Consider the following 97,893-nt stretch of genomic DNA (forward strand, 5'->3'; position numbering starts at 1 on the left):
GTTACTCTGCGATCAGCCGCGCAGGGCGCGTCTACGTTCCTCAAACGCCAGGTGCTACAACTCTTGGGACCCCCGCAACGCACTGGCTCCCCAACCTACGCTAGTTTTAGTTTTTAGCCTTAACTGAACCGTATTGGGTTATCTGGAATCGCTAACTGTTTACCATTTTAAATAAGCTGCTTCTAAACCCTGTTCTCGCCTAACTTGACCATCTTTTTCAAACCAGGTAATTACTTGCTCTGTTGTCAAATCTTCAACAGCAACATTATACTCTTCGGCGATATGCTTCAAAAGTTTTAAGGATGAAATAGTCAATCGCGATAAAAACTTTTCTGAGGAAGAAAGTAGAGCCGCATCTACTCTTGCTGACTCTTCTAAAGTTAGGAACTGTTCTGATGGTTGTTGGGGTAAGACCATAAGTATTGTCTCAAACTAGTTAGTGCAAAATTGCTAATTGATCACAATTAAGTAAGACAGCGCAAATAATAAAAGGTTCATAGTGAGGACTAAAGTCCTCACTATGAACTGATTTCAATAATTTTACGTTACTTAACATAGTTTGATTTATTCTCACCGACTTACTTAATGGGTTATACCAATTCTCTATAATCTCGCAACAGATGAATCTCCGTGTCTCCGCGTCCGGTGCGTCATCATCTGTAGCAGTCTTTTGGAGAAAATCCAGCCCGAATCATAGGTACAAGCCCTCCCCCACAGCAAGAGTACTTATTGCCTATTGCCTATTGCCTATTACCTATTGCCTATTACCTATTGCCTATTGCCTATTGCCTATTACCTATTGCCTATTGCCTATTGCCTATTACCTATTGCCTATTACCTATTGCCTATTGCCTATTGCCTATTGCCTATTGCCTATTGCCTATTACCTATTGCCTATTGCCTATTGCCTATTGCCTATTGCCTTTTACTTTTCTAGCTTGCACTAAGTAGCCACAACGATGCTCACCATTGATAATCCAGTGGGTACGTTCGACTGTACAATCTGGTAAAACAGCAGCAAACATTTCTAACTCATGGCCACAAATACTGGGGAAAGACTCTGCAAGGTTAGAAATGGCACAGTTATGCTCCATTAAAATAAAGCGATCGCCATCATCACTTAATGACTCAGTTGCATCTATAGGGTGATATTCTGCCATGTAACCTTCAGATTTCCTCAGTTCTACCAGATTTTCAACCCTTTGATGTAAAGAGCCATCACCTAAGCGATCGCGATATTCTTGGGCTTTACGCTCCCACTGTTTCTTTAAAATACTGCTGACTTGGTCGTGTCCAACCGTTTGAGCCACAGTATCGAGTAAGGAAACGGCAAAATCTCCATAGGTATCAGCCGTTTCTCTTCGCAAGCGATCGCGTCCCTTATTGCTTAATTTATAAACGTGCTGCGGCCGCCCCATCCCCGCTTGCACCGACGAATAGACAATCAAATCTTCCGCCTCTAAATCTTTGAGATGGCGACGAATCGCTTGAGGGCTAATATCTAAGGCTGCGGCCAGATCAACTGCCGTAGCTTCCACGTGTTTGACCAGATATTCTAGAATATCTTGCTTGGTTGAGGACTGCTGGGTAGTCACCATCGTCGTCCCAAAAAATCATGATTAAATTTCACTTTGACAACAATATTGTTGTTAATCTAGCGTAAAATGAAGATGTGTTAAACAACATAGCTGTTGTTTTAGTAGTTATCCTTATTGTAACAGTCGTGTTGACCATTCAGTAACACGAGATGGGAATTGGTTATCAATCCCGCTCCCATCCTTAAAGAGTATAGAGTTGTGAACACAAGAGAACATCGCCGATGAGTGCCACTGTTAAAACCTTAGTCAATCAGCCCTACAAGTACGGCTTCATTACCAACATTGAAGCAGACACAATTCCCCGTGGACTAAACGAGGATATCGTCCGCATGATTTCTGCTAAGAAAAACGAGCCAGAATTTATGCTGGAGTTTCGCCTCAGAGCTTACCGCCAGTGGCAAAAAATGACAGAACCAACCTGGCCAAGCGTTAAATACCCGCCTATTGACTATCAAAATATTATTTACTACTCAGCCCCCAAGCAACAAGCGAAAAAGAAAAGCTTGGAAGAAGTAGATCCAACCCTTCTTGAAACCTTTGAAAAATTAGGAATTCCTCTGTCAGAACAAAAGCGCCTAGCGAACGTCGCCGTAGACGCAATATTTGATAGCGTTTCCGTCGCCACCACCTTTAAAGAAAAACTGGCGAAAGAAGGGGTAATCTTCTGCTCAATTTCTGAAGCATTACAGGAACACCCAGATTTAGTGAAAAAATACCTGGGTAGCGTCGTTCCTATTGCTGATAACTATTTTGCTGCTCTCAATTCAGCAGTATTTACCGATGGTTCCTTCGTCTACATTCCCAAAGGCGTGAAATGTCCGATGGAGCTATCTACCTACTTCCGGATTAACAACGGCGACACCGGACAGTTTGAGCGGACATTAATTGTCGCTGAAGACGACAGCTATGTTTCCTACCTCGAAGGCTGTACAGCACCAATGTACGACAGCAACCAGTTACATGCTGCGGTTGTGGAACTTGTGGCGCTTGACAATGCTGAAATTAAATACTCCACCGTGCAGAACTGGTACGCTGGTGATGAAAAAGGCAAAGGCGGTATTTACAACTTCGTCACCAAGCGCGGTTTATGTCAAGGTGTAAATTCCAAGATTTCTTGGACACAGGTAGAAACAGGTTCTGCGATTACTTGGAAGTATCCTAGCTGCGTGCTGGTGGGTGATAACTCTGTGGGTGAGTTTTACTCGGTGGCGCTAACTAATAATATGCAGCAAGCCGACACTGGCACCAAAATGATTCACATTGGGAAAAATACCCGCAGCACAATTATTTCTAAGGGTATTTCTGCTGGTAATTCTAGTAACAGCTATCGAGGTTTGGTGAAAATTAACCCGAAGGCGCAAGGAGCTAGAAACTACTCTCAGTGCGACTCGATGCTGATTGGGGATAATGCCCATGCCAATACTTTTCCTTATATTCAGGTACAAAATAATACTGGTAAAGTAGAGCATGAAGCTTCTACTTCCAAGATTGGAGAAGACCAATTATTTTACTTTGCTCAACGGGGAATTTCTGCCGAAGATGCTGTGACGATGATGATTAGCGGCTTCTGTAAGGATGTGTTTAACAATCTGCCGATGGAATTCGCGGTGGAAGCTGATAAACTGTTGAGTCTAAAGTTGGAAGGTAGTGTTGGGTAAACAGAACACAGATAAACACAGATACACACGGATAAATCATCTGTGTTTATCCGTGTGCATTTGTGGTTGAAATGAAACGAACCACAAAGTACACAAAGGACGCAAAGAAAGAAGAGAAAGAATTAAAGAGAGAGAACATGATTATTGAAAATAGTGAAGTTGTGCTGTCGGTAAGAGACTTGACGGCTGAAGTTGATGGGACACCGATTCTCAAGGGTGTGAATCTGGAGGTACGTTCTGGCGAGATTCATGCGATTATGGGACCGAATGGTTCTGGGAAGAGTACTTTTTCTAAAGTATTGGCTGGACATCCGGCGTATGAGGTGACTGGCGGTGAGGTGATTTTCCAGGGACAAAATTTGCTGGAAATGGAACCGGAGGAGCGGGCTAGGAGTGGTGTGTTTTTGGCGTTCCAGTATCCTTTTGAGATTCCAGGTGTTAGTAATTTAGATTTTTTACGCTTGGCGTACAATTCTAAGCGGAAGGCTCAGGGATTGGAAGAAATTGATGCTTTTGATTTTGACGATTTGGTAGAAGAAAAGTTAGAAGTCGTCAAAATGGATTCGGCTTTTCTTAACCGGAGTGTGAATGAGGGTTTCTCTGGTGGTGAGAAAAAGCGCAATGAGATTTTGCAAATGGCGCTACTAGAACCAAAGCTGGCGATTCTGGATGAAACAGATTCGGGTTTGGATATTGACGCGCTCAAAATTGTGGCGAATGGGGTAAATCAGTTGACTAGTCCTGAGAATGCCACGATTATGATTACTCACTATCAGCGATTACTTAATTATATTGTGCCGGACTTTGTGCATGTCATGGCTAGAGGACGGATTCTTACTTCTGGTGGTAAGGAGTTGGCGTTGGAGTTAGAATCCCGTGGTTATGACTGGTTGTTGGAAGAATTTGCGGCTGAGGTGGGTGTGTAATGACTATCCAAGTTTCTCCCAGTCCAATTCCTAACTCAGATGCAGCTAGTTTGAGTGCGACTCTGTTGGATCGAGATGCTTATTTAACTGAGTTATTAAATCAGATTACGGCATCGAAATCACAGGGTTGGTTGCAAGTACTGCGCGATCGCGCTACAAATTGGGTACGTCACTCCACTCTTCCTACTACTCGCGATGAAGAATGGCGGTTTACTGATTTGTCTGCTTTACGACAGGTGAAATTTAATCCTGTAGAGACGCGTTCGCTTTTAGCGTTCCCGCAGGGTAATTTCGCGTCTCTACAACCAGATATTTTGCCGGAGACTGCTAATTCTCGTTTGGTTTTTGTGAATGGTGTTTATGCACCAAATTTATCATCGGTGGCTGGGTTGCCAAATGGGGTAGTAGTCGGTAATTTGGATGTGTCAAGTCAGTCGAGTGTAGAGAAATATTTGGCACAGTCAGAAGGAGCGTTGGAAGTTTTTACGGCTCTCAATACTGCTGCAATTCAAGATTTAGCAGTGGTTTTAGTTCCGAAAAATGTGGTAGTAGAAACACCCATTCAATTAGTATTTATTGCTGCTGGAGATCAGCCGATTATTTCTCAGCCGCGTTGTTTGGTGGTGGCGGAAAGTGGTTCACAGGTGACTTTGGTAGAAGAGTATAGGAACCACAGAGGTGCAGAGGGAGTATACTTTACCAACGCTGTGACTGAGATTTGCTTGGAAGATAATGCTCAGGTAAATCACACGCGGGTTGAGTGGAATACTACAGAGGCTTTTCACGTTGGTAAAACTGCTGTCACTCAAGGACGTTACAGTCGGTATACGTGTAATGCAATTAGTTTGGGTGCTAAAATTTCGCGCCACAATTTAGAGATTTTGCAAACTGGTGAGCAAACAGAAACAACTCTCAATGGGTTGACGGTGGTTGGTGGAAATCAATTATCAGATACTCACAGTGCGATCGCTCTCAATTATCCTTATGGTAAGAGTCAGCAGTTACACAAAACTATTGTAGGCGATCGCGCTCATGCGGTGTTTAATGGCAAGGTTTTTGTTCCGAAACCCGCGCAGTTGACGGACGCGGCGCAATTAAACCGCAATTTACTGTTATCATCTAAAGCTAGAGTTGATACTAAACCTCAATTAGAAATTACCGCAGATAATGTGAAATGCTCGCACGGTGCGACTGTTAGCCAGTTGGAAGACGATGAAATTTTCTATCTGCAAAGTCGGGGTATTGATGAAGAAAGCGCACGCCATTTATTAGTTCATGGTTTTGCTGCGGAAATAATCAACCACATCCCAGTTCCCTCTTTGCGTGAAAAACTCACACAAACAGTCAATAGTCTACCTACACCCAATGACTAATGACTATTGTACAGACGCGTAGACGCTCGTAAGAGCGGCTTCAAGGTAAGAGTATCATCGCTTCTCTAATGACCAATAACTAATGACTAAAATGACCTTCACCCAAGAAAGAACCCTTGCTGATCAAGTCCGTCTTGACTTCCCGATTTTACACCAGGAAGTCAACGGCAAACCTTTAGTTTATTTTGACAACGCTGCGACATCTCAAAAGCCTCTGTTTGTACTCAATACCCTCCGGGACTATTACGAACAGTACAATGCTAATGTCCACCGTGGTGTACATACCCTCAGTGCGAAAGCGACTGATGCTTACGAAGGATCACGAGATAAAGTTGCTGCATTTGTCAATGCTAAATCACGTCAAGAAATTGTTTTTACCCGTAACGCAACTGAGGCGATTAACTTAGTTGCTTACAGTTGGGGAATGAATAATTTGCAGCCAGGAGATGAGATTATTTTGTCGGTGATGGAACACCACAGTAATATCGTTCCTTGGCAATTTGTCGCCGCAAAAACGGGTGCGGTGTTGAAATATGTAGAACTAACACCAGCAGAAACTTTGGATTTAGAACATTTCCAAACACTGCTTTCGGAAAAAACAAAATTGGTGTCGGTGGTACATGTTTCTAACACTTTGGGTTGCATTAACCCAGTGACAGAAATTTGCGCTTTAGCACATAAATATGGAGCCAAGGTATTAATTGATGCTTGCCAAAGTGTACCTCACATGCCAGTTGATTTGCAGCAAATTAACTGCGACTGGTTGGTAGCTTCTGGGCATAAAATGTGTGCTTCTACTGGAATTGGGTTTTTGTATGGCAAGTTGGAATTGCTGCAAACAATGCCTCCATTTCTTGGTGGTGGTGAAATGATTGCGGAGGTATTTTTAGACTATTCCACCTACGCAGATTTACCACATAAATTTGAAGCTGGTACACCTGCGATTGGAGAAGCGATCGCTCTTGGTGCAGCTGTAGACTATCTTAGTAAAATTGGCATGGACAAAATCCACGCCTATGAAGCAGAATTAACTGCTTACCTATTTGAGCAATTAGAAAAAATTCCCCAAATTAAAATATACGGGCCAAAACCAAATGAGCAAGGTGAAGGTAGAGCTGCTTTAGCTGCATTCACTGTCAATGGGGTTCACGCCAATGATTTATCTACATTATTAGATGCGGAAGGTGTTGCTATCCGTTCTGGACACCACTGCACCCAACCATTACACCGCTATCTCAAAATTCCGGCGACTGCACGCGCTAGTCTATCTTTCTATAATACTCGTGAGGAAATTGATGTATTCATCAAAGCGCTGAAGGAAACAATTGACTTTTTTACTGGATTGTTTGCTGATGATGGCGACTATATCAGTGAACAGTGATCAAAAAACCAATTGATCAGTGATCAGTGATCACTGATCATTGTTAAAAACATGTAGACTGGAAATTGTAAAGAATATGCCGGTCAATGCAAAATCCTATACAGATGTCGCAGTCAATCCGCGCCCATTTATTTATTTCTGGTAGAGTTCAAGGCGTAGGTTATCGTTTTGCTACCGTCGATACAGCTAGTCAGCTGGGATTAAGTGGTTGGGTACGAAATCTCCCCGATGGTCGCGTAGAAGCTGTTTTTGAAGGTGTGCAGGATGTTGTAGAAGACATGATTCGCTGGTGTCATCAAGGTCCACCAGCAGCTATGGTTAAAGATGTTGTTGTGGAGTATGAAGAACCGGAAGGTTTACGGAGATTTGAAGTTAGGCGTTTTGAATAGTTTTAATCACTAATCAACAACCAACACAGCCGAGCCTTCTATCTTACCACTGCGGAGGGCATCTAAAGCCTCGTTTGCTTCACTCAAGTCAAACAGATTGACCTCTGTGCGAATGGGAACTTGAGGTGCTAGGGCGAGAAATTCTTCTCCGTCTTGGCGAGTTAAGTTAGCAACTGAGCGCAAAACTCTTTCTTCCCAAAGAATTTCATAGGGGAAAGCGGGAATCTCACTCATGTGAATCCCAGCACATACTACCACACCACCTTTGGCGATCGCACGCAAAGCAGCAGGAACTAGTTTACCTACAGGGGCAAAAATAATCGCTGCATCTAGCGGTTCTGGGGGTAATTCATCAGAACCACCCGTCCACACAGCACCCAATTGACGAGCAAATTCTTGTCCTTGAGTATCACCAGCACGAGTAAAGGCAAAGACTTGACGTCCATGATAGCGCGCTAGTTGATTTAAAATATGGGCAGCAGAACCGAAACCATAAAAACCGAGTTTTTCAACAGCATCACCAGCCATTCTGTAGGCGCGATAGCCAATCAAGCCACCACATAATAACGGTGCGGCTTGTAAATCGGGATAACCTTCAGGAATAAAAAAGCAAAAACGATTGTCGGCTACGGTATATTCAGCATAGCCGCCATCCAGGTTGTAACCAGTGAACTGGGCATAATCGCAAAGGTTTTCCCGTCCAGAAACACAATAGCGACAGTGACCGCAAGTATACCCTAACCAGGGAACACCGACGCGATCGCCTAGCTGAAATTTTTCTACCCGTTCTCCTACTGCTTCTACAATACCGACAATTTGATGCCCAGGTATTAAAGGTAGTTTTGGGTGTGTCAGTTCCCCATCCACAATATGCAAATCCGTACGACAGACAGCACAAGCATGAACACGAATCAATACTTGTTCTGGATTCGGTTTCGGTACAGGTAAGTCAACTAATCGCAGAGGTTGACGTGGCGCTTCTAACAGCATTGCACGCATAAGCAACTATCACTATTAAATGTTCTACCAAGTGATCTTGGTAAAAATCCTGTTTTTTGAGAGGCTGGTGTCACTCTCATTTCATTTATTTTAGAGGAATTTGATTTTTGATTGTGCTTTTTATAAAGCTAGTTTAGGCTACATTTGGGCTTGATTTTTGTTTAAGTCCCGTTAAGGCAAATTCGGAGCCTGAATTGTGCAAGGTTTAGTATCACACTTATGCTCGTAAAGCTGCTGAATATAATGTTCTTGCCAACTGAGGGGAACTTCCAACAAAGACTGGGTTCCCGTGATTCCTTGCCCCATAAATATTAAAAGGGCAATACAATTTAAAATAATATGAACCTTACGCCAAAAATTGCTTCTATCCTTATATATTTCTGGCAAAATTGCTAAAGAAAAAATCATCAAGGAAGCAGCAGTTATCCCATAGTAATAGTGGGAGATGTACCACTGGTCAGTTTTACGATAGATACCATCCTGCGAACCCAGCACCACTAAACCGATTCCCGTTAATGTAGCAAATATTGCACGCCAGTTTCGTTCCTTTGCTTTATAGAGTAGAACTATCGAACCAATAGTAGCAGTAAATAATAGTACGATAAAGATAACTTGGAAGCGTGCTTTCGTCCAAAGCTGAGTGTCTAAAATATTACCAAAAATATCATTAGCTAGAGCTAATAGAACAATACCTACTACTGTTCCCGTTAGCCAGCGACCTAACTGAACATGTTCCTGTCCTGCTACTGGAGGAATTTTACTCTTACCCGTTGCTTTAGTTTCCAGTCGGCGCTGACGAGTTTGTAAAGCGCGATTGACGACGATACCAATTAAAGGGAAAACTACAAGTACAGCGATCGCTGGATGCAACAGCAAAATCGCATCTCTAAATTCCATAGCAAACCTCTGTTTTGAAAATAGGGATTGGGGATTGGGGATTGGGGATTGGTTGTTCACCACTTCCCCACCGCCTGAAATTATTTAACTTCGTTAGGTGCAAACGCGGTTATTTTACCTTTCTTAACTGCAACTATCACGTCATAGGTTGCACAATAGGAAATCGTCACATTGTTGGCTTTGTTGTAGAGGTTGACTACCATACCTGCACCACCAGGTTGTACTGCGATTGGCTCAAGGTCGCCAAAAAAGTAACGCCGTAACTGATCACCACTACCAAATTGACCTTTGCTCTTGGTGAGCATTTCAATCTTTTGTTGAGCAGTTAAACCTGTGATATCTTTCATTTCCTGGGCTGATGCTTGCACTAGTGCTGGATTCACAACTTTGAGTGGACCATCCCAAACCGTAAACAGACTAGTGAGAGCAACACTTGCAAGTAGTGACGAGGCGAGTTTCATTTGTTATTCCTTATCTTTGAATTACCCCAACAAGGCATATCATCTCAGTTGCGACTGAGAGCTTTTTGAAACCCAACCATGAGTTTTCTGAATATATCCTTGGAGAAAATTCAATTCAAACTCAGCATTTTCTCAGCTTGCAGGCGATATTCAGTAAATTGTACCAAATGTGCTGTTTGTCACATCTGGTACAATCACCAACAACTAATGACCATTTGGTGAAGCTTGTGATTGTTTCAGAACGCTAGGAATAGCCTCTATGATTCGTTTGATGATTTGTTCTGAGGTTTCTTCTGCTGTAATGGTAATTCGCAGATCGGCTTGGTTATAAAGTGCTTGTCTTTGTTCGAGGAGCGATCGCAGTTTTCCTTGAGGATCAGTATCTTGCAGTAATGGTCTAGTGGTATCTTCTGCTAAACGTTTATACAGTATTTCCACTGGTACATCTAGCCAGATAATTATGCCGTGATGCAGGTAACTCCAGTTATCTCGTCGCAGTATTATTCCCCCACCTGTCGCAATGACTAGCTTTGTAAAAGCACACACTTGCGCCAATACTTGACTTTCTAACTGACGAAATGCTGCTTCTCCTTCCTCAGCAAAAAGTTGATTGATGGTTTTTCCTACTGCTTTTTCTAGTAAATCATCAGTATCTACAAAGCCGTATCTTAGTTCACGAGCTAGCATTCGCCCCAGTGTGGTTTTACCAGCACCCATCATACCTATTAAGTACAAGTTGATCCCTTGTAATCGCTCATTCACCTGCTGCTACACTCCAGTTCTAGCAATTTTGGATTTTAGATTTTAGATTTTAGATTGAGAATATCTTTTTTTTAAACAAAACCACCTATTCTTACTTTGCTATGTACCCGATGGTTTGATTGAAACGCAGCATTTCGAGACTGCGATCGCCATAAACGCCTTCTATTTGTTGTTGACAACACTCAATGGCAAAATCGTTTAAATCTTCTGAGTTAATGCTATACATATCTTCAAATACATCTGGTTCTACCCGACAAAAACGTGGGCGATCAGGGTAAATACGGCATTCACGACTATCATAGTCGTAGTTGATACACCATCCATCTTCACCTACCATACTTAAATAAAGTTCTAGTTCGTCTGGATTTAAATACTCGTGTAAGTCTGGACGGTATTTAGGATCGAGATGACAGCAGGCTCCACATTGTTTTACACATTGCCAAATTGCCATTTTTTATACCTTTGATTCAGTGAGCAGTTAGAGACGCGAGGAACATCGCGTCTGTTATCAAGTTCTGAAGCTTGCTGGAAGGTGCTGATGACAGTTATTTTACTGTGGCTGGTACTGTTTACTGATTTAAATATTCAGGCATACACATCTTGGTATCTTAGTTTTTTATGTGGTTTCTTATAATTTTGTTAAGTAAATTAAATTTAACTGGCGATCGCCAGATATGATTAATTCCGAGTTTGACAATAGAGTAATACATTCTTTTAAGTTTTTTGGGAGGGAATAATGTTTGAGGCTGTAGCCAATATCAATTGGGAAGTAATTTTTCAGCTATTGTTCGTAGCACTGATCATGCTAGCTGGACCAGCAGTAATTTTTGTACTAGCTTTTCGCGGTGGCGACCTCTAATATAAAATTCAATTAATTTTAATTCCTTGGCTCTGGCCCGCTAGGTGCGGGCTTTGCTTTTTATTTATTGATGGTCATTTGTCATTGGTGTTTCTCTTTCTCCCTTGTCCTCCTTGTCTCCCTTGTCTGTCCCTAAAGCTCGGAGTGCTGCTTGAATAATGGCATCATAGTGTGATTGCGAAATATCGACTTCTTTCGCATCTTGACGATTATTACCCAGCAAACCGGCTGTTTTTCCCTGTCCAATCGCTAAAACCTTACCATCGGGATTTTTAATTCTTAATTCTGGTAAAGAACCATTTTGATAAATTCCACAGCTATACTGACGATGATTGTACTCAAAAGCAGCTTTTGATAAAGTGGTGTAAGAAGTAAACGGCGCATAGGACTGACTAGCAACTCTTGCACCAACTAGTTCTAATTCAATACTGGTGTTACCATTAAAATTATTTTCTCGCAGTTTATAAGCAATATCTATTCGTTGCGGTAGTGGAAAATAGTCGCGCCAGCGCCAAGCGATCGCTTTAATTTTAAATTGTTGTTGGTCAATTGTTTGGACAACTGTTAGCTTAATATGACCTTTACCAACGGTTTGCTGTTCAATGACTTGCACGCTAGCAGTCCAAAAGACTGGATCAGAGTTATCGATACCGCAGGGTTCTAAAGCCTGTAGTTGTTGATAGAGTTCTTGGTTAATTTGATTAAGATTAGCTTCAGCATCAATTTTGAGGAGTGGTTTCAGGTGCTGAATTTCTAGACATTGGTTAGCGAATTCCACCAAACGCGATCGCAGTGCTACTAAATTTTCAGCAGGTAAAGAAAATCCACCTGCGGCTTTGTGTCCTCCAAATTTACTTAGCAAGTCTTGACAATATTCCAAAGCTTCAAAAACATGGAACTCTGGTATTCCGCGTGCAGAACCGCGAATTTGCTTGTCATCCTCAAAAGTACCGATGAACACGGGGACACCATAGCGTTCTACTAAGCGAGAGGCGACAATACCAATTACACCATGATGCCAGTTGGATTGCACAACAACCAAAACCCGATCTTCCTGTAGAGACGTTACATGTGACGTCTCTACAATTGCGATCGCTTCTTGTTCAATTTGTTCACACATTTGTTGACGATGCTGGTTAATTTGCTCACACTGCATCGCTTTTTCTAAAGCAATCCCCATATCATCTGTAGTGAGTAACTCAATCATAATTTGGGGATCACCGATTCTACCAATAGCATTAATGCGTGGCCCAAGCCGAAACCCAATATCTTCAGGCTTTAACGATTTTTGTTGTTGGTTGTTAGTTGTTGCTTGTTGATTGTTAAGTATTCCTCCATGTCCCCGCGCTTGCACCCCCGACACCTGAATTAACGCCTGTATTCCTGCTAATTGTGATTTGGGTAATTGCAGCAAACCACGTTTTACCCAACGGCGATTTACTCCAGTTAAAGGAGCGAGATCAGCAATGGTTCCCAATGTAAAAAGTTCCAGCATTGGTCTGATAATGCCACTATTAGCTTGTCCTAGCTGTTGAGCTAAAGAAATTGCCAAAATGTAAGCAACACCCACACCAGCAACACCACGATAAATTGAAGATTCTGGTAGTAATTTCGGGTTGAGAATGGCGTTGGCTGGGGGTAATTGTTGCGGAATGTCATGGTGATCGGTAACAATTACTTGTAGATTAAGTTCTCTGGCTCTGGCGATCGGTTCAAACGCAGAGATCCCATTATCAACTGTTAGGATAAGTTTAACACCTTCTTGGTGAAATTCTTCGACAATTCGTTTATTGATGCCATAGCCTTCATGCATCCGACTAGGAATGGCGTAATTGACCTCGGCACCTAACCAGCGTAAACTACGTAATAGTAAAGCAGTGCTAGTCATCCCATCTGCATCATAATCCCCACAGATAGCTATTTTTTCTTTACAGGTAATACAAGCTTGCAACAACTCTAAACTAACTGCGAGGTCTGGAAATTCCTGTAAAGGCGAAGGTAGATTTATGGATTCAGAATTTAAAAAAGCTTGTGCTGCTTCAGGGGTTTCAATACCGCGATTAATTAAAAGTTGATTGAGCAAAGATGGTAAATTAGTCGCCTTTGCCAGTTTCTGTAACAATTCTATTTTCTGCGGGGAAATTTGCCAACGTTGATTAGGTAAACGCCGACGGTTTTTTGTTGCTGTAGTTGGGAGTTGGTCTAGCACAATTGCAGTTGGGAGTGTGCATAATCACTTATATCTCATACACTCCAGCTTCACAACACCTCGATTCGACCATCATCAAGAATATAAATTGCGCGATCGCCAGGAGCATACCAATTTGGACGAAGTTCTACTCCTAGTGTCCCAAAGTTTAATTTGGAAATATTTGCCTTTAATGGTAAACCTGTATCATCCCAAAATAATAGAGATACATTTGGCTCTGTACCATCTCCCTGGTTAATCTGTAGTTCTTGTCCTGGTTGTAAAGGGATGGGATTAGTACTAGATGGCTTCTGTATAATCAACACTCTTGGCGTACGATTTACGACTTTAACTTGGATGCGTTGTCCTGGTGAAAATTGAATCGGACGGGGACCGCACTTGGAAGCACAAGTACCAGCAAAAGCAGGACTGTAATTATTGGCTGATGGTAAAATTAGAGCGGTTGCGATTAAAGTTGCACAGATAAACTTAGACATATTATCGAGGTTTACACAGAAGACTAAAGGTGTGTAGATTTTAATACCTCAGACTAACACCACATTTCGTATTTTGTGTAGATTTGATGTAACTAAAATTACCTGAAATTTTTGATATCAGTTTTGAGCCTTTTCACAAGTTTGTCTGCTACCAGATTATTGTGCAAAGGCATCATGGCATAATAGATTGCTACTCAATTCCAGGTACAGGAACGGAATTTATTTGCTAATTCCCGATCCCCGTCAACCGAGATATTTCTGGACTTGCAGTACTAGTTCATTCGTCCAGTAATTAGCAAGATCAGCTGCTTCTGCTTCTACCATGACTCGGATCAGTGGTTCTGTACCGGAAGCACGAACTAAAATTCTCCCAGCATTACCCATTGCAACTTCGGCTTTAGCTATTGCTTCTTGCAGCGGTTGACATTCTTGCCACGCCATGCGTTTATTACGATCTTCTACTCGCACATTCCGCAATAGCTGGGGATAGGTATGAAAGCTTTGATCTACCATTTCCGCCAGGGAAGCACCCGCCTGTTTTACCAATGCTGCTACATGTAAGGCTGTGAGTAATCCGTCTCCTGTAATACCGTAGTGACGGCATAAAATATGCCCGGATTGTTCTCCTCCCAGCATTCCACCAGTTTTCTGCATTTCTGCTTGCACGTATTGATCGCCGACTGGTGTGCGAATCAGTTTACCACCGTTTTGTTGCCATGCTCTTTCAAAGCCCAAGTTTGCCATGACGGTGGACACAATTAAGTTATCTGGTAATTCTTGCTTTTGCTGGAGGTGACGTCCCCACAAATAAAGAATGTAATCACCGTTGACTTGCCTACCGCTATTATCTACTGCTAAGACGCGATCGGCATCGCCATCAAAGGCAAAACCTAGATCAGCATTGTGTTCCCTGACTGCTGCTTGTAGAATATCGAGGTGAGTGGAACCACAGTTGACGTTGATGCGATCGCCATCCGGTTGATGATGCAAACAGATAACTTCTGCACCCATTGACTCAAATACCGATGGTGCTAACCCAACTGCTGCACCCCAAGCCAAGTCTAAAACTATTTTCATGCCTTGGAGATTAACTGTTTCCAAAGGCTGTGTTAAAGCATTTGTATAACTCCCCACCAATTCTTGGCGTGAGTAATGTTTCCCGCAATTGCTAATACTAGCTGATGTTCTCACTCCACGCAGTCCAGCTTCAATTTCTGCCTGCAAAACTTGAGGTAACTTTAAACCATCAGCACCAAAAATTTTAATACCGTTATCTTCTGGTGGGTTGTGGCTAGCAGAAATCATTATCCCACCAATGGCATCACTCATACTGGTAAGATAGGCAACACAGGGAGTGGGACATAAACCTAAATACCAAACTTCTAGCCCTGCTGCTGTTAACCCTGCACTCAAGGCCATAGCCAGCATATCACTAGAGTTTCTGGAATCCTGCCCAACAATTATAGATCCTGAGTCAGCAGCACAAGAGCGTAATACAGTACCCGCCCAATAACCAATTTGCAATGCTAAGGGCGCACTTAACAATTCTCCCACTCGCCCGCGAATACCATCTGTGCCAAACAGAGGAGTAGTCGGTAATAAGATACTGTTGGGCGCAAGGCTACCCTCGATAATTTTCTGCAATTGATCAGGTTCGGAAGCAGAACTACCACCAAAGCCTTGAGTCCGAGTTATTGATGAGACCATAATTGTAGAAACACTCCACACAGACACACAGAAGACTGTTACTAATCTCCTATGAATTAGGTTGTATCACGATATCTAAATTTTATTTTTTTCACAAATTTGTTTATTGTTCAGTTCTAGTTTAAGCAGAAACACTTAAAATTTTTATTAAGCTTCTGTAAAATTAATCTCAAAATTTGAATTTAGTCAATTGTCATGGGGCATTGGGCATTGGTGTTTATTGTCTCCCTTGTCTCCCTTGTCTCCCTTGTTCCTGATCCCCATTCCCCAATCATCGTTACAGATTTTAATTTATTTTCATAATCTGTAAACATAGCTCTGTTGCCCTCCCTGTCTTGCTGTATTTCACAATACAAAGACTTGACACTTAAAAAATATTAATAGAAATTCTCATCAAATAGCTTTACTGTAACGTTTTAGTGGCTTTTGTAGCCGTTCTTAATAAGGCAGCTATGCAGAGGCATTACTCTAGCCTTGAATTTACATTTTAAAGTTGAGAAATTTAGCATGAGCAGTAATTTAGCAACTAAATTACGTGTAGGCACAAAAAAAGCCCACACAATGGCAGAAAATGTTGGTTTTGTCAAGTGTTTTTTAAAAGGAGTAGTTGAGAAAAACTCTTACCGTAAGCTGGTTGCCAACCTTTACTTCGTGTATTCGGCGATGGAAGAGGAAATGGAAAAGCACAAAGATCACCCCATTGTTTCTAAGATTAATTTTCTAGAGCTATACAGACAACGCAGCTTAGAAACAGACCTAACTTATTACTACGGTGCTAACTGGCGAGAGCAAATCCAACTATCGACCGCAGGAGAAGCATACGTCCAGCGCATCCGGGAAATCTCTGAGAAAGAACCAGAATTGTTAGTAGCTCATTCTTACACTCGCTATCTGGGTGACTTATCTGGGGGACAAATTCTCAAAGGAATTGCCCAAACAGCAATGAACCTAAATGGTGATGGTGTCGCCTTCTATGAATTTGCAGATATTGACGATGAGAAAGCATTCAAAACCAAATATCGTCAAGCCTTAGACGAACTCCCGATTGATGAAGCCACAGCCGATCGCATTGTTGAAGAAGCAAACGATGCTTTTGGTATGAACATGAAAATGTTCAATGAATTAGAAGGTAATTTAATTAAAGCGATCGGGCAAATGCTTTACAACACTCTCACCCGTCGTCGGACTCGCGGTAGTACTGAAACCGGACTTGCCACAGCCGAGTAAAAGCTGTAACAATTTTGGATTTTGGATTACTCTGTCGAGAAGTCGCACTTCGTGCGTCTATGGATTTTGGATTGCAGAAACAATAATTAGTTGCCAGTCTAAAACCAAATGATACTAAATCTTGAATAAAACATCTTAGGGGTAGTAGCCTTGAGATTACCTGTAGCAGTTATCGGTAAGCCCAAGGAGACTACCCCTAAAACAATTAAAAATTAAAAATTGGGATAAAAATAGTAGAGTTTCGGCTTAAAATAACAAAGGTTAATTTCCAGACTAAACTAAGTTCAGTACTTAGCAATATAATTATAGTTACAAGTTAAGTACTGGAAATTACTTATTTTTAATATTACAAAATATAATTTTCAGCATGGCTACAAAAATTCCTGTCACCGTCATCACCGGCTTTTTGGGAAGTGGTAAAACTACTTTGATTCGCCACTTGTTACAAAATAATCAAGGACGACGGATTGCGGTTCTAGTCAATGAATTTGGTGAACTTGGTATTGATGGGGAATTATTGAAATCCTGTCAAATTTGTCCAGAAAATAGTGAGAGTGAAGATAATATTTTTGAATTAACCAACGGTTGCTTGTGCTGCACAGTGCAAGAGGAATTTTTGCCAACAATGCAACAATTACTCAAGCGAAGAGAAAGTATAGATTGCATTTTGATCGAAACCTCTGGTTTAGCATTACCAAAACCATTAGTAAAAGCATTTCGCTGGCCAGAAATTCGTTCTGGTGCGACAGTTGATGCTGTGATTACCGTCGTAGATTGTGCAGCAGTTGCAGCTGGAACCTTTGCGAGTAACCCAGAAGCAGTAGAAGCACAAAGACAAGCAGATGATAGCTTAGAACACGAAACACCATTGCAAGAATTATTTGAAGATCAACTTGCTTGTGCGGATTTAGTGATTCTCAATAAAACTGATTTAATCGACACACAAACAAAAACAAAAGTCGAAGACTTAGTTAAACAAGAATTACCCAGAGTTGTCAAGATAGTAGAAAGTGATCAAGGTAAACTTGACCCATCTATATTATTAGGATTTCAAGCCGCAGTTGAAGAAAACTTAGATACTCGTCCCAGTCACCATGACATTGAAGAAGATCACGATCACGACGATGAAATCACATCAACTCACTTAATTTTAGACCGTGATTTTGACCCGCAAATACTGCAAAAACAATTACAAAATCTTACCCAACAACAAGAAATTTATCGCGTCAAAGGCTTTGTCGCAGTACCTAATAAACCTATGCGTTTAGTTATGCAAGGCGTGGGAAACCGTTTTGAACAATTTTACGATCGCCCTTGGCAATTAGATGAACCAAAGCAAACACGACTAGTTTTTATCGGTCGTAAGCTCAATCGAACTGAAATTGCAGCGCAGTTAGAGGCGAGCTTGTGTTAGTGGTATGGTAGATTATGGTTTAACAGGTAAAGTTGCTCTGGTAACAGGAGTCAGTAGACACATTGGAATTGGTGCTGCGATCGCTCATTCTTTAGCAAAAGCTGGGGCAAATGTCTTTACAACTTACTACAGACCATTTGATGAGTTGATGCCCTGGGGTAGTAAATCCACTGAAGTAGAAGAAATTATTGAATCACTGAAATTGCTAGGTGTGAAAGCAGAAGGCTTTGAGGCGAACTTGGCTGAACCTCACATACCTAAGCAAATATTTGATCGAGTCGAAAAATCTTTTGGTTTTGTAGATATTCTAGTTAACAACGCCGCCCATGACCAACAAGCAGATATCTATTCACTATCAGTCGATTTACTTGATGCTCATTATGCCGTAAATGTCAGAGGCACTACACTATTGTCTGCTGAATTTGCCAAGCGTCATGATGGCAGACCAGGGGGAAGAATCATTAATCTGACTTCTGGTCAAAGTCTCGGACCCATGCCCGAAAATTTACCATATGCGATTACCAAAGGCGGAATAGAAGCACTTACCATAAGCCTCAGCGCTAACCTTGCTAATAAAGGAATTACTGTCAATGCAGTAGATCCAGGCCCGACAAACACAGGTTGGATGAGTAATGAACTTTTTTCAGAACTTGAGAGTAAAGCACCATTTGGTCGTGTTGGTACACCAGAGGATGCTGCACGTGTAGTATTATTTCTTGCTTCATCACAATCCCAGTGGATTACAGGACAGATTATTCGTTCCAGAGGTGGACAGTAGTTTTTCACTACCGAATGTTTACCTGACTTCAAAAAGATGTGTAGGGAAGTAAAAAGAGTCATATTTTTATTCATCCTAGTATACGCAGTTCATAACGCCTACTTTTTGTAATAAATATGATCAGCAATCAAATCTTTAATATTGCCAATCTTTACGTTTTGCCATTTTGGCTAGTCATGATTTTCTTGCCTAACTGGAAAATTACCAAACGGGTAATGGAATCATATATTCCTTTTGTGCCGTTAGCATTAGCTTATATATATTTATTTGTCAGCAGTATTACACCAGAAAATGCCCAAGCATTATCGAATCCTCAATTAGTAGATATTGCCAAATTTTTTGCTGATGAAAAAGCAGCCGCAACAGGTTGGATTCATTTTTTAGTGATGGATTTGTTTGTCGGTCGCTATATTTATTTACAAGGACAAAAAACAGGAGTTTGGACAATTCATTCTCTAGCCCTATGTTTTTTTGCTGGGCCAATGGGAGTGCTTTCTCACATTTTGACTTATTGGGTAACGAAGAAATTTTTCCCAAAATCAGACAATGAGAGAACAACAGTAGGAGAAAATACTGTTTCATCTAGTAGTTAATTTTAGTTATCAGTTATTTAGTTAAGCTTTAAGCCGGAAATCAATTTCCAACTTAAAGCTTAAATCCATAAAAACGGGTTAAAAGATTGCTTAGTCATTGTTAACTGATTAATGTGCCACAGCACCACCAGTCGGCTTGATTTTCTTGAAGAAAATAATTGCAATTCCACTCAGTAATAAAGAAATAGCAATAAAGTAAAAACAATCATTAAACGCCATAACAAAAGCCTCACGACGAACTACATTATCAATTGCTTTAATCGCCTGATCTTGGGCTGTAGTTAAATCTGCACCTCGACTAACAAAATATTGGGTTAATTGATTAATTCGTTCTTGAGTTGCTTGGCTATATAAAGATACTGCTTCTCCCAATCTATTTGAGTGAAATTGTTCTCGGTTAGTTAATAAAGTTGCTAAAGATGCTATACCAATTGAACCACCTAAATTACGCATCATATTAAATAAACCACTAGCGGAACCAGCTTCTTGCGGACTCAAACCAGCAGTAGCAATAGAAGAAAGCGGAACCATAATTAAAGGTTGTCCCATAGCCCTCACAAGTTGTGACCATCGCAACTGATCTAAGCCAGTTTGAGCGGTCATGTTAGAATTCATAAAAACACTGATAGAAAATAAAGCCACTCCCACCGCCACCATTAACCGCACATCTATTTTTTGCATAATTTTGGGAATGAAAGGAATAATAAATAATTGCGGTATCCCTGCCCACATCAATACTTCACCAATTTGCAACGGATTATATTGTTGAATTTGGGCTAGGTATAGCGGCAATATATAAATTGAACCATACAAACCTATACCCAAGGCAACATTGACAATACTAGCTAAACCAAAGTTACGTTTTTTCAAAAGTCGCAAATTAATAAATGGCTGTCTACGAGTTAATTCAATCCAGAAAAACAGTGCGAGAAAAATTGCTGCGATGATGCTTAAACGCACAATCAATGCTGAACTAAACCAATCTTTCCGGCTACCTTCTTCTAAAATAATTTGTAGGGAACCTAAACCAATTGCCATGCTTATTATTCCCCACCAATCACCTTGTTTTAGTAAATTAAATTGGGGTCTATCTTGTCTGATTCCATACCAAACTCCGGCTATCATTAACAAACCGGGAACTATGTTGAGATAAAAGCTATACTCCCAACTGAAATTTTCTGTTAACCAACCTCCTAATGTCGGCCCAATTGAAGGTGCAAAAACGGCAGTCAGACCAAATGCAGCTAACCCTACTGATTGCTTAGAGGGAGGTAAAGTTGTCAGTACAACCGTCATTGCAATCGGAATTAAAACCCCTCCTGTAAAACCTTGGGCGGTGCGGAAAACAATCATAGACATGAGGTTCCACGACCAAGCACAGCATACAGAAAAAAAGATAAATAAGATAGTATTAACTAACAAATAGCGTTTGAGAGTAAATACCCGCGACAGCCATCCTGTTAAGGGAATAACAACAATTTCTGCTACTAGATAAGCAGTAGAAATCCATGAACCTTCTTCTAAAGTAGCACCCAAACTAGCTTGGATCTGTTGTAGTGAAGCATTGGTAATTTGAATATCTAGTACCGCCATGAATGCACCAAGCATACTAGCTAAAACACCAATCCACGTTCTTAGCGGTATTTGTTCAGAGGAAGATTGAATAACTGCGTTTTGTTTAACCACAGTAGTACTCCGAGATAAAATTAGGAGTTATAGAATATTAGATTATCTGGAATTGAGGCCGAAGGGAAGCATATTAAGTTATCTCTTGAAAAAAGATTTAACTTCAGTTAAATCTTTGCAGCTTCTGCACATATTGTTTAAAAATTTAATGTACTTTAGCGGGTAGAATTCCTCTTTCGATATAAATGGGGCGGATAAATTGTCTTAAACTAGGTAACAGTCTGGAAAAATATATAGATCCTAAAATACAAACTACTCCATCAATAATTAAAGTATTGGTAGCACCAATGTGATTCGCTAAAGCACCTCCCAATAAATTACCAAAGGGAATAGTTCCCAAAAATGACATTGTCAATAAACTCATGACTCGCCCACGTTTTTCATCTTCAACAATTGTTTGTAAAACTGTATTACCAGCAGCAACTTGGAAAATTGTTCCCAAGCCAACAAATAACATTGTGAATAAAGAAAGTGGTAAGAAACGTGATAAAGAAAAAGCTATTAATCCAATCCCTAAAATTGCTGGCCCTACAGCAATCAATCTCCCAAGTCCCAAGATAGTTTTACGTGATGCCAAATAAATTCCACCTGATAATGCCCCTACACCAGAAGCTGCCATCAAAAATCCCAGTGTTTCTGCATTTCCTCGTAATATTTTTTCTGCAAAAACTGGAACGAGAACAGTATATTGCAATCCAAAAAAGCTAACTAAAGCTGATAACAACAAGAGCGCTCGAATGGGTGGGAAGCCAAAGGCATATAAAAATCCCTCTTTAATTTGTTGTAAGGGATTCATCATACTTGCTACAGTTTTTTGAGGCTTAATTCTCATTGCTAATAAAGCAATGATGACGGCAATATAACTAAGACCATCAATTAAAAAACAATAAGCTGTACCAACACCAGCAACTAACAAACCACCGATTGCAGGACCTACTAATCGCGCCCCATTAAACATTGTGGAGTTAATAGCGATCGCATTCGCTAAATCTTCTTTACGTTCTACTAAATCCACCACAAACGCTTGCCGTGCTGGTGCATCAAAAGCACTAATAATTCCTTGGAACAAACTCAAAACAATAATATGCCAAATATGAATCACACCAGTTAGTGCCAATATCGCTAATATCAATGACTGAATCATTGCCAATATTTGGGTGCCAATCAAGGTACGATGACGAGAAACACGATCCACAAATACGCCACCAAAGGGAGCAAGAATAAAGCTAGGAATTTGACTGCTAAATCCTACAAGTCCTAGCATTAATGGCGATTGAGTTAAGCTATAAACTAGCCAAATTGTAGCAGTTTGTGTCATCCATGTTCCAATCAAAGAGATACCTTGCCCAATAAAAAATAGACGGTAATTTCTTGATCTTAATGCTGGTAATATTACCTGGTTTTGAGTTTGTGTTTTCATTCAAATTAATGCTGATTAGTCAATAGATTTTCCTAATTGACGATAATGAAAAGATTTCACCTTCACCCCTCTCCATTGGCGGAGACGGAAATAGTCGTCAGGAGGAAGTTGGGGATTGGGGAGCGGGGAATAACTCATGACCATTGACAAATGACCAACTTACTTAACTTTGACGCTCACTTCCGCAGACATGCCTGGTACAATCTGTGATTCATAGCCCTTGATAGTGTTTTGATCAAAAACGATTTTGACTGGGACACGCTGTACAATTTTGGTAAAGTTGCCTGTGGCGTTATCTGGTGGCAATAAGGCAAATTGAGCGCCGGAAGCTGGCGAAATACTGTCAACATGTCCCTCAAAAGTATGATGAGGTAAGGCATCCAGTTTTATTTCTACTGTTTCCCCCGGTTTCATGTTTTCGAGTTGGGTTTCTTTGAAGTTGGCGACAAGCCAATTCTCGTTATCAACAATCGCCATTAATGGTGTTCCCGTTTGTACTCTGTTACCAACTTCCACATTTTTCTTACCTACCCGCCCACTACTGGGGGCGGTAATGTTGGTGTAGGATAGCTGCAATTGAGCATCGTCGAGAGAAGCTTGTGCTTGAGTGATAGCTGCCTTCGCTGCGTCATATTGGCTGCGTTTTACGGCTGTGTCTTGCTTAGTAGCCGTAGCTTGTTGTAATCCTCCTTGGGATGCTGCGAGTTTAGCTTGGGCGCTAGCAACTCCTTCTTGGGCTTGTGCTAGTTGGGACTGGGCTTTGGCAACTCCTTGTTGAGCAGCAGCTAGTTGTGCTTGGGCTTGTTGAACTCCCTGAACCGCAGCATTTTTTTGCGCTTGTGCCACATCATAAGCGGCTTTGGCTGTATCCAATTGCTGACGAGCGATCGCACCTTGTTGATATAAAGTTTGGTAACGGTTATAGTCAGCTTGAGCTTTTTGCAAATTTGCCTCGGCTTGTGCTACTTGTGCTTGGGCAGCTGGAACCGCAGCTTCGGCAGAACGAACTTGAGCTTGGGCTGTGGGAATACCAGCTTTCGCCTCTTGTACTGCTGCTTGGGCTGTGGAAATTGCAGCTAAAGCAGCGTTAACATTTCCTTGCGCTTGATTTGTCTGAGCGCTGCTAGTTTGTGATGTGAAAGTAATATTCGCTTGTGCTGCTTCCGCTTGAGCCTTAGCATTTGCTAGGGCTGCTTCTGTCTGCTGGACTTTACTTTGGTAGTCTTGGGGATCAAGCTTGATTAGCAACTGTCCCTGTTGTACCAACTGGTTATCATTTACTAGCACTTGAGCAACAGTTCCCGGAATCCGAGTACTAACTTGGTGGACGTGTCCCGCTACTTGGGCGTTGTCTGTTTCCTGATGGGTAGAAGCATATTGCCACCAGCGAAACCCAAAACCACTAGCTGCAACTGCACCCACACCTAAAGCTGCCAAAATCAGCTTAATCGGTTTCTTACCTTTGGGTGAAGTGGGCTGTTGCTTCTCTACCTCCGGCGCTTCTGGTGTTGCTACTGCTTGGGTACGAGTTTTCAATTCTTGTGTGTCTGTAACTAATTCTTTTTCCAAGACAGCTGTTTTGCTGTGTCCGTTATTGTGATTGAGATTGGTAGTGCTTGAACGTTCCATGATTACAAATTCTCCTGTTCCAGTGCAGAATTATATAAATTATTTAGCAGTCGTAATATTTAACTAAGATTGGTTAGAAGACAATCATTTCATATACGTAATATTTTTCCAAAAAAACTGGATGTCGCTACACCCAATCGGGTGATATATATCTATTCTTAAAGAAAGATAAAGGTTAGTTATTTGTCATTGGTCATTGCTTATTCTCCTTGTCCCCGATCCCTGATCCCCGATCCCCGATCCCCGATCCCCAATCTCACGACAAATTAGCGATCGCCTGATTGATCATGCGGGCAAATTGTTCGCGTTCAGTGTGGGAAATACCTTGCAAAGCTTGCTCACGCACTTCTACAGCCAGATCGGGCAGAATAGCTTCTAGTTCTTTGCCAGCATCAGTCAACCAAATTCGCCAGATGCGGCGATCGCGACAATCTCGTTCCCGGCGAACTAAGCCGCGTTCTTCCATCCGATCCAATACGCCAGTTAGCGTACCTCCGACTTGTTTGAGTCTTTCCCCAATAGTGGAAGTCGGTAAACCGTTTTCCTCCCATAGACAACACAAAATTACCCAATGAAAGGGAGTCAAGCCGTAAGGTTCCAGACGTTCTGTAAATTTGCGATAGAGCAGTTGAGATAGCAATTTGATTCGATAGCCAAGATTGTATGGCGCTCTAGTTTGCTGCCACGACTCCAAAACTACAGAATTTTCAGATGTAGGAACCATTTGAGGAAATACTTAGCGTGCGTACTATTATCATAGCACTGATTATCGAAAAGCTGCAAAAGGTTAACGAAATCAAGAAAAGGGAACGGGGTATTGGGGATTCTCCAGAGGAGACGCTACGCGTAGACGCGCAAGCGGCTTCTCACAGAGTACGGGGATCGGGAGACACGGGGGACAAGAGGGACACGGAAGAATTTCTCCCTGCCCCCTGTATCAACCTTAAAGTGAAACGGTCTAAGTTGTGGTGGGCTTGATGTTTTGATTGACGCGGAACAGGTTGGTTGGATCATACTTGTTCTTGATCGCAACCAGACGTTCGTAATTGTCGCCATAGGTTGCCTGGACTCGCTCTTGACCTTCCTCCATCATGAAATTCACGTACGCACCGCCACAGGAGTAGGGATGCAGGGCGTTCCAATATTCCTTTGACCAGGTAGTAATCTTTTCAGCGTTTGCTGGGTCTGGATCGATACCAGCCATAATCATTGACCACTTCGCCTCACGGAAGTTGAAAGCAGTATCTTTACTACCAACTCGGTTGGCTGCGCCGTCAATCGGATAAAGATGCATGGTTGACAGAAAGCTTGGGAGTTGCGAACCATATTTTACATGCAAGGCGATCGCTTCATCGCTCAACTGATTCACAAAATCGCCCTTCCAGTACCACTGCAATCCTGATGGCAACAATGGATCGAACATACTCTGCAAAGCAGGATAGGGCATTGAACCAATGTGTTCAAAAGCTGGAGCAAAGTTACGGATGGGACGGAACGCTTCCTCTGCTTTCTCCAATGACCCGGTGTAGCACCAAATAATGCCACACATTGTTTTAGTATGCAGATGCTCCGGGAATGGCGGCCCTGGTGGTACGTTCAGGAAGGCAAAGAAGCCATACATATCTTCCGGCGCATTGAGAATGAATTCCCGATACCACCGCATGACTTCGGTTGCTTGATCTAAAGTCCAGAGTGTCGGCCCAGCATAAACTGTGCTGACGGGGTGTGCCTGGAACAGAAAAGAGGTGACGATGCCGAAGTTACCCCCACCGCCACGAATCGCCCAAAATAGATCCTGGTTCTCGTGTGCATTGGCAGTAACAAAACGACCGTCTGCCAGCACTACATCTGCTTCCAGCAGATTGTCAATCGTCAAACCATACTTGCGAGTCAGATAGCCATGTCCGCCACCCAAGGTTAACCCAGCAACACCAGTAGTAGAGATAATCCCACTAGGTACAGCTAGGCCGAATACATGGGTTGCATGATCTACATCTCCCCAAGTGCAGCCGCCTTCGACTCGCACTGTACGCGCCACAGGATCAACGCGAATTCCCTTCATGGGCGAGAGGTCGATGACCAAGCCGTCATTACAAATCCCCAAGCCTGCACCATTATGACCACTGCCTCGAACTGCAACAAGTAAGTTGTTTTCACGGGCAAAATTGACAGCGACGATGATATCGGCCACATCTGTACAACGTGCAATCAGGCAAGGGTATCGATCAATCATGCCATTGTAGACCTTGCGGGCGTTTTCATAGCCTGCATCTTCGGGACTGAGCAATTCACCGTGCAGGCTTGACTTGAATGTTTCCACTGCTGCTTGCTCAAGAACAGTTTTTTCACCCGTGATGGTAGCAATATGTAAATTAACCATATTTTTCCTCCTTAGTAGACATCACAATAAATGAGGTACGAAATGCACTTTTAGAATCAGCAATATCTAGTGCGATCGCAATAGTTTGAAATTATTATTTGTAGAGGAGGGTTTTGTTTTTTGATATTTGCTCCCAGCCAATAAGATATTTGTTAAACCCATCCCTACAATGGTGCTGAAAATCTTCTGATTATGTGAATAGGTTTATTGACAAGATTCCTACTAGCTATGAATCGACATCGCTGATTCTGTTTTGAATTGTTTGGCTTCCTCCTTCATCTGTCTTTTGGAGTAGTTTCAACTTCTATCTTTTGGTAGGTTTGCAGACACACATAGTATCACTTGTACAATTGGCGATCGCTCACTTAGGTACTGATTAAGCTGGGTATTGCTAAATGCAGTTATGAGGGAAATCTCCCGATCCAAATGCCATGCATGATCAAACACATGAAAAATACCTAGAGGCAGAGCTACCCAATCAAAGCTTTGTATACTTATCGGAGGCGCTTTAGATATTTACGCAATAAAGACGAATATTTACATTTATTTAATAACTATTACTTCCCTCGTTTATTCCAATTGAGCTGATTCTGTTTTTTAGCTAAAGAGCCGCACCCAATTAAATTACAGTATTTGCTGCGTCATTATCTGTGAATCGAGAGATAATAGATATAGAGCTAAAAGTATCAAAAACATGTCTGTCCCTACCTCAGCCTGTTGTGCTGCAATTCTCAGACAGCAACAGGAGGAAAATATTTATCATCACCAGCAGTGTACTGAAGTCCCTGTCAAATGTGATCGCAACACGACTTCTAAAAAATGTACAGTTGTTGAAAATGGTCGGGTTGTAGTTAAAGAAGTACAAACACCGCCCACAGAAGCTTCTTAATTCAAATTTTTCAATCTATTGGCACAACATCGTGAAAATAGTTGTAGTCGATGTAGCGGTGTCCATCAGAGGTGTGGTAAAAAATATCGACAAATTGATTGTTCCATAGGATTTCATGAGCAGCGTAGGTTTGACGAGCATGGAGAACCTGGATAACTGTTTCATCAATTCCACTGAGAGAAACCACAATTGCACTTTTAGTTGCAGCTAAAGACTCTGGCGTCATCCCATATAAAGGACTAGACTCATCAATTGGATGCATCGCTGTCCAACTAAGCGTAAAACTTGGTGTCTGACTCCTGATCAAATTGAGTTCATGTAACCGCCGTATAAAATAACCTTCTGTAGTGACCTCATCGCGCATTAAATAAACCCGTAATTGTGCCTCTAAAATCTGGTTGCGGCGCTTGTTCCCGGTACGAAACATCAGAGTGGGTACGCCATTATGAGGTGCAATAACTGCTACCCGGCTAAAGATGACACGGGCTGTAGGTCGAGAGAAACGGGCAAATGCTAAACCAGTCATCACCGCAATTCCCACTAAACCCATCATGGCTTCAATAGTGACAATAAGATTAGCATAGGCTGTTTTGGGATACATCGCCCCATAGCCTATAGAAGCCAGAGTTTGCACACTAAAGAAAAAAGCATCAAGAAAATATCCAGGTCTGGCGTTAGCAATGCAATCTCCCCCTGCTAAGTATGCTAAGGCAAACAAGGCATTTGTTGTTACATAAGAGAAAGCAATTAGCGCCAAGAAACCAGGCCAGGGAATTGTCAAAAGCAAATGGTAAGGATCGCGCCAATGGGAATACCAAACATTCATACCTGAGATTTCAAACCGCCCATCCTGAATTTTGATATGGACTTTCGGGAGTGGACGCTGTTGTGGTTTCTGAGACCGTTTTTGTTGTCGAACTAATCTCACAACGTACCCTTATCCTTTATCTTTTTTTACTAATAATCTGTCACACTAACTTGTATAAGTTTGTAGTGAGCGCTTAAGCGCTCAATCTAAGCACTTTAGTGCTTACCAAATTCGGCGGAATGCCCCAACCTCCGCGAAGCAGGTTGGGGATGGATAGCCGGACGATGACGATTCTGCTTCCGACCAATATCAACCGTCAGGTTGATTAGGGAGTGGAGCGGATGAGGAATCGTCAGTTTTTGAGTTTGGCAGCCTATCAATCCAATCTTCAATAAGTTGAGTAATTGTTTTTTCTTTGTCTCCAGCATAAGTCTTGAGTTTAGCCAAGCGTTTATCAGATATCCTTAAATTCAATCTTCCAGTTTTCATAACATACACACAATGTATGTCTATTATGATATTATATAAATGGTCGATGACCCATCCGACTGTATGGAACAAACAGGCTAACTTCAAAGTAGTCAGACTTGCCGCAGCAACATCAGAGATCGGAGAAAACGCGAGTCCTGCTGGTCAGCCATTGCTGTAAATCCAAGACAAACGTACCGTAAAACAATTAAACCGCCTATGGAAGATGGGCGGCTGCCTGTGGACGCTGTGTAAGACCAAATTAAACCCGTGTTTAATGAGGCAACGGCGAATGAAGCGGGAAACTCTAAAGACGAATAAAACCGTCCTTGTGTAGTTGATTGAGGATACGCCCCAACTTCAGCGAAGCAAGTTGGGGTACTTCACTACGAACTCTTCAATTTTTATATAACAGGTACTAGCCTAAACCTAGTAACTTGGAAATCAATGGTAAAAGTTTACTACATGCTTCAACTAATGTGGCTGTGGCAGGTAATTTTACTTAAGTTTACGTTTTACTACGATGCTTTCTGTTTCAGAATCATGATAATTACTTGTGCTAGTGCTGTTATCACCAATTACACTGTTTTTGTAATTATGCCAAAATTGCGACCATGCAGATGAGTTTGGCAAGATATTGTTATGATTTTCATTTGTCGAATTGGGATTGCCAGCAGAAGTAACAATATCCCTATTTGTATAGCTACGAATCCAAGGTGAAGTAATATTATCAAAACTAGAAATAGCAGTTATGTCAGTGTCATAACTTAGGCTATTAGCTTTCGTTTCGGTTATAGAACTAGTATTCCCGTTATAATTTGCAGTCTGTGTTGTGCTATTTCCTGATGTTTCTGCTAGGATTTGACGTATTTGAGCATCACTCAGGTTGGGGTTAGCACTAAGCATCAAAGCAACTACACCCGCGACATGGGGAGTTGCCATTGATGTGCCACTATAAGACGCATACTCATTACCTGGAAGTGTAGAATAGATATTGACTCCGGGTGCTGTGACGTAAGTCAATTGCTTTGCTCCCGCACGGTTAGAGAAGTCTGCAAGATTTTTATTTTTATCTACCGCACCAACGGCAATTCCATATTTATCTGCATAACGAGCAGGATAGGCTGGTTGTGAACTACCATCGTTACCAGCTGCCATCACAACAATAACACCTTTGTTACTGGCATATTCAATTGCTTTTTGGAGTGTATCGTTAGAACGTCCACCACCCAAACTCAAGTTAATTACATTAGCGCCATTATCTACAGCGTAGTAAATTCCATTGGCGATCGCACTATAAGAACCTGAGCCTTCGTCATCCAAAACTTTCACTGGCATAATTTTGGAATCATAAGCAATACCAGTCACACCATAACCATTGTTCACTCCAGCAATAGTACCAGAAACATGAGTACCATGACCATTGACATCTAAAGTACTGTTGTTGTTGCCGTCAAAATTCCAACCGTAGTAATCGTCAATATAACCGTTGCCATCATCATCTTTACCGTTACCAGCAATTTCTTTGCTATTTGTCCAAATATTAGAACCCAAGTCTTGGTGATTGTAGTCTACCCCGGTATCCAAAACAGCCACAACCACGCCTTTACCAGTGTATCCCTGGGCCCAAGTTTCTGGTGCTTTTACCAAATCAGCCCCCCAGTTATTTCCACCCAAGTCAGGAACATCAGCAAAGGTATTTTGATTGGTAGCTTTAGCCACTGCTGCGGAAGCGTTAATTAAGCCATAACCAGAAGTAGAATTATATCCTCCACTTGCTGTATTGGTAATAGTAATTTCCCGTGCAAAAATATTATTTGTATTATTTATTTCTAGTACATTATCTAAAGCATCGGCTCTATACAATATGTAGTAGTTTCCGGGCGCAATATTGCTATCTATAGTCACATTTTGAGATTGAGATGTAGAACTACCAGCCCCAATACTACCAAGCCAGTTCCAACCTAAAAGAGAGTCATCGCTACTAATATTTTTGTCTTTAGAAATATAAAAATCTGTATAGTTAAATCCAGCACTATTTTTACCTTTATTTTTTACTTGATAAGAAACTTGAATAGTGCTACCTGCGTTTGCCACACTAGGAGCAAATGCATTTTGGATTACTAAGTCTGCTGCGGTGGCTTGAACAGAATTTTTTGATTTACTATTTTTTCGTCGCTGACCACTAACATCTGATTCTAGACTATTTTCAGTTGTTTGAAAGCTACTACGACCACTGTAATGCAAGTAGTAATCATCTGGAGAACTGAAATTATCTACTGAGTATTTAGGAGTAATATTTAGCCCGTGAGCATCAAACAAGTTTTGACTATGACTTTGATTGGGCATAAGTATTTTCTCCTTTTGAAAAGATTTAAAGCATTAAACTATCCCCGTCTTTGCCAATAATTACTATATAATCATCAGCGAAAATGCTAGTTGTTTTACAAATAATTTGGTTTTGGTTTGATAATTCAAGAAATGAAAATATAAACAAATATTTTGTATATTGAGCAACTCAAATTTTGTAGCGATCGCTTGAGTGGTTTTCCAATATAAAAAGACGTTACATTGCAACGTCTCTACAATTTTTTGTCAATCTATACGCTTATATTTTTAATTTTTAAACAATATTATTGGTTGTTGCATCCCAATAGCTAAAGTTTGTTTCAATTTGATTCCAAGACAGTTCGATAATACCCGGTTTAGAAGTGCCGTTGTCGAGACCCCACGGATTAAATAGCGTAAACATTTGGGTTGAAGAATTGTAACCTACTAATGCGTAAGCATGACTAGCAATAATATTTGCATCAACCACTGTTGATTTTGTACTCAAACCAATCATTTGCCCAGAATTGAAAGCATTCACTACTGAGTTAAAATTAAGCAGATTGGCAAGAGAAGTCTTTAATCCTGTGATATTTGTGAGTGCATCACTGACGTAACCACCATTATTAATACCATTATAAGAATTGGTATTATCTTGATAAATCCACCCAGATGCGTTAAGTTGAGCGTAAGCTTTTTCAGCCAAAGCAACCCATAATTCGTTATCAGAGTTTCCGTAGTAATTACCTTGACTGGCGTAAATAAAATATCCTTCTTGATTAGTGGGTAAATACCTATCTACCGTCACATAATCAGCAATTCCATGATTGTAAAAACGCACGGTGAAAGTTTGATCACCGTTGTCAATAAACATATTTTCAATCATGTTACGTGAACGGAAAGCTGTTGCTGCTAAACCAGTGAGGAAAAAGCAGTCATTAATACTACCTTGTTCAATATCTTGATAAGTAATACCATTTTGAAACAGAGAACCATTAGCGTATTGATAATTGTAGGATGTTGTGGGGCGATCGCTACCCAAAAACCACTTACTAATTAAGTTCTCGATTTGAATATCACTGCTACCTGCATATAAACTACCTAGTGCATTTCCTTGATAATTTTGATTAGCAAGGTCATAGTTAACGACTTTGTTCGATAAAACACGTACATACTCTGGTATTCTTAACAAAGAAGAATTATTAACTAGTGTACGCAAATCAGTTAATTCGCTACCGTCAACTACACTGCTATCTTTTGCTTCTCGAAGGATAGCAATCATATCGTTGCGATCAAGAACATTATCTGTAAAGCGCCACCTTGCAGCCTCACGTATATCTGCATCTTGAATGTTCAAATCAAACCAGTCTTGAGTAGAAACAGGTACAATACCAAAACCAGTTTGTGCGGTGTCTGTACTAGCACCTGATTGATCGTAGGCTTTTGCTGATAATACATAATTGCCTGCACCAAGACCAGATAAACTATATTCAAAACTGGCGTAGCGGTTATCGTTACTATTGGCAATAAAATTCACTACATCGCTGATATATTGCCATTCACCACCGTTTTTTTGCAACCAAAAATCTACTCGCGCTAAGTCAGCTACACCATTACCATCAAATACACTGATGTTTTTGAGACTAACTGTTTCGTCTTGTTGATAAGTGGTTTTACTAGTGGTTAATTGTAATGATTGTGGCGCTTCGTTACCAGAAACTTTTAAGTTGTAGTAAGTACTTTTCTTCTTATTAACTCGGTAAACTCGGATATAGTAAGTGCCAGCATCTAAAGTTGCACTGATAGACTCTGCCTTTTTTTTACTATTGTAAGAACCTGAGATCGCATGACCATTACTATTGAGTAATTGTAAATTAGCATCAGCTGACAAACCATCAACAACCAGATTTAAGCTACTACGATTACTGAGGTTGAAACTGTAGTAATCGTTTTTATCACTCTTTCCTACCCAATCTGTAAAGGTTTGGTTGATATAAGTAACATTTAAATTTCGAGGATTAGTTAAATTGTTACCTGCAAAATCTGCTGGCATAACTGTATATTTAGCAAGTGTGAAATTAATAATTTTTGGTACCAAAAAATACCAAAACCCTTATTTTTTAAAGGGTTATGGTTTCGATGACATATCAAAAATTAACAGCCATAGTTCTATGCTGCTTTCGATTTAACTAAAATAGGTATAGAAAAAATACGTATATTTTAAAACTCAAAAAATATGAGTTCAGTAATACTATTGTTAGTAGTTAAAAATGCAAAAATAATCTACGGGATCTTACTACGCGTCTCTATATGCCAAAGCAATATCGAAAAATTCTTAAGCGAATAGTAGTGGCTAGTGATGTTGCTCTCGAAATTACAGCAAAGGATAGATTAATTTAGATTAATTTATTATTAGGTAGTAGACACAGAACCTGGACTTCTCTAAGAAGTGGGGGTTCTTGTTTTTCACGCCTCTACTTTTGGAATATTTAATAAATATATAGGTATTTGCACCATTGATGGTTTATATTTAGCGAGAGAGTCTGACAGATATCTCTGCATCTCTACTTAAACTTATGGGGTTAGAGGCAAGTCAAGTTTACTCTCAAGTCTCAAAAAGCAAAGTAGGGAAGCTGACCCAGAGGTATAGCTGGACTGCTAAATCAACGTTGTCTGTATTGTTGGTTCAACTGGTACACATAAACATTAAACTTAATATTCCAGCGATCGCATTACCTCTAGCTTAAAACCAATCATCATGTCTAAGGTTCTCGTCTCCGATCCAATTGATCAAGCAGGGATCGACATCTTATCCCAAGTCGCTACTGTTGATGTCAGAACAGGCTTAAAACCAGAAGAGTTAGTACAAATCATTAGTGAATATGATGCACTGATGATTCGTTCTGGAACCCGCGTCACCAAAGAAATTATCGAAGCTGGGACACAGCTAAAAATTATAGGTCGCGCTGGCGTCGGTGTAGATAACGTGGATGTTGCTGCTGCGACTCGTCAGGGGATTGTGGTAGTCAACTCTCCAGAAGGAAACACAATCGCTGCTGCTGAACACGCGCTAGCGATGATGTTGTCTTTGTCTCGCCATATTCCCGATGCTAACGCTTCTGTAAAACGCGGCGAATGGGATCGTAAAACCTTTGTAGGCGCTGAAGTCTACAAAAAAACTATCGGGATTGTTGGTTTGGGTAAAATTGGTTCCCATGTTGCTGCTGTTGCTAAAGCAATGGGAATGAAATTGCTTGCTTATGATCCGTTTATTTCCACAGAAAGAGCTGAACAGCTTGGTTGTCAGCTAGTAGATATGGATTTATTGGTGCAGCAAGCAGATTATATTACCCTACACATCCCCAAAACACCAGAAACCACCCATTTAATTAATGCCACCATGCTGGCAAAAATGAAACCCACCACCAGGATCATCAACTGCGCTCGTGGTGGCATCATTGATGAAGAAGCTCTTGCAACTGCCATTAAAGAAGGTAAAATTGCGGGTGCAGCCCTCGATGTCTTCGATTCTGAACCACTGGGAGAATCGAGTTTAAGGTCTTTGGGTAAAGAAGTCATCCTGACTCCACACTTGGGTGCTTCCACAACAGAGGCGCAAGTGAATGTAGCTATTGACGTCGCTGAACAAATCCGGGATGTACTGTTAGGATTACCTGCACGCTCGGCAGTAAATATTCCTGGATTGGGGCCAGATATCTTAGAAGAACTCAAACCCTACATGCAGTTAGCCGAAACATTAGGTAATCTCGTCGGACAACTAGCTGGTGGCAGAGTAGAATTACTCAACGTTAGACTCCAAGGTGAACTAGCAACCAACAAAAGTCAGCCGTTGGTAGTCGCATCTCTCAAAGGACTTCTGTTCCAAGCACTGCGAGAACGTGTAAACTACGTCAACGCCAGCATCGAAGCTAAAGAGCGGGGAATTCGCGTGATTGAAACGCGAGATGCAGCAATCAAAGACTATGCTGGTTCAATACATTTAGAAGCCACAGGTTCTTTGGGTACTCACGCTGTCACAGGTGCTTTGTTAGGTGACGGAGAAATCCGCCTCACAAACCTCGATGGTTTCCCAATCAACGTTCCCCCCAGCCATCACATGCTATTTACTGTACACCGGGATATGCCAGGAATTATTGGTAAACTTGGTTCCCTACTAGGCAGCTTTAATGTCAATATTGCCAGTATGCAGGTAGGCCGTAAAATCGTTCGCGGTGATGCGGTGATGGTTCTCAGTCTTGATGATCCCTTACCCGATGGCATTTTGACTGAAATTACCAAAGTACCTGGAATTCGAGATGCGTATACTGTAACACTTTAATCAGGGATTAGGGATCGGGGATCAGGGATCGGGGAAGAGGGACACGGGGGACATGGAGGACAAGGGAGTTCTTAGCAGAAAGACGTAGAGACAAAGGAGAATACCCAATCCCCAATCCCCGATCCCCAATACCCAATCCCCAATCCCCAATCCCCAATCCCCAATCCCCAATCCCCAATCCCCAATCCCCAATCCCCGCTCCCCAATCCCCGATCCCAATAAATCGTATGGCTAACACTTGGTGGGAATTACAAATTCTTTGTGAACCAGAACTAGAAGATAGTGTCTTCTGGCGACTGGGGAATTTTGGCTGTCGCGGTACAGCAAGCGAAAAAAAGGGAAATCACAGTCTGGTTAGGGGTTATTTGCCGATCTTTCAAGCACAACTTTTGGATTTAGCAGCATTATCACTGTGGTTGCGCCAAGACGCCTTGTGTATGGAAGTTGCTGAACCTAGTATAAATTGGCAATTCATTGACGAACAAGATTGGGCGAGTAGTTGGAAACAATACTGGCTACCGCAAGAAATAGGCGATCGCTTTTTGATTAATCCTGCTTGGTATCCAGTTCCAGCAAATTGTGATCGCTTAATTATTCGCCTCGATCCCGGTATGGCTTTTGGTACAGGGAACCATGCTACAACTCAGTTGTGTCTAGAATCCTTGGAAATGCGATTTTCCGAACTCCCTGCTGCTTTTGTTGCCGAAACAGAACAAGCAGAAAATACGGTAATTGCGGATATTGGTTGTGGGTCTGGTATCCTTTCTATCGGTGCATTACTACTAGGAGCCAAGCAAGTCTATGCGGTAGATACTGACCCCTTGGCAGTGCAATCAACTCAAGAAAATCTGTTAATGAACGGGATTGATGCCGAACGCTTAGTTGTGGCACAAGGTAGCGTAGATGTTGTCGAAAAACTCATCACCGCGCCCGTTGACGGTATAGTTTGCAATATACTAGCAGAAGTAATTATCGAATTGGTTCCCCAAATGAGTGCGATCGCCAAACCTAGCACTTGGGGAATCTTCAGTGGTATTTTAGTCGAACAATCAAAAGCCGTAGCTGATACTTTAGAAAAACATGGTTGGGTGGTTGCTACTTTGTGGAAACGCAAAGAATGGTGTTGTTTAAACGTGCGGCGTTCTTAAGTTGTAAATACTTAAAAAGTTGTAATGAGTTAAAGCAAGAAGGCGATCGCATTGAACAGAGGAGAAAGCTGTTGATCGCAAATCTATTGAAAACTAACGTTTTTCCGAACCTTGCGTTTTACCACAAATAGACCACCAACAGCCATCAAACCAAGTAATGCAGATGGTTCTGGTACGGATGCAGTGTGGTAACTCTTAGTCCAGGAGTAGATACCAGTGTGAGATGTTTTGTCAGTTGCTTTGTTGCGATCGCCTGCGATCGCACCTGAATCTATGGCTGTAAAACTATAGGCATAGCTAACTGTGTTATTGAAAGTAACTTTGGCTATTTCACTGATTTGCAAAGGTTTATTTTGCAAGAATGCTGTTTTTGCTAAATTAAACACTACCAGATCCAATATCGCATTTCCTGTAGAGTTTCGGCTAAAGTTAGGCGAAAAGCCTAAATAATTGGGGTTAGGGATATTTTGGTTATAGGTTGGATTGGGGATGCTTTTTTTGTAAGTTGGGTTGGAGATGCTTTGGTTGTAGGTTGGGTTGGGGATGCTTTGGTTGTAGGTTGGGTTGGGAATGCTTTTGTTGTAGGTTGGGTTGGCAACAGTTTTGCCATTTACGACAATAGTTTTTCGGGTATCTATAATTGTGGCGCGAGCATCTATGATTGTGGTGCGGCTATCTATGATTGTGGCGCGAGTATCTATGATTGTGGTGCGGGTATCTACATACTCGCTGCTTAGATCCAAGTGTCCAACTAGGTCAATTTTCAAATCTTTAGTTTTTTGATTGTATGTCACACCCCCAATATTAGGATCACCAGCCGCCTTGAAACCGTTAGTGCTGAGATAGCTAACTAAGGAAGTAAAGTTAGAATTAAAATCTTGAAGCATGTTGGAACCATTAGTGGTTGCAATGCCTGACATTAATCCACCGTAAGCATCACGAAAACCTGTTAGCCACCCTGTTGCTAATGTACCATCAGCCCAATCAGCCTTAGTGACACTTTCAATCTTGATGGTTTTCTTGCCTAGATTAGCAGTAAACCCTACATGGTCTGTAACTGTTTCACCTGATGTAAACAGTTCAACGTTGGTAGAACTATCGTTATCTGTTAAAGCTGCGGTAGCTTTATTGATGTTGCCGTAATTGTTGTAATCGTCTAAAACTTGTCGATTGACACCACCAACGCCAGTATTATCGTATACAGGAGTGCTAGGAGCATAAGTCCAGGTGTTGATGTTGGGTTGATTCGCAGATGTGTTAGCGACATCGTTGGTGATGAATTGAATATTAGTAGGTTTTGTAAGGCTGGTAGCAAAAGCCGGAGTTGTGGCGATCGTACTCATGCTTACTGCTACCGAAGTCCCAATCAAAATTTTCTTGATATGTGCTGTCATCTTTATCTCTCGTAAATAGACTCAAACATCTCATTAGCTACTTTAGTGTTCTGTCTACTTTACTTGGGTAAAGTTAGGGTGAATTTATCGCTATTTTTAGTTCAGTTAAAAAGAAATTAATACTTATAATCTTTAGATATTCTACTCAATTTTACTAGGTAAGAATATTACTAATATAGAAACCAAATCTGATTAATAAAAAATTCCGAAAGAATACGTAGCAGCTTATAGCAGTCCTATTTTTTTAGTAAAGTTTGAAAGCTTACTCTGTTTTTATGCATTTTATTGACAGTTGAAAGTAGTACTTTCAAGCATTAGTTGGAAAATTATTTTTCTGCGTAAACACTTCTCCGACTACTTCACCTTTTGCTGTAGAACTCTTCGCCTCAAGCGGATAAATTCTCAATCTTATTCCTACGGCAACCTTCACCACTCAGAAATTCATCATTGCTCAGGAACAAAATTTCCTCTGTATTTTTGCCCTTTTTAACATAACTAGCTGGATTTTGGAGGTCTTTCTTGTTCGCCCTTGTATAGCTGTCAATCTTCCATTTACAGTATAAGATGTTTACTATATTGCCTATGTAACCTCAGTAATCCTAATCGTTTACAAGTATGAGTATTAGTAGCGCTAGGTTGTATCTACCAAGAGTATTTTTGTATTTGGGTGTAGTATGCGGAATATCGAGTGCGATACTCTCCGATACTGCGTATTCTCAAACTAATTCTAGGGTTTATTTGAGAGTTACTGCACCTAAAGGTACGTATTTTAAAAGGGACGTTAACTGGTATAGGCAAGCACCTGACATCTACTCGGATAGCGAAAGGTGTTATGTTGGGCGAAGTCGGGAATTTCTTGTCTCATCTATTCGCCCTCCGACAGGTATGCAAGCAGTCAGAGAAAATGATTTTAACTCAAAGTACTTCGGTAATACTGAGTATCCTGGTGCCTACTGGGAAGTGACATTCCAAAATCCAATTACATGCGGCAATCAGCAAAATGCCGATACAGGGCCTTGGTATATTTATCGCAGGCATGTAGAACGAGTCCGCAGATAAGTTATGAAAGGGGACAAGGGAGACACGGGGGACAACTTCTCAGTTATCAGTTATCAGTGATCAGTTATCAAATTAAACTGGTAACTGATCACTGATTCATGCCCGATGCCAAATGACTAACCACCTATCAATAACTATTTAGGAATGTGGATTAAATAAAATACAAAATCTTGATTCGGTAAGCTGCGTTACGTTCCTAATGCACCCTACGAAAATTGTAGGTTATTAAATCCATGATCCTTACGTGTATACCGATGCTTCACCCCTACAGGGAAATACTCTGGATCGCCTGTGGGAGTTAGTGTAATTTGTGGCGTTTGGTATTCTGTTGGAACATAGTTAGCAAATTCACTGTTGAGGCGTAAAAGTTGGCTGAGAATAGAAGTTGCAATAACTTGCGTTCTTGCATCGTTAATTTCCTCCCCATGTGCTAATTCTACAACTACAGATAAATAACGATTTTTGTCTGCATCTTCTTTCACCTGCATAACAAATTTACCTGTTACCCAATCTTTAATTTCTGGCTGTTCTAATCCCACGGTGACATTTTCTGGGTAAATATTTGCGCCAAAGTAGGAGACTGTAAAATTAGAGCGTCCGAAAATGTAAACAAAAGGCAAAGGACGCACACCTCTACCACCACGAGATTGTAATTCAGTTATCGGGTCGAAACCATACCCGGCTAAAAATTTGAGCATGGCATCGTAAGTAATTACCCCGCCAGTATCCAAAATGTTGTAACGTACTAGGGGAATACCGTTGTCTCCAGAAAAGAGTAATGCACCATCTTTGACTTCAAAAAAGCGGGCAATTGGATCATACTGTACAAGGGTAGGTAAACGGGATTCCCCAAACAAAGTCCGCGCTGCTTCTGGATTTGCTGCTAGAAAACGACGAATACAGACACTTAAGGGTGTTTCGTTACCTAATACGCCTGCATCTGCTGTACCGTAGAGTGATGCAGAGTCATAGCAAAGATGTTGAAAACCAGCCCTTTCACCTACTAAACTACGCCATTCCTCACTAAATACTTCTCCCGCCATTACCAATTTTATATGATACTGCTGCCATTCAATTCCACGGTTGATACCAGTATCAATTACATCTTTTAGAAAAGGTGGGTATCCCAACAGCACAACCTGATCAAAAGCATTACCAAGTTCCTGTACTACGCGAAAGATTTCTTCTTTATTATTACCTGGGGTAATTACAGTGATGGGATAACCTTTGCTAGCAAGATAGCGACAACAATTGGTAGTGTACATCCCACCTACCCAAGTCCCCAAAGTGAAACAAATCACAGCGAGAGTACTTCTAGTGTCAGCAGCAAAACTGTCGTGAAATATCTGTTCAAAGCGAGTCGCAATTTGTAACTCATCTGTGAAGAAACGAGGCCAAAATGTGGGTTTTCCTGTGGAACCTGAAGAAACGGCAATCATATCACAGTTTTGTAGCTGTCCATAACGGCACAAGTTTGCTAGTGGGTGACGTAACAAATAATTTTCTTTAGTAATTAGCGGCAAACTTTGGAAATCTGTAAGAGTTTGGATAGACTCAGGATTTATTGCCTGTTCTGCCAAAAAATTTTTGTATGCAGGTACACTAGAAGCTACATCATGAAATAATGACACAACCGTGGATTCGATTTCAGTGTTGACATGCTGTTCTATTAGTGTATCTAAAGGAGTTTGTAAAAATTCTGTATATGCACCAATTGCTCGTAGTCGTTGAGATTCAGTATTCATAATTTTGTTGATGATTGGTTTTTCTTCCTTTCCTAGCCCCTCTTCCCAATTTTTAATTTTTAATTTTTAATTTTTAATTGTTTTGTCTCCTCCGTAATCACGGCTATCCTTGTTGTAGCTAATAATAAAACCCTTTATCAATTCTTCAGCACCATGCAAGTCTATTGCAGTAAGCAGCACGCCAATAATGGGAGTAACCGTTTTTGTACTCAGTGTGGTGAACCTTTACCTATTCATCAGGAAGAAATCATTGCCAAGCGTTATAAAATTATTAAACTCTTAGGACAAGGGGGTTTTGGGCGCACTTATTTGGCGGAAGATATGAAAAAATCTGCTCAAACGTGTGTGCTGAAGGAATTTGCTCCCCAAGTTGAAGAAGAGCAAAATTTAAAAAAAGCGAAAGAATTATTTGAGCGAGAAGCTAGTGTTTTAAAAAAACTCCAGCATCCTCAAATTCCCCGTTTTCACGCTTCATTGCAAGCCAATATCGGCAATCATGATTTTTTCTTTTTGGTGCAAGACTATGTGGAGGGTGAAAATTACCTGGACTTGCTAGAAGAACGTCTGAATAAAGGGCAAAGTTTTAGCGAAGAGGAAGTAATTACTCTCCTACAACAAATGTTACCTGTGTTGTCTTATATCCACTCCCAAAATGTAATTCACCGTGATATTTCTCCCGATAATTTGATTTGGCGACATGCTGATCAACTGCCAGTATTAATTGATTTTGGTGGTGTTAAACAATTACCAGCTTCTCAAGGTTTTTGGTTTACCCAGATGGGTGGAATACGCACCATATTGGGTAAAAAAGGGTACGCACCAGAGGAACAGCTACGGCAAGGAAAAGCTTTTCCTAACAGCGATTTGTACTCTTTAGCAGTAACAGCGCTGGTGTTGCTGACAGGAAAAGAACCACAAAAACTTTACGATAGCTATCAGGGTAATTGGTACTGGGGAAAGGAAATCAAAGTTAATCCTAACCTAGAAGCCGTGTTAAAAAAAATGCTGGCTTATAAACCAAGCGATCGCTATCAAAATGCTAATCAAGTCCTCAAAGATTTAAAATCACCGACTCCGATCAAATCTGTCAATCCCCATGTCACCAAACTCAAGACAATGGTAGTTGCACCAGGGCGAAAGGGCGTCAAAGCACTAGCGACAAGATTCCACAACAAAACTCAGGTGATCGCCCAAAACTTACCTTTACCTGTGTGGCTACGTCCTTTTGCTATGAGCATGGTTGGAACCACCGTAGTTGCTTTGACTTTTGTCGGTTCTTGGGCCCTAGTCAATGCCGTAATTCAAGGTGTATCATCAATTACTATTCCTACAATCACCCTCCCCAAATTACCTGATGGTTCCGATTCTCCTACTAAACCAGTGAGTAATCCTAACAACAAAGAAGGAACCCGCATCAGCCAAATTTTAGATCGCCGCGCCCAGCTACAAGTACCAGAAGGATTTTTTAATCAGATAGTTAATGAAATTTTTTATACTAACAATCCAGAATTAAAAGGGCGTTCCCTCACCTCTGACTCTCAAGATGAAGCATTACGTAAAGAGTGGTACAGTACAGCAGAGAACTTATTAAACAAAATAGAACAAGCTAAACTCAGTACCGACGCCCGTAGTCAACTGGGAAATTATAGCCGAAAAAACTTACAAACTTGGCGACAGCAAGCCCAAGAAGGAGAATTCGGAGACTATACCATCGAGAAACTTCAGACAGAGACAAATCGAAAATTTGACCGATTATTTCCGGGACAACGCCGTAGTAATGCGAAACTGGATCAGAATGCATTTGGTCAGATATGGTACGCGATCGCAGCCGATCAAGTCAGTAAACTAGAATCTGCAAATTAGGGATCGGGGATCGGGGATCGGGGATTAGGGAAAGGGGATCGGGAGAAAACACAACAAAAGTTCTTCCTTGTCTTCCTTGTCCTCCTTGTCCCCGATCCCTGATCTCCGCTCCCCAATCTCCGATGACAATTAGACAAATGACCATCAACGTTTATTGCTCCAAAGGACATGAAAACCCGTCTGCTAGTCGCTTTTGTTTACATTGCGGCGAAAAGCTGGATGCTGCAATTAATCAGGGTATCCAACCGGGTCAAACTTTGGGCGATCGCTATTTAATTGTGCGTCAACTTGGTCAAGGAGGGTTTGGACGTACTTATTTAGCTGAAGATATTAACCGCTTTCGAGAACTTTGTGTTTTAAAGGAATTTTCTCCCCAAGTTCAAACTGCTTATGTTTTAAAAAAAGCAGAAGAATTATTTCAAAGAGAAGCGACTGTTCTCTACCAGCTACAGCATCCGCAAATTCCCCGTTTTCGCGAACTGTTCCGCAGTAATTTTAATGGCAAAGAGTACTTGTTTTTAGTGCAGGATTATGTCGAAGGACAAACCTATAGTTCGTTACTAGATCAGCGTCTGCAAAAAGGTTTACGCTTCACAGAGTTAGAAGTTACTGAGCTTTTGCTACAAATTTTACCAGTACTAGGATATATACACTCTCTCAATGTCATTCATCGCGACATATCTCCCGATAACTTAATGCTTCGCAGGATTGACCAACTACCAGTCCTGATAGATTTTGGCGGTGTCAAACAAGTAGCAGCAGTTGTCGTTTCCCAATATTATCAACCAAATACAGGTGCTGTCACACCACCAGCTACCTTACTGGGGAAATTTGGTTATGCACCCCCAGAACAAATGCAAACGGGATTGGTAGAACCTCACAGCGACCTGTATGCTTTAGCAGCAACAGCATTAGTATTGTTGACAGGGAAACAACCATCTGAACTAATCGATGACAACACCCTTGCTTGGAAGTGGCGACGAGAAATAAGCCTCAGTCCTACACTAGGAATAGTGTTAGATAAAATGCTTTCTCCGATTCCGCAACAACGCTATCAAAGCGCCCAGCAAGTCCTGCAAGTCCTCAACCCACCCCCGTCCTATTATCCCCCAACTCAACCCCCAGCCCCCATCCGCATCCCAAAATCATCTACCGCAGCAACTCTAGCCGTTTCCCCTACTTCCCCTACTTCCCCTACTCCCCCCACCTCCCACACTCCTCACACCTGGTGGACACCAGACAAAATCATCTTGGTATTTTTATTACTGACAACATCTGCTGTCATCGCTGTGTGGGGAGCAAACAGCTTGCTTTTATCGCGTTTTGATGATACCAAACCACAGCCAACACCAACATTCAGCCCCACTAAGCAACCCCTTGATCCCCTCGCCCAATATTCCCCAGCAGAACGATCGCGCAAACAAAGATTACGCGATCGCCGTCAGCGTTTAGGTATTGATGAAAACTTTTATGTGAGTTTGGTAAATCAAATATTTTGGGAGAACAACCCTAGTTTGCAACGTCGCAGTCTCACCAATGAACCAACAGATGAACAATTACGGGCGCAGTGGGACAAAACTGCTGATCAGTTATTGCAAAAGCTCACATTGTTGAGTTCCGAAAGCAGACAGAAATTAGGTACCTATGGAGGAAGCGATCGCGATCGTTGGAAAGTTGAAGTGAATAACCTAAATGTATCAAGCCGGGCTTTATATGATTTAGGAGATGCAGCATTTTTTCAGCAATTTCCAGAACAGGAAAGCAAAAATTATATCGATCAGCCCATTGGACAAGTTTGGCACGCTTTCGTTGCTGATAAGCTCAACGCCATTATTGCTAGAAGTGCTTTCCAGAAGATTAATTTTGATCCTAACGCCACTAGCAAAACAGTTAGCGGTAATCTCCAAAGTTCAGCAGGTAAAGTTTTCATTGCTGATCTGCGCCAAGATCAGTTAATGGAGGTGAATTTAGCAGCAAATTCGCAAATTGTGTGGTCAATTTATTCGCCCACTGGGAAGTATGTATTTTTGGAAGATTCTAAAAAGCGATCGTGGTCAGGTAAACTCCCAGAAAGCGGATTTTACGAGTTTGTAATTGTGTCACGCAGTTCGCAGCCACTTTCATATCAACTAACTTTAACTGTAGAAAATCCTACTCCCATACCATCACCAACACCAAGCGACACCCCAACATCTGAACCTACGCCCACACCAAGCGATATAGTCACACCTACACCAGAAGCAACTTCTACACCATAAAAAATAGGCAGATGATCGAAGAAGACAAAAGTTAAAAATTAAAAGTTAAAATAAATATTGCATCCATCTTCTTTTTACTTAGTTTAACCGATTAAACTCTCTGAAAAAAAAGAAATGGTATTTTCATCAATGGTGGTGTATACAGTTCAGGATGGCTACTTACAAATTACTTTTCATCCAATTTTTAAAAGCTCTAATTGCTTGACTTCTACCAACACTTAGAGTTTGCTGGACATACTCATTAACTAATTCAATAATGGGGATATCTGGAAAATTAGGACTGAAATTAGCTTCTATATATTTTCCTTGTTGCAGTAGATTAATTTGTAATCCCTGCTGTGTATATCGCCAAAGTTCAGGAACTCCCAAAATTTCATAGTTATCAAAGTAAGTACGGGAAGTAATATCAATTTCTATTGCCAAATCTGGTGGGGGAACTATATTTAAATCTATGCGCTTTTTACCAATCACAGCAGCACAATTTTTAATATAAAAACAAGCATCTGGTTCCACAGCTTGCTTCATTAATTCATTCTTGAGAGTTGTTGAACCTAAAGACTCAAAATCAATTTCTAATTCTTCCAAAAGAATCTTTACCAAATCTCCTATAATTTCTTTATCTTTCTCATGTTCAGGCAAAGGAACCATAATTTCTAACCAACCGTTGCTATAAGCAATTCGTGCTGCACGCTTGTCTCCTAATTCTTCTAAAATATTTTCTAACTGCTGCCAACTAATATCTTTGAGCAACATTTGTTGACCTGGCTTGACAATAACTTGTTGCAGTTCTAAAAGCATAGAATTTCAGAGAGTATATTTCTCTACTGCTATATTTATATCTAAATTGTAATTTATGCTCTTTACTGCATTGGGCATTGGGCATCGGAATAAATTCTTCCTTGTCCTCCTTGTCTCCCTTGTCCCCCCACACTTCCCACACTCCAAGCACACCCCACACTCCCCACACTCCCCAATCCCTTACCCTGTAGCAATCTTAAAAATTTCTGCATTTATTTCTACATTTATGTAATAATCATAGTTCTGTGCATAAAAGCATAAGAATCTCTAGTCTTGCAGCAAATTTAAATTCCAAGAAGTAGCAAAATCAATCTTGGAGGCTAATTTCTCGTTAGTTGTTGTATAAGGTGGAAAGAATTGGAAAAGCAATCTTACCTCCCCGAGGAATTATCTTCGGTTCCTGTTGGCAGACACTGTATTCTGGAACTTTACGGCTGTCCAATCAGTTTACTTAATGACATCGGGTTCATTAGAGAGGCTTTGCAAGCAGCTGCTAAGACAGCAAAGTCTACTCTGCTCAAAGAGATATCATATCAATTTGAACCCTACGGAGTAACTGCATTGGCACTTTTAGCCGAGTCTCACATATCGATTCATACTTGGCCAGAAAACGGCTACATAGCAGTAGATGTGTTTACCTGTGGTCAACATACAAAACCGGAGAAAGCTTGCGAATATCTTGTAGAGGCTTTTCAAGCCACTAAGCATGTACTCATGACACTTCCTCGTGGTAGGTTTTCACCAAGTATTCAACCAACAATTAAAGAGTTGGAACAGACTCTGCTGGTGAATACATGATATTGGAAGTAGAGAGAATAATCTTATGCCAGGTAGCGAAGTCGGTGCAGATTTTTGGGTAAATGAGTACATCACTCCTTGGGATATTTATGCTCATGGAGTAACTGCGGTACTTGCTTACCAAAAAACTGAATATCAAGAAATGTACATTGTAGAAACAGGAACCTACGGTAAAGCCCTAGTCCTGGATGGCAAGTGGCAATCTTGTACTGGTGATGAGTTTTTATACCACGAGCCGTTGGTTCACCCTGGAATGATTTTTCATGGCGCACCACGTAAGGTACTAATTCTTGGTGGTGGCGAAGGAGCTACAGCAAGAGAAGTCTTGCGATGGCAGACAGTAGATAAAGTCGTGATGATTGACATTGATGGCGAAGTGGTGGAAGCTTGCAAGCAACACCTGAGCGAAATGCATCAAAACGCCTTTGATGATCCGCGTCTACATGTGGTAATCGCGGATGCACTCGACTTTTTGGATACCACAGATGAGAAATGGGATGTAATTATCTCTGACCTTAGTGATCCAATTGAGTCAGGGCCGTCATTTCAACTGTTTACCAAAGAATACTTTGAAAAAACCAGTCGGGTATTATCACCAAATGGTTTTTTTGTAGTGCAAGCAGGCCCGGTGTCACCAGGGGAATTAAATCTCCATGCGCGGTTGGCAAAAACGCTGAATGCGGTTTTTCCCAATGTGCAGTCCTACAGTAGCCATACCTGTACTTATGGCAGACCATGGGGTTTTATCCTCGCTTCACAGCTAGAGATCAACACCCAACCTGACCCAGAGAAGGTAGATTTGCTGTTGCAAGCAAAAACTAGTGGTGGATTCCGCATGTTTGATGGTGTAGCGCTTTTAGGTATGCTGCATTTGCCACTGCATTTGAGAAAGGCGATCGCCACAGAAACCCAAGTTTACACTCTCGCTGAACCTCCCAAATTTTTTGGTCAAGGTTCAGCGGTTCCTGTTCGGAATTAAAATCTGGAATTCGCAATTGCTGAAATTAGTTGCGAAGTTCAAATTCTTAAATCCCAATTATTTGGGGGTGTAGACTATGTCTCTCACCCCTTTTTTATTTGACAACTAATTGAGCTAATTATTAATTTATTAATTAAACATAATAAATATCAAAAAGCAGGTAAATAAAAACACATACAAATATTTTATTTTTCTAACTTGATTATGCGTTATAATATAATTTATTGTAAGAACCTCCGCAATTGTGTTGGAAAAATAGAGGTTTAAGCGCAAGAGTGTGAAAATTTGGGTAAAGTACTACTTCAACAATGTAAACGTCTATGACGTCTTTATGGTTTTTAGTCTGATGGTGCTATTCCTCACGGAACTTGAATTGAACATTGAGTTGATAATAGAAGATGGGACGCACTACCAAGGAAAATCTTGAAGGTAATCATTAATTGATTTAAGTATATATGCTTATGATTTTTGGAGAAAAACTTTGGCTGTGTCCTCTTAAATAGCCAAAAATTTATGTTTCGTAACATCCCCCAATAATACACACTAACTTAGTTCGGTTATCCGGCTACTAGCGGCAACACCAAACAAGGTTTTTAGCGTCACTATATATGTAGTTAAGTGTTGCAAAGGATTTTCGGCTATTAGATACTTTTTTGGCAAATGCACTTTTTTAGATTATAATGAAAAGCTTTATCTAGACCTCTTTACTCTCAGGTAAATTTGTCCTAATATTAAGTAAATAGAACTCATACTGACTTCGTATTGTGAGTGTCGTTGTCGGCGACTTAAAGAAAAGAAGAATTCTTGAAGATAGAGAACTTGTGTTTGTAGAGGTCTGAAAATCTAGAGATAGTAGGGGAACCCATCTAAGGAATTAACCGTCTTGACAGGTTCTAAAAACTAAAAAAAAATCAACCTTTTGTAGTAGTTTCCCAATATCTCCTAACGTCTACTGATATATGCACAATCTTTTCTAATTAGCCAGAACTATTAAGTATAAGTATTCTTTTGTGTTTGGAGTAGAGGAAAACGCACCAATGCCCACTGTTAATGCTGAACAAGAAAACACCAATGCCAAATTCACGGCTGATATGGTGCGAACCTATTTGCGCGAAATTGGTCGTGTGCCATTGCTAACCCGCGAACAAGAAATTGTTTATGGGAAGCAGGTACAGCAAATGATGACATTGCTGGATGCTAAAGAAGCTTTGGTGAAGAAATTGCGCCGCGAACCTAGCCTGGAAGAATGGGCTGTCCACGTGAAAAAAACCGAATCGGAAGTGAAGCAGACCGTCCAGCAAGGTAAGCGCGCAAAACAGAAGATGATCGAAGCGAATTTACGCTTGGTTGTGGCGATCGCTAAAAAGTACCAGAAACGCAACATGGAGTTTCTGGATTTGATTCAAGAAGGAACACTAGGATTAGAGCGTGGTGTAGAGAAATTTGACCCCACACGAGGTTATAAATTCTCAACCTACGCCTACTGGTGGATTCGTCAAGCAATCACCCGTGCGATCGCCCAACAAGGCCGTACTATTCGCTTACCCATCCACATTACCGAAAAGCTGAACAAAATCAAAAAAGTTCAGCGAGAACTCGCTCAAAAATTAGGGCGATCGCCATCTCCTGCGGAAATTGCTCAAGAACTGGAATTAGAACCCGCTCAAATTCGCGAGTATCTAAACATGGCCCGCCAGCCAGTCTCTTTGGATGTCAAAGTAGGCGATAACCAAGATACAGAACTGCAAGAAATGCTCGAAGATGAAGGCCAGTCACCAGAGTATTACACGACTCAGGAATTCTTGCGTCAAGATTTGAATAACCTGCTTGCAGAACTCACCCCCCAACAGCGAGAAGTATTAGCCTTACGCTTTGGTTTGGAAGATGGGAATGAAATGTCTTTGGCTAAAGTCGGTGAACGCTTGAATCTTAGTCGTGAGCGCGTCCGCCAATTAGAGCATCAAGCTCTGGCTCATTTGCGTCGTCGCCGCGCCAATGTTAAAGAGTACATTGCTAGTTAAATGATTGGTTTAGCACTATCGGCGACGCGCCTCCTGAACTCAGGGGGCGATTTTTTTCAGTTATCACTCATCAGTCATCAGTAAACATACAAATTTCAAAACTGATAACTGATCACTGTACAGACGCGAGGAACATCGCGTCTCTAACTATTAATTGTCAAAATCCGGAATCGAAAGATTTTATTTTGTATTTGCATATAGATGTACAAAATTGAGGTTTTCTTCCAGCAAAAGCGTCTTTTGTTTGAAAAATTACAAAATTTATAAGTATTTTAATTTTCTCTGACAATCATACTATTGAATTAGTCTATTAGGAGAAACTGCAATAGCTCAACAAATGGTAGTCTAGGATCAAAGATCAGTTCAAAATTAAAGAAAAAATTTATTTGTTGACAGAGTTTTTATCGGACAATATAAATCAACCCTTTGATGGAGTTTTGCCCCTTTAATACTTAGTTAAATTTGAACCAAAAGCCCAAATAAGTATTTTTTATTACAGGAGAAATAGGGTGCTTGAACACATGAACAAATTCCTTCCGCCCCGTCAGTATAGACTTCCCTTAATTGGATTACTACTTATTCTTGGTGTTGTTGGCGAGAGGAGCAAACCTGTGTTAAGTAACCAACTCGCTAGATTACATGTGCCTACAAGTCAGGAATTTGGTAATCCAACCACTACTTATAATTGGTTACAACGCAAGCCTACTGTTTCTTTAAAATCAACTCCTACTGAGAAAGAAATACGTTTACGGAGAGCGCTTGTAGCATCAAGTTCTACACCAAATCAACTGGATGTAGAAAATAAACTAGAAAATAAAACAGCATCTACACAATTGCTTGAGAATCCAGCACAAACTTACACATGGTTACAAGGAAATAATCGTCCTAACTCAGAAGCAGGAACATCCTTAAGCAACAAAATCGCAGTAGTAGATACGACGAAAAATCTTCAACAAAGCGGAACTAAAGCATCCACAAAAACAACACAAGTTTCCTCAAAATCCAAATTTCCGAAACAAGATGGTGTTTATCTTTACGGACAGTCACCCAAACCAGGACAGTTAGGACAAGGGTATATCGTATTTGAAAAGCGCCGGAATAAAATAATTGGTGCTTTGTATATGCCTAGTTCTGAGTATAGTTGTTTCAATGGAACGCTTAATTCCTCTGGAGAATTGGCGATGACTGTTAAAGGTTATGTTGGAGAAATTAGTCCATCCGAAATTGCGAATAGGAATGGTTTACCTCAAAGAAGTGACGAAGAACCTGATATTTACGGTCATTCGGTGGAATTGCAAGATTACTATCAAGTGAACTCAATCACTGGTAGCGATCGCCAAATTTTAAAGACGTGTAAAACTAATTAATAAAGCTATTAGTATTGCATATTGTGAACCTCTAGCTAGACGTGAATACTCAAATGCTGGAAAAATTTATACAAAAATTATGAATATGAATCCTGAAATTTTCATAATTCATAATTCATAATTTATTGAATCACCATTTCTATTTGCTGAGATTATTTACCTGCTCAAGAAGTGCCATTACATCACTACGACTGAGTTTTTCTCTACCATCAGCGATCGCATTGAGAGTCCCATAAGCCAAACTGAGGGGAATTTGGCAAAAGTCTAAAGTTGGACCAACACTAAGAGCTTTGGTATAGGCTTCTGCTAAGACTAGATTGCGACGAGCGTATACTTGCATGTTTTCTGCACTCCAACCGCTGGGGAAAAAATTAACGTCACGGGCTAAATCTTCTTTATGGTTACGGAGAATGTTAACTGCTTGTAGACCTCTACCAAATCCCACAGCATAAGTACGATTGGTCTGTGTGCCATCATACCAAGTCCACAAATCAGAAAGTAACAAGCCAACTGCACCAGCAACCCCAAAAGTATAGCGGTCTAAATCAGACTCTGTATGAATTTTCCAATTTCTTTCTGCCCAATATGCCATCCTGTCTGCCATCGCTCCAGTTGCATCCCAAATTCGTGGAGCGATAGTCTCAGGTGCGAGTAGCGCCCATTCCCTAATTCTAACGCTGACTTCTGCTAATAATTTCTCGTGAGAACTAAATCCCCCAGAGAAAGCATCGATCGCAAAACCATCAACCGCTGCTTGTAATGTTAAGCTAATTGACCGCAAAATCTCTGCTTTGGTCTGGTTATCGAGTTCTGGATGGTCTTCAATTTCATCAATGGCTCGCATACACAGATATGCTGATGCTACTGCTTCTTGTAATCCTCGTGGCAAACGGCTAATTGGAATATAAAACGTCCGACTTGTTTGTTTTAAAATCTCCAAAGCCTCTGTCATTAAATCCATTTCCGCATACCTGTGATCGTGTTTGACCATACTAAAAGGTTGAAATTTTTGATGATTTGACTGAATCTTTTTCACTAACAACTTAATAACTTTATTTGCAACTGTTTATTTTGAAAAGTTGGTTAAAATTGTGTAATTTTTTGTTCACCATTAAAACAAAAAAGTTTTGATTGAAATTAATAGCAGGCATTTACGCCATAGAAGCTTCCATAGCGTGGCATTTGGAAGACAATTGTTTCATTAAATCGAATAATTGTCATCCAAACGCTTTATTTCCAATAAGTCAAGCAAATAATTTTTGATATTGACCCAGAGCTATTAAAGGAAAATATTGTTGATAGAGGTGATACTTGAGATAAAAATGACTAGGGAAGCCAGTACCTGTAAAATCGGCTTCATCCCAACTACCATTGGGCAGTTGAGTTACGAGTAAATAGTCAATTCCCTGCTCAATTGCTGGTTTGGCAAAATTGCCAGTTGCTCTACCTGCTGCCATCAATCCAATTAAAGCCCAAGCTGTCTGAGATGCAGTGCTGCGTCCTTTCCCCTTCAGACTCGGATCATCGTAACTACGACAAGTCTCACCCCAACCACCATCTGAGTTTTGACAACTAACTAACCAAGCTGCACCCTGTTCTATGCTGTGGCGGTGAATTTGAGGAGCAACCAAAGATAAAGCAGCCAAGACACCACTTGTACCGTAAATATAATTAACTCCCCAACGACCAAACCAACAGCCTTCTGACTCTTGCTCATTTAAGAGATATTTAATGGCACGTTGTTGATTATATGTGTCAATTGATAGCTGACAGCTGCCCAACATTTCTAATACTCTGGCGGTGACATCCGCTGTGTTGGGGTCGATCATCGCTTTCAAGTCACCGTAAGGAACTTGATTTAGCCAATCTTGATCATTGTCTAGATCAAAAGCAGCCCAACCACCAGCTTTACACTGCATCGACGCCACCCAATCTACAGCCCGAACCATAGCTTGATATTTGAGTTTTTCGTTCGGAAGTTCGACCTGATTTAGCGCCATGACTACGACAGCCGTATCATCTACATCAGGGTAAAAGCGATTGTCAAATTCAAATGCCCATGCACCTGGTTTACCTTGGCGATTTTTTACAGTCCAATCACCGTAGTCAAGAATTTGCTTACTTAATAACCATTCACCCGCTTGCACTAAAGCAGGATGATTTGGTGATAAACCAGAATCAACAAGTCCTCTAATTGCCCAAGCTGTATCCCAAACTGGGGAAACACAAGGCTGGACTCGGTAGGTGTCCGGTGTTTCAATGGCAAAGTTATCGACAGCTTGTAATCCTCGCTCCACAATTGGATCGGCTGGGTTGTAATCTAAACAGCGCAAAGCTAGCAGTGAATTGAGCATAGCAGGAATAATACCACCCCAGTCACCTGTGGCTTCTTGGCGCTCTAATATCCATTTTTCAGCAGCTTTGATACCTTTGGCACGAAAAGGAACTAAATTCAAGTTTTCAGCCAGTTTTAAACCAGAGTCAAGGGTAAGAAATATATCTCCCCAGTTACCATTACGGGGTAATTCATACTTGACTTTTTCTATGCCTTCTGCATATAACTCATTTAGGTTGAAAGCTGGATCAACTTGAAAAACTGGTTTGCGATCGCACACAATCAGCAATGGTACAGTGCTTGATCTTGCCCAACTGGACATTTCGTAGATGTTGAAGAAAAAATTCTTACTCAGCAACATTACCCAGGGTGGTAACGAAGGAATACCCTGCCAGCTATAGCAACCAATCAGCGCTAGATGTAACTTTGTAAAAATACGAGTCCGACTAATGCCGCCTCGCTCTAGAATAAACTTTCTGGCTTTGATCATGGCTGGGTCGGTTGGAGGTACACCCAAGAGCCTCAATGCCATGTAAGCTTCTACCGATGTACTTAGTTCTCCGCCATCATCGTAAAAAAGCTCCCAGCCACCATGTTGTCGTTGTTGAGAACGCAGATATGTTTCTACTTTGTGCAGGGGTCGAGATTTATCTGTTCCCCAAATTTTATGAAGGAGAACAACCTCCGCAGTAATGGTGACGTTAGATTCTAACTCAGCCCACCAATAACCTTGAGGGTTTTGAATCGAAAGTAAATAGTTCTGGCTAGCAGCGATCGCATCTGGTAGTTTTGATGCGGTCACTCTGTCTTGAATTTGCATGAAACACTTCTCACACTACACTAAAAAAAAGAGGAGTTCGTAGTAAGCACCAAGCGTGCTTAGATGAGGACTAAAGTCCCGACTACAAACTGATCAAAATTAATCAAACAAACCACTATTTATACTTTTCAGTAGATTGATGGTAAATAAATCACCAAGTAAATATGGTCATTTTTATCATTGGTAAAGACTCAATTTAAAAGTAAAAAATTTATCATTAAAATTTGCCATCAACATATTACGGTCTTAGAGGTTGTTTGTAAATGATTGAAATGCTTGACCCGATTTTAATACTTGCGGGTCTAATTCAGTTACTTGCAGTTTAGTGGCTACTGACCTTTGTCTGGTGCAAAATATTCAGTTATGAATCTAATTACCAAAAATCGTAGGGTGTGTTACGGATTCTCGTCCTAACACACCCTTGTATTTGAGAAGCAGTGGTAGACTTTTGAGACAGTCCGTCTTTAGCTCCAATTTATACTGGAATATAGAAATCATATAGGAATAACTAAGTAATTAAAGAAGCATTTGACTTTGCTATGCAGAAAGCGCAGAATTTTTCCGTGACAAATAGGATAGCAGAATGGCAAAAGTTGCATTGCTAATCGGGGTTAGCCAGTATAAATCTAATTTAATCAAACCGTTAGCTGGTGTGGTCAAAGACATTGAAGCAATGCAGCGTGTTTTGCAGCACTCGAATATTGGCTATTTTGATGAAGTCAAACAGTTGATTGACTGTGATTGTAGAACCACGCACTTAGAGATTGAACGTCTGTTCACCGAACAGCGCCAAACAGACGACCTTGTATTACTCTATTTGTCTGGTCATGGCTTTCGAGATGAAAATGGGTATTTGTACTTTGTCACCCATGACACTGAAATGAATCTCCAGAGGCAAGTTTTTACTGGAACTGCGGTATCTGCTAGGTTTATTCAAGAACAATGTATGAATCGTAGCCAATCAAAGCGACAGGTTTTGATTCTTGATTGCTGCTTTAGTGGTGCATTTGCTGAGGGGATGAGTGCAAAAGATTTGGTTCCAGCTATTGACATTGATATTGCTGCTCAATTGGGTGGTGAAGGTAGAGCTGTGTTAACCTCTTCGACAGCTACACAAGTTTCCTTTGAAGATCAAGGAGGCGGAGTTTATACTCAATATTTAATTGAGGGCATTGAAAAGGGAACAGCTGATACTGATAACAATGGTGTGATTACAGTTGCTGAACTACATGATTATGCCAAGCGCAAAGTGCAGGAAGCAAGACCAGCAATGAAGCCTGAAATTTATGCTGTTCAAGAAGGTTATACAATCCGGCTGGCGAAAGCTCCTGTAGGTGATCCGAAATTAGAGTATCGTAAGGAAGTTGAGAGATGTGTGAGGAAAGATGGTAGTTTCTCAGCAGTTGGACGCGGGATTCTGAGTCGTAGGCAAAGGGAATTAAAGTTAACGCCAGAAGAAGCTGCTGCAATCAAAGAAGAAGTTCTCAAACCATTCCGTGAGTACCAGCAAAGTTTACAGGAATATGAACAGGTTTTGGTTGAGATGTTGCAAGAGGAACCTGTTCTCAGTGATGAAACTTGGGAAGAATTAAAGCGATTTCAGCAGATTCTCAAACTTCGAGATGAAGACGTTGCACCGATACACGAGCGCTTGACCCCACCTGCTACCGAGCGTGTAGAGACTCGCCATGGCGCGTCTCTACAGAGTTTGTCGGTTAATAAATCAGCTTATCCGAGCAGTATTGAGGCGAGTCGGGGTGCTGAGGAAGATGATCTCAGTTCTGAAAAAGGCATTGACTACACCAAACTGCGCGACTTACTAGCAGCAAAAAACTGGAAAGAAGCTGACCATGAAACCTATCTGGTGATGATTCAGGCTGTAGGTAAAGAAGATGGTGACTGGTTCACCGAAAACGAACTCTTAAATTTTCCTTGCACTGACTTACGCACAATTGACCGCTTATGGGTAAAATACAGCAATGGACACTTTGGCTTTAGCGTCCAAAAGGAAATTTACTTGAGCGTAGGCGGTAAGGCAGACGGCAAGTATTACAAAGAAGCCTGGGAAAAGTTTGGCGATCGCGTAGGATGGAGAGTGAACAGCAGTTGGAAAAACTATACTGAAGTAACTTTTGACACCACAGCCCCAAAGGGACACCTCCCTGCTGGTGGGCAAAATTGGGTGATTGAGAGTCTCTTCTCTCGCATCGAGACTTGTAAACTGTAACATCTAAGGCTTTACGAGATTTATAAAGAATTATTACAAGCCCCAAATAAACGGTAGAATCAACATTTCAGAATTCCGATACCTGGCAACCCCCTTCGGGGAAGTCAAAATTTAAAAGTCAAAAGTCAAAAGATTATTTTTCTAGCTTTCCTTTAGTCGTTACGATTGATTTAGCAATAATTTTAATTAATTGTTCACACTCATCTAAAAGATTTTCTACTTGTACCTCAGTCATCATTTCTGATTTAATTAACAGCCTCAACCAATATCTTGTTTCTTTTGCTTCTTTCAGAGCTATTGATTGTTTACTTATGAAATCTTTATCGCTCTCTGCGGAACGAGATTCTTCGATATTAGCACCTATTGAAGTTCCTGCTCTAAATAACTGATTAGCCAATAATCTGTATGTGCCTTGTTGTTTATCTAGATAGGAACAAAGCTTTGTGATCCTAACAGCAAATTCAAATGCTCTATCAGGAATTGGAATGTAATTACTCATACTGAAAAGTATACTAAAGCTTCAGTATGGATACAATAATAGTCTGAAAATACTTATTTTTGACTTTTGACTTTTGACTTTTGACTTTTGACTTCCCGTTAGGGCGTTCGCGGTTATTGCAGCGAGTCGTGATGTGATAGCAGAAACCTGATTGAAAATTGCGTTTTGGGCGAGGCATGAAAAAAATCGCTAAAATACCATGCTTGCTATAATGCACTCACCAACAAATTTTAGTCATTAATGTTACAACTTTGACCCTTAAGGTTACAATATTAAGCCTTAAGGCTAGAACATTAAGCCTTAAGATTACAACATTAAGCCTTAAGGTTAAAGCGATCGCAGTTAATTATGAAGTAAAAGTGCGATCGCTTATGAATTACGATAGCCGTAAAAGTTAATACTATAATCTGTAACTTTCACCCCTGTCTGTTCTTCAACTAAGCGAATAATTTCTTCTGGTAATGTGATGTGAACGTCCATAATTTGGTTTGTATCCAAACAGTTGACATGGCTGTGCGAGTCACTGATATTACCATATAGACGTCCATCACAACGTTCAATACATTCAATAATTCCACCAGAAGATAAGGCTTCTAAATTTTGATATACAGAAGTGTGACCGATCGCTTTACCTTGCTGATTGAGGCGATCATAAATTTCTCTAGCAGAAAGATGCTCTTTTGCTTGCCAAAGCAACTCAAGAATAAAGCGACGTTGGCGACTAACACGCATACCCTGTACTTGACACTGCTCTACTGCATCTTCTAAAGAACGAATGGGTTTTGTAGATATCGTCGGTTTTTGCATATTGATGCTTATTAACTGTTCTACTAAATTTTTCTTTTCAATGTTTATTGTTATTTATATATCTAACGCTTATTGACCTCCCTAGTCAGCCTGAAACTATGTTGTGACTAGTAATTGCTGCGGAAATCACAGATCGGCGAGAGGAATTTTTATGTTTCTTGACAATTGTGCAGTCACACCAGAGCCTAAAACAAACTCATTACAACTTTAGCTTAAATTTGTTGTAAACGTCTACCTAGACGCAAAAGGTGTAACCTTCAAAGCATAGTTTTCTTAGTGTCTTATACCATTTCACGTTAATAGCGATACATATGAATCTTGTAGAGACGTAGCATTGCTACGTCTCTACACACCTGTATTTGTATCAAGATTTTTGTGAAATGGTATTAGTGGTGAAAAAATAAATCTTCTTTAACCGCCCTACTCTACAAGCTCGCGATCGCACTTGCGGAATGTCGAATCTCAATTAATTTACTGAATTTATTATATTTTTGGTATAAAAACTTAAAGACAGTTCGGATAACCGAGTTGTCTTTAAGTTGAAAAATAGCTTAACTTTTTGGTTCAAACTACTTGCCACCAGCCGAAAGCTGGGCCAATAAAACGAATTGTCACCCAAGCTGCAACCATAACGCCAATGCCAATCCAAGCACCACGAGTAGTCCATTTTACAAAAATTTCTGCTTGTGACTTTGTGATCGGAACCCAAGACATTATCCGCTCTTGTTGGGGTTGACCGTATTTTTCTCCAAGTGCTTCTTTACGACGTTTTGCTTCACCCATTTGCTTCACCTACGACTAAAATTCCAAAAATTCAACGAATTTCTTGTTGTATATATTAAATACCAGATGTGGATTTTGTTGATTGTTGGTTTATTGGTTGGAGAAAGAAACCAGTAACCATCAACCACCAACCACCAACACAAATTTTATGAGTCGTCCTCACTCGATTGAGAAAATAAGCTGGGATCAAGATAGTTAATCCGTGCCAAGGGACTGAGCGCAGTTAATATTTGAGCGCCATAGCTACGGCTGACAACTCGACCATCAAGTAAAGCTACAACACCTTGACTTTCTCTAGCTGGGGCGATAGCTCTTTGTAATTCGTTTAAAGCGGCTGGCAATAAATATAAACGAAACCAATCTTGATGCGATCGCTTATAATAGGCAACTCTTCCCGCTACCAATGGATGTTCAAGGGATGGTAAAGGTAAAGTCGCGATTACAAGTAATTGTGGTGCAGGTAAAACTTTTTGATGTTCTCGCCAAAAGTCCCAACCACTAATTAAAATCCCATTTTCATCCAAACAAGTTTTTTCTACTTGGACTCGTGAACCAAATTCCGAAGCTAAGATTGCTCCCACTTGAGACTTTAATGGCATATCTCCCACCAACACCACTGTCAATCCTGGTGATGTCGCACTCAAACAGACTAATGTCCGCACTTTGTGAATAAATGCTGCTTGAAATTCTGGAGTATTTGGTAAGGGCAACTGATACGGTATATAAAGTTGAATCGCTTCGGTTTGGCTATCCGAGAACTTTAAACAGGTCAATTCCTCACCTAAACCAAGGTGTTGACGAAAAAGAGGAGCCTCGGTTTCCGGTTCTAAGGAACTACCAATTAATACCACAGGTTGACGTTGCCACATCGGCGTCAGTATTTCTGCTATATCAATCGGAGCGCTGTGTAAAGAAAACAAACCTTGACGACGACTAATAGTAGCCCAAAGGAGAGTAGGGGAAGCACAAGAGTGCTGGAATTGTTGCCAAAACTTTTTCCAAGCATCGGGGAGAGTATCTATGTCTAAAGCTGAATACAGACAGTTCAACAGCTCTGTTTCTGCTTGAGAAATCAAATAACATTCGTAGGGATTCGCAGGATGCTGAAATAGTTCGTGTGTGAGTTTTGCTCGTACAGAGCGAATTTCCTCAGCAATGTGTGGATAGGCAAGTATCAATTGATCCCAATCTTGGGCTTCCCAAGTGATAGTAAGTTGCTCGCGCACCCAAGCTTCTAAATCATCTACACCATCAATAATTGTAGGAATACCCGCTGGAAAATTATCTTTGGATGTTAGTTGTGCTTTTAACCAAGCTTGAGGAGAAATCAAAAACAGTCCTTGAAAGTCGCCACTTGGCCAGATATCACCTGTTCTAATCGACTTATTGACTCCCAGCCACTGCTGTAGGCGAGGAATTTCCACTTTCACAAGACGTTGCTGCACAACTTCAGGAGCAACGATAATCACAGGGCCATACCACATCAAAGCCGATGCTACAAAGCTTGTACGATATCGCCCTTGATAGCCGCAAGCCGCACCCACTTGAATCAGGGCGCTACGTCCCAAGCGCAGAGCGCGTGCAACCAACCGTGCCATCGTTAAATGATGGGGCCACGTTGGGAAACCCGCCTGCGATCGCAGGAAGTTATGTAATGATAAATGAACTTCTGCCTCAATCACACGCTTTTCATCCCATACAAAGTGATTTTTGCTTGTAACAACCCCATTTCTATTATGTTGTCATTAGTAATGACCAATCACGAATGACTATTGTACAGACGCGTAGACGCTCGTAAGAGCGGCTTCAAGGTAAAAGAATAATCGCGTCTAATGACCAATCACCAATTACCCTAAATTATGGCAACCTATACAGGAATTTCCAGCGAAGCTTTTAGACATCCCCTGGATCGGCAAGCTGAACAAGCATTGCGTAGTTTACCGGGATTTGATTTAGTCGCCCGTAAACTGATGGAATTTATCTACGAGCGCCCTCAGTTAATTTATCTAATGGGCAACACCATCCAAGTTGGGCCTCGTCAATACTCCACTATTTACCAGATTTTTCGCCAATGTGTGCGGGATTTAGATATTTATCCAGAACCAGCACTGTTTGTTTCACAAAATCCCCAAGCCGATAGCTATGCACTGGGGCAAGAACATCCTTATATAGTCATAAATACAGGGATTTTAGACTTACTAAACGAAGCCGAGATTAGGGCGGTGCTAGCCCATGAACTGGGGCATATTAAATGTGGTCATACTATTTTAATTCAAATGGCGATGGGGGCGATGAGTGCTGCTTCTGCCCTGGGGAGATTTACTTTTGGTATCGGTAATTTTGTTACACCAGCATTAATTTATGCTTTCTTTGAATGGCGACGCAAAGCAGAGTTATCAGCAGACCGAGCCGCATTATTATTAGTAGATGACTTAGATACCGTGATGACATCAATTATGAAAAGCGCGGGTGGCAGTATAAAATATGCCAATGAATGTAGTTTAAAAGAGTTAATTCGTCAGTCGGAAAATTATCAAGTGCTGGACGAAGATGAATTAAATCAAGTCTATAAATTTTTGGTTTACAGTGGCGCTCAAAGCGAGATGTTGAGCCATCCTTTTCCTGTAGAACGCTTGCGTTATCTACAGGAGTGGGCAGTTTCAGCAGAATATCAGCAAATCAAGCAAGGAAATTATGCGCGATCGCCTGCATCGGGATCAGTAGATGTAAAAGCAACAGAAAATTCTACCCAAAACCCAGAAGTCGAAAAATTACAGCGAAAAATTGAAGAATTGCAAAGACAGATTAATAAAATGAAAAAATCAGGTTGAGTGGAGATTGGGGAATTATTCACCACTAACTACTAACAGGTAAAAATTTTTCAAGATGATGCTCAAATCTACCAAGTTTCTATGTATCTTCAGTATAATTTTTCTGGTTGTTGTCTTATTACCGACAACGGCTTTAGCTTCCTCTGTTAATTTCCATACAAATTCTGCTGTGACTATTTCCATAGCAGCTAAACCATCCTTAGAGATGAATCTTACTCCGCAAGTACGGCAACAACTTCAAGCAGTACGTCAACGGCGTAATCGAGAAATTCAGAAAGTTTTGGACTCATCTCAACTAGCTGAATTGACTCACAACCTACGTTCTGGGGATGATTTTTATCAAGCACTAGACAAACTCAATTTGCAAGGCGATCAGAAGGAAATGGTAGAGGCGATTGTAAAAATTTGTGATTTGAAAACAAAAGCAATATTATCTCGCTTTTCACCATGAACTGAACTTATTATTTAATCGTTTGCATTATTGTAGGAATGGCGATCGCGTGCTGCAAATCCTGCGATCGCTGTATGTATGGTCAAATATATATGTTCAGATCCTATCTTCTGCAACAATCCTGATCGCTTTAGCTGTAGGTAGAGATCCTGTTTCACACGTGTCATAGCAAAAGTGATACCTCTAGTGGCTAGTTCGCTTTGCAATTCTGCAATTGTGTCAATGGCAGTAATATCAACTTCCACAATTGCTTCGGTGTTCAGCACAAACCACTCCACTGGAGTTGTTTCCGCTTCTATAGCTTCCAATGCGCGTCGTTTGAAGTGTTCCACATTGGCAAAGCATAGGGGAGCATCATAGCGATAAATTACTAATCCTGGAATAGTCTTCGCTCCCTCCCAATCTTCGATATCGTGTAATCCTGGTAAATCTGGTACTTCTCCTAAAACTGCGTCGTGTGGCCGTGCTACGCGAGCAAACAAATCAATCACTGACAAACCGACAGCCACAGCAACACCAACCAGAATATCTGTCAACAAAACCCCAAGCATTGTGATCAAAGCCAGCAATAACTCACTCCGGCGAAATTTTCCTAACCTCAAAAATTCTCGGATTTCAATTAGTTTGGTAGCTGCATAAATTACAATTGCTCCCAGTGCTGCTTTCGGAAACTGTGCCAATAATGGCCGCAAAAACAACAGCACCAAGACAACGACAACCAGCGCTATCAAGGAAAACATCTGTGTCTTGCTTCCCAATGAGTCACCGATTACAGTACGGCTACCACTGCTACTGATTGGGAAACCCTGCATCAATCCGTTTCCCAAGTTAGAGGTTCCTAGCGCCAATAGTTCTTGGTTTGCATCGATTTTATAGTGATTGCGGGTAGCAAATGCCCGTGCCGTTAGTACATTATCTGAATAACCAACGATCGCAATCCCAATCGCCGATGCTACTAGTGGTAAAAGTTCCTGAACTGAAACCTTGGGTAAGGCAAAATGAGGCAAACCAGCTGGAATTGATCCGACAACAGCCACTCCCCAGTGATCTAGATCAAATAGTGTGACAGCAGCCGTTGCTAATAACACCGCTAGCAAGGGAGCGGGTGCATTGCGAAAGCGATTTTGAATAAAGAATAAGAAGATTAAGACGAGAACTGCCAGAATCAAAGTTGGCAAGTGAATTTGATCCACCCTGCTGAGGAATTCCCTAATTTGTCCAAAAACAGTGTTTGCCTCAATATCAATGCCAGTAACTTTACTAAGTTGCCCTGTAATCATAATTACAGCAACCCCCGCCATATAACCAATCAATATTGGTTTGGATAAGAGGTCTGCCAGAAAACCCAGACGGGCAATGTAGCCAATTATGCAGATTATTCCCACCATCAAAGCCAGGAGAGAAGCGAGAATAGCGTAATTAGTGTCATTGGCTGCTACCAAAGGAGCGATCGCCGCCGCCGTCATCACTGCTGTTGTTGATTCTGGCCCTACCGAGAGTTGAGGTGATGAACCAAACAGAGTGTAAATCACCATTGGTGGTATAATTGCCCACAATCCTACTATAGGTTTCACCCCTGCTAACTCCCCATAGGCCATACACTGGGGAATTAAATAAGCAGCCACTGTTACACCCGCTAGCACATCCCCTCGTAACCATGCTCGCTGATAAGACAGTAGCCGTTTCAACCCTGGTAGTCGCAGGGAGATAGTTTTATTTTTTAACATGGCGATCGCAGACCACCCTTAGATTAAACTTCAGAAGATATTAATTAGTTTAAGAGGAGGTTAAGTAAATCTACTTGATGAGATACATAAATTGATTGACAGCTGACTTAATGAATCTGTTTTTGTCAGAATCACCCTAAAGGTTGATATGAGAATAATTCATCAACAATAAACTTGATGCAGGGTGGACATAGAAATGACAAATATCTGAGAAATAAATCATTTATTGTCTTAATAAAATTCATTAAAAAATAATACTTATGAAGACTTATAAAAAAGAATCAGTTAGTTTTAAATCACACTACCTAGCACAAACAATTCCAGAAACCCCATTACCAAATAATCAGCAACAAGACCCATTGATCGCTAAAAATTTACAAAGAGAACAATACATTGGTATTTTTAGCCTTGCGATCGCTTTAATTGCAGCTGTCGGAATCATCAGTCGCCGAGTCGAATACGCTATTTTGTTCGCTATTGCTCTCAGCCTTGTTCTCATTGCTTTCTTTTTACTCATCTAAAAAAATCGCTTAATTGTTCATAGATAAGTCGGCGGGAATAAACAGAACGCGAGTTACGAAACGTAAACAATCTTGAAACACTTACCAATAACAAATGACAAATAACTAATGACTACTTACAGCATTTGCAAAATTTCTTTAGCTGCGCGATCGCACACTCCCAATTCTCCAATCAACCGTTGCATTTCTTCATAATCTGCTTGTATTTGTTGTTTGCGTTCGTGGTTGAGCAAAAATTCCATTGCTGCTTGAATAATATTCTCTGGTGTGGCTGATTTTTGAAGAAACTCTGGCACAATTGCTTTCATAACAATCAAATTAACTGGCGAGGCAAAAGGAAAAGTTATTTTGAGGATATTACGAGCAACCCAGTAAGTAAAAGGACTAAGACGGTAAATAACTACCTGCGGTACTTTTAACAAGGCGAGTTCCAGATTGACAGTCCCGCACTTAGTAAGTGCCAAATCAGCAGCAGCCAGTACTTCCTGTTGTTGACCTGAAACTACCGTGGCTTGTAAACCGTACCGTTGTATCTCTTGTTCTATTTTTTGACGGTAAATTTCCAGAGATAGAGGAATCCAGAAATGAACGTGCGGTAGTTTAGCTTGAATTACCTGCGCTGCTTGAAACATTACAGGTAGAAGATACTTGAGTTCTTGATGACGAGAGGCTGGTAAAAGTGCCACAGCGATCGCATCATCGGCGATTCCTAATTGACAGCGTGCTGTTTCTCGGCTGGGAAATTTTTCTATCCTATCTATCAGTGGATGACCTACCCAGGTAACTTTTGTACCTTTGTCTTGAAAGTAACGCGCTTCTTCAGGGAAAATAGCTAATATTTTGTCACTAACATGAGTAATTTGCTTTGTATTACCAAGATTAACTGAAGAAGCCCAAACCTGGGGAGCAATATAATATACAATAGGAACTTGTGGTAGTTGGCGGCGAAGATAATTGCCAATACCTAGATTTGGTCCCATGTAGTCAATCAACACTACCAAGTCAGGCGGATTTTGCTTGAGATAGGCGATCGCTTGGCGCTGTATTTGCAGAGTTGGTAGCACAAAATTTAGAGATTCCAAAAAACCAAAAGAACCAATTTCGCTGGTATTACCCAGCAAAATTGCTCCTGCTGCTGCCATTTTCTCACCACCGAGTGCCACAATTTCTAATTCCAACCCAGCAGCAATAGCTTGCTGTCGCAGCGCCGTCACCAACAGCGACCCCTGCAAATCGCCAGACACTTCACCAGTACTAATAAATATTCGCATTTTTGAATAGAGATCGGGGAAAGGGGATCGGGGATCGGGGAAAAGGGATCGGGGATTAGGGAACAGGGAACGGAGAACGGAGAACGGAGAACGGGGAATTGGTGTTTCTTCTCTCCCTTGTCCACGCCAGGTGCTACAACGGAGGAGCCACTGCGGTGGACGGGTTCCCCGGCATAAAGCAGGTGGCGTGGAACCTCCGCAACGCACTGGCTCCCCTTGTCTCCCTTGTCCCCAATCCCCAATCCCCGATCCCCGATCCCTTAGTCTCAAGACTCATCATCTCTGCTGGTTATTTTTCCTTTTCCAGGAATTAAACCACGTCTTCCGGGCATTTGCGAAAGTAGGAGAAAACGACGCAAGTGCTGTAATTGTTCTGTATTTCCTAACAGTTCTACTTCTTCTAAAGCATCTTTGAAGAGTAAATCTGAACGGTAAAGTATACGGAAGGCTTTTTTCAATATTTGTAATTCACTAATAGAAAAACCAGCGCGTTTAAGTCCCACTAGGTTGAGCGATCGCACTCGTGTCGGATTTCCCTCTACTAACATATATGGTGGTACATCCCGGTCAATACGGCTCATTCCTCCTACCATCGCGTACTTACCAATATGCACAAATTGATGGATACCGAGAACCCCACTGATCGTTGCTCTTGATTCAATATGAACATGACCCGCGATCGCTACCGCATTGGAAATAGTCACGGAGTCTTCAATGACACAGTTATGAGCAACATGCACATAAGCCATTAGTAAATTACCGTTACCAATAGTTGTAGCTTCTCCTACACCAGTAGCACGGTTAATTGTCACATATTCGCGAATGCGATTATCGTTACCAATTTTGACCCAACTAGCTTCACCAGCATACTTTCGATCTTGGGGTTCCATACCAATGGCAGCCCCCGGAAAAATCTGATTTCGCGCTCCGATTTCTACATGTCCGTCCAGCACTACATGAGCGCCAATTGTAGTATCAGGACCGACTTTCACATGCCCACCAATCACAGCATAGGCACCGACTTCCACTGTTGGGTGCAGATCCGCGTTAGGATGAATTACAGCAGTTGGATGAATAAGCGTTTTCAAGGGTACATCTCCAAAACAGTAAGCGTGCTAAGTTTTTTACCAAACGCGCCACGGAGCGTCTGAGTTCAGTAGCCGAAAGCATCAATTTTTTACAGGTGTGAGGGCAGTGAATATATGGAAATCAGAGTGTAACAGTTGTTTATTGTTATTACTGATATCCCTAATACAAAATTTTGTAGAGGTGCTTTACGCTGATACCTCTACCAATAGAATAAATTTTCAGCTTACGAGGGAAAACATTAATTCGCCTTCAGCAACTAACTGACCGTCAACCTCGGCGCGAGCCTGCATCTTACCGAAACGACGTTGTTTTATCCATAACAGTTCCACAGTCATGAGTAGTTGATCTCCGGGAACAACTTGGCGACGGAAACGGACTTTATCTATACCAGCGAATAGGAAGAGTCCGCCTTCTAATTGTGGCACTTGTGTCATCACGACACCACCAACCTGTGCCATTGCTTCTACAATTAGCACACCCGGCATGATCGGACGTCCTGGAAAATGTCCTTGAAAATGAGGTTCATTAATTGTGACGTTTTTAATGCCAACAGCTCGTTTCCCTGGTGTGTAGTCAATGATCTTATCTACAAGTGCAAAGGGGTAACGATGGGGTAGAAGTTTCTGAATTTCTTCCGCAGTGAACATCACTTTTGTTTCAGATGTGCTTGTAGTGGAATTATCAGACTGCTCCTGGGTAGGTGCGGATGTCGGGTTATCGGTAGAATTGACTTCAGTGACAGTTGCCATTGATGGTGTGGTTGATTTTTAGGTGTAGTCTTGTAGGCGATCAAATTATGTTTGTTAGTAGTTAGTAGTTAGTAGTTAGTAGTTAGTTGTCAAAATACCACTAACTATTTACTACTATCCACTAACCAATAACAACTAATGCAATTCCCAAATTTTCTGTGCCAGTTGCACGTGTAAATTGTGGCTGGCTTTATATGCCAAAAAATGAGCATGAGGGAAAAGTCCTAGTAAACTCAAATCTCCTACTAGATCCAAAATTTTATGACGTACTGGCTCATTTGCAAATCTTAATGGTGGATTTAGCCAACCATCAGGTCCACACACAAGAGCATTTTCTAAGCTTCCACCCTTAATTAACCCGGATTTTTGCAGGTATTCAATTTGATGTAGTAAACCAAAAGTACGGGCTGGGGCTATTTCTGTTGTAAAGCTAGCATCAGAATTTTCCGATTCCGCAGCTAGTGACCAGCTGTACCATTGATTACCAATCGCAGGTAATTCAAAATCAATGCCGTAGGTAAAGCGAGTAGTTGGTGCAGGGAGGGCGCAAACAAAAGCATCGTCCTGACGTATGCATATAGGCTCATTGATAGACACAGCAATATTGGGTGCTGTAGTTGAGCTTTGGGAAACCAAACCCACTTGAGCAATACTTTCTGCCCATAGCTTTGCCGAACCATCTAAAAGCGGTACTTCTGGCCCGTCAATTTCAATACGGACATTGTCTACACCCATACCTGCTAGTGCTGCCAATAAATGCTCAACAGTCCGAACACTTTCCTCATCTTTGCCTAATTGAGTTGAGAGAACAGTCTGACTGACGGCAGGTACTTGAGCTGGAATAATTGGAGTGTTTGGTAAGTCTGTTCGGACAAAGTAACGTCCGCTATCTGCTTGTGTTGGTATTATCCGCACTTTGGTATTTACACCACTATGCAGTCCCACCCCTGTAAGAGTAATTTCAGCTGCGAGAGTTTTTTGCATATAGTTATTAGTTATTTGTCATTGGTCATTTGTCCTCTGTCATTAGTCATTTGTCATTTGTTATCTGTCCATAGTCAAAAGTCTCTAGGACAACCAGTTTTTTACTATTGACAAATGACAAATGATCAATGACCAATGACAAAATTAGAACCTTTCCCCAATACCAAAATTGATCCGGCTATCTCCTTCGTCATTGATACCATAGTCAATGCGGATGGGACCGAGTGGAGACTGTACCCGCACACCAAGGCCATAGCCGTAGCCAGTACCGCTTTTATCCAACAAATCTCCTACTTTTGTCTCTGTCCCCAAATCAGTAGCAGCATCAAAAAATAGGGCGCCGCTAACTACAGAGAATACAGGGAAGCGATACTCAACAGTGGCTTGTAAGAAACTACTGCTACTGGCTAATTGACCTTCGTCGTAGCCTCGCACCGAGTTACTTCCACCCAGAGTAAAAGCTTCGTAAGGAGGTACATCACCCAATATTGTTCCTCCTTGTACGTTAAAAGCAATAGTTTGTGCTCCTTTGCCAAAGCTAACGAATTTTACAGGCAGATAGTAACTATAGCTACCTCTGATTTTGCTTGATAAAATGGTACCTAGACCTATTGGTACGGATTGGTCTAATCCCAAACGGAAAAAGGAACCCCTTGTTGGTTGTAAAGCATTATCACGTTTGTCCCGGACTGCTGCTAGTTGCAATGTCAGCAAGTCGTCCTGACCTGTTCCAGATTCAGTCAAGTCAATGATCTCTGTTGGTCGATCATTTCTGTATACTGTTCCTCTCTTTCTGATATCGCCATCAGAATCACGAGTGGATACCCGTTGATACCGTACACCAGCTGAAGCTGTCCATTCTGCACGTTCGTAGGGATTTTTAGACAAAGGACGGGTAAAGTTGACACCGCCACCTAGACGTAAAATTCGAGGAACATCTCCATCCGTAGATTCACTATTTTTAAAGGTTTCAACATTGTCATCTTTCCCTTCAAAGATTAACGAAATTGAACGGCTACGGAAAAGATTTGTTGTATAGGAAGTTCGGTATGGGTCTCCAGCTATCCAAGGATCTGTAAACCGGACATCAAATAGCAATTCCCGTTGACCAATCTCTAATTCGCCTCCTAGTTTCTGGTTTCTGCCGTTGAGGTTTTGCTCTTGATAGCTGATAGTACCAAACAAGCCACTAGCAGAACTGATACCTGCACCGGCAGCGATGGAACCACTGTTACGTTCAACTACATTAACTTGTACATCGACTTCGCTGGGGTTAGTACCGGGGTTGAGAGAAACATTCACATCTTCAAATAGCCCCAGACTGTATACACGTTGTAAATCTTTTTGGATGACGTTGCGGTTGAATACTTGTCCGGGCTTCAATTGAATTTCGCGTGTAATAATATACGGCTGTGTCCGCCCCCGGATCGGATTTCCATTTTTATCCGTTTCCTGACCTTCTTTATTGCGGTATTGGACATTAATATTTTCCACTACCCCTTCTGCTACATTCAGAGTGACAACTCCATCTGGAGATACTTGTGGAGATCCAACCACCTGTGCTAATACGTATCCTTTATCTTGATATACCTTGAGTAACTGTTTAATACTGTCTTGCAACTCACGTAGGTTCAGAATTCTACCATACTGCCTACTAAAGATTTGATTGACAGTGTTTGGAGGTAGTACAGAAGCTACATTTGTACCAGGATTAGCGTCAATTTTTACTTGATTTAAAACGGGGTTCAACTGAACTAAAAATGTGACTCGTACCCCTAATGGTGTATCTTCTGGCACTGCTTGCACATTCGAGAAAAAACCAGTAGCAAAGACAGAGTTAATATCTTCTTGCAATTGCGATCGCGTTGTTGTCCGTCCTGGTTGAGTACGAATTACTCCGTAAACTTGGTTTTCTTGTTCTGCTGGTAGCGCTTGTCCGCCCTCTGTTCTAACCACAACCTCTGACACTAATACGCGAGGTTCTGCTTCTGTTGTTGGTTGTTGATTAGTTGGTGGTTGTTGGTTGATTGGTGGTTGTTGATTAGTTGGTGGTTGTTGGTTGATTGGTGGTTGTTGATTAGTTGGTGGTTGTTGATTAGTTGGCGGTTTTTGGTTAATTGGTGGTTGTTGATTAGTTGGTGGTTGTTGATTAGTTGGCGGTTGTTGATTAGTTGGCGGTTTTTGGTTAATTGGTGGTTGTTGATTAGTTGGCGGTTTTTGGTTAGTTGGTGGTTTTTGGTTAGTTGGTGGTTGGGTGTTTTGAGGAACAACTGTGGGAGAATTTTGTGCAGTTTTTGATGTTGTTGATGTTACGCTCTTTGGTGTTGTTTTTAGTGCTGACGCGCCGACAGTGCTAACAAACACTTTTTGGTTTGCTGTCGATGTCCTTAGTGTTGTTGGCTGTGTTTTTTGAGATTCCTGTATTTTTTTTGACCTATTGTTAGTTAATTTAGATAGGTCTATTGTCGTCTTTTTCGCAGGAAAGACCGCAACAACTTCTTCTTGCTCTGGTTTTACCGTTGCTGTTGTATCTTCAGCAGTTTGTGTAATATTTGGAATAATAGAAGTTGGGATTGTTACCTCTTCTGTTGTATTAGTAGTTGGAAATTCCGCAACAACTTCTTGGTCTTGATTTGTTGTTGGAACGAAAAAATCTGCTGTTTTTTTGGAATTATTTGCGGTTTGCGCGTTAGCATGAAGCGAACCGCTTAAAGGTGTGGCGATCGCCACCATGGTCATCAATACGGGAGACAAGCGCATTTTATTCTGATTGTTCTTCACTTCCACACCATCAAATAGAGATTTAGCTTTTAGTCAAAAATTTTTGTTGGTCAATGGTCAATAGTCAATGGTCAATACCCGATGCCCAATGTCCAATGCCCAATGCCCACTCATCACAGTTCTCATTACCCTTTTTCCACTGCTTCTAGCACTCTTCTCAAAACCTCCTGGTAAGCATTCTCAACATTCCCTAAATCCCGACGAAAGCGGTCTTTATCTAGTACACGACGATTGGGGTCATCTCCTGCGGATATGTCCCATAGACGACAGGTATCGGGACTAATTTCATCTGCTAATAGCAACTGCTGTTGTGAATCCAAACCAAATTCTAGTTTGAAGTCCACTAAGGTAATCCCACACCCCTGGAAAAACTCTTTCAGAAATTCGTTAATTTGCAATGCAAGATGGATTATACTGTCAACTTGTTCCAGAGTTGCTAGTTCCAGAAGCAGGAGGCGATCGCGTGTCAACAATGGATCTCCCAATTCGTCGTTTTTATAATAAAACTCCACTAATGGCATTTTGAGTACAGTACCCAGTGCTAACCCTGTTTGTTGACAAAGACTACCTGCGGCGATGTTCCTGACAACTACTTCCAATGGCAATATTTTTACTGCCTTGATCCGCATTTGATTTGGAGCAGGACTGTCAATAAAGTGGGTCTTGACACCACGAGCTTCTAGCTGTTGAAATATTTTACTAGAAATGATATTATTTATGTTTCCCTTATTTTCAATACTGCCGCGTTTTTGAGCGTTAAATGCTGTGGCATCATCTTTAAAAACAGCCAATAAAATTTCCGGGTTATCCGTAGGATAAATTATTTTGGCTTTGCCTTCGTATAACTTAGTTTGGGCAGTCATGGTAGGAAGTAAATTTCAGTTCGATGGCTTGCTTCTATGTGTTTAGGCTTAACCATTTTATCTTTTGTTTTTCGTTATTAGTCATCAGTAAAATACTTAAGTAAAACTGTTGACTTAAAGATAGATGCATAGAATGATAGTGGGAATTTAACATAAATTGTCTATTATTTGCTTTTTACCGAAATAGTAGCTATTTTTCCCAAAGAAAATTAACAATTAAAATGTATAAATTAAAACAACATCAGATGACTTAGTAATTAAAGTTAAATGCATTAGTGTTTCACAATAATTGTGAAAAATCCGTAAACCTACTCAAAACTAAATAATAGATTTTTGACAAAATTAACCTTAGTAAGGATTAGAGAGTAAGAAAAAAAGACTTCTTAACCCTTCTGATTTATAGTTTCCAAGTTTTAAGAGAAATATCAGGATAGTCAGTTCTTCGGTTTGGGATTAAAAACAATAAGGAGGTGAAAATTGGATCAAAAGATGCCTAACAAAGATGATTTTCTATATCCTCGTGGTCGCTACTACGGTCAAGTGAAGCCAGAAAATTTAGTATTTAACGCGAATCTGCAAGAATTTGCCCAAAGAATCAGCTATATCTGCAATTTAGAGACAGCTGGTAAAATATCTTCTGAAGAGGCTTATGAAAAGATCAAAGGTCTGTGGAAAAGCTTGAAACAGGCGAAAAAACAGTTAAGAATCGGCGAAAACCCTTTCCGAATGGATGATGACGGGAATCAAGCAGAAAACTAAATCTTCATTGGTAACTTGGTAATTGGTAATTAGTAATTGGTCATGAGTTATTAATTATTCGTTCTTTTTCGTGTGTTTCTTATTCTTCTTATTTATGCATCATTGTCCAAACTCCATCCCAAGAGTTTGGTAGATTTTGTCTGAGGTAAGTACGAGCGCGTTTCAAATGAATATCTACAGTCTGATCTAAAGGTCGGATTTTTTTTGCTGATTCAAAATACGCGATCGCACGTTTAAAATCGCGGCTGAGATAAGCTTCACGTCCAGCATGATAATCAGACAGAAAATCTTGAGTTGTAGCATCTAAGTCTGTAGTGCGATCGCCTATTAATTCATAAATATTTACAGCTTGATGTTTACCTTTGACGCGAATTTTATCTAACTCGCGTACCCAGATGCGATCCTGGCACAATTGGTAAGTAAATTCACTGAGAATGATATCACAGCCATATTCTTTAGTAATAGCTTCTAAACGCGAGCTTAAATTTACACCATCACCGATGACTGTGTAATCCATGCGTTTGTGAGAACCGATATTTCCAGAAACTACTTCCCCAGAACTAATTCCAATACCAATATGAATTTTTAGCTGTTCTTGAATTACCCGACGTCGGTTAAATTCTTCTAATCGCTGTCGCATTTCTAAAGCAGCTTGTACAGCTTTCCAAGCATGATTTTCCGTAAGCGGGAGTGGCGCACCAAACACCGCCATCAAAGCATCGCCAATAAACTTATCAAGAGTACCTTCGTGGTTAAATACCGCCTCTACCATTGTTTCAAAATACTGATTTAGCAACGATACCACCTCAGCCGCACCCAAATTTTCAGTCAAAGTGGTGTAACCTCTGATATCTGAAAACAAAATGGTGACTTCTTTACGTTCACCCACCATTAAAGCATCATCACCCAATGCCATAACTTGTTCAGCAACGCGAGGAGTCAGGTAGCGGTACATAGTATTTTTCATCCGCTTTTCTCGACTAATATCTTCTAAAACTACCAATCCACCCCGCACTCCTCCTTCTGGATTTGTCAGAGGATTAACAGTTAAATTTATGCTACGTTCGATTTGGTTAACAATTTCAGCACTAATAAACTTCGACTGGGGAGTAAGGGGTTGATTCCAGGGAATAAAAAGATCAGTTTGAGTGCGATCGCGGATTGCTAAAATGTAATTTTTTATATCTTGTTCTGTATTATCTAAATATAATCCTAACGTCAAACCTTGCTCCGGTACATAATGTTTTGCACCTGTTTTTAAACTGTCTTCCAATCGCATTTGTAAATTATCAATTGGTACAACCTCCCACACTAAGCGACCAATTAAATTTTGTTCCCAAGCAAGTTTATTATTTTTCGCATTTGTATCTTTTAAGGGACAACCGAGTAATTCTAAAGCTGCATCGTTAATGGTTACAATGCTCCCTTCCATATCTGTAGAAATTACTGCATCTGAAAGACTTTGAAGAATATCTTTTTGATATTGTTTTTCTAATAGTACATTTTCAAATAAACGGGCATTTTCCAAAGCAATTCCTGCTTGAATATTAAAAGCCCGCATAAATTCTTCATCCGAAGCACTAAAACTGCCTTGCTGTTTATTAATTAACTGTGTCACACCAATTAATTCATTTGCAGAATTAAATACTGGTAAACATAAAATATTGCTGGTTATATACCCAGTTTTTTTATCTGTAGTGGGGTCAAAACGGGGATCTTTATAAGCATCAGCAATATTTAGTGCTTCACCAGTAGCAGCTACATAGCCAACAATTCCACGATTAGCAGGAATACGAATTTCCATCATTTGTTTGCCATCCGCAGCTGCTATTTTTGTCCAGAGTTCTCCCATTTCTTTCCGATATAAAAATAGCGTGCTGCGGTCTGCTTGCATTAAAATTCGTGCCTGTTCCATCACTATTTGCAAAGTTGCTTCTAAGTCTAGACTTTGTCCTAGTGTTTGAGTAGCCCGCAAAAGTGCTGTTGCGCCCCTTTGATTACGTGCTGCTACATAAAAAGATTGACAACTTTCTAAGATAATACCTATAGCAGAAGCAAAATCCCGAAACCGTTCTTCATCTTCACTGTCAAAAGCAATATTTTCAGCTTTATTTGCTAGTTGTACTACTGCTACAACTTGATTTTTACTGCTTAAAATAGGCATACATAAAATATTATCAATCTTATAGCCCATTTGTTTTTCTAAATCTGGGCTGAAGAGAGAGTGGGAAGTAGTATCAGATATATTTAAACATTCACCTGTAGTAGCAACATGACCAGGAATACCAACAGTAATTGGAATCCGAATTTCTAAAGGCTTATAAATATTATCTTGAGGAAGTTTTGTCCAAAGTTGACCTTTGTCATGGTCTACTAAAAAAATAGTAGTGTGTTCAGCTTGGAGAATTTGACCTATTTTTAATGTAATTGCCTCTAGAACTTTCTCCAGCATTGTTTCTAGGGCTTCGTTATTAATAAGTTCAATTGCGCGCAGAAATTGCTGAAATTCCGCAGTAATAAAGTCTAGTAAGCAAACAAATTCATTAACAGAAAGGTCTTTAACGCGACGTAGTAAAGCGTGAGTGCGATTAACTTGAGTAAGTTCAGTTAATGTAGCCAAAACGCTACCAGTGTTTAGAAGTGACATAATTTGATGGTAGGGATCGGTGATCGAGGAAAGGGGATCGGGAAGCAGGGGACAAGAGGACAAGGGGATACGGGGAATACAGATGAAATACTCTCCGCGTCACCGCGTCTCCCACTCTCCACATCTAGTGTGTCTTCCCCTTTCCCCAATCCCCGATCCCTAAAATTACGCTGCTTTCGGTAATTCTGAATAAATTACCTTTTGATAGTAATCTTGCAACTGACGAGTTGCAGCGGCCCATCCCCAGCGTTCTGCTTCTCTACGGGCATTTTGACGAATCGATTCTCGTTCTTGTTTCATTTCTAACAAGCGAACCGTAGCAGCGATCGCACCCTCGTCACCTGTATCTGGGGCAAACAGGTATCCATTGACACTATCCGTTACGATATCGGGAATGCCACCAGAACGGGCTGCAACTACAGGACATCCAGCCGCCATTGCTTCTAGGAGTACTAAACCTAATGTTTCTGTGCGGGAAGGAAAGATAAAAGCATCGGCGCTAGCAAAGGCCGATGCTAATTCTTTACCAACTAAATATCCCACAAAGTTGGTGTTTGTATTGGCAAAGTGTTTTTCTAAGGCTTGGCGGTGGGGACCATCTCCTACTAATGCTAGTCTGGCTTCAGGGATAGCTTCTAGTATGGGTTTGATCCGCTCAATTTCTTTTTCCGCAGAAAGACGCCCAACGTATAGTAATAAAGGGCTAGTTGGGTGATTTTGCGATAGACGCGATCGCATTTCCTCGCTATTTAAGCTCGGATGAAATGTCTCTGTGTCTACTCCCCGTTGCCACAAGTTGACTCTTTCAATGCCATGAGTTGTTAGTTCCTCCATCATCGCTGTCGAGGTACATAGATTTAAAGCTGCTTGATTGTGACCTGCTTTCAGTAATTCCCACAAGAAGCCTTCCAACATTCCTAAACCGTAATGTTGGAGATATTGAGGCAAGTGGGTATGATAAGAAGCCACCAAAGGAATGTTAAGCACCTTGCTATAAAATATACCAGCTACTCCTAAAACGGCTGGATTGACCACATGAATAATATCTGGCTGAAACTGTTCCAAAATGTGACCAATTGCTGGTCGAGGCAGTGCCATTTTTAACTCTGGATACAGTGGTAGCGGAAAACCAGAGACACCATATATTCTGGCTTCTTTGTATTCTGTAATACCACCTTCGGGACAAACCACGAGTACTTCGTCACCACTGCGTTGTAAATGTTCAACAGTATGACGTAGGCGTGTGACAATGCCGTCAACCTTAGGCAGAAAGGTTTCGGTAAATAGAGCAATCCTCATAAAATATCATTCACTACAGGCAGGGTGTTCAGATAATCTCAGCTTCTGGACAATTTCAGCATTACTCACAGCGTATACTGTCTCATCTACTACAATCAATTCCACGCAGCCAAAAACCAGTTATCAGTTACCAATGAACAGCTACTAATTGATAACTGATAACTGGTAACTGATAACTGTTTAGCGATCGCATATTAATGCTTTGCTATTTACGATGCCAACTGACTTTTGGCAAAATTTGGTTTTTATCTACTCTGGTTTGATACTTGACAGCAAAGTTCAACAGAGAATCAAGCAGAGAATCAGAGAGATAGTGAGGTTGTAAACCCAGATCCAAGAGTTTAGTATTTTTGGCGTTAAAGTAGTGTTCTTCTTTTTCGACTCTGGGATTGTCCAAGTTATTAACTTCTACATTTAGTCCCATTGCATTCCCGGCTTTTTTCACCATCAATGCCAAGTCGCCGACGCTGAATTGTTCGGTAAATTGGTTAAACACACGCAATTCACCAGGTTGTGCAGGGTTAGCGATCGCCAGTTCAATACATCGCACCGTGTCCCGAATATCCAAAAATCCCCGCGTTTGTCCACCTTTACCATAAACAGTTAGGGGGTGTCCAATTGCAGCCTGGATACAGAAACGGTTTAGTGCTGTGCCAAACACACCATCATAATCTAGGCGGTTAATTAACAGTTCGTCCATGCCGGTTTCTTCTGTGAGGACACCGTAAACTACACCTTGATTTAAGTCTGTTGCCCGTAGTCCCCAAATCCGACAAGCAAAGTGGATATTGTGACTGTCGTGGACTTTGCTTAAGTGGTACATTGAACCAGGTTGTTTGGGATAAGGCAAGGTGTCTTTGCGCCCGTTGTGTTCAATGGTGATATAGCCTTCTTCTATATCTATGTTCGGTGTACCGTATTCACCCATGGTTCCCAATTTTACCAAATGGCATTCTGGGAAATCCTCTTTCATTGCGTACAGCAAATTCAGCGTACCCACAACGTTATTGACTTGTGTCATAACGGCATGTTCACGATCAATCATCGAAAATGGTGCGGAACGCTGTTCGCCAAAATGCACGATCGCATTTGGTTCAAATTTATGTAGGGCTTTTTGAAGAAATTCGTAATTGGTGATATCACCAACAAACAAATCGATGGATTTACCAGTTAAGTCTTTCCAGCGTTGAATGCGTTGCTGAATTGGTGCTATCGGGGTTAGAGTTTCCACACCCAATTCATTATCCCAGTGCCGCCGCACCAAGCTGTCTAAAATACCAACTTCGTAACCTCGATTGGAAAGATAAAGCGCGGTTGCCCAACCGCAATAGCCATCGCCACCAATAACCAGGACTTTCATTTTCACCTGTTTTTACTCGCTGATAGCTAAATCTACCAGGTTTGTGTCACCTCTAGACCATGAAGATTGGGGATTGGGGATTGGGAACAAGGGAGATAAGGGAGACAAGGGGGACAAGGAAGATGGGGAGAATTACCAATGACCATTGACTATTGACCATTGACCCTTGACTTTTGACCAATTTTATAGCTACTAGCTATGTAATAAAAAAAGCGGTAATAATTATCAAATTCTGGACTGGGTGCTTTTCCCTGCCAGTAGTATTTCAGCTGTCCTTGGGCTAATTTCAACGTCATGACACCTTCTTGTTGTCCGACTTCTACCGTCAGTACTCCAGATACTCCTTGGGCTGTAGTAAAGTTGGGATTTATTGATGTTTTGGCGTTTTTTTCTGAGATTATGCCTTCTGGCAGTTGCATTCCTGCCCAACTACGAATCTCTACAGTGTTATTTATTGGAGAAGTAAAGACAATGCCGTCACCGTTGTCTGATGGCAAAGATTTCCAGGTGCTGGGATAGGGAAATTCAAAGCCATATCGGTTATTACTATAGATTTTCCAAGTCTGATTAGAGATGTTGAAACCAGTGGTTGTTGTACAGCTTCCTAGAATTACAGACAAAGCGATCGCGTAAATAAAATATCTTAAGTTTCTCTGGAAGTGAGAGGCAGGAGATAGAAGACCCGAAGCATTAGTAGTCAAAGCTTTCATCAATCTAGTCATCAAAGGGAACTGATCGGTATCTCACTAAATATTCTTGAGATTGTGTTGTTTTTTTACCACTAGCGGCTGTGATGCTGCAAAGACTTGTGTTCAGTTTCTTGTAAAGTATTATTACAAAAGTGACGTCAAAGCGTCTTGCTGTCTTGACAAGCCAAACAGGAGTAGATATCGTAAGATACATACCCGGGTAAGACCGTTAACAGAGTTATGCAAGCTAATAAGCAAAAGGTTACTTTATACTTATCGCCAGAATTACACAGAAAACTGAAAATACGTTCAGCTATTGATTCAGCACCAATGTCGGATCTTGCCGAACGCGCCCTCGTTTTCTACCTGGCAAATTCGGAGCTAGTTGAAGAAGTAGCTATCTACGGAAAAACTCATAGAGTTTACACCTGTCCTAATTGTGAAAGCTCGTTGGTTGTACGGGATGGCGAGTTGGTTGCTATGGGCAAGCAACCAGGCGTAATTGGTCAAGAACATCTGTCAGTGGAAGAGATGGAAGAACAAGCCCATCCAAAAGGTGAGGAAGAGTTAGTTCCTTGCTAAATATTCAGAATTGCGAATACATAATTCAGTTATGAATACTGACAATTCTGCCATCTTTGCCATCTGCGATGTCTAGGGTTTCTGTAAAAGGTCTCAAGTAGGTCGATGTATGAAAGAAGAGCTCAATATCCTCATTCAAGCTCAATACCCTTTAATCTACCTTGTGACCTCCGAGGAAGAGCGGGCTGAGCAGGCAATCTTTACAATCGCTCAATCGTCAAAACCACAACGGCGAGTGTACGTTTGGACAGTAACTCACGGCATCGTGGAATATGGTCAACCCCGGAATGTAGGTCAGCATAATACTGTTTCACCAGAAGCGGCGATTGATTGGATTATCCGGCAAAGAGAACCAGGTATATTTATTCTTAAAGATTTACATCCTTTTATAGATGCGCCTGCGACAACAAGGTCTTTACGGGATGCGATCGCCAGCTTTAAAGGCACGCAAAAGAACATCATCTTGATGTCACCGATGCAGCAGGTACCCATTGAACTGGAAAAAGAAGTTGTTGTTTTAGACTTTGCGCTTCCAGATATGGGTGAATTGAATAAAGTATTAACTCATCACATAGATAACAATCGTGGGCGACGGCTACCAACGGAAGCACGAGAAAAACTTCTCAGAGCTGCTTTAGGATTGACTAAAGACGAAGCTGAAAAAGTATATCGTAAAGCCCAGGTCACAACTGGACGTTTAACAGAAGAAGAAGTTAATATAGTTTTATCAGAGAAAAAACAATTAATCCGACGCAATGGTATACTAGAGTACATAGAAGAAGATGAAACCATTGATTCTGTCGGTGGCTTAGAAGAATTGAAAAAGTGGTTAACACAGCGCTCCAATGCTTTTACTGAAAGGGCGCGGGAATATGGTTTGCCTCAACCAAAAGGGATGTTAATTCTCGGTGTTCCGGGTTGCGGTAAGTCATTGATTGCTAAGACCACATCTCGACTTTGGGGTTTGCCACTGTTGCGGTTAGATATGGGGCGAGTCTATGATGGGTCAATGGTAGGACGTTCGGAAGCAAATTTACGTAACGCCCTCAAGACTGCCGAATCTATTTCCCCCGCAATATTATTTATCGATGAATTAGATAAATCCTTTGCTGGTAGTACTGGGTCTTCTGATTCTGATGGTGGTACTTCTAGCAGAATATTTGGATCTTTCCTTACCTGGATGCAAGAGAAAAAATCCCCAGTATTTGTCATGGCCACTGCAAACCGAGTGGAAAGATTACCAGGGGAATTTTTAAGGAAAGGTCGTTTTGATGAAATTTTCTTTGTGGATCTGCCCACACCAGAAGAACGACAAGATATATTTAAGATCCACCTTAATAAGCGCCGGAAAGACATCTCTAGGTTTGACTTAGAACAGTTATCTAAAATGTCAGATGGCTTCTCTGGAGCAGAAATTGAACAGGCGATCGTCGCGGCGATGTACGAAGCTTTCGCCCAAGATCGTGAGTTCACTCAATTAGATATTATTGCTGCGCTGAAAGCGACATTGCCGTTGTCTCGGACGATGCAAGAACAGGTTACAGCCCTCAGAGATTGGGCTAGACAGCGTGCGCGACCCGCAGCATCTTCCATTGCTGAATATCAGCGAATGGAATTCTAAAAGCTTTCCCCTGTGAACGCAGGGGGGAAGAGCTAGCAATAAAAGCTAGCTGTTAATAAAAAAACCGCGTTCTGCTAAAACGCGGCTTACTCTCAAACAAACTAAACTGTTGTCCTTTTTCTCTACTCTCTTTGGAGGAAACCCAAATGTCTCATTTTAGCACTCTGCGTACCAAAATTACCGAAGCTGAAATCCTCAAGCAATCCCTGCGCGACCTCGGTATTAGCGTGAAAACCGAAGCTGATGTTCGTGGTTACAACGGTCAGCGTGTTCGTGCTGATATCGTAGCAGTATTGGAAGGCGAATATGACCTCGGTTGGTCTCGCAACAGCGATGGTTCTTTTGATCTAATCGCAGACCTGTGGGGTGTTGCTAAAAAGCATAATCAGACCGAACTGATTAACTCCATCAACCAAAAATATGCTGTTAACAAGACCTTGACAGAAGTTAAACAACGCGGTTTGCAAAATGCCAACGTTAAGTTGGTATTGCAATAGTAATTTCTCTGCGCGTTCCCAAAGCTGCACGGGTTAACCATGTTAATAGCGGTTAGCCCGCTTTTTTTCACCGACTGGATTCACTTCCAGTCGTTGTTTTTTATAAGCAGCTTTGTCTATTTTTGGTTGAATAGACTTAGTTTACTATTTTTAATCCAACATTTGTAATTTAACATTTTTTAATAAAAAATTGTAGCTAGTTTTAATCAAAACCCAGTTTCCAAAAAGTTACTGAGTTTACAAATTCTATTCAAGCCTGAGTTATAGGAAATAGCATCTCGGTGATGTAAGATTCGTTATCCTGGTGATTGCCTTACAAATCCAAAATCTAAAATCTGAAATCCAAAATCGTGAGATGCTGGTTGATTGATTAGTTAAATTTTTTTCAATGGCTGCTGTTGATTCTGTATCTGTTATCGTCCCCGCAACTACCGCAAATTTGGGGCCGGGTTTTGATTGTATCGGTGCGGCTTTAACGCTGTACAACGAGTTTAAGTTTATGCGCGTGGAGTCATCTTTCCTTTTGGAAGGGGAAGTAGGAAAAGTGAAGATAACTGTCACTGGTGCAGAGGCTGAACAAATGCAAACTGATGAGAGTAATTTGCTCTATCAGGCGTTTGTAAAGTTATATCAACACTTAGAGCAAACTCCGCCACCCGTGGAAATTGAGATTAAGTTGGGTGTGCCGTTAGCGAGGGGTTTGGGTAGTTCAGCAACGGCGATTGTTGGCGGTTTGGTTGGTGCGAATGTTTTGGCGGGTGAAGCTTTGAGTCAGTCGCAGCTGATGGAGTTGGCGATCGCCATGGAAGGACACCCAGATAATGTAGTACCAGCGTTGTTGGGTGGTTGTCGTTTGGCGGCTACGGGGGTAGAAAATCAACCACTAAGACGCCAAGAGTGGGTAATTTGTGATGTTCCTTGGTGTGAGAATATTGTCCCTGTAGTAGCGATTCCGGATTTTGAGCTTTCTACAAAAGAGGCTAGGCAGGTGTTACCTACTCAGGTGAGTCGTGCAGATGCGATTTTTAACACGGCACATTTAGGATTGTTGTTGCGTGGTTTGGAGACTGGCAACGGAGATTGGTTAAGGGCTGCTTTGCAAGATAAGTTACATCAACCTTACCGAAAGGCACTGATTCCAGGTTACGATGCGGTTAATGCTGCTGCTATTGCTGCGGGCGCTTACGGTATGGTGATTAGTGGTGCAGGCCCAACTTTGTTAGCATTAACTGATACAAGTCATTCGGAAGCAGTGGCGGCGGCGATGTCAGCTGCTTGGCAATCACAAGGAATTTCGCCCACAGTGCGATCGCTTAAAATTGATACTCAAGGAGCAAGGAGTTTTTATTAGTCATTGGTCATTGGTCATTGAGGAAGAGGTTAATTGACAAATAAATGACAAAGGACGATTGTACAGACGCGATGTTCCTCGCGTCTACTAATAACAAATAACTAATGACAAAGGACCAATGACAAATGACTACCGAGCAAATTCTCGCAGAAATTGCAGCAGTTCGCTCTCAAATAGAAGTTCTGCGTGAGGAACGTGCTTGTTTGAGTGTTAGTGTCACACTTCCAGAAAATGATTCACCCCAAGCAATAGCGGAAGCTTACCGTCGTTATGCTCGCGAAAATTCCCAATTGGTGGCGGAACTCAAGGGAATAGATGATGCGATCGCTGCTTTGGAAGTTCAATTGATGCAAAAACAAGCCCAGTTAAAACAAAGACAAATACAAGCAAAACAACTCTCTCTAGAGGAACAACTAGAGGAAGCAAGAAAGATTGCTCAGGTTCATGCTGAACGCATGAATGAACTTGCGGCGGAACTTGCGACAGAAATACGCAGTCTCAAGGCTTGCGCTGACGAACTTAGTCCGTTGTATTGGCAAGTCTATTACAAGCCGTTTATTACTGGCTTCAAGACAATCTCGGTTCCTTATGTCCGTTCTGACGGTGATGTCTGGACAATTGTTAACCGCATTGTGTGAATAGCAAAAATTTTTTTGAGTGAAAAGATCATTCTTAAGACAGATGATATTAAGATTTATAACGGTGGCTAGAGCCATCGTTTTTTATTGATTTAGCAAAACTTTACATTGAGACTGATTTTGACAAAAATCTTGAGTATTTATAACTAAAATTTTTGAAGATTTAATGTTTATAGGGATAAATATCGTTTACAAAACTATTAAGTGCTTAATATAATGTAATTAAAAGTAAAAACGAAAAACGATTGTCAGTGATGATTGCTCAATTTCCTTGGTTAACAACCATAATTGCCTTGCCGTTAGTGGCTGCCTTAGCCATTCCGCTCATCCCAGATAAAGAAGGCAAAACTGCCCGTTGGTATGCTCTGGGAGTGGCGATCGCCGATTTTGGATTAATGATTTCTGCTTTTTGGCAGAGTTACGATTTTCAAAGTTCAGCATTTCAACTTATAGAAAAATATCCTTGGATTCCGCAATTAGGCTTAAACTGGTCTGTTGCAGTCGATGGATTATCAATGCCTTTAATACTGCTGACAGGCTTAATTAACACCCTCGCAATCTTCGCGGCTTGGAAAGTAACCAACAAGCCGCGTTTGTTTTATGGTTTGATGTTGGCGTTGTACAGCGCTCAACTTGGCGTATTTGTCGCCCAAGATTTGCTGCTGTTCTTCTTAATGTGGGAAATCGAATTAGTACCCGTCTACCTATTGATTTCCATCTGGGGAGGACAAAAGCGCCGTTATGCAGCTACTAAATTTATTCTCTATACCGCCCTTGCTTCTATATTTATTTTGGTAGCAGCTTTTGCAATGGCCTTCTCTGGCGATACCGTCAGCTTCGATATGGCAACTTTGGGAGCCAAGCAATATCCTAGAGCTTTAGAATTACTGGTTTACGCAGGTTTCTTGATCGCCTTTGGTGTCAAACTACCAATTTTCCCTCTCCACACTTGGCTACCTGATGCTCACGGTGAAGCTTCTGCACCTGGTTCGATGATTTTGGCTGGTGTGTTGTTAAAAATGGGTGGTTATGCACTGATTCGCATCAACATGGAGATGCTAACCAATGCTCATGTTTACTTCGCTCCAGTTCTAGCAGTTTTAGGTGTAGTCAACATTATCTACGGTGCTTGTTGTGCTTTTGCTCAAACTAACCTCAAGCGTCGTTTAGCCTACTCTTCTATCGCCCACATGGGATTTGTGCTAGTTGGTATCGCTTCCTATACAGAAATAGGTATGAGCGGTGCTGTACTGCAAATGATTTCCCACGGTTTGATTGCTGCTAGCTTGTTCTTCCTCTCTGGTGTCACATACGAACGCACCCACACTTTGATGATGGATCAAATGGGTGGTATTGCTAAACTAATGCCTAGAACCTTCGCTCTATTTACCGCCGGTGCAATGGCTTCCCTCGCCTTACCAGGGATGAGCGGCTTTGTGGGTGAGTTGATGGTATTTCTGGGTATTGCTACCAGCGATGTTTATAGTTCCAGTTTCAAAGTTGTAGTTGTACTATTGTCTGCTGTAGGCGTGATTCTGACTCCAATTTATCTGTTGTCGATGTTGCGTCAAGTCTTCTACGGTAAGCAGAATACAGAATTACATTTGGATGCAGTAGTACCCGATGTCAAACCCCGCGAATTGTTCATCACTGCTTGTCTTTTACTTCCAATCATCGGTATCGGCTTATATCCCAAATTGGCAACCCAAACCTACGATGTCAAGACTGTAGAAGTTGCAGCCCACGCTCGCCAGTTTCTACCTGTAGTCGCTAGACAACAGCCATCAAGTTTATATTCAACTATTATGACCGCGCCAACATTGGCAAATTCACAAGTTCCAAGTTTGGTTAATATTGCTGATTAATATTTCAAGGGCTGGTGCTATTAAATAAGCTTAGAAAGAAAAAGTGGGGGTGATTTTGCGATCGCCCCCACAGTTGTTTATATTCCTTACAGGCAAATACTCTATCGAAATTTAGAGGAGAAAGTAGTGAGTGCTTCATATACCGGAGGTTGTCAGTGTGGACAAGTTCGTTATGAAATTCGTGCTGAACCCTTAACTCTTTATTTATGTCATTGCAAAGAATGTCAAAAACAATCATCTAGTGCTTTTGGTATGTCTTTGACAGTCCCAAGAGATGCTGTTGTCGTCGTTCAAGGACAACCAAAAGCCTGGACTCGTGAAGCCGATAGTGGACGGGCGGTGAAGTGTTTGTTTTGCGATAACTGCGGCACAAGATTGTTTCATGATCGTGCTTACAGTCGAGAGACAATCAACGTCAAAGCTGGAACTTTAGATGATACAAGTTGGTTACGTCCCGTAGGTAACATTTGGACAAGCAGCGCCCAGCCTTGGGTATTAATTTCTGACGAACTGCTCAATTATGAAGGACAGCCACAAGATGTGCATCCATTGTGGGAAAAATGGACACAACACCTGGGATAAGTTTATTTATTTTTTGGGGTGATTTTCTCTAGTTGTTGAGCGATCGCAGTTGCATCTTTTCCAAAAAAAGTTTCGCGATCGCCATTACTCCAAGTGATGCGACAAGCAAACCGCCAACACATATGAATGTGAATTTTGCGAAACTGGATTTGACGAGCGTAAGCCAAATTCACCCAACCTCTTGTTGGTGTTTGGCAAAAATGGAGTTGAGGTTGGGCGATCGCTTGAGGCTGAAGAGCTGTTGATGTCATAATGGAATTCACCATGAATACTTGTGGGTAGAGAAGCGGTTGTTTGCTGTCCAGGCGGGAACCGCTTTCTCTATATTTAGTATGCGTTAACTTGCTTTTTATGTCAATTAGTTCATATGATTTTATTAACGGTAAATTAATGCTATGAATTAGTACATGGAAAAAAACTACGTATCTAAAATCGCAAAACTTCGAGAAGAACAAGGCCTAACACAGCGTCAAATCGCAGAAAGGTTGGGCGTTGATGTGTCTACGGTTCGGAACTGGGAAAAGGGTAGAGAAGGTGTAAAAATGTTTGTCAGAGTTGCAAAACTCTGTGAACTGTTTGATTGCCAACCTACAGATTTATTTGAAGAGGAAAAGATTGGCAATGATTGACAAAATTAGGAATGATTTTGATCGCATTGCTCTGCATGATCAACAGGGGTGGAATCACAATAATCACTATCACCGTTTTTTACTCAAACAGTTACCAGCAAAATGCAAAACAGTCCTTGAGATTGGTTGCGGAACTGGTGAATTTTCACGTCTTCTGGCTCAATATACAGACAAAGTTGTTGCGATCGACTTATCCCCGAATATGATTGAAGTTGCCAAGCAACGCTCAAGAAATTATCACAACATTGATTTTCAAGTTGCTGATATTTTGCAGTGGAATTTTCCAGTCGAGCAATTTGATGCGATCGCTTCAATAGCTACAGTTCATCATCTACCACTAGAAAACTTACTCCCCAGTCTGAAAACTGCTTTAAAGCCTAGTGGTAGGCTAATAATTTTAGATTTGTTAGAGCATGAAAACCTAAAAGACATGTTGAGCGATTTGATTGCTGTTCCACTCAACTGGTTACTTCAGCAAGCCCTAAATAGACATATTCAACAGTCACCAGAAGCAGCAGAAGCGATGAGAGAGCATCTTCGTACAGACAAGTACCTTACTCTATCGCAAGCACAACAAATATATACAAACACATTGAAAAAAGCTAAAGTAAGAAAACACTTGTTTTGGCGTTATTCAGTAGTTTGGGAAAAGTCGGCTGTGGTATAAGGGACTTCCAAATAAAAAATATCCATTTCACAGCTATTTAATTTTTGAGTGTTTCAAAAAATCCCCAATTAAATACAACGAACCACATAAAACGACTAAATCTTCTTTCAAAGAAAAAGCTACTTCTAGCGCAGATGTTACATCTGGAAAACAATTACAAACACTTAACTCTGGACAAATCTCATTAGCTAATTTTGCTAATTCATCAGGATTTGCTGAACTATGGTCAGGTACTGGTACTAAATACAACTGGTCATTTGGTCTGAGTAAAGCTTGAAAAATTTCCTGATGGTCTTTTGTGGAAAGCATTCCCATCACCCAAGTCACGCCTATTTTGGATTGGGTATCAATTTCTCTAGTCTTTAATAAAACATCTACATAATTTCGCAAAACTTGAGCAGCAGCTGGGTTATGAGCGCCATCAAGCAATAGTTGATGATTCTTCCAAGTCATCCATTGCATCCGTCCTGGCCACTTGGTTTTGCCCATACCATTAATAATGGCTTGCTCAGAAATTTGCCAATTATTTTGTTGCAAAATTTCTAAAGCACATAAAGCTATGGCTGAATTCGTCAACTGAATCTGTCCCTGTAGCGGTAGGGGATACTTGATTTTTTTGGAATCAAAAACTGATTGATATTCTACCCATTCTGGATCAATTTGATCTGCTGGTTTTGGTGTAAATATAGGACATTCTAGTTCTGCAATACGCGATCGCACAACTTGTTCTGCATCAGGTGGTAAGGGGCCAATCACCACCGGACATCCTGGTTTGAGAATCCCCGCTTTTTCTCTAGCAATATCAGCAACGGTGGGGCCGAGTATTTGCCAATGTTCGCGACTAATAGATGTAATAATGGTAACAAGAGGTTTTTCACAGACATTAGTAGCATCCAACCGTCCTCCCAATCCAACTTCTACTACCGCTACATCAACTTTTTGTTGAGCAAAATATAACCAAGCTGCTGCGGTAATCACCTCAAACTGAGTCGGTAGATCATCATTTGGGAAGATAGCAGCTTTAACTTCTAGCAATAATTCGTAAAATTCCTTAGAAGAAATTGGTTGTTGGTTAATACAAATGCGTTCTGTCCAATCAACTAAATGGGGAGATATGTAGCGTCCGGTGCGATATCCCGCCTCTGTAATCACCGAAGAAAGATAGGCACAAACAGAACCTTTGCCGTTAGTACCAGCAACATGAATTACTGGAACTCGATGATGGGGATTACCAAGATTTGCCAACAATTTTTGGCTGGACTCAAGTCCCAACCGCACACCAAAATGTTGGAAAGGTTTTAATAAAGAGTCTATATCCACTAGTTTTGAAAGGTTGATGGTTGGTAGTTAGCCTGACATTTTACACCTTCTCCATAAAAGTAAGATATTAGGACTTACGAAAAACTACACCCTGTAGGGTCAATTCATGAATTGACCCTACCTTTAAATCAGAGTTTTGACTATTGTTTGCTTAAGTCAAGCGTAACACTTATGTTTGTGGTAGCAGCCCTTCTTGATTAATTGCTGCGATAGCATCCTTTACTAATTTTTTCCAGTTTTCTTCTGCTTCTTTATTTTTTATCCGATCCTCAGCTCCTGGCCAAAGAATAGCTTTATTGCTATCATCACTATAAAAATCCCGCCAGCCTGTCTGAGCTTTTTCATGTTTAATTGCAACAGTGACAAATTTGTCAAATTTAGCGTATGCCTCTTCATTCGGAAAAGTGAGCCGACTTTTCAGTTCTTCTCCACATTTGTCAACAACTTTATCCCGTAAGGATGAAATTTCTTGTCGGATTTTTTCTAAATATTCATTTGCTTCTTGCCGAATTTCCTCTAGAGATTTATTTACAGGCAAAGATGAGGCTTGGATGATGCTCGGCTGAGAATTTTTTTTATCAATCCATTGTCGCATCAATGATGATATGGTCTTAATAGATAAACTCAAAAATTTCTTATTTATTTCGTTAGGGAACGGAACGCCTAACCAAGTCATTATAGCAGCCCCAATCTCAGACAATTGGTCTTCCGTAGAATTATCAATTTTATTCTCAATTTCTTTCTCAATTTTTTCAACATCTTCATCTTTAATTTCAGAAGCAGTGTTTTTCAGTTCATTAATTTGTTTAAGCGTTACTCCAACTTCGTTTGTCAGAATTTGATTAATAGATAGAGGATCAAGATGTTTATCTGGTTGGAGATAATTTAGATATTCCTGAATCCAAGTTGAAATAATCTTTTTGTATGTAGTGGTAGATGTTTTCATCTCCTCAAATGATTTTTGGATTTGTTCTGTGGTATTACTATCAGGAATATGTTGTTTAATTTCATCAAAAAAATCAAGCCCTTTATTATTTGCCAGCTTTTCTAATTTGGCGTATTCAGATAATATATCGACTACTGATAGTTGTAATTTTCTCTCTGAATTCTCAAGTGCTGTTGCTAGTTTTTCAAACTCCGACGTCAGTCTTTTTTTGACCTCATTAATACACATGTAGTAGGAAATTTTATATGAATCTCCATATGCATCTCGAAATTCTTTAATCTCTTTTACAGAAGGAACAATTATCTCTTGTTTACAATCTTCTAAAACTTTCTCTACTTGGTTTTCAAAATCTGGATCAGTTTGATTTTGCTTGACACCGAGTTCATCACGTTTTTTGTAAATTTCACCATTAAGAGGTTTCCAAAGGTTATCTTCAAACCAAGCATTAAATGTTTGACCTCCTCGTTGACTATATCCTTCTAAAGCATTAATAGCAGGTTTTAATAAATCATTAATCTCATTCTTAAGTTTTTCTAGTCGTTGACTATGGAAACGCAAATATTGTCTGCATACTTCATCAATGTTTTTAGTCAATTCTCCTAAAACTGGAATAAGTATTTTTTCTTTAACTTCTTCAGAGTTAGCACAGTCTGCGATTACGGAATCGGAAACTTCAATAATTTTGTCTGATTCCATCTTTCTTTGAAAACGCTCACAAGCTTCTTGACCTTTCTTTTCTTGTTCTTTATTTTTATTGAAAACCATAAAAGAACATTTCTTAATAGGAAAGTTACCTAGAGCATCACGAGCTACCTGATACATTTGTCTATCCTCATCTTTCCAGTCATCACCCATAGGGTCTGGTCTACGAACGAAAAGAATAAAATCAACATCTTGCTTGAGGGTTTTAATTAATAACTCTACATCTAATATGGCATTATCACCTAAACCTGGCAAATCGATGACACCGATTTTTCCTAATTCATTTTTAGCGGGAAACTGACAGTGTATTCTTAATTCTTTGACAGCTAGATATTCACTGTTAGTAATCTTGCCATTATTATCTGTTATCTGAGTAGTATATTGTCTGATTTGATTTGGTGCAATAACTTCTGATTCTGATGAACTATTAAGTAATGACTTATAATCATTGAATTTGGCATAGTATTCTCCTCTTAAACGTATAGATAAATGTTTAGAATTTGCATCTTCTTCTTTGTTTGGAGATATTTGAGGAGGAAAAATCCGAGCTTCTAAATCATCTGGAACGGTTGGTCTTGAACCTTCTAATCCAAGTTTATCAAAATACATATGAAGAATATTTTGTAGGGAAGAATATGAATGTAATTCAACTTCATTTCTAAGTTTGCCTAAGTCATTTTCGTGGTAAACTTTACTTAAAACTCTTGTACAAACACCTGCCGAACTAGTAGGAATATATTCATCAGTTAATCCAGTTATACTTTGTAATAAGCGACTTTTACCTTGACGCATTTTTCCTACTACTCCAATATTTAGAGTTTCACGGGATAGGCGTTTTTTGAGAATATCTATTTCTCTTAATTCTTGATCTATTTCTTGTCTAACTTTTGATAAGTCAATTGTTCTCAAACGTACAGAAACGTTAGAGTTAGTTTCAGAATTACTATTCAGGAGGGTTTGTTGTTCAGATTCCAGTCTTCGCAAGCAGCTTTTAATATTTTTCCATTGTTCTACAACAGTATCAAGATTTTTAGCTTGTTCTTGGCGTCGAGTAATAATTTCTTGAATTTGCTTCGCGATAGTCATAGATTTTATTTTCCCAAGAGTTACACATTAACAGATGAACAGAAATCGCAGGTAACAAAAATATTACCTGAACACAGTCATTAAGGATAAATGAATACTCAGTCAAAGTAATTTTGAGGAGTTTGTTGTTAGCGCTTAAGCACTCAATTAAGCACGCTTAATTTTTACTACAAACCCATAAAGATTTACCAGACAGAGTACTAGGACTTACATACACATTGACAGAATTAGAGTATGTTGTTTTGTGCTCAACAGATGAAATCGGTTTATCCACAATATTGATATGACCTATATATTTTAGAATCAAAGGCCAAAATCTAATTTACGGATATGTCCAACCTAATATTTGCCTTAAGCCTTAATAAGCCTTCTTCTATATAAGAATGGGTGCAATCAAATCAATTTATGCATCTTTGAGATTCTTGAGTTTCCGTATCCTGTGTAAATTTGTGACGGTCACTGGATAATAAAAGTTGATTTTGCCAAATAAATAAAAAATTTAATAATATAAAACCGACTGCTTTTATAAAAAGAAACAGTCGGTATCAGACTGATGATACTGAGTATATTTTATGCTTCTCTATTCAAAAAGCTTTGTACTTGTCTTAAAGCAGCAGCACCGATGTTAAACAATGCCCAACCAGCTGCGATCGCAACCGGTGCCAACACAATAGCCACACGCATATCTAAGTCCATATCTAGTAGTCCTCTCTTAAGTACAAGTTAAAGTATTGTCAACACTTCTCATTTTTTCATTTTTAGCTGAAGTGGACAATTTTTCCCAACTAATATGTAAAGATTCGTTACAAAATTAGTCATTTGTCATTTGTCATTTGTTGATTGTTAATAGTTAAGTCGTTGCTTGTTAAGCATCTCCCCCTTGTCCCCTTGTCCCTCAATGAGGTGCGCTAAAAGCCAATATCAGTCCCTTTTCCAGCATGGACTAAAGCTAACTTTTTGTAACGTTCAGCGTGTTCGATTAGTTCCGCTACTTGAGTGTCAGTGACTTGACGCATTACCTTGGCAGGAGTCCCGACTACAAGGGATTGGGGCGGTACATCTTTGGTTACGACTGCGCCAGCCCCAACTATGCTCCCAGTGCCAACTCTTACCCCATCTAAAATCACTGCTCCAATCCCAATCAAGCTACCACGTTCAATGTAGGCAGAATGTACCACAGCCCGATGCCCTACGGTAACATGGTCTTCTAAGATTGTGGGCTTACCCGGATCACCGTGTAGAATTGCTCCATCTTGAATGTTTGTGCATTCGCCGATTTCAATACGTTCCACATCTCCCCTAATGACTGCTCCATACCAAATGCTAACCCCGGCGGCTATATTCACTAAACCGATCACAACAGCGTTAGGTGCAACGAAAGCAGCTTGAGAAATATCAGGAGAAGACCAATAGGAAGTGTTAGACACGATAGAATATGAATATGGTACTCAGGAACACTGGACAAATTCCAACTTTAGAGACTGGTTGCAAAACCAGAATATCACGGCTTCGAGCCTGTTCGCTGAGGCAGCAGTCAGTAGATACCCTTATCATGTGGCGCAGAAGCGTAACAAAAACCAACGTCACTGGTGAAGACAAAACCATTCTTCTTATACGCACTTCATGATGAATCCAGGCTTGCAGTACCCTATATTTGGTCCCGACATCCAGTGTCCCCACTGCCGACAGACAATTCCGGCACTGACACTAACAGATACCTATCTGTGTCCTCGTCATGGCGCCTTTGAAGCCAACCCAAAAACAGAAGAGTTGATTCATTTGCAATCAGGGCGTCATTGGCGCAGGTGGGACGGAGAATGGTATCGGCAACATACCCATCCCGATGGCATTCGATTTGAAATTCACGAAGCCCTAGACAAATTATATACACAAGGTTATCGAGCAACACGGGTGATTATCGCTCGCCGCTATCAGGAGTTGATGAGTGGGTATTTAGAACGCAGCACTCCTTGGCGGGGAGGACAATCTGAAGGAACTTCAGCGCGACTCTATGGTTTGCCAGTAGAGTTTAGCCCTGATTCCACAGACGAACCCTGTTGGGAAGTAATTAATTTTGATTTGGAAAAAGAACCTGGTGTGCCTGTGCGCTACCCTTATTTTAGATTATTTGAATAATAGTTATTAGTCATTGGTCATTGGTCATTGGTCAATCATTGCTAGTTAGTGGTTGCTACTTGCTAGTTGGCGATTGTTGGTTATTCCAATACCCAATGCCCAATGCCCAATGCCCAATGACAAAATTATGCACCACGCTTCTATTCGTACCGCTAATATTTATCAAGCGATCGCCTTCTACGAACAACTGGGGTTTACAGTTTGTGAACGCTTCACCACGGGTTATACCCTTGCTTGTTGGATGGAAGGATTAAGCGGCAGAATAGAGCTGATTCAAATACCCGAACCAAAACCAGCACCAGATGCATTTACTGACGAACATTATGTCGGTTACTATCACTTGTCTTTTGATCTGACTGAACTCACAACCGATTTACCTAGCTACTTGGCAAAATTAAAAGAATCTTTTGCTGTGGCTGCACAAAATCAACCAGAATCTTTACAACCACTAAAGGTTTTATTAGAACCAACACAACAGCAAATAGGCGATCGCATTTATGAAGTCGCTTTTATCGCCGATGCTGACGGCTTACCCTTGGAATTAATTCGAGTTTTAGCAACATTGGGGGATCGGGGATAAGGGATCGGGAATCGGGGATCGGGATAAGACACGGTGATAAGGGAAAGTAGGAGATGCGGTGAAGCGGAGAAACAATCAACAGGTCTCCTGATCCCTGATTCCTGATCCCCGCTCCCCGCTCCCCAATCCCCAATCCCCGCTCCCCAATCCCCAATCCCTTTCCCAAAAATTCAATCCTCAGCTAGTTGTCATTTTATTGCTTTCTCTGTAGAATATTCTTTTTCTGTAGTGTTGCTGAGGTAACAAAATCCCCGGCAGTAATACACTATAGTCATAGAAAAATGCTGTAATTTAATTTACAGAGAAATCAAGCAAATACATGTCTGTGTTTAAAAAGTTGCATAGATATCGTTTATCAATTATTGTGTTAACTCTCTGGTTAATTGCGGTTTTGCTACTTAGTGATGGATCAGCGACCAGTCACACTAACGCAATTTCTAGTATAGTAAAAATACATAAAGAAAAAGCATTAAAAAAAACAAGCAAAACTTACGTGACAGAGAATGTTGACCAGACAGTACTGGAAAATGGTCTGATTGTACTGACCAAGGAAGTTCATTCAGCACCAGTAGTGTCTGTACAGGTATGGTATGAGGTTGGTTCTCGCAACGAACAAGCAGGTGTAAATGGTATCGCTCACCAATTAGAACACATGATGTTCAAAGGCACAAAAGACCGTCCGGTTCAATTTGGGCGTTTGTTTAGTGCTTTAGGTAGCGACTCCAACGCTTTCACTAGTTATGATCAGACTGCATATTATGGCACCGCAGAACGTAATAAGCTCAACGCCCTGCTGATGCTAGAAGCAGACAGAATGGAAAATTCTCTGATTGATGCAGAGAAATTAGCAAGTGAAAAGCGGGTGGTAATTTCTGAGTTACAAGGTTACGAAAATAGCCCAGAGTATCGCTTGAATCGTGCGGTGTTACAAAAAGTATTTCCTGAACATCCTTATGGCTTACCTGTGGGTGGTACTAAGGCTGATGTTGAGAAATTTCAAGTTAAACAGGTACAAGAATACTACCGTAAATTCTACAGACCCGACAATGCTGTCTTGGTAATTGTCGGTGATTTTGATACAGCGAAGACTCTCAAAGTTGTTAAAGATGTATTTGGGAAAATCCAGAAAAGTCAAGAGTCAAGTGTCAACAGTACAGACGCGATTAATCGCGTCTGTACAAGAGTCAAGTGTCAAGAAGCGATAGTCAATAGTCAAAAAGCTTCTCACTCTCCCATTGTCTTGCGCGAACCGGGAGCAAATGCATTATTACAAGCAATATATCCTTTACCAGATGCGAATCATCCTGATATCCCAGCATTAGATGTGATGGATTACATCTTGACAGAGGGACGAAATTCTCGCCTGGATCAGGCATTGGTAGAATCTGGGATGGCAACTGATGTCACAGGTTCTATTGTAAGTTTGCGGGAAGCTGGTTGGTATGAATTATCTGTGACTGCTACACCTGGTGAAGACTTGAAAAAAATTGATGCAGTCATGCAAAAGGCGATCGCAACTCTGGCTTCACAGCAAGCAAAAGTAGAAGAGGTGAATCGCGCCAAAGCACAGTTAGAAGCTGCTGTAGTTTTGAATAACCGTGATATTACTAGTCAAGCAATGCAACTAGGTAACGATCAAACTACAGCTGGTGATTATCACTATACAGATCACTATCTAGCAGCAGTCCGTCGGGTAACTGCTACGGATGTGCAGCGTGTTGCAAATAAATACTTAAAACCAAAAGTACGCTCATTTGGCATTTTTGAACCAACTCAAATCCAGGCTTCACAAAAGAGTGATGGAAAATCACATTCCACACTCATAAACGAAAATTTCTCAGATAATACATCTAAAGTAGCTACAGAGGTGATGAAATATTTACCACCTGTAGATTTGACAACACATCCCACTAACCTGACTTTACCAGAGCAATTCAAATTATCTAATGGCATTGAGGTGTTGTTGTTACCAGACAACAGTACTCCAACAGTAACTTTAAGCGGTTATATTAAAGCTGGTAATGAATTTGACCCAGAAGATAAAGTCGGACTAGCATCTCTTGTTGCAGAGAACTTGATGAACGGGACTAAAACTAGAGATGTGTTGACGATCGCTAAAACTTTAGATGAACGCGGCGCTAGTTTAGATTTTGAATCTTATCGTGAAGGAACAGAAATTCAAGGTAGCGCCTTGGCAGGAGACTTGCCTGTTGTCCTGCATATTGTAGCAGATGTGGTCAAAAATCCGACTTTTCCAGGTAAAGAATTAGAACTAACTCGACAACAAGCTTTAACAGACCTGAAGGAAGAATTAGACGACCCTACAGAAGTTGCTAAAAGAACATTTGTGCAATCTGTGTATCCAAAAACCCATCCACTACACAAATTTGCGACACCAAAAAGTTTGCAGCGCATTCGCCGACAAGATTTAATTGCTTTTAAAACACAGCACTACCGTCCAGATACAACAGTGCTAACACTCGTAGGAGATTTTGATCCGAATAATGTGCGATCGCTCATTGAAGCTGAATTTGGTAACTGGAAAGTTAGTGGTCAAGCTCCAAAAATAGAATATCCTGTAGTACCAATACCAAACAACATTGTGCGTCTCAATCCAGTATTGCCAGGTAAAACCCAAGCTGTTACTTACATGGGTAACACAGGGATTAACCGCAAAGACCAGCGATATTACGCAGCTTTAGTGTTAAATCATATATTGGGTGGTGATACTTTATCTAGTAGGCTGGGGGCAGAAATACGCGATCGCCAAGGTCTGACTTACGGAATTTATAGCACCTTCCAAGTAGGGCAAAACATTGGTATATTTTTGATTGAAATGCAAACAGCACCTGAAGATACCACTCGTGCGATCAACAGTACCCGCCGACTACTAGAAGAAATTCATCAGCAAGGTGTTACCTCTGATGAATTGGAAACAGCAAAGCGCACCTTGATCAGTAACTACAATGTTTCCCTTGCCAACCCAGATGAATTGTCATACAAAATTTTGATGAACAAGGTGTACGGATTGGATAAAAAAGAATTGCACTCTTTTGTAAATCAAATCGCATCAGTCACCCTTGAGCAAGTAAATCAAGCAGGTCGTGAGTTACTCCATCCAGATAAAATTGTTGTTGTGACTGCTGGACCAACGGTAGTAGCAGATAGTCATTAGTCATTGGTCATTGGTCATTGGTCATTGGTCATTGGTCATTGGTTAATATTTACTACTTGTTACAAAGGACAAATTACTAATGACAAAAAAATTCCTAGAAGTGTTACAACGTATAGGCGTTGTAATTGTAATCCTACTAAGTTTCACAATCTTCATCGCTACTCCAGTGAAAGCAGCAAGCTTATCTGGAGATTTACTGAAGCAGCCGCCTACAGAAATTACAGTTAGCCTCGGTAATTCTGCCAATGAGCTGAAGTATGAGCCAAATCATTTAGAATTAGTAGCTGGTAAACGGTACAAACTTAAGCTGACCAATCCTAGCAATCAAAAGCATTACTTTACTGCCAAGGATTTTGCTGATGGGATTTGGACACAAAAAGTCGAAGCTGGTAAAGTGGAAGTGAAAGGGGCCATCCATGAAATTGAACTCAAGCCAGGTGCTGAAGCTGATTGGGTATTTGTACCACTTAAGCCTGGTAAGTATGGCTTACATTGTCCCATCCCAGGACATACTGAAGCTGGGATGACAGGAGATATTGTAATTCAGTGAACAGTTATCAGTAGGACTTACGCAGACTCTACGAATTCTTGGCGTTCTACCTTACGGTAGACACGTAGACGGACGAAGTCCGGCTTCTCGTAGAGTAGTGGCTTCCGCAGGTAGCCGCTTGCGCGTCTACGATAAATTAAGCTTTTTGGCAACTTTTGCGTAAGTCCTGATTAGTTATCACTGGAGAACTCAGAAAGAAATCAGAACTTGACACTCTCCGCCCTATAAGTGCGGAGGTTCTTGCTTCATCCGTCCTCCCTAGAAACCCGAATACAAAGTATTCAAATCTCCCCGTTTGGATACGTCCACAAGCACACACGGACTGCCCGACCGCGTTTGAAACGATTTCTTAAATTTTTCTTTGACTCCCACATTTATACAAGATTTAGG

General features: G+C 40.9%; 85 protein-coding genes. 40 read left to right on the top strand and 45 right to left on the bottom strand.

Going from position 1 to position 97,893, the window contains the following annotated elements:
- Nucleotides 1–159: 159 nt before the first annotated feature.
- Both ACE1AT_RS15700 and sufR read right to left on the bottom strand, forming a co-directional pair.
- Nucleotides 160–417 carry a hypothetical protein gene (locus tag ACE1AT_RS15700; RefSeq protein ID WP_374869885.1) on the bottom strand — a complete coding sequence of 86 codons (258 nt, stop codon included), beginning with the start codon at nucleotides 415–417 and terminating at the stop codon, nucleotides 160–162.
- A gap of 491 nt (nucleotides 418–908) precedes the next feature.
- The gene (gene sufR, locus ACE1AT_RS15705; protein ID WP_374869887.1) at nucleotides 909–1,598 is read right to left on the bottom strand and encodes an iron-sulfur cluster biosynthesis transcriptional regulator SufR; all 690 of its coding nucleotides are present in this window, start codon (nucleotides 1,596–1,598) and stop codon (nucleotides 909–911) included.
- A 221-nt stretch (nucleotides 1,599–1,819) separates the two neighbouring features.
- Here sufR and sufB point away from each other — a divergent pair, with 221 nt between their 5' ends.
- From sufB to ACE1AT_RS15730, 5 genes are all read left to right on the top strand, one after another.
- Nucleotides 1,820–3,256 carry a Fe-S cluster assembly protein SufB gene (gene sufB / locus ACE1AT_RS15710; RefSeq protein ID WP_374869889.1) on the top strand — a complete coding sequence of 479 codons (1,437 nt, stop codon included), beginning with the start codon at nucleotides 1,820–1,822 and terminating at the stop codon, nucleotides 3,254–3,256.
- 137 nt (nucleotides 3,257–3,393) lie between these two features.
- Nucleotides 3,394–4,182, top strand: coding sequence for a Fe-S cluster assembly ATPase SufC (sufC, locus tag ACE1AT_RS15715; protein WP_374869891.1), 789 nt, complete (start codon nucleotides 3,394–3,396; stop codon nucleotides 4,180–4,182).
- Nucleotides 4,182–5,555 carry a Fe-S cluster assembly protein SufD gene (gene sufD, locus ACE1AT_RS15720; RefSeq protein WP_374869893.1) on the top strand — a complete coding sequence of 458 codons (1,374 nt, stop codon included), beginning with the start codon at nucleotides 4,182–4,184 and terminating at the stop codon, nucleotides 5,553–5,555. The genes sufC and sufD overlap by 1 nt, the downstream gene beginning before the upstream one ends.
- 91 nt (nucleotides 5,556–5,646) lie before the next feature.
- Entirely contained in the window at nucleotides 5,647–6,936 is a 1,290-nt protein-coding gene (locus tag ACE1AT_RS15725; RefSeq protein ID WP_374870028.1) for a cysteine desulfurase, read from the top strand.
- A gap of 104 nt (nucleotides 6,937–7,040) precedes the next feature.
- On the top strand, nucleotides 7,041–7,325 hold the full coding sequence (locus tag ACE1AT_RS15730; RefSeq protein ID WP_374870030.1) for an acylphosphatase: 285 nt from the start codon (nucleotides 7,041–7,043) through the stop codon (nucleotides 7,323–7,325).
- A gap of 9 nt (nucleotides 7,326–7,334) precedes the next feature.
- Here ACE1AT_RS15730 and ACE1AT_RS15735 read toward each other — a convergent pair whose 3' ends face one another.
- From ACE1AT_RS15735 to ACE1AT_RS15755, 5 genes are all read right to left on the bottom strand, one after another.
- Nucleotides 7,335–8,324, bottom strand: coding sequence for a zinc-dependent alcohol dehydrogenase family protein (locus ACE1AT_RS15735; RefSeq protein ID WP_374869895.1), 990 nt, complete (start codon nucleotides 8,322–8,324; stop codon nucleotides 7,335–7,337).
- A gap of 171 nt (nucleotides 8,325–8,495) precedes the next feature.
- On the bottom strand, nucleotides 8,496–9,221 hold the full coding sequence (locus tag ACE1AT_RS15740; protein WP_374869897.1) for a DUF4079 domain-containing protein: 726 nt from the start codon (nucleotides 9,219–9,221) through the stop codon (nucleotides 8,496–8,498).
- An 80-nt stretch (nucleotides 9,222–9,301) separates the two neighbouring features.
- Nucleotides 9,302–9,682, bottom strand: coding sequence for a hypothetical protein (locus tag ACE1AT_RS15745; protein WP_374869899.1), 381 nt, complete (start codon nucleotides 9,680–9,682; stop codon nucleotides 9,302–9,304).
- Between the two features lie 204 nt (nucleotides 9,683–9,886).
- Entirely contained in the window at nucleotides 9,887–10,402 is a 516-nt protein-coding gene (locus tag ACE1AT_RS15750) for a shikimate kinase (protein ID WP_374870032.1), read from the bottom strand.
- Between the two features lie 133 nt (nucleotides 10,403–10,535).
- The gene (locus tag ACE1AT_RS15755) at nucleotides 10,536–10,895 is read right to left on the bottom strand and encodes a YkgJ family cysteine cluster protein (protein WP_374869901.1); all 360 of its coding nucleotides are present in this window, start codon (nucleotides 10,893–10,895) and stop codon (nucleotides 10,536–10,538) included.
- 285 nt (nucleotides 10,896–11,180) lie between these two features.
- Here ACE1AT_RS15755 and psb30 point away from each other — a divergent pair, with 285 nt between their 5' ends.
- Entirely contained in the window at nucleotides 11,181–11,303 is a 123-nt protein-coding gene (gene psb30 / locus ACE1AT_RS15760; protein WP_009458857.1) for a photosystem II reaction center protein Ycf12/Psb30, read from the top strand.
- Nucleotides 11,304–11,367: 64 nt separating this feature from the next.
- Here psb30 and recJ read toward each other — a convergent pair whose 3' ends face one another.
- The 3 genes from recJ to glmM all read right to left on the bottom strand — a co-directional run bounded on the left by recJ (nucleotide 11,368) and on the right by glmM (nucleotide 15,695).
- Nucleotides 11,368–13,512 carry a single-stranded-DNA-specific exonuclease RecJ gene (recJ, locus tag ACE1AT_RS15765; RefSeq protein ID WP_374869904.1) on the bottom strand — a complete coding sequence of 715 codons (2,145 nt, stop codon included), beginning with the start codon at nucleotides 13,510–13,512 and terminating at the stop codon, nucleotides 11,368–11,370.
- Nucleotides 13,513–13,562: 50 nt separating this feature from the next.
- Nucleotides 13,563–13,988 (bottom strand): hypothetical protein, encoded by a 426-nt coding sequence (locus ACE1AT_RS15770; RefSeq protein ID WP_374869906.1) that lies wholly within the window; start codon nucleotides 13,986–13,988, stop codon nucleotides 13,563–13,565.
- Between the two features lie 243 nt (nucleotides 13,989–14,231).
- Nucleotides 14,232–15,695, bottom strand: a complete 1,464-nt coding sequence (glmM, locus tag ACE1AT_RS15775; RefSeq protein WP_374869907.1) for a phosphoglucosamine mutase — start codon at nucleotides 15,693–15,695, stop codon at nucleotides 14,232–14,234.
- A 507-nt stretch (nucleotides 15,696–16,202) separates the two neighbouring features.
- Between glmM and ACE1AT_RS15780 the strand changes: the two genes are divergently transcribed.
- The 4 genes from ACE1AT_RS15780 (at nucleotide 16,203) to ACE1AT_RS15795 (ending at nucleotide 19,707) form a co-directional block, all read left to right on the top strand.
- Complete coding sequence (locus ACE1AT_RS15780; protein ID WP_374869909.1) at nucleotides 16,203–16,922, top strand: heme oxygenase (biliverdin-producing); 720 nt, start codon at nucleotides 16,203–16,205, stop codon at nucleotides 16,920–16,922.
- Nucleotides 16,923–17,289: 367 nt separating this feature from the next.
- A complete protein-coding gene (gene cobW, locus ACE1AT_RS15785; RefSeq protein ID WP_374869911.1) occupies nucleotides 17,290–18,336 on the top strand; it encodes a cobalamin biosynthesis protein CobW in 1,047 nt (348 codons plus the stop codon).
- A 4-nt stretch (nucleotides 18,337–18,340) separates the two neighbouring features.
- On the top strand, nucleotides 18,341–19,114 hold the full coding sequence (locus ACE1AT_RS15790) for an SDR family oxidoreductase (RefSeq protein ID WP_374869913.1): 774 nt from the start codon (nucleotides 18,341–18,343) through the stop codon (nucleotides 19,112–19,114).
- A 116-nt stretch (nucleotides 19,115–19,230) separates the two neighbouring features.
- Nucleotides 19,231–19,707, top strand: coding sequence for an ABA4-like family protein (locus ACE1AT_RS15795; RefSeq protein ID WP_374869915.1), 477 nt, complete (start codon nucleotides 19,231–19,233; stop codon nucleotides 19,705–19,707).
- 108 nt (nucleotides 19,708–19,815) lie between these two features.
- Here ACE1AT_RS15795 and ACE1AT_RS15800 read toward each other — a convergent pair whose 3' ends face one another.
- The 5 genes from ACE1AT_RS15800 to ACE1AT_RS15820 form a co-directional block, all read right to left on the bottom strand.
- Entirely contained in the window at nucleotides 19,816–21,393 is a 1,578-nt protein-coding gene (locus tag ACE1AT_RS15800) for a DHA2 family efflux MFS transporter permease subunit (protein WP_374869917.1), read from the bottom strand.
- Nucleotides 21,394–21,538: 145 nt separating this feature from the next.
- Nucleotides 21,539–22,813, bottom strand: a complete 1,275-nt coding sequence (locus ACE1AT_RS15805; RefSeq protein WP_374869919.1) for an MFS transporter — start codon at nucleotides 22,811–22,813, stop codon at nucleotides 21,539–21,541.
- A gap of 159 nt (nucleotides 22,814–22,972) precedes the next feature.
- The gene (locus ACE1AT_RS15810; RefSeq protein WP_374869921.1) at nucleotides 22,973–24,442 is read right to left on the bottom strand and encodes an HlyD family secretion protein; all 1,470 of its coding nucleotides are present in this window, start codon (nucleotides 24,440–24,442) and stop codon (nucleotides 22,973–22,975) included.
- A 256-nt stretch (nucleotides 24,443–24,698) separates the two neighbouring features.
- Complete coding sequence (locus ACE1AT_RS15815; protein ID WP_374869923.1) at nucleotides 24,699–25,166, bottom strand: MarR family winged helix-turn-helix transcriptional regulator; 468 nt, start codon at nucleotides 25,164–25,166, stop codon at nucleotides 24,699–24,701.
- A gap of 234 nt (nucleotides 25,167–25,400) precedes the next feature.
- Nucleotides 25,401–26,822, bottom strand: coding sequence for an FAD-binding oxidoreductase (locus tag ACE1AT_RS15820; protein WP_374869925.1), 1,422 nt, complete (start codon nucleotides 26,820–26,822; stop codon nucleotides 25,401–25,403).
- Between the two features lie 694 nt (nucleotides 26,823–27,516).
- Here ACE1AT_RS15820 and ACE1AT_RS15825 point away from each other — a divergent pair.
- The gene (locus ACE1AT_RS15825; RefSeq protein WP_374869927.1) at nucleotides 27,517–27,711 is read left to right on the top strand and encodes a hypothetical protein; all 195 of its coding nucleotides are present in this window, start codon (nucleotides 27,517–27,519) and stop codon (nucleotides 27,709–27,711) included.
- Nucleotides 27,712–27,721: 10 nt separating this feature from the next.
- Here the strand turns inward: ACE1AT_RS15825 and ACE1AT_RS15830 are convergent, their stop codons facing one another.
- The gene (locus tag ACE1AT_RS15830; RefSeq protein WP_374869929.1) at nucleotides 27,722–28,639 is read right to left on the bottom strand and encodes an ion channel; all 918 of its coding nucleotides are present in this window, start codon (nucleotides 28,637–28,639) and stop codon (nucleotides 27,722–27,724) included.
- 95 nt (nucleotides 28,640–28,734) lie between these two features.
- The gene (locus ACE1AT_RS15835) at nucleotides 28,735–28,947 is read right to left on the bottom strand and encodes a hypothetical protein (RefSeq protein ID WP_374869931.1); all 213 of its coding nucleotides are present in this window, start codon (nucleotides 28,945–28,947) and stop codon (nucleotides 28,735–28,737) included.
- A gap of 77 nt (nucleotides 28,948–29,024) precedes the next feature.
- Here ACE1AT_RS15835 and ACE1AT_RS15840 point away from each other — a divergent pair, with 77 nt between their 5' ends.
- Nucleotides 29,025–29,168: a hypothetical protein gene (locus ACE1AT_RS15840; RefSeq protein ID WP_374869933.1), complete on the top strand. Its 144-nt coding sequence runs from the start codon at nucleotides 29,025–29,027 to the stop codon at nucleotides 29,166–29,168.
- Nucleotides 29,169–29,485: 317 nt separating this feature from the next.
- Here ACE1AT_RS15840 and ACE1AT_RS15845 read toward each other — a convergent pair whose 3' ends face one another.
- Together ACE1AT_RS15845 and ACE1AT_RS15850 are read right to left on the bottom strand one after the other, a co-directional pair.
- Complete coding sequence (locus ACE1AT_RS15845; protein WP_374869934.1) at nucleotides 29,486–31,336, bottom strand: S8 family serine peptidase; 1,851 nt, start codon at nucleotides 31,334–31,336, stop codon at nucleotides 29,486–29,488.
- A gap of 274 nt (nucleotides 31,337–31,610) precedes the next feature.
- Nucleotides 31,611–33,368, bottom strand: coding sequence for a C2 family cysteine protease (locus ACE1AT_RS15850; RefSeq protein WP_374869936.1), 1,758 nt, complete (start codon nucleotides 33,366–33,368; stop codon nucleotides 31,611–31,613).
- Nucleotides 33,369–34,073: 705 nt separating this feature from the next.
- Here ACE1AT_RS15850 and serA point away from each other — a divergent pair.
- Both serA and prmA read left to right on the top strand, forming a co-directional pair.
- Nucleotides 34,074–35,654 carry a phosphoglycerate dehydrogenase gene (serA, locus tag ACE1AT_RS15855; protein WP_374869938.1) on the top strand — a complete coding sequence of 527 codons (1,581 nt, stop codon included), beginning with the start codon at nucleotides 34,074–34,076 and terminating at the stop codon, nucleotides 35,652–35,654.
- A gap of 227 nt (nucleotides 35,655–35,881) precedes the next feature.
- Nucleotides 35,882–36,802 (top strand): 50S ribosomal protein L11 methyltransferase, encoded by a 921-nt coding sequence (gene prmA / locus ACE1AT_RS15860; protein ID WP_374869940.1) that lies wholly within the window; start codon nucleotides 35,882–35,884, stop codon nucleotides 36,800–36,802.
- Between the two features lie 83 nt (nucleotides 36,803–36,885).
- Here the strand turns inward: prmA and ACE1AT_RS15865 are convergent, their stop codons facing one another.
- Nucleotides 36,886–38,196 carry an NF038130 family PEP-CTERM protein gene (locus ACE1AT_RS15865; RefSeq protein WP_374869942.1) on the bottom strand — a complete coding sequence of 437 codons (1,311 nt, stop codon included), beginning with the start codon at nucleotides 38,194–38,196 and terminating at the stop codon, nucleotides 36,886–36,888.
- A gap of 615 nt (nucleotides 38,197–38,811) precedes the next feature.
- On the opposite strand from ACE1AT_RS15865, the gene ACE1AT_RS15870 reads away from it, so the two are divergent.
- The gene (locus ACE1AT_RS15870; protein WP_374869944.1) at nucleotides 38,812–39,255 is read left to right on the top strand and encodes a hypothetical protein; all 444 of its coding nucleotides are present in this window, start codon (nucleotides 38,812–38,814) and stop codon (nucleotides 39,253–39,255) included.
- A 206-nt stretch (nucleotides 39,256–39,461) separates the two neighbouring features.
- Here the strand turns inward: ACE1AT_RS15870 and ACE1AT_RS15875 are convergent, their stop codons facing one another.
- Nucleotides 39,462–41,000, bottom strand: coding sequence for a phenylacetate--CoA ligase family protein (locus ACE1AT_RS15875; protein WP_374869946.1), 1,539 nt, complete (start codon nucleotides 40,998–41,000; stop codon nucleotides 39,462–39,464).
- 153 nt (nucleotides 41,001–41,153) lie between these two features.
- Here ACE1AT_RS15875 and ACE1AT_RS15880 point away from each other — a divergent pair, with 153 nt between their 5' ends.
- Entirely contained in the window at nucleotides 41,154–42,863 is a 1,710-nt protein-coding gene (locus tag ACE1AT_RS15880; protein WP_374869948.1) for a protein kinase, read from the top strand.
- Between the two features lie 137 nt (nucleotides 42,864–43,000).
- Entirely contained in the window at nucleotides 43,001–45,121 is a 2,121-nt protein-coding gene (locus ACE1AT_RS15885) for a protein kinase (protein ID WP_374869950.1), read from the top strand.
- 159 nt (nucleotides 45,122–45,280) lie between these two features.
- Here ACE1AT_RS15885 and ACE1AT_RS15890 read toward each other — a convergent pair whose 3' ends face one another.
- Both ACE1AT_RS15890 and ACE1AT_RS15895 read right to left on the bottom strand, forming a co-directional pair.
- Entirely contained in the window at nucleotides 45,281–45,919 is a 639-nt protein-coding gene (locus tag ACE1AT_RS15890; protein WP_374869952.1) for a Uma2 family endonuclease, read from the bottom strand.
- 62 nt (nucleotides 45,920–45,981) lie between these two features.
- Entirely contained in the window at nucleotides 45,982–46,131 is a 150-nt protein-coding gene (locus ACE1AT_RS15895) for a hypothetical protein (protein WP_374869954.1), read from the bottom strand.
- Between the two features lie 145 nt (nucleotides 46,132–46,276).
- Between ACE1AT_RS15895 and speD the strand changes: the two genes are divergently transcribed.
- From speD to ACE1AT_RS15915, 4 genes are all read left to right on the top strand, one after another.
- Complete coding sequence (speD, locus tag ACE1AT_RS15900; RefSeq protein ID WP_016863460.1) at nucleotides 46,277–46,717, top strand: adenosylmethionine decarboxylase; 441 nt, start codon at nucleotides 46,277–46,279, stop codon at nucleotides 46,715–46,717.
- 25 nt (nucleotides 46,718–46,742) lie between these two features.
- Nucleotides 46,743–47,696, top strand: a complete 954-nt coding sequence (locus ACE1AT_RS15905; RefSeq protein WP_374869956.1) for a fused MFS/spermidine synthase — start codon at nucleotides 46,743–46,745, stop codon at nucleotides 47,694–47,696.
- A 1,037-nt stretch (nucleotides 47,697–48,733) separates the two neighbouring features.
- Nucleotides 48,734–49,717, top strand: a complete 984-nt coding sequence (locus ACE1AT_RS15910) for an RNA polymerase sigma factor, RpoD/SigA family (protein WP_374869958.1) — start codon at nucleotides 48,734–48,736, stop codon at nucleotides 49,715–49,717.
- Nucleotides 49,718–50,226: 509 nt separating this feature from the next.
- Nucleotides 50,227–51,084, top strand: a complete 858-nt coding sequence (locus ACE1AT_RS15915; RefSeq protein ID WP_374869960.1) for a hypothetical protein — start codon at nucleotides 50,227–50,229, stop codon at nucleotides 51,082–51,084.
- A gap of 139 nt (nucleotides 51,085–51,223) precedes the next feature.
- On the opposite strand, the gene ACE1AT_RS15920 is transcribed toward ACE1AT_RS15915, so the two are convergent.
- The gene (locus ACE1AT_RS15920) at nucleotides 51,224–52,045 is read right to left on the bottom strand and encodes a squalene/phytoene synthase family protein (protein ID WP_374869962.1); all 822 of its coding nucleotides are present in this window, start codon (nucleotides 52,043–52,045) and stop codon (nucleotides 51,224–51,226) included.
- A 283-nt stretch (nucleotides 52,046–52,328) separates the two neighbouring features.
- On the bottom strand, nucleotides 52,329–54,239 hold the full coding sequence (gene shc / locus ACE1AT_RS15925) for a squalene--hopene cyclase (RefSeq protein ID WP_374869964.1): 1,911 nt from the start codon (nucleotides 54,237–54,239) through the stop codon (nucleotides 52,329–52,331).
- Between the two features lie 583 nt (nucleotides 54,240–54,822).
- On the opposite strand from shc, the gene ACE1AT_RS15930 reads away from it, so the two are divergent.
- Nucleotides 54,823–56,466 carry a GUN4 domain-containing protein gene (locus tag ACE1AT_RS15930; protein ID WP_374869966.1) on the top strand — a complete coding sequence of 548 codons (1,644 nt, stop codon included), beginning with the start codon at nucleotides 54,823–54,825 and terminating at the stop codon, nucleotides 56,464–56,466.
- Between the two features lie 133 nt (nucleotides 56,467–56,599).
- Here ACE1AT_RS15930 and ACE1AT_RS15935 read toward each other — a convergent pair whose 3' ends face one another.
- The 4 genes from ACE1AT_RS15935 to ACE1AT_RS15950 form a co-directional block, all read right to left on the bottom strand.
- A complete protein-coding gene (locus ACE1AT_RS15935; protein WP_374869968.1) occupies nucleotides 56,600–56,965 on the bottom strand; it encodes a four helix bundle protein in 366 nt (121 codons plus the stop codon).
- 369 nt (nucleotides 56,966–57,334) lie between these two features.
- A complete protein-coding gene (locus ACE1AT_RS15940) occupies nucleotides 57,335–57,772 on the bottom strand; it encodes a Fur family transcriptional regulator (protein ID WP_374869970.1) in 438 nt (145 codons plus the stop codon).
- Nucleotides 57,773–58,336: 564 nt separating this feature from the next.
- Nucleotides 58,337–58,555: a DUF2839 domain-containing protein gene (locus ACE1AT_RS15945; protein ID WP_374869972.1), complete on the bottom strand. Its 219-nt coding sequence runs from the start codon at nucleotides 58,553–58,555 to the stop codon at nucleotides 58,337–58,339.
- Between the two features lie 146 nt (nucleotides 58,556–58,701).
- Nucleotides 58,702–60,237, bottom strand: a complete 1,536-nt coding sequence (locus tag ACE1AT_RS15950) for a helicase C-terminal domain-containing protein (RefSeq protein ID WP_374869974.1) — start codon at nucleotides 60,235–60,237, stop codon at nucleotides 58,702–58,704.
- Between the two features lie 177 nt (nucleotides 60,238–60,414).
- Between ACE1AT_RS15950 and ACE1AT_RS15955 the strand changes: the two genes are divergently transcribed.
- Both ACE1AT_RS15955 and ACE1AT_RS15960 read left to right on the top strand, forming a co-directional pair.
- The gene (locus ACE1AT_RS15955; protein WP_374869976.1) at nucleotides 60,415–61,386 is read left to right on the top strand and encodes a M48 family metallopeptidase; all 972 of its coding nucleotides are present in this window, start codon (nucleotides 60,415–60,417) and stop codon (nucleotides 61,384–61,386) included.
- Between the two features lie 55 nt (nucleotides 61,387–61,441).
- Entirely contained in the window at nucleotides 61,442–61,837 is a 396-nt protein-coding gene (locus ACE1AT_RS15960) for a hypothetical protein (protein WP_374869978.1), read from the top strand.
- A 14-nt stretch (nucleotides 61,838–61,851) separates the two neighbouring features.
- On the opposite strand, the gene ACE1AT_RS15965 is transcribed toward ACE1AT_RS15960, so the two are convergent.
- On the bottom strand, nucleotides 61,852–63,564 hold the full coding sequence (locus tag ACE1AT_RS15965) for a solute carrier family 26 protein (RefSeq protein WP_374869980.1): 1,713 nt from the start codon (nucleotides 63,562–63,564) through the stop codon (nucleotides 61,852–61,854).
- A gap of 260 nt (nucleotides 63,565–63,824) precedes the next feature.
- Here ACE1AT_RS15965 and ACE1AT_RS15970 point away from each other — a divergent pair, with 260 nt between their 5' ends.
- Complete coding sequence (locus ACE1AT_RS15970; protein WP_374869982.1) at nucleotides 63,825–64,085, top strand: hypothetical protein; 261 nt, start codon at nucleotides 63,825–63,827, stop codon at nucleotides 64,083–64,085.
- A gap of 116 nt (nucleotides 64,086–64,201) precedes the next feature.
- Here ACE1AT_RS15970 and lpxB read toward each other — a convergent pair whose 3' ends face one another.
- The 6 genes from lpxB to purC form a co-directional block, all read right to left on the bottom strand.
- Nucleotides 64,202–65,356, bottom strand: a complete 1,155-nt coding sequence (lpxB, locus tag ACE1AT_RS15975) for a lipid-A-disaccharide synthase (RefSeq protein ID WP_374869984.1) — start codon at nucleotides 65,354–65,356, stop codon at nucleotides 64,202–64,204.
- A gap of 266 nt (nucleotides 65,357–65,622) precedes the next feature.
- Nucleotides 65,623–66,444, bottom strand: coding sequence for an acyl-ACP--UDP-N-acetylglucosamine O-acyltransferase (gene lpxA, locus ACE1AT_RS15980; RefSeq protein WP_374869986.1), 822 nt, complete (start codon nucleotides 66,442–66,444; stop codon nucleotides 65,623–65,625).
- A gap of 219 nt (nucleotides 66,445–66,663) precedes the next feature.
- A complete protein-coding gene (gene fabZ / locus ACE1AT_RS15985) occupies nucleotides 66,664–67,194 on the bottom strand; it encodes a 3-hydroxyacyl-ACP dehydratase FabZ (RefSeq protein WP_374869988.1) in 531 nt (176 codons plus the stop codon).
- 135 nt (nucleotides 67,195–67,329) lie between these two features.
- Nucleotides 67,330–68,178 (bottom strand): UDP-3-O-acyl-N-acetylglucosamine deacetylase, encoded by an 849-nt coding sequence (gene lpxC, locus ACE1AT_RS15990; protein WP_374869990.1) that lies wholly within the window; start codon nucleotides 68,176–68,178, stop codon nucleotides 67,330–67,332.
- A 144-nt stretch (nucleotides 68,179–68,322) separates the two neighbouring features.
- On the bottom strand, nucleotides 68,323–70,938 hold the full coding sequence (locus ACE1AT_RS15995; RefSeq protein ID WP_374870034.1) for a BamA/TamA family outer membrane protein: 2,616 nt from the start codon (nucleotides 70,936–70,938) through the stop codon (nucleotides 68,323–68,325).
- Nucleotides 70,939–71,084: 146 nt separating this feature from the next.
- Entirely contained in the window at nucleotides 71,085–71,822 is a 738-nt protein-coding gene (gene purC, locus ACE1AT_RS16000; protein WP_374869992.1) for a phosphoribosylaminoimidazolesuccinocarboxamide synthase, read from the bottom strand.
- A 489-nt stretch (nucleotides 71,823–72,311) separates the two neighbouring features.
- Between purC and ACE1AT_RS16005 the strand changes: the two genes are divergently transcribed.
- The gene (locus tag ACE1AT_RS16005) at nucleotides 72,312–72,581 is read left to right on the top strand and encodes a hypothetical protein (RefSeq protein ID WP_374869994.1); all 270 of its coding nucleotides are present in this window, start codon (nucleotides 72,312–72,314) and stop codon (nucleotides 72,579–72,581) included.
- Between the two features lie 88 nt (nucleotides 72,582–72,669).
- Here ACE1AT_RS16005 and ACE1AT_RS16010 read toward each other — a convergent pair whose 3' ends face one another.
- From ACE1AT_RS16010 to ACE1AT_RS16025, 4 genes are all read right to left on the bottom strand, one after another.
- Nucleotides 72,670–75,228 (bottom strand): GAF domain-containing protein, encoded by a 2,559-nt coding sequence (locus ACE1AT_RS16010; protein WP_374869996.1) that lies wholly within the window; start codon nucleotides 75,226–75,228, stop codon nucleotides 72,670–72,672.
- A gap of 165 nt (nucleotides 75,229–75,393) precedes the next feature.
- The gene (locus ACE1AT_RS16015) at nucleotides 75,394–76,527 is read right to left on the bottom strand and encodes a glycosyltransferase family 4 protein (RefSeq protein ID WP_374869998.1); all 1,134 of its coding nucleotides are present in this window, start codon (nucleotides 76,525–76,527) and stop codon (nucleotides 75,394–75,396) included.
- 205 nt (nucleotides 76,528–76,732) lie between these two features.
- Nucleotides 76,733–77,887: an NAD-dependent epimerase/dehydratase family protein gene (locus ACE1AT_RS16020; RefSeq protein ID WP_374870000.1), complete on the bottom strand. Its 1,155-nt coding sequence runs from the start codon at nucleotides 77,885–77,887 to the stop codon at nucleotides 76,733–76,735.
- A gap of 149 nt (nucleotides 77,888–78,036) precedes the next feature.
- Nucleotides 78,037–78,597, bottom strand: a complete 561-nt coding sequence (locus ACE1AT_RS16025) for a hypothetical protein (RefSeq protein ID WP_374870036.1) — start codon at nucleotides 78,595–78,597, stop codon at nucleotides 78,037–78,039.
- Nucleotides 78,598–78,816: 219 nt separating this feature from the next.
- Here ACE1AT_RS16025 and ACE1AT_RS16030 point away from each other — a divergent pair, with 219 nt between their 5' ends.
- The 7 genes from ACE1AT_RS16030 (at nucleotide 78,817) to ACE1AT_RS16060 (ending at nucleotide 85,712) form a co-directional block, all read left to right on the top strand.
- The gene (locus ACE1AT_RS16030) at nucleotides 78,817–79,158 is read left to right on the top strand and encodes a hypothetical protein (protein ID WP_017309228.1); all 342 of its coding nucleotides are present in this window, start codon (nucleotides 78,817–78,819) and stop codon (nucleotides 79,156–79,158) included.
- A 109-nt stretch (nucleotides 79,159–79,267) separates the two neighbouring features.
- Complete coding sequence (locus ACE1AT_RS16035) at nucleotides 79,268–80,779, top strand: AAA family ATPase (RefSeq protein WP_374870002.1); 1,512 nt, start codon at nucleotides 79,268–79,270, stop codon at nucleotides 80,777–80,779.
- Nucleotides 80,780–80,925: 146 nt separating this feature from the next.
- A complete protein-coding gene (locus ACE1AT_RS16040; protein WP_016863491.1) occupies nucleotides 80,926–81,276 on the top strand; it encodes a DUF1257 domain-containing protein in 351 nt (116 codons plus the stop codon).
- A gap of 388 nt (nucleotides 81,277–81,664) precedes the next feature.
- Nucleotides 81,665–82,627 (top strand): homoserine kinase, encoded by a 963-nt coding sequence (thrB, locus tag ACE1AT_RS16045; protein ID WP_374870004.1) that lies wholly within the window; start codon nucleotides 81,665–81,667, stop codon nucleotides 82,625–82,627.
- A gap of 125 nt (nucleotides 82,628–82,752) precedes the next feature.
- Nucleotides 82,753–83,265, top strand: coding sequence for a hypothetical protein (locus ACE1AT_RS16050; protein WP_374870006.1), 513 nt, complete (start codon nucleotides 82,753–82,755; stop codon nucleotides 83,263–83,265).
- A 254-nt stretch (nucleotides 83,266–83,519) separates the two neighbouring features.
- Nucleotides 83,520–85,130 carry an NAD(P)H-quinone oxidoreductase subunit 4 gene (locus ACE1AT_RS16055; protein ID WP_374870038.1) on the top strand — a complete coding sequence of 537 codons (1,611 nt, stop codon included), beginning with the start codon at nucleotides 83,520–83,522 and terminating at the stop codon, nucleotides 85,128–85,130.
- A 126-nt stretch (nucleotides 85,131–85,256) separates the two neighbouring features.
- Nucleotides 85,257–85,712 (top strand): GFA family protein, encoded by a 456-nt coding sequence (locus ACE1AT_RS16060; protein ID WP_374870008.1) that lies wholly within the window; start codon nucleotides 85,257–85,259, stop codon nucleotides 85,710–85,712.
- Nucleotides 85,713–85,714: 2 nt separating this feature from the next.
- Here ACE1AT_RS16060 and ACE1AT_RS16065 read toward each other — a convergent pair whose 3' ends face one another.
- On the bottom strand, nucleotides 85,715–85,963 hold the full coding sequence (locus tag ACE1AT_RS16065) for a hypothetical protein (RefSeq protein WP_374870010.1): 249 nt from the start codon (nucleotides 85,961–85,963) through the stop codon (nucleotides 85,715–85,717).
- Nucleotides 85,964–86,119: 156 nt separating this feature from the next.
- Between ACE1AT_RS16065 and ACE1AT_RS16070 the strand changes: the two genes are divergently transcribed.
- Nucleotides 86,120–86,341: a helix-turn-helix transcriptional regulator gene (locus ACE1AT_RS16070; protein WP_096675529.1), complete on the top strand. Its 222-nt coding sequence runs from the start codon at nucleotides 86,120–86,122 to the stop codon at nucleotides 86,339–86,341.
- A complete protein-coding gene (locus tag ACE1AT_RS16075; RefSeq protein WP_374870012.1) occupies nucleotides 86,334–87,008 on the top strand; it encodes a class I SAM-dependent methyltransferase in 675 nt (224 codons plus the stop codon). Before ACE1AT_RS16070 ends, ACE1AT_RS16075 begins: the two co-directional genes overlap by 8 nt.
- 33 nt (nucleotides 87,009–87,041) lie before the next feature.
- Here ACE1AT_RS16075 and ACE1AT_RS16080 read toward each other — a convergent pair whose 3' ends face one another.
- From ACE1AT_RS16080 to ACE1AT_RS16095, 4 genes are all read right to left on the bottom strand, one after another.
- Nucleotides 87,042–88,328 (bottom strand): bifunctional folylpolyglutamate synthase/dihydrofolate synthase, encoded by a 1,287-nt coding sequence (locus ACE1AT_RS16080; protein WP_374870014.1) that lies wholly within the window; start codon nucleotides 88,326–88,328, stop codon nucleotides 87,042–87,044.
- Between the two features lie 169 nt (nucleotides 88,329–88,497).
- Nucleotides 88,498–91,062 (bottom strand): dynamin family protein, encoded by a 2,565-nt coding sequence (locus ACE1AT_RS16085; RefSeq protein ID WP_374870016.1) that lies wholly within the window; start codon nucleotides 91,060–91,062, stop codon nucleotides 88,498–88,500.
- Nucleotides 91,063–91,632: 570 nt separating this feature from the next.
- Nucleotides 91,633–91,758 carry a photosystem II protein Y gene (locus ACE1AT_RS16090; RefSeq protein WP_026721151.1) on the bottom strand — a complete coding sequence of 42 codons (126 nt, stop codon included), beginning with the start codon at nucleotides 91,756–91,758 and terminating at the stop codon, nucleotides 91,633–91,635.
- 212 nt (nucleotides 91,759–91,970) lie between these two features.
- Nucleotides 91,971–92,489, bottom strand: coding sequence for a gamma carbonic anhydrase family protein (locus ACE1AT_RS16095; protein ID WP_374870018.1), 519 nt, complete (start codon nucleotides 92,487–92,489; stop codon nucleotides 91,971–91,973).
- On the opposite strand from ACE1AT_RS16095, the gene ACE1AT_RS16100 reads away from it, so the two are divergent.
- The 5 genes from ACE1AT_RS16100 (at nucleotide 92,479) to ACE1AT_RS16120 (ending at nucleotide 97,503) form a co-directional block, all read left to right on the top strand.
- The gene (locus ACE1AT_RS16100) at nucleotides 92,479–92,655 is read left to right on the top strand and encodes a hypothetical protein (protein WP_374870020.1); all 177 of its coding nucleotides are present in this window, start codon (nucleotides 92,479–92,481) and stop codon (nucleotides 92,653–92,655) included. The genes ACE1AT_RS16095 and ACE1AT_RS16100 overlap by 11 nt on opposite strands.
- Nucleotides 92,656–92,685: 30 nt before the next feature.
- On the top strand, nucleotides 92,686–93,198 hold the full coding sequence (locus tag ACE1AT_RS16105; RefSeq protein WP_374870022.1) for a TIGR02652 family protein: 513 nt from the start codon (nucleotides 92,686–92,688) through the stop codon (nucleotides 93,196–93,198).
- A gap of 127 nt (nucleotides 93,199–93,325) precedes the next feature.
- Complete coding sequence (locus ACE1AT_RS16110) at nucleotides 93,326–93,778, top strand: VOC family protein (RefSeq protein ID WP_374870040.1); 453 nt, start codon at nucleotides 93,326–93,328, stop codon at nucleotides 93,776–93,778.
- A gap of 319 nt (nucleotides 93,779–94,097) precedes the next feature.
- Nucleotides 94,098–96,953, top strand: a complete 2,856-nt coding sequence (locus tag ACE1AT_RS16115) for a M16 family metallopeptidase (RefSeq protein WP_374870024.1) — start codon at nucleotides 94,098–94,100, stop codon at nucleotides 96,951–96,953.
- A gap of 79 nt (nucleotides 96,954–97,032) precedes the next feature.
- Nucleotides 97,033–97,503: a cupredoxin domain-containing protein gene (locus ACE1AT_RS16120; protein WP_374870026.1), complete on the top strand. Its 471-nt coding sequence runs from the start codon at nucleotides 97,033–97,035 to the stop codon at nucleotides 97,501–97,503.
- Nucleotides 97,504–97,893: the final 390 nt, after the last annotated feature.

The sequence above is a fragment of the Pelatocladus sp. BLCC-F211 genome (assembly GCF_041928655.1).
Classification (GTDB): domain Bacteria; phylum Cyanobacteriota; class Cyanobacteriia; order Cyanobacteriales; family Nostocaceae; genus Pelatocladus.

Excerpts from the sequence above, each read along its gene's own strand:
- sufD (WP_374869893.1), top strand. The coding sequence starts at position 4,182 with ATGACTATCCAAGTTTCTCCCAGTCCAATTCCTAACTCAGATGCAGCT.
- ACE1AT_RS15790 (WP_374869913.1), top strand. The coding sequence starts at position 18,341 with ATGGTAGATTATGGTTTAACAGGTAAAGTTGCTCTGGTAACAGGAGTC.
- ACE1AT_RS15840 (WP_374869933.1), top strand. The coding sequence starts at position 29,025 with ATGTCTATTATGATATTATATAAATGGTCGATGACCCATCCGACTGTA.
- ACE1AT_RS15995 (WP_374870034.1), bottom strand. The coding sequence starts at position 70,938 with ATGCGCTTGTCTCCCGTATTGATGACCATGGTGGCGATCGCCACACCT.
- ACE1AT_RS16065 (WP_374870010.1), bottom strand. The coding sequence starts at position 85,963 with ATGACATCAACAGCTCTTCAGCCTCAAGCGATCGCCCAACCTCAACTC.
- ACE1AT_RS15700 (WP_374869885.1), bottom strand. The coding sequence starts at position 417 with ATGGTCTTACCCCAACAACCATCAGAACAGTTCCTAACTTTAGAAGAG.
- psb30 (WP_009458857.1), top strand. The coding sequence starts at position 11,181 with ATGTTTGAGGCTGTAGCCAATATCAATTGGGAAGTAATTTTTCAGCTA.
- ACE1AT_RS15910 (WP_374869958.1), top strand. The coding sequence starts at position 48,734 with ATGCCCACTGTTAATGCTGAACAAGAAAACACCAATGCCAAATTCACG.
- ACE1AT_RS15895 (WP_374869954.1), bottom strand. The coding sequence starts at position 46,131 with ATGCAGAAATTTTTAAGATTGCTACAGGGTAAGGGATTGGGGAGTGTG.
- ACE1AT_RS16005 (WP_374869994.1), top strand. The coding sequence starts at position 72,312 with ATGCCTAACAAAGATGATTTTCTATATCCTCGTGGTCGCTACTACGGT.
- shc (WP_374869964.1), bottom strand. The coding sequence starts at position 54,239 with ATGCAAATTCAAGACAGAGTGACCGCATCAAAACTACCAGATGCGATC.
- ACE1AT_RS16120 (WP_374870026.1), top strand. The coding sequence starts at position 97,033 with ATGACAAAAAAATTCCTAGAAGTGTTACAACGTATAGGCGTTGTAATT.
- fabZ (WP_374869988.1), bottom strand. The coding sequence starts at position 67,194 with ATGGCAACTGTCACTGAAGTCAATTCTACCGATAACCCGACATCCGCA.
- ACE1AT_RS16110 (WP_374870040.1), top strand. The coding sequence starts at position 93,326 with ATGCACCACGCTTCTATTCGTACCGCTAATATTTATCAAGCGATCGCC.
- ACE1AT_RS16010 (WP_374869996.1), bottom strand. The coding sequence starts at position 75,228 with ATGTCACTTCTAAACACTGGTAGCGTTTTGGCTACATTAACTGAACTT.
- prmA (WP_374869940.1), top strand. The coding sequence starts at position 35,882 with ATGGCTAACACTTGGTGGGAATTACAAATTCTTTGTGAACCAGAACTA.
- lpxB (WP_374869984.1), bottom strand. The coding sequence starts at position 65,356 with ATGCGAATATTTATTAGTACTGGTGAAGTGTCTGGCGATTTGCAGGGG.
- sufR (WP_374869887.1), bottom strand. The coding sequence starts at position 1,598 with ATGGTGACTACCCAGCAGTCCTCAACCAAGCAAGATATTCTAGAATAT.
- ACE1AT_RS15865 (WP_374869942.1), bottom strand. The coding sequence starts at position 38,196 with ATGACAGCACATATCAAGAAAATTTTGATTGGGACTTCGGTAGCAGTA.
- ACE1AT_RS16015 (WP_374869998.1), bottom strand. The coding sequence starts at position 76,527 with ATGAGGATTGCTCTATTTACCGAAACCTTTCTGCCTAAGGTTGACGGC.
- ACE1AT_RS15970 (WP_374869982.1), top strand. The coding sequence starts at position 63,825 with ATGAAGACTTATAAAAAAGAATCAGTTAGTTTTAAATCACACTACCTA.
- ACE1AT_RS15805 (WP_374869919.1), bottom strand. The coding sequence starts at position 22,813 with ATGAAAACACAAACTCAAAACCAGGTAATATTACCAGCATTAAGATCA.
- sufC (WP_374869891.1), top strand. The coding sequence starts at position 3,394 with ATGATTATTGAAAATAGTGAAGTTGTGCTGTCGGTAAGAGACTTGACG.
- ACE1AT_RS15725 (WP_374870028.1), top strand. The coding sequence starts at position 5,647 with ATGACCTTCACCCAAGAAAGAACCCTTGCTGATCAAGTCCGTCTTGAC.
- ACE1AT_RS15730 (WP_374870030.1), top strand. The coding sequence starts at position 7,041 with ATGTCGCAGTCAATCCGCGCCCATTTATTTATTTCTGGTAGAGTTCAA.
- ACE1AT_RS16075 (WP_374870012.1), top strand. The coding sequence starts at position 86,334 with ATGATTGACAAAATTAGGAATGATTTTGATCGCATTGCTCTGCATGAT.
- serA (WP_374869938.1), top strand. The coding sequence starts at position 34,074 with ATGTCTAAGGTTCTCGTCTCCGATCCAATTGATCAAGCAGGGATCGAC.
- ACE1AT_RS15795 (WP_374869915.1), top strand. The coding sequence starts at position 19,231 with ATGATCAGCAATCAAATCTTTAATATTGCCAATCTTTACGTTTTGCCA.
- ACE1AT_RS15965 (WP_374869980.1), bottom strand. The coding sequence starts at position 63,564 with ATGTTAAAAAATAAAACTATCTCCCTGCGACTACCAGGGTTGAAACGG.
- ACE1AT_RS15810 (WP_374869921.1), bottom strand. The coding sequence starts at position 24,442 with ATGGAACGTTCAAGCACTACCAATCTCAATCACAATAACGGACACAGC.
- ACE1AT_RS15885 (WP_374869950.1), top strand. The coding sequence starts at position 43,001 with ATGACCATCAACGTTTATTGCTCCAAAGGACATGAAAACCCGTCTGCT.
- ACE1AT_RS16085 (WP_374870016.1), bottom strand. The coding sequence starts at position 91,062 with ATGACTATCGCGAAGCAAATTCAAGAAATTATTACTCGACGCCAAGAA.
- ACE1AT_RS15870 (WP_374869944.1), top strand. The coding sequence starts at position 38,812 with ATGAGTATTAGTAGCGCTAGGTTGTATCTACCAAGAGTATTTTTGTAT.
- ACE1AT_RS15920 (WP_374869962.1), bottom strand. The coding sequence starts at position 52,045 with ATGGATTTAATGACAGAGGCTTTGGAGATTTTAAAACAAACAAGTCGG.
- ACE1AT_RS15845 (WP_374869934.1), bottom strand. The coding sequence starts at position 31,336 with ATGCCCAATCAAAGTCATAGTCAAAACTTGTTTGATGCTCACGGGCTA.
- ACE1AT_RS15955 (WP_374869976.1), top strand. The coding sequence starts at position 60,415 with ATGGCAACCTATACAGGAATTTCCAGCGAAGCTTTTAGACATCCCCTG.
- glmM (WP_374869907.1), bottom strand. The coding sequence starts at position 15,695 with ATGGTCTCATCAATAACTCGGACTCAAGGCTTTGGTGGTAGTTCTGCT.
- ACE1AT_RS15745 (WP_374869899.1), bottom strand. The coding sequence starts at position 9,682 with ATGAAACTCGCCTCGTCACTACTTGCAAGTGTTGCTCTCACTAGTCTG.
- lpxC (WP_374869990.1), bottom strand. The coding sequence starts at position 68,178 with ATGCAAAAAACTCTCGCAGCTGAAATTACTCTTACAGGGGTGGGACTG.
- ACE1AT_RS15940 (WP_374869970.1), bottom strand. The coding sequence starts at position 57,772 with ATGCAAAAACCGACGATATCTACAAAACCCATTCGTTCTTTAGAAGAT.
- cobW (WP_374869911.1), top strand. The coding sequence starts at position 17,290 with ATGGCTACAAAAATTCCTGTCACCGTCATCACCGGCTTTTTGGGAAGT.
- sufB (WP_374869889.1), top strand. The coding sequence starts at position 1,820 with ATGAGTGCCACTGTTAAAACCTTAGTCAATCAGCCCTACAAGTACGGC.
- ACE1AT_RS15735 (WP_374869895.1), bottom strand. The coding sequence starts at position 8,324 with ATGCGTGCAATGCTGTTAGAAGCGCCACGTCAACCTCTGCGATTAGTT.
- ACE1AT_RS16040 (WP_016863491.1), top strand. The coding sequence starts at position 80,926 with ATGTCTCATTTTAGCACTCTGCGTACCAAAATTACCGAAGCTGAAATC.
- ACE1AT_RS15835 (WP_374869931.1), bottom strand. The coding sequence starts at position 28,947 with ATGCTGGAGACAAAGAAAAAACAATTACTCAACTTATTGAAGATTGGA.
- ACE1AT_RS15890 (WP_374869952.1), bottom strand. The coding sequence starts at position 45,919 with ATGCTTTTAGAACTGCAACAAGTTATTGTCAAGCCAGGTCAACAAATG.
- ACE1AT_RS15850 (WP_374869936.1), bottom strand. The coding sequence starts at position 33,368 with ATGCCAGCAGATTTTGCAGGTAACAATTTAACTAATCCTCGAAATTTA.
- ACE1AT_RS15750 (WP_374870032.1), bottom strand. The coding sequence starts at position 10,402 with ATGATGGGTGCTGGTAAAACCACACTGGGGCGAATGCTAGCTCGTGAA.
- ACE1AT_RS15825 (WP_374869927.1), top strand. The coding sequence starts at position 27,517 with ATGTCTGTCCCTACCTCAGCCTGTTGTGCTGCAATTCTCAGACAGCAA.
- ACE1AT_RS15880 (WP_374869948.1), top strand. The coding sequence starts at position 41,154 with ATGCAAGTCTATTGCAGTAAGCAGCACGCCAATAATGGGAGTAACCGT.
- ACE1AT_RS15820 (WP_374869925.1), bottom strand. The coding sequence starts at position 26,822 with ATGGTTAATTTACATATTGCTACCATCACGGGTGAAAAAACTGTTCTT.
- ACE1AT_RS16050 (WP_374870006.1), top strand. The coding sequence starts at position 82,753 with ATGACTACCGAGCAAATTCTCGCAGAAATTGCAGCAGTTCGCTCTCAA.
- ACE1AT_RS16020 (WP_374870000.1), bottom strand. The coding sequence starts at position 77,887 with ATGAAAGTCCTGGTTATTGGTGGCGATGGCTATTGCGGTTGGGCAACC.
- ACE1AT_RS16105 (WP_374870022.1), top strand. The coding sequence starts at position 92,686 with ATGATGAATCCAGGCTTGCAGTACCCTATATTTGGTCCCGACATCCAG.
- ACE1AT_RS16115 (WP_374870024.1), top strand. The coding sequence starts at position 94,098 with ATGTCTGTGTTTAAAAAGTTGCATAGATATCGTTTATCAATTATTGTG.
- ACE1AT_RS16035 (WP_374870002.1), top strand. The coding sequence starts at position 79,268 with ATGAAAGAAGAGCTCAATATCCTCATTCAAGCTCAATACCCTTTAATC.
- purC (WP_374869992.1), bottom strand. The coding sequence starts at position 71,822 with ATGACTGCCCAAACTAAGTTATACGAAGGCAAAGCCAAAATAATTTAT.
- ACE1AT_RS15960 (WP_374869978.1), top strand. The coding sequence starts at position 61,442 with ATGATGCTCAAATCTACCAAGTTTCTATGTATCTTCAGTATAATTTTT.
- ACE1AT_RS16070 (WP_096675529.1), top strand. The coding sequence starts at position 86,120 with ATGGAAAAAAACTACGTATCTAAAATCGCAAAACTTCGAGAAGAACAA.
- ACE1AT_RS15770 (WP_374869906.1), bottom strand. The coding sequence starts at position 13,988 with ATGTCTAAGTTTATCTGTGCAACTTTAATCGCAACCGCTCTAATTTTA.
- ACE1AT_RS15780 (WP_374869909.1), top strand. The coding sequence starts at position 16,203 with ATGAGCAGTAATTTAGCAACTAAATTACGTGTAGGCACAAAAAAAGCC.
- ACE1AT_RS15930 (WP_374869966.1), top strand. The coding sequence starts at position 54,823 with ATGGCAAAAGTTGCATTGCTAATCGGGGTTAGCCAGTATAAATCTAAT.
- ACE1AT_RS15815 (WP_374869923.1), bottom strand. The coding sequence starts at position 25,166 with ATGGTTCCTACATCTGAAAATTCTGTAGTTTTGGAGTCGTGGCAGCAA.
- ACE1AT_RS15935 (WP_374869968.1), bottom strand. The coding sequence starts at position 56,965 with ATGAGTAATTACATTCCAATTCCTGATAGAGCATTTGAATTTGCTGTT.
- ACE1AT_RS16090 (WP_026721151.1), bottom strand. The coding sequence starts at position 91,758 with ATGGACTTAGATATGCGTGTGGCTATTGTGTTGGCACCGGTTGCGATC.
- ACE1AT_RS16030 (WP_017309228.1), top strand. The coding sequence starts at position 78,817 with ATGCAAGCTAATAAGCAAAAGGTTACTTTATACTTATCGCCAGAATTA.
- ACE1AT_RS15945 (WP_374869972.1), bottom strand. The coding sequence starts at position 58,555 with ATGGGTGAAGCAAAACGTCGTAAAGAAGCACTTGGAGAAAAATACGGT.
- ACE1AT_RS15740 (WP_374869897.1), bottom strand. The coding sequence starts at position 9,221 with ATGGAATTTAGAGATGCGATTTTGCTGTTGCATCCAGCGATCGCTGTA.
- ACE1AT_RS15905 (WP_374869956.1), top strand. The coding sequence starts at position 46,743 with ATGCCAGGTAGCGAAGTCGGTGCAGATTTTTGGGTAAATGAGTACATC.
- thrB (WP_374870004.1), top strand. The coding sequence starts at position 81,665 with ATGGCTGCTGTTGATTCTGTATCTGTTATCGTCCCCGCAACTACCGCA.
- ACE1AT_RS16025 (WP_374870036.1), bottom strand. The coding sequence starts at position 78,597 with ATGAAAGCTTTGACTACTAATGCTTCGGGTCTTCTATCTCCTGCCTCT.
- ACE1AT_RS16055 (WP_374870038.1), top strand. The coding sequence starts at position 83,520 with ATGATTGCTCAATTTCCTTGGTTAACAACCATAATTGCCTTGCCGTTA.
- ACE1AT_RS15875 (WP_374869946.1), bottom strand. The coding sequence starts at position 41,000 with ATGAATACTGAATCTCAACGACTACGAGCAATTGGTGCATATACAGAA.
- ACE1AT_RS15755 (WP_374869901.1), bottom strand. The coding sequence starts at position 10,895 with ATGGCAATTTGGCAATGTGTAAAACAATGTGGAGCCTGCTGTCATCTC.